This window comes from Rhizobium sp. 2MFCol3.1 (assembly GCF_000377565.1).
Lineage (GTDB): Bacteria > Pseudomonadota > Alphaproteobacteria > Rhizobiales > Rhizobiaceae > Rhizobium.
The window spans coordinates 56,508-171,850 of the sequence record NZ_KB898359.1; the positions used below are offsets into that span (position 1 = coordinate 56,508).

Annotated in this window: 105 protein-coding genes and 4 pseudogenes (1 of these 109 only partly in view); 47 read left to right on the plus strand and 62 right to left on the minus strand. The window is 57.0% G+C overall.

Annotation, left to right across the window (positions count from 1 at the left end; genetic code table 11):
* Window positions 1–491: LysR family transcriptional regulator (locus D460_RS0115110; RefSeq protein ID WP_018899400.1), on the minus strand; the 491-nt coding region annotated here is incomplete at its 3' end.
* A gap of 108 nt (window positions 492–599) precedes the next feature.
* Here D460_RS0115110 and D460_RS0115115 point away from each other — a divergent pair.
* Window positions 600–860, plus strand: a complete 261-nt coding sequence (locus tag D460_RS0115115; RefSeq protein ID WP_026283176.1) for a helix-turn-helix transcriptional regulator — start codon at window positions 600–602, stop codon at window positions 858–860.
* A gap of 440 nt (window positions 861–1,300) precedes the next feature.
* Window positions 1,301–1,684 (plus strand): hypothetical protein, encoded by a 384-nt coding sequence (locus D460_RS35960; RefSeq protein ID WP_155947756.1) that lies wholly within the window; start codon window positions 1,301–1,303, stop codon window positions 1,682–1,684.
* A gap of 182 nt (window positions 1,685–1,866) precedes the next feature.
* Here D460_RS35960 and D460_RS33100 read toward each other — a convergent pair whose 3' ends face one another.
* A complete protein-coding gene (locus D460_RS33100) occupies window positions 1,867–2,151 on the minus strand; it encodes a hypothetical protein (protein WP_018899404.1) in 285 nt (94 codons plus the stop codon).
* Window positions 2,152–2,870: 719 nt separating this feature from the next.
* Between D460_RS33100 and D460_RS36755 the strand changes: the two are divergent.
* Window positions 2,871–2,986 (plus strand): annotated as a pseudogene (locus tag D460_RS36755) (alkanesulfonate monooxygenase); the annotation flags it as partial.
* Between the two features lie 59 nt (window positions 2,987–3,045).
* Here D460_RS36755 and D460_RS33110 read toward each other — a convergent pair.
* The 3 genes and pseudogenes from D460_RS33110 to D460_RS0115155 all read right to left on the minus strand — a co-directional run bounded on the left by D460_RS33110 (window position 3,046) and on the right by D460_RS0115155 (window position 4,932).
* Window positions 3,046–3,607, minus strand: a pseudogene (locus D460_RS33110) (GNAT family N-acetyltransferase).
* Window positions 3,608–3,610: 3 nt separating this feature from the next.
* Window positions 3,611–3,910: a DUF1778 domain-containing protein gene (locus D460_RS0115150; protein WP_018899407.1), complete on the minus strand. Its 300-nt coding sequence runs from the start codon at window positions 3,908–3,910 to the stop codon at window positions 3,611–3,613.
* Between the two features lie 551 nt (window positions 3,911–4,461).
* Entirely contained in the window at window positions 4,462–4,932 is a 471-nt protein-coding gene (locus D460_RS0115155; RefSeq protein WP_018899408.1) for an Hsp20 family protein, read from the minus strand.
* A gap of 572 nt (window positions 4,933–5,504) precedes the next feature.
* On the opposite strand from D460_RS0115155, the gene D460_RS0115160 reads away from it, so the two are divergent.
* On the plus strand, window positions 5,505–5,756 hold the full coding sequence (locus D460_RS0115160; RefSeq protein WP_018899410.1) for a hypothetical protein: 252 nt from the start codon (window positions 5,505–5,507) through the stop codon (window positions 5,754–5,756).
* A 283-nt stretch (window positions 5,757–6,039) separates the two neighbouring features.
* Window positions 6,040–6,258, plus strand: a complete 219-nt coding sequence (locus tag D460_RS0115165; RefSeq protein ID WP_018899412.1) for a hypothetical protein — start codon at window positions 6,040–6,042, stop codon at window positions 6,256–6,258.
* An 876-nt stretch (window positions 6,259–7,134) separates the two neighbouring features.
* Here the strand turns inward: D460_RS0115165 and D460_RS0115175 are convergent.
* Window positions 7,135–7,341 carry a hypothetical protein gene (locus tag D460_RS0115175; protein WP_018899414.1) on the minus strand — a complete coding sequence of 69 codons (207 nt, stop codon included), beginning with the start codon at window positions 7,339–7,341 and terminating at the stop codon, window positions 7,135–7,137.
* Window positions 7,342–7,562: 221 nt separating this feature from the next.
* Between D460_RS0115175 and D460_RS0115180 the strand changes: the two genes are divergently transcribed.
* The 4 genes and pseudogenes from D460_RS0115180 to D460_RS33125 form a co-directional block, all read left to right on the plus strand.
* Window positions 7,563–8,471 (plus strand): Ku protein, encoded by a 909-nt coding sequence (locus tag D460_RS0115180; RefSeq protein WP_026283180.1) that lies wholly within the window; start codon window positions 7,563–7,565, stop codon window positions 8,469–8,471.
* Window positions 8,472–8,482: 11 nt separating this feature from the next.
* The gene (locus D460_RS0115185) at window positions 8,483–9,292 is read left to right on the plus strand and encodes a Ku protein (protein ID WP_018899416.1); all 810 of its coding nucleotides are present in this window, start codon (window positions 8,483–8,485) and stop codon (window positions 9,290–9,292) included.
* Between the two features lie 31 nt (window positions 9,293–9,323).
* Window positions 9,324–9,506 carry a hypothetical protein gene (locus D460_RS0115190; protein ID WP_018899417.1) on the plus strand — a complete coding sequence of 61 codons (183 nt, stop codon included), beginning with the start codon at window positions 9,324–9,326 and terminating at the stop codon, window positions 9,504–9,506.
* A 43-nt stretch (window positions 9,507–9,549) separates the two neighbouring features.
* Window positions 9,550–9,843: pseudogene (locus tag D460_RS33125) on the plus strand (DUF2934 domain-containing protein); the annotation flags it as partial.
* 687 nt (window positions 9,844–10,530) lie between these two features.
* On the opposite strand, the gene D460_RS0115200 reads toward D460_RS33125, so the two are convergent.
* Window positions 10,531–10,779 carry a hypothetical protein gene (locus D460_RS0115200; RefSeq protein WP_026283181.1) on the minus strand — a complete coding sequence of 83 codons (249 nt, stop codon included), beginning with the start codon at window positions 10,777–10,779 and terminating at the stop codon, window positions 10,531–10,533.
* Window positions 10,780–11,838: 1,059 nt separating this feature from the next.
* On the opposite strand from D460_RS0115200, the gene D460_RS0115210 reads away from it, so the two are divergent.
* A complete protein-coding gene (locus D460_RS0115210; RefSeq protein ID WP_018899421.1) occupies window positions 11,839–12,240 on the plus strand; it encodes a DUF2177 family protein in 402 nt (133 codons plus the stop codon).
* Window positions 12,241–12,588: 348 nt separating this feature from the next.
* On the opposite strand, the gene D460_RS0115215 is transcribed toward D460_RS0115210, so the two are convergent.
* The 4 genes from D460_RS0115215 to D460_RS0115235 all read right to left on the minus strand — a co-directional run bounded on the left by D460_RS0115215 (window position 12,589) and on the right by D460_RS0115235 (window position 17,521).
* Entirely contained in the window at window positions 12,589–14,397 is a 1,809-nt protein-coding gene (locus D460_RS0115215) for a glycoside hydrolase family 15 protein (protein WP_018899422.1), read from the minus strand.
* The gene (locus tag D460_RS0115220) at window positions 14,397–15,296 is read right to left on the minus strand and encodes an SDR family oxidoreductase (protein ID WP_018899423.1); all 900 of its coding nucleotides are present in this window, start codon (window positions 15,294–15,296) and stop codon (window positions 14,397–14,399) included. Before D460_RS0115220 ends, D460_RS0115215 begins: the two co-directional genes overlap by 1 nt.
* A gap of 166 nt (window positions 15,297–15,462) precedes the next feature.
* A complete protein-coding gene (locus D460_RS0115225; RefSeq protein ID WP_018899424.1) occupies window positions 15,463–16,320 on the minus strand; it encodes an alpha/beta hydrolase in 858 nt (285 codons plus the stop codon).
* A 724-nt stretch (window positions 16,321–17,044) separates the two neighbouring features.
* Entirely contained in the window at window positions 17,045–17,521 is a 477-nt protein-coding gene (locus D460_RS0115235) for a PRC-barrel domain-containing protein (protein WP_018899426.1), read from the minus strand.
* A gap of 529 nt (window positions 17,522–18,050) precedes the next feature.
* Here D460_RS0115235 and D460_RS0115240 point away from each other — a divergent pair.
* Window positions 18,051–19,028 carry a L,D-transpeptidase gene (locus D460_RS0115240; protein WP_018899427.1) on the plus strand — a complete coding sequence of 326 codons (978 nt, stop codon included), beginning with the start codon at window positions 18,051–18,053 and terminating at the stop codon, window positions 19,026–19,028.
* A gap of 126 nt (window positions 19,029–19,154) precedes the next feature.
* On the opposite strand, the gene D460_RS0115245 is transcribed toward D460_RS0115240, so the two are convergent.
* Together D460_RS0115245 and D460_RS0115250 are read right to left on the minus strand one after the other, a co-directional pair.
* Window positions 19,155–19,361: a hypothetical protein gene (locus D460_RS0115245; protein ID WP_018899428.1), complete on the minus strand. Its 207-nt coding sequence runs from the start codon at window positions 19,359–19,361 to the stop codon at window positions 19,155–19,157.
* A 9-nt stretch (window positions 19,362–19,370) separates the two neighbouring features.
* Window positions 19,371–19,553 carry a hypothetical protein gene (locus tag D460_RS0115250; protein WP_018899429.1) on the minus strand — a complete coding sequence of 61 codons (183 nt, stop codon included), beginning with the start codon at window positions 19,551–19,553 and terminating at the stop codon, window positions 19,371–19,373.
* Between the two features lie 189 nt (window positions 19,554–19,742).
* On the opposite strand from D460_RS0115250, the gene D460_RS0115255 reads away from it, so the two are divergent.
* Window positions 19,743–22,031, plus strand: coding sequence for a cation:proton antiporter (locus D460_RS0115255; RefSeq protein ID WP_026283182.1), 2,289 nt, complete (start codon window positions 19,743–19,745; stop codon window positions 22,029–22,031).
* A 105-nt stretch (window positions 22,032–22,136) separates the two neighbouring features.
* Here the strand turns inward: D460_RS0115255 and D460_RS0115260 are convergent, their stop codons facing one another.
* Window positions 22,137–22,532, minus strand: a complete 396-nt coding sequence (locus D460_RS0115260; protein WP_245267758.1) for a nuclear transport factor 2 family protein — start codon at window positions 22,530–22,532, stop codon at window positions 22,137–22,139.
* Window positions 22,533–22,972: 440 nt separating this feature from the next.
* Between D460_RS0115260 and D460_RS0115265 the strand changes: the two genes are divergently transcribed.
* A complete protein-coding gene (locus D460_RS0115265) occupies window positions 22,973–23,317 on the plus strand; it encodes a low affinity iron permease family protein (protein ID WP_018899432.1) in 345 nt (114 codons plus the stop codon).
* Between the two features lie 269 nt (window positions 23,318–23,586).
* Here the strand turns inward: D460_RS0115265 and D460_RS0115275 are convergent, their stop codons facing one another.
* The 4 genes from D460_RS0115275 to D460_RS36760 all read right to left on the minus strand — a co-directional run bounded on the left by D460_RS0115275 (window position 23,587) and on the right by D460_RS36760 (window position 27,687).
* Window positions 23,587–24,003, minus strand: coding sequence for a low affinity iron permease family protein (locus tag D460_RS0115275; protein WP_018899434.1), 417 nt, complete (start codon window positions 24,001–24,003; stop codon window positions 23,587–23,589).
* Between the two features lie 433 nt (window positions 24,004–24,436).
* Complete coding sequence (locus D460_RS0115280) at window positions 24,437–26,248, minus strand: PAS domain S-box protein (protein WP_018899435.1); 1,812 nt, start codon at window positions 26,246–26,248, stop codon at window positions 24,437–24,439.
* Window positions 26,249–26,572: 324 nt separating this feature from the next.
* Entirely contained in the window at window positions 26,573–27,022 is a 450-nt protein-coding gene (locus D460_RS0115285) for a ferritin-like domain-containing protein (RefSeq protein ID WP_018899436.1), read from the minus strand.
* Window positions 27,023–27,453: 431 nt separating this feature from the next.
* A complete protein-coding gene (locus D460_RS36760) occupies window positions 27,454–27,687 on the minus strand; it encodes a hypothetical protein (RefSeq protein WP_245267761.1) in 234 nt (77 codons plus the stop codon).
* On the opposite strand from D460_RS36760, the gene D460_RS36765 reads away from it, so the two are divergent.
* The 6 genes from D460_RS36765 to D460_RS0115310 all read left to right on the plus strand — a co-directional run bounded on the left by D460_RS36765 (window position 27,605) and on the right by D460_RS0115310 (window position 31,237).
* Entirely contained in the window at window positions 27,605–27,835 is a 231-nt protein-coding gene (locus D460_RS36765; protein ID WP_245267759.1) for an RT0821/Lpp0805 family surface protein, read from the plus strand. The two genes, D460_RS36760 and D460_RS36765, sit on opposite strands and share 83 nt — an antisense overlap.
* A gap of 94 nt (window positions 27,836–27,929) precedes the next feature.
* Window positions 27,930–28,283, plus strand: a complete 354-nt coding sequence (locus tag D460_RS35145) for a hypothetical protein (protein ID WP_018899437.1) — start codon at window positions 27,930–27,932, stop codon at window positions 28,281–28,283.
* A 120-nt stretch (window positions 28,284–28,403) separates the two neighbouring features.
* Window positions 28,404–28,640, plus strand: a complete 237-nt coding sequence (locus tag D460_RS0115295; protein ID WP_018899438.1) for a hypothetical protein — start codon at window positions 28,404–28,406, stop codon at window positions 28,638–28,640.
* 182 nt (window positions 28,641–28,822) lie between these two features.
* Window positions 28,823–30,253, plus strand: coding sequence for a PAS domain-containing protein (locus tag D460_RS33135; RefSeq protein ID WP_018899439.1), 1,431 nt, complete (start codon window positions 28,823–28,825; stop codon window positions 30,251–30,253).
* Window positions 30,254–30,492: 239 nt separating this feature from the next.
* The gene (locus D460_RS0115305) at window positions 30,493–30,684 is read left to right on the plus strand and encodes a CsbD family protein (RefSeq protein WP_018899440.1); all 192 of its coding nucleotides are present in this window, start codon (window positions 30,493–30,495) and stop codon (window positions 30,682–30,684) included.
* Between the two features lie 370 nt (window positions 30,685–31,054).
* Entirely contained in the window at window positions 31,055–31,237 is a 183-nt protein-coding gene (locus tag D460_RS0115310) for a hypothetical protein (RefSeq protein ID WP_018899441.1), read from the plus strand.
* A 208-nt stretch (window positions 31,238–31,445) separates the two neighbouring features.
* On the opposite strand, the gene D460_RS0115315 is transcribed toward D460_RS0115310, so the two are convergent.
* From D460_RS0115315 to D460_RS0115380, 14 genes and pseudogenes are all read right to left on the minus strand, one after another.
* Entirely contained in the window at window positions 31,446–31,724 is a 279-nt protein-coding gene (locus D460_RS0115315) for a hypothetical protein (protein ID WP_018899442.1), read from the minus strand.
* 317 nt (window positions 31,725–32,041) lie between these two features.
* The gene (locus D460_RS0115320; protein ID WP_018899443.1) at window positions 32,042–34,315 is read right to left on the minus strand and encodes a glycosyltransferase; all 2,274 of its coding nucleotides are present in this window, start codon (window positions 34,313–34,315) and stop codon (window positions 32,042–32,044) included.
* Entirely contained in the window at window positions 34,312–37,542 is a 3,231-nt protein-coding gene (locus D460_RS0115325) for a glycosyltransferase (protein ID WP_018899444.1), read from the minus strand. The genes D460_RS0115320 and D460_RS0115325 overlap by 4 nt, the downstream gene beginning before the upstream one ends.
* 16 nt (window positions 37,543–37,558) lie before the next feature.
* Window positions 37,559–38,689 (minus strand): annotated as a pseudogene (locus D460_RS0115330) (glycosyltransferase family 1 protein); the annotation flags it as partial.
* Window positions 38,690–38,728: 39 nt separating this feature from the next.
* The gene (locus D460_RS0115335) at window positions 38,729–39,913 is read right to left on the minus strand and encodes a glycosyltransferase (RefSeq protein ID WP_018899446.1); all 1,185 of its coding nucleotides are present in this window, start codon (window positions 39,911–39,913) and stop codon (window positions 38,729–38,731) included.
* Between the two features lie 1,411 nt (window positions 39,914–41,324).
* A complete protein-coding gene (locus D460_RS0115340) occupies window positions 41,325–41,531 on the minus strand; it encodes a hypothetical protein (protein WP_018899449.1) in 207 nt (68 codons plus the stop codon).
* Between the two features lie 123 nt (window positions 41,532–41,654).
* Window positions 41,655–41,888 (minus strand): hypothetical protein, encoded by a 234-nt coding sequence (locus D460_RS0115345; RefSeq protein WP_018899450.1) that lies wholly within the window; start codon window positions 41,886–41,888, stop codon window positions 41,655–41,657.
* Window positions 41,889–42,675: 787 nt separating this feature from the next.
* Complete coding sequence (locus D460_RS0115350; RefSeq protein ID WP_018899451.1) at window positions 42,676–42,975, minus strand: DUF982 domain-containing protein; 300 nt, start codon at window positions 42,973–42,975, stop codon at window positions 42,676–42,678.
* A 135-nt stretch (window positions 42,976–43,110) separates the two neighbouring features.
* Window positions 43,111–44,010: a sugar phosphate isomerase/epimerase gene (locus D460_RS0115355; RefSeq protein WP_018899452.1), complete on the minus strand. Its 900-nt coding sequence runs from the start codon at window positions 44,008–44,010 to the stop codon at window positions 43,111–43,113.
* Between the two features lie 76 nt (window positions 44,011–44,086).
* Window positions 44,087–45,025, minus strand: a complete 939-nt coding sequence (locus D460_RS0115360) for an ABC transporter substrate-binding protein (RefSeq protein WP_018899453.1) — start codon at window positions 45,023–45,025, stop codon at window positions 44,087–44,089.
* A 65-nt stretch (window positions 45,026–45,090) separates the two neighbouring features.
* On the minus strand, window positions 45,091–46,074 hold the full coding sequence (locus D460_RS0115365; protein WP_018899454.1) for a ribose ABC transporter permease: 984 nt from the start codon (window positions 46,072–46,074) through the stop codon (window positions 45,091–45,093).
* A 31-nt stretch (window positions 46,075–46,105) separates the two neighbouring features.
* On the minus strand, window positions 46,106–47,650 hold the full coding sequence (locus D460_RS0115370) for a sugar ABC transporter ATP-binding protein (RefSeq protein WP_018899455.1): 1,545 nt from the start codon (window positions 47,648–47,650) through the stop codon (window positions 46,106–46,108).
* On the minus strand, window positions 47,647–49,053 hold the full coding sequence (locus D460_RS0115375) for a carbohydrate kinase (protein WP_026283186.1): 1,407 nt from the start codon (window positions 49,051–49,053) through the stop codon (window positions 47,647–47,649). Before D460_RS0115375 ends, D460_RS0115370 begins: the two co-directional genes overlap by 4 nt.
* The gene (locus tag D460_RS0115380; RefSeq protein WP_018899457.1) at window positions 49,050–49,829 is read right to left on the minus strand and encodes a DeoR/GlpR family DNA-binding transcription regulator; all 780 of its coding nucleotides are present in this window, start codon (window positions 49,827–49,829) and stop codon (window positions 49,050–49,052) included. Before D460_RS0115380 ends, D460_RS0115375 begins: the two co-directional genes overlap by 4 nt.
* A gap of 177 nt (window positions 49,830–50,006) precedes the next feature.
* Between D460_RS0115380 and D460_RS0115385 the strand changes: the two genes are divergently transcribed.
* From D460_RS0115385 to D460_RS35965, 4 genes are all read left to right on the plus strand, one after another.
* The gene (locus D460_RS0115385) at window positions 50,007–51,089 is read left to right on the plus strand and encodes a class II aldolase/adducin family protein (protein ID WP_018899458.1); all 1,083 of its coding nucleotides are present in this window, start codon (window positions 50,007–50,009) and stop codon (window positions 51,087–51,089) included.
* Window positions 51,086–52,363 (plus strand): FGGY-family carbohydrate kinase, encoded by a 1,278-nt coding sequence (locus tag D460_RS0115390; RefSeq protein WP_026283188.1) that lies wholly within the window; start codon window positions 51,086–51,088, stop codon window positions 52,361–52,363. The genes D460_RS0115385 and D460_RS0115390 overlap by 4 nt, the downstream gene beginning before the upstream one ends.
* On the plus strand, window positions 52,356–53,195 hold the full coding sequence (locus tag D460_RS0115395) for a TIGR01459 family HAD-type hydrolase (RefSeq protein WP_018899460.1): 840 nt from the start codon (window positions 52,356–52,358) through the stop codon (window positions 53,193–53,195). The genes D460_RS0115390 and D460_RS0115395 overlap by 8 nt, the downstream gene beginning before the upstream one ends.
* 505 nt (window positions 53,196–53,700) lie before the next feature.
* Window positions 53,701–54,033: a hypothetical protein gene (locus tag D460_RS35965; RefSeq protein WP_155947757.1), complete on the plus strand. Its 333-nt coding sequence runs from the start codon at window positions 53,701–53,703 to the stop codon at window positions 54,031–54,033.
* 450 nt (window positions 54,034–54,483) lie between these two features.
* Here the strand turns inward: D460_RS35965 and D460_RS0115405 are convergent, their stop codons facing one another.
* From D460_RS0115405 to D460_RS0115425, 5 genes are read right to left on the minus strand one after another with little or no spacing between them, the layout of a single operon-like run.
* Window positions 54,484–55,101, minus strand: a complete 618-nt coding sequence (locus D460_RS0115405) for a DJ-1/PfpI family protein (protein ID WP_018899462.1) — start codon at window positions 55,099–55,101, stop codon at window positions 54,484–54,486.
* A 60-nt stretch (window positions 55,102–55,161) separates the two neighbouring features.
* Complete coding sequence (locus D460_RS0115410; protein WP_037111437.1) at window positions 55,162–56,112, minus strand: substrate-binding domain-containing protein; 951 nt, start codon at window positions 56,110–56,112, stop codon at window positions 55,162–55,164.
* Window positions 56,113–56,169: 57 nt separating this feature from the next.
* Window positions 56,170–57,162, minus strand: a complete 993-nt coding sequence (locus tag D460_RS0115415; protein ID WP_018899464.1) for an ABC transporter permease — start codon at window positions 57,160–57,162, stop codon at window positions 56,170–56,172.
* Window positions 57,159–58,736 (minus strand): sugar ABC transporter ATP-binding protein, encoded by a 1,578-nt coding sequence (locus tag D460_RS0115420; RefSeq protein WP_081619920.1) that lies wholly within the window; start codon window positions 58,734–58,736, stop codon window positions 57,159–57,161. Before D460_RS0115420 ends, D460_RS0115415 begins: the two co-directional genes overlap by 4 nt.
* Before the next feature lie 4 nt (window positions 58,737–58,740).
* Window positions 58,741–59,448, minus strand: coding sequence for a GntR family transcriptional regulator (locus D460_RS0115425; RefSeq protein WP_018899466.1), 708 nt, complete (start codon window positions 59,446–59,448; stop codon window positions 58,741–58,743).
* Window positions 59,449–59,536: 88 nt separating this feature from the next.
* Here D460_RS0115425 and D460_RS0115430 point away from each other — a divergent pair, with 88 nt between their 5' ends.
* The 4 genes from D460_RS0115430 to D460_RS0115445 are packed head-to-tail and all read left to right on the plus strand — an operon-like array spanning window position 59,537 to window position 64,157.
* A complete protein-coding gene (locus tag D460_RS0115430; protein ID WP_026283192.1) occupies window positions 59,537–60,571 on the plus strand; it encodes an Ldh family oxidoreductase in 1,035 nt (344 codons plus the stop codon).
* Complete coding sequence (locus tag D460_RS0115435; RefSeq protein WP_018899469.1) at window positions 60,568–61,794, plus strand: iron-containing alcohol dehydrogenase; 1,227 nt, start codon at window positions 60,568–60,570, stop codon at window positions 61,792–61,794. The genes D460_RS0115430 and D460_RS0115435 overlap by 4 nt, the downstream gene beginning before the upstream one ends.
* Window positions 61,795–61,808: 14 nt before the next feature.
* A complete protein-coding gene (locus tag D460_RS0115440; RefSeq protein ID WP_026283193.1) occupies window positions 61,809–63,296 on the plus strand; it encodes an NAD-dependent succinate-semialdehyde dehydrogenase in 1,488 nt (495 codons plus the stop codon).
* Between the two features lie 15 nt (window positions 63,297–63,311).
* A complete protein-coding gene (locus D460_RS0115445) occupies window positions 63,312–64,157 on the plus strand; it encodes an alpha/beta hydrolase (protein ID WP_018899471.1) in 846 nt (281 codons plus the stop codon).
* Window positions 64,158–64,499: 342 nt separating this feature from the next.
* On the opposite strand, the gene D460_RS0115450 is transcribed toward D460_RS0115445, so the two are convergent.
* From D460_RS0115450 to D460_RS0115475, 4 genes are all read right to left on the minus strand, one after another.
* Window positions 64,500–65,087, minus strand: a complete 588-nt coding sequence (locus D460_RS0115450) for an isochorismatase family cysteine hydrolase (RefSeq protein ID WP_018899472.1) — start codon at window positions 65,085–65,087, stop codon at window positions 64,500–64,502.
* 245 nt (window positions 65,088–65,332) lie between these two features.
* A complete protein-coding gene (locus D460_RS0115455; RefSeq protein ID WP_018899473.1) occupies window positions 65,333–65,593 on the minus strand; it encodes a DUF982 domain-containing protein in 261 nt (86 codons plus the stop codon).
* Window positions 65,594–66,425: 832 nt separating this feature from the next.
* Entirely contained in the window at window positions 66,426–67,097 is a 672-nt protein-coding gene (locus D460_RS33150) for a glutathione S-transferase (protein ID WP_037111440.1), read from the minus strand.
* Window positions 67,098–68,783: 1,686 nt separating this feature from the next.
* Window positions 68,784–69,686, minus strand: a complete 903-nt coding sequence (locus tag D460_RS0115475; protein ID WP_018899477.1) for a LysR family transcriptional regulator — start codon at window positions 69,684–69,686, stop codon at window positions 68,784–68,786.
* Between the two features lie 91 nt (window positions 69,687–69,777).
* Here D460_RS0115475 and D460_RS0115480 point away from each other — a divergent pair, with 91 nt between their 5' ends.
* Window positions 69,778–70,224 carry an ester cyclase gene (locus tag D460_RS0115480; protein WP_018899478.1) on the plus strand — a complete coding sequence of 149 codons (447 nt, stop codon included), beginning with the start codon at window positions 69,778–69,780 and terminating at the stop codon, window positions 70,222–70,224.
* 10 nt (window positions 70,225–70,234) lie between these two features.
* Complete coding sequence (locus D460_RS0115485) at window positions 70,235–71,155, plus strand: NADP-dependent oxidoreductase (protein ID WP_018899479.1); 921 nt, start codon at window positions 70,235–70,237, stop codon at window positions 71,153–71,155.
* A gap of 91 nt (window positions 71,156–71,246) precedes the next feature.
* Here the strand turns inward: D460_RS0115485 and D460_RS0115490 are convergent, their stop codons facing one another.
* Window positions 71,247–71,945 carry a YafY family protein gene (locus tag D460_RS0115490; RefSeq protein ID WP_018899480.1) on the minus strand — a complete coding sequence of 233 codons (699 nt, stop codon included), beginning with the start codon at window positions 71,943–71,945 and terminating at the stop codon, window positions 71,247–71,249.
* Window positions 71,946–72,034: 89 nt separating this feature from the next.
* Here D460_RS0115490 and D460_RS0115495 point away from each other — a divergent pair, with 89 nt between their 5' ends.
* Together D460_RS0115495 and D460_RS0115505 are read left to right on the plus strand one after the other, a co-directional pair.
* Complete coding sequence (locus D460_RS0115495; protein ID WP_026283194.1) at window positions 72,035–72,433, plus strand: VOC family protein; 399 nt, start codon at window positions 72,035–72,037, stop codon at window positions 72,431–72,433.
* A gap of 1,158 nt (window positions 72,434–73,591) precedes the next feature.
* Window positions 73,592–74,632, plus strand: coding sequence for a fatty acid desaturase (locus tag D460_RS0115505; protein ID WP_018899483.1), 1,041 nt, complete (start codon window positions 73,592–73,594; stop codon window positions 74,630–74,632).
* A 95-nt stretch (window positions 74,633–74,727) separates the two neighbouring features.
* On the opposite strand, the gene D460_RS0115510 is transcribed toward D460_RS0115505, so the two are convergent.
* From D460_RS0115510 to D460_RS0115525, 5 genes are all read right to left on the minus strand, one after another.
* Window positions 74,728–76,575, minus strand: coding sequence for an AI-2E family transporter (locus D460_RS0115510; protein ID WP_245267760.1), 1,848 nt, complete (start codon window positions 76,573–76,575; stop codon window positions 74,728–74,730).
* Between the two features lie 788 nt (window positions 76,576–77,363).
* Window positions 77,364–77,732 carry a response regulator gene (locus D460_RS0115515; RefSeq protein WP_018899485.1) on the minus strand — a complete coding sequence of 123 codons (369 nt, stop codon included), beginning with the start codon at window positions 77,730–77,732 and terminating at the stop codon, window positions 77,364–77,366.
* Between the two features lie 418 nt (window positions 77,733–78,150).
* Entirely contained in the window at window positions 78,151–79,374 is a 1,224-nt protein-coding gene (chrA, locus tag D460_RS0115520; protein ID WP_018899486.1) for a chromate efflux transporter, read from the minus strand.
* 335 nt (window positions 79,375–79,709) lie between these two features.
* A complete protein-coding gene (locus tag D460_RS33155; RefSeq protein WP_018899487.1) occupies window positions 79,710–80,012 on the minus strand; it encodes a putative quinol monooxygenase in 303 nt (100 codons plus the stop codon).
* A gap of 67 nt (window positions 80,013–80,079) precedes the next feature.
* On the minus strand, window positions 80,080–81,096 hold the full coding sequence (locus tag D460_RS0115525) for an NADP-dependent oxidoreductase (protein WP_018899488.1): 1,017 nt from the start codon (window positions 81,094–81,096) through the stop codon (window positions 80,080–80,082).
* 91 nt (window positions 81,097–81,187) lie between these two features.
* On the opposite strand from D460_RS0115525, the gene D460_RS0115530 reads away from it, so the two are divergent.
* A complete protein-coding gene (locus D460_RS0115530; protein WP_018899489.1) occupies window positions 81,188–82,102 on the plus strand; it encodes a LysR family transcriptional regulator in 915 nt (304 codons plus the stop codon).
* 608 nt (window positions 82,103–82,710) lie between these two features.
* Here D460_RS0115530 and D460_RS0115535 read toward each other — a convergent pair.
* The 5 genes from D460_RS0115535 to D460_RS0115555 form a co-directional block, all read right to left on the minus strand.
* A complete protein-coding gene (locus tag D460_RS0115535; protein WP_018899490.1) occupies window positions 82,711–83,025 on the minus strand; it encodes a hypothetical protein in 315 nt (104 codons plus the stop codon).
* A 981-nt stretch (window positions 83,026–84,006) separates the two neighbouring features.
* Window positions 84,007–85,485, minus strand: coding sequence for a sensor histidine kinase (locus D460_RS0115540; protein ID WP_018899491.1), 1,479 nt, complete (start codon window positions 85,483–85,485; stop codon window positions 84,007–84,009).
* Window positions 85,482–85,784 carry a circadian clock KaiB family protein gene (locus D460_RS0115545; RefSeq protein WP_018899492.1) on the minus strand — a complete coding sequence of 101 codons (303 nt, stop codon included), beginning with the start codon at window positions 85,782–85,784 and terminating at the stop codon, window positions 85,482–85,484. The genes D460_RS0115540 and D460_RS0115545 overlap by 4 nt, the downstream gene beginning before the upstream one ends.
* Window positions 85,785–85,795: 11 nt before the next feature.
* Window positions 85,796–87,481: a circadian clock protein KaiC gene (kaiC, locus tag D460_RS0115550; protein ID WP_018899493.1), complete on the minus strand. Its 1,686-nt coding sequence runs from the start codon at window positions 87,479–87,481 to the stop codon at window positions 85,796–85,798.
* A 50-nt stretch (window positions 87,482–87,531) separates the two neighbouring features.
* Window positions 87,532–87,903, minus strand: coding sequence for a response regulator (locus D460_RS0115555; protein WP_018899494.1), 372 nt, complete (start codon window positions 87,901–87,903; stop codon window positions 87,532–87,534).
* 458 nt (window positions 87,904–88,361) lie between these two features.
* On the opposite strand from D460_RS0115555, the gene traR reads away from it, so the two are divergent.
* The 5 genes from traR to D460_RS0115595 all read left to right on the plus strand — a co-directional run bounded on the left by traR (window position 88,362) and on the right by D460_RS0115595 (window position 94,704).
* Window positions 88,362–89,066, plus strand: coding sequence for a transcriptional regulator TraR (gene traR, locus D460_RS0115560; RefSeq protein ID WP_018899495.1), 705 nt, complete (start codon window positions 88,362–88,364; stop codon window positions 89,064–89,066).
* 1,621 nt (window positions 89,067–90,687) lie between these two features.
* Window positions 90,688–90,897, plus strand: a complete 210-nt coding sequence (locus D460_RS0115570) for a cold-shock protein (protein ID WP_018899497.1) — start codon at window positions 90,688–90,690, stop codon at window positions 90,895–90,897.
* 116 nt (window positions 90,898–91,013) lie between these two features.
* Window positions 91,014–91,196, plus strand: coding sequence for a hypothetical protein (locus D460_RS33160; RefSeq protein ID WP_018899498.1), 183 nt, complete (start codon window positions 91,014–91,016; stop codon window positions 91,194–91,196).
* Window positions 91,197–91,336: 140 nt separating this feature from the next.
* The gene (locus D460_RS0115580) at window positions 91,337–91,525 is read left to right on the plus strand and encodes a hypothetical protein (protein ID WP_155947758.1); all 189 of its coding nucleotides are present in this window, start codon (window positions 91,337–91,339) and stop codon (window positions 91,523–91,525) included.
* A 2,192-nt stretch (window positions 91,526–93,717) separates the two neighbouring features.
* Window positions 93,718–94,704 carry an aldo/keto reductase gene (locus D460_RS0115595; protein WP_026283196.1) on the plus strand — a complete coding sequence of 329 codons (987 nt, stop codon included), beginning with the start codon at window positions 93,718–93,720 and terminating at the stop codon, window positions 94,702–94,704.
* A gap of 60 nt (window positions 94,705–94,764) precedes the next feature.
* Here the strand turns inward: D460_RS0115595 and D460_RS0115600 are convergent, their stop codons facing one another.
* Genes D460_RS0115600 through D460_RS0115615 form a run of 4 tightly spaced genes read right to left on the minus strand, consistent with a single transcriptional unit; the run spans window position 94,765 to window position 99,331 of the window.
* On the minus strand, window positions 94,765–95,964 hold the full coding sequence (locus D460_RS0115600) for a mandelate racemase/muconate lactonizing enzyme family protein (protein WP_018899502.1): 1,200 nt from the start codon (window positions 95,962–95,964) through the stop codon (window positions 94,765–94,767).
* 17 nt (window positions 95,965–95,981) lie between these two features.
* Complete coding sequence (locus D460_RS0115605) at window positions 95,982–97,343, minus strand: mandelate racemase/muconate lactonizing enzyme family protein (RefSeq protein ID WP_018899503.1); 1,362 nt, start codon at window positions 97,341–97,343, stop codon at window positions 95,982–95,984.
* 60 nt (window positions 97,344–97,403) lie between these two features.
* Window positions 97,404–98,570 carry a mandelate racemase/muconate lactonizing enzyme family protein gene (locus D460_RS0115610; protein WP_026283197.1) on the minus strand — a complete coding sequence of 389 codons (1,167 nt, stop codon included), beginning with the start codon at window positions 98,568–98,570 and terminating at the stop codon, window positions 97,404–97,406.
* A 50-nt stretch (window positions 98,571–98,620) separates the two neighbouring features.
* Window positions 98,621–99,331 (minus strand): GntR family transcriptional regulator, encoded by a 711-nt coding sequence (locus D460_RS0115615; protein ID WP_026283198.1) that lies wholly within the window; start codon window positions 99,329–99,331, stop codon window positions 98,621–98,623.
* Window positions 99,332–99,534: 203 nt separating this feature from the next.
* On the opposite strand from D460_RS0115615, the gene D460_RS0115620 reads away from it, so the two are divergent.
* The 7 genes from D460_RS0115620 (at window position 99,535) to D460_RS35970 (ending at window position 106,979) form a co-directional block, all read left to right on the plus strand.
* Window positions 99,535–101,013 (plus strand): sugar ABC transporter substrate-binding protein, encoded by a 1,479-nt coding sequence (locus D460_RS0115620; RefSeq protein WP_026283199.1) that lies wholly within the window; start codon window positions 99,535–99,537, stop codon window positions 101,011–101,013.
* A 75-nt stretch (window positions 101,014–101,088) separates the two neighbouring features.
* A complete protein-coding gene (locus D460_RS0115625; protein ID WP_018899507.1) occupies window positions 101,089–102,048 on the plus strand; it encodes a sugar ABC transporter permease in 960 nt (319 codons plus the stop codon).
* Window positions 102,045–102,932, plus strand: a complete 888-nt coding sequence (locus D460_RS0115630; protein ID WP_018899508.1) for a carbohydrate ABC transporter permease — start codon at window positions 102,045–102,047, stop codon at window positions 102,930–102,932. The genes D460_RS0115625 and D460_RS0115630 overlap by 4 nt, the downstream gene beginning before the upstream one ends.
* 10 nt (window positions 102,933–102,942) lie before the next feature.
* On the plus strand, window positions 102,943–104,040 hold the full coding sequence (locus D460_RS0115635) for an ABC transporter ATP-binding protein (protein ID WP_018899509.1): 1,098 nt from the start codon (window positions 102,943–102,945) through the stop codon (window positions 104,038–104,040).
* A 28-nt stretch (window positions 104,041–104,068) separates the two neighbouring features.
* Window positions 104,069–105,232 carry a mandelate racemase/muconate lactonizing enzyme family protein gene (locus D460_RS0115640; protein ID WP_026283200.1) on the plus strand — a complete coding sequence of 388 codons (1,164 nt, stop codon included), beginning with the start codon at window positions 104,069–104,071 and terminating at the stop codon, window positions 105,230–105,232.
* Between the two features lie 21 nt (window positions 105,233–105,253).
* Window positions 105,254–106,003, plus strand: a complete 750-nt coding sequence (locus tag D460_RS0115645; RefSeq protein WP_018899511.1) for a ribonuclease activity regulator RraA — start codon at window positions 105,254–105,256, stop codon at window positions 106,001–106,003.
* An 820-nt stretch (window positions 106,004–106,823) separates the two neighbouring features.
* A complete protein-coding gene (locus D460_RS35970) occupies window positions 106,824–106,979 on the plus strand; it encodes a hypothetical protein (RefSeq protein ID WP_018899512.1) in 156 nt (51 codons plus the stop codon).
* 328 nt (window positions 106,980–107,307) lie between these two features.
* On the opposite strand, the gene D460_RS0115655 is transcribed toward D460_RS35970, so the two are convergent.
* Entirely contained in the window at window positions 107,308–108,177 is an 870-nt protein-coding gene (locus D460_RS0115655) for an NmrA family NAD(P)-binding protein (protein WP_018899513.1), read from the minus strand.
* Between the two features lie 124 nt (window positions 108,178–108,301).
* Between D460_RS0115655 and D460_RS0115660 the strand changes: the two genes are divergently transcribed.
* Window positions 108,302–109,192, plus strand: coding sequence for a LysR family transcriptional regulator (locus tag D460_RS0115660; RefSeq protein ID WP_018899514.1), 891 nt, complete (start codon window positions 108,302–108,304; stop codon window positions 109,190–109,192).
* Window positions 109,193–110,320: 1,128 nt separating this feature from the next.
* Here D460_RS0115660 and D460_RS35975 read toward each other — a convergent pair.
* Together D460_RS35975 and D460_RS0115670 are read right to left on the minus strand one after the other, a co-directional pair.
* A complete protein-coding gene (locus D460_RS35975; protein WP_155947759.1) occupies window positions 110,321–110,914 on the minus strand; it encodes a hypothetical protein in 594 nt (197 codons plus the stop codon).
* 123 nt (window positions 110,915–111,037) lie between these two features.
* The gene (locus D460_RS0115670) at window positions 111,038–111,466 is read right to left on the minus strand and encodes a hypothetical protein (RefSeq protein ID WP_018899517.1); all 429 of its coding nucleotides are present in this window, start codon (window positions 111,464–111,466) and stop codon (window positions 111,038–111,040) included.
* 333 nt (window positions 111,467–111,799) lie between these two features.
* Between D460_RS0115670 and D460_RS0115675 the strand changes: the two genes are divergently transcribed.
* A complete protein-coding gene (locus D460_RS0115675) occupies window positions 111,800–112,003 on the plus strand; it encodes a cold-shock protein (protein WP_018899518.1) in 204 nt (67 codons plus the stop codon).
* 795 nt (window positions 112,004–112,798) lie between these two features.
* Here D460_RS0115675 and D460_RS35160 read toward each other — a convergent pair.
* Both D460_RS35160 and D460_RS0115685 read right to left on the minus strand, forming a co-directional pair.
* Window positions 112,799–113,122 carry a hypothetical protein gene (locus tag D460_RS35160; RefSeq protein WP_081619916.1) on the minus strand — a complete coding sequence of 108 codons (324 nt, stop codon included), beginning with the start codon at window positions 113,120–113,122 and terminating at the stop codon, window positions 112,799–112,801.
* Window positions 113,123–113,362: 240 nt separating this feature from the next.
* Window positions 113,363–113,641, minus strand: coding sequence for a BON domain-containing protein (locus D460_RS0115685; protein WP_018899520.1), 279 nt, complete (start codon window positions 113,639–113,641; stop codon window positions 113,363–113,365).
* A 647-nt stretch (window positions 113,642–114,288) separates the two neighbouring features.
* On the opposite strand from D460_RS0115685, the gene D460_RS0115690 reads away from it, so the two are divergent.
* Entirely contained in the window at window positions 114,289–114,786 is a 498-nt protein-coding gene (locus tag D460_RS0115690; protein ID WP_018899521.1) for an SRPBCC domain-containing protein, read from the plus strand.
* A gap of 69 nt (window positions 114,787–114,855) precedes the next feature.
* Here the strand turns inward: D460_RS0115690 and D460_RS0115695 are convergent, their stop codons facing one another.
* Window positions 114,856–115,343: the 3' portion of a helix-turn-helix domain-containing protein gene (locus D460_RS0115695; protein ID WP_026283202.1), read on the minus strand. It continues 376 nt past the right edge of the window; the window shows 488 of its 864 coding nt (coding positions 377–864); its start codon lies off the right edge, out of view; it ends in the stop codon at window positions 114,856–114,858.

Consider the following 115,343-nt stretch of genomic DNA (forward strand, 5'->3'; position numbering starts at 1 on the left):
CGTTCATGGGCAACGGAGAAGAAACGCAGCGATCCGATGTTCTCGACCGGCCTGATGAAGCCGAGGTTGAGCTGTCCGGTCTCCAGCCCGCGTATAATGTCTCCGGTGTTGCCTGAGGCAATGTGGATGCGGACGTCGGGAAACTTGCGGGCGATCTTCCCAAGGAACAGGGGCAACATGCCCATGGTGGCTGGATAGACGGTACCGATCTTGATCTGACGGATGCGACTGCCGCCGGCGGCCCGTGTCAGTTCGGTCGTCAGCTCCATCTCGCTGAGGATGCGAACGGCACGATCGTAGAAGGTCTCCCCTGCCCTCGTCAGCTCGACCCGACGAGTGGAGCGAATGAACAGCGGACATCCAAGCTCCCGCTCCAGCGCCATGACATGGTTGCTGAGCGCTGGCTGGGCGATGTTCATCTTTATCGCGGCCCGACCGAAATGGAGCTCCTCGGCGACCGCGCGAAAAAGGGATAGTTGGCGGAGTTCCATGAAAATCTCCATCACCGGCGCGAACGATCAAAAACATTCAAGCTGTGATTGTTTTCGTAGTCCTATAATACGTGGTTTCATAGAATGTCAAATGTTGTGTTCTCTGCCATGGATGCGAGGCAGAGAGTTGCTATAAATCTACGGCTGTTACGGGTGGCTAGGAAAATTTCACAAGACGATCTAGCTCTCTCGGCTGAGATCGAGCGCTCCTATGTTGGGCACCTTGAGCGCGGGAGAAAAAATCCCACAGTCGCTACCCTCGAGAAGATTGCTACAGCGCTCTCCTGCGACATATCGGATATTTTCGCTCCAGTGGACGACAACATGGTCCAGGTTAAGCCGCTCAAGAGTGGAAGGCGACCAGAGTGACTGAAAATCAAACTTTCACCCAAAGCACCCCGAGAATCTGACGGTTGCAGTTCCCAAGAAAACAGCAGAACTCGTGCTCGCAGATGAATGATGTCAGAGCGTGCTGTCGCAATGTCGCAGACGGATCGATTGCGGGAAAGCGCTAATCAGGGGTGAAATGACGTTCGTTCTGGAAACCTTTGGAACGCTGCGTCTGGCTGGCGAAGATGGCAGCCCTATCTCGCTACCCGAAAAAAGCCTGTTGCTGATCGCCTAGCTTTTGTCGCTCGAGGGGATCGGCCTATCGGACCGATGTTGCCCGCCTCCTGTGGGGCGAGACGGATAACGGCGCATCCGACACGACCATTCGAAAACTCCTGTCGCGAATCAAAGCCTTTCAGAGCGATCTCGGAACGAGCTTCGTATCCTTCGAGGGCAGCAAGATCTCGATCGATCGTACATTGCTAACGTCAGATATCCAGCTAGTTGCCGCCGATGTGACGTCTACACCCTTCTCGCGTCTGCGCCGGCTCTTCAAACTACTCGATCAGCCCTTCCTCGGACCCGTCAAAGTCCAAAACCGAGAGTTCAACAGCTGGCTCGCCGATGAAGCAAACCGACATGTTCGGCTTCTTGACCGGACGCTGAGAGAAGCTCATGGCGCCGCGAAGACGCGCGACGATGCCGAGGTACTGCGCAAGGCAGCCGTCATTCTGTTCCGGTCCGAGCCACAGGATCCGTACACACTCCAGTTATTGTTGAAGATCTTCAATGCCGAGCAAGATGCTGAATCCCTTCAAAATTACTTCCTTCAGCGCCGCAGAGCAGTCGAACGCGGCCACTAGTTCAAGCTCTCCGGGGCGAATGGCGGCGGCGCCAAGGTTACGGCGGAAGCGAAAGTCCCTCCGCGCAACGGCGCCAATGGCGCTCTCCCGATTGAGGCCGGCGCATAGCAACTGCGATCCCTGCCTTGTGCTCCTGGCCCGAGCAACCATCGATGAGCCCGGAAGTCGGCCTGATCGCCTCGTCACTGATCGAGGACATAACAATCGGCTTTTGCGCGTTCAACAGCTTGCAGGTGATCGCCCCTTATTCCGCTGTTCAGATAGGTCACAACGTCGAAACGCAGGCCGTCTTCTTCGAGCGCCAGTCGGTCAATTATGTCCTTGAGACCCGCATCAGCGGCAACAGTGACGATATCACGCTCTTTGCCCAGCTGATTTTTGTGGACGATGCGCAGGTTTTGTGGGCCGAGCGCTTCAGCTTGCAGCGGCTTGATCTTCTCCGAGACAAGCGCGCAATCTCCCGGCAAGTTGCGCTTTCAGCTCGCTCTCTCCCAATAAGCTTCACCCCATTGCGGACGCCGTGCGGTCGCAGATCTGAAGGAATGCGCGTTTGGCAACGGGTCGACTTGGTAGCACTACGGCATTCGTCCGCGTAGCGGAACTTGGAGGGTTCGCCGCGGCTGGTAGGTCCCTTGGCATTTCTGCTTCGGCCGTTAGCAAGAGTGTCTCCAGATTGGAAAAAAGATTGCAACTGCGGCTGTTCAGCGAACGACACGGTCGCTGGCCATGACGGGAGACGGGAAGCTTTTCTTCGAGCGCTGCAGCGCGATCCTCAAGGAACTCGATCAAGCCGAGGCTGACATGCTCGAGCGAGGCGGTTGTCCAAGCGGCCTGCTTAGAATCAAGATGCCGACGGCACTTGGTCGTCTTCGGATCATTCCTATGCTCGGAAATCTGACCTCCCGGTTTCCCGAATTGCACATTGCGACAATATTCGCCGACACGTTGACGGATCCGATCTCGGCCGGGATCGATGCAGTCGTGCGGATTGGCTATCCCTGAGATCCGCGCCTGATGGTGAAGCGTGTTGGAACCGTGAAATACATCACCTGCGCTCTCCGACCCGCGGCTCATGGCGAGCCCCGGACTTTGGAAGATCTTGCTCAGCACGACTGCGTGAGACGCGTGTCGCACGACCCTCCTGACTTTGGACCTCGAACGTTCGTGAGAACCCAGTAAGTGCTTGCGGCCGGACACCCTCACCGCCGGCGCCGCGTTGGCGGCGAGCACGACAACGTTCGAGCCGCTGATCGGCTCCACCCCCGCTACTGGCGGCAGGCGCCTTTAGCCTCGGCCGCCGCACCGGATCCTCAGTTTGGAGAACATGGATCGACGCGGATGAAGCCCGCCAGAGCGGGTTGTTAACTGCCGTCGAGAAGCGACGTGGCATCGTGAGGATTGAGGTAGGCGCCTTGCTTTTCCTGCCTCGCTTCAGCCAGCGATGCGGCGATTGCAGCGATGGAGCAAAAGAGGACGAGTGGGTCGTCCTTCGAGGGCGTGAAACCTCGCAGTTGCCAGAACTGAGCCGCTTCGTGATCGACTGCATTGACCATCAACGCGCGACCGCCGATCAGATAAGCGGCCTGGACGCACCGCTCAAGGGCATGTTTTACCAGTCCTGTGCCGATACCTCTTCCCGCCCATTCCGTGTCCGTCGCAAGCTGGCCGAGGAGAAGACAGGGGACCGGATCGGGTGGTTGCCCGGTGGGGATCGAGCGCGGCAGGATTGCGGAAACGACGGCGGTCGGCGCCAAGCCGTGATACCCGACGACGCGGCCGGCCTCCTGGAAAGAACACCCGTGAAACCTTCTCTTGATTGGAAAGCGCGCGCGTTTTTAGCCAATGATCGAGTGTCGGCTTGCCGCTGGAAAATTCGGAAATGTCATGCGCCGCCGTAAGCGGCTCTGGAACCGACAATGCCACGGCTTATTGTTTCGGCTTGTAACCGGCTTCCCACGGAGCGGGCCGCCTGGCCAGTTCAACCATCTCAGGAACAGGAGCCGCCGGTAGGGACAAGATACCCATGAAATTTGCGAAGCCTTCCGGGCTCATACGGATGAGCCCCTGATCCATGACGACTTCTTCCGCGGCGCGCACCGCCGCCTCCCGCACGAAATCCGTTCGTGAGCGTCCGCGCAGACGTGCCGCACGATCGATCATCGCGACGTCTGCTTCAGGCAGGCGCATCGAGATCAGGTACTCCTTGCGTTCGACAGTGGCGGCCATGGCTTGTCGCCTTCAAGAGGAAAATAGCGGCTTATGGCGCGAAATGGCAATACGATAGGGTCAAACCCGTTCACACCCGCCATGCCAGCGGGGCTGGCAAGTAAAGATGATTGCGGGGCAGAATTTGAACCCGCGGCCTTCAGGTTATCAGAAGCCGCGACCCAGTTCGATGTAGAAGTGGGCACCTGCGAAATCAGGATACGATCCTCTACATTTCCCATTCCGCGCTTCACAAGCGTCCGGGCGTACAAAAATTTCAGAGGCAATGGAAGGTCTAAACTGTGTCGGCGCGATCAGATGAACGGAACTAGCACACCGCGTCAAAGCAGCCGAACTGGGAGACATCGAAGAGCTGAACGGGAACGTCGAAAGGCGCCACGTTGAACCATGCGTTCGCGGACGGCACACGCGGGTTTCGAAAAATCGCCCATCCGTCTGGTCAAAACCTGGGCGACTGAACGCGACGGAACCAGATGGCCTGGTGCGGGCGAGCTTGAAGCAGAGGCGCCGACGCGGTGCCTCTGCTACCCTATTCCTGCTACCCTATTAACCTACGCAGCGTGCTTTTCGCCTTCGATCTGGATCGGGGCGACAGAGGCCTCGCCGCCGATGGCGATTTTACGCGGCTTCATGGCCTCGGGGATTTCACGCTTCAACTCGATGCTGAGCAGTCCATGCTTGAGGCTTGCGTTCTCGACACGAACGTGGTCGGCAATTTCGAAGCGCCGCTCGAATGCGCGGGCTGCAATGCCGCGATGCAGGTATTCGCCCGTGTTCGGTTCTTCGGCCTTTTGCGCCTTCACGACGAGCACGTTGCGCTCTTGCGTGATGTCGAGATCGTCTTCACCAAAGCCCGCGACCGCCATCTGGATACGGTAGCTATCTTCCGAAGTCTTGACGATATCGTAGGGCGGCCAGCTCTCCACGGCTTGTAGCCGATGGGAGTTAGCGAGCAAGTTGAAGACGCGGTCAAAGCCGATGCTGGACCGGAACAGGGGTGCGAAGTCGTATTCATTTCTCATGACCAAATCCTCCGTAAAGCGAGTTGGACGAGACGCGGAAACCGGCGTCTACGTTTACTTATCGGCCCCTCTTTGGCGACCGACGCGAAATGATCTGGTTTTGCGTTTTTCTCGATTCAAGACCGACGGCCAAATTTTTTTCTTAAGCTCGCCATGTCCGTCTTGAACACCGGAAACGGACGAACAATCTCATTCATCACCTCAAGATTTTCACACCATTGATGAAAGTTTTCGGGAGACAAGACAATGACGATCGAAAGGAACGTATCGGGGAATTCATCCGGCCGTGACGCCATCTCCGCGGGACGAATTCTTCAAAGGCGGCAGCGCTATGACCACCCGCGCGACGTGCTCGCAACGGCGCTTGACCATGCGGAAAAGCGGGCGATCCTGGCCTCGTGGGCGTCTGACCTATTCGCCGTCCACTCGCATCCACACTTGAGGAAACCTCCGGGCTTCCTTCGTCCCATTCGTTGCCAGGACATCCTCAACGCGCTGCGTAGTCTCGACGACGGTGAAAAGCGTGCGGGAGGTGAAACCCTCGGTAGCCGATCACAGCCGAGGAGAAGATGATGACCACGAGGAGCAAGGAGCTTGCCCTTGTCAATGACGTCGATGCATGCCGGGCTGGCGGGCAGATGATAGTCGCCTCGCGCTACGCCGAGTGCCTGCACCGGCTGGCAAGGCAAGCGAGTGATCTCAATCTTGAAAAGTTTGCAGATAGGTTGACCGATGTGGCTAACCTGATCGAGGGGATGGCGGGCGACACTGCCGTAGACGAGCGTGGCGGCATCGTGCTCAGGAGGGCTGATCGGTACGGTTGAGGCGGCGGTGCGCAGAGCCGCACGGCGAGCGACGCTTCACTGAGTTCCTTCAAGTTCAGGTAGTGCAGAGGGTCAATCTGGCTTTCACCACGTTAGACGACCTTATCTGCCATCGAGGCGCGATGTCGATCCACGTGTCGGAAGACATCAGTTTCGTGAGAGCACCAACTTGGCCGATAGGAGCCGAGCGGTGACCGCAAAGATAATGCTGGAGTGAGCTTGAAAATCCTTAAGACCCGTCCATCTATGGCGTCGCATCCGCGCAGTGCTAAGGAACAACATCATGACATTTCAATTGAATAGGACATTTGGCTCCGAAGAGCTGAAGGTAATCGAGGCTGTGCTTGGTCGCTGGTGCGGCGAGCATCAGGTCGACCCGACCTCGGCCGACGGCGTCCTTGCTGGCGCGGTCCTTGTCAGTCTATTTCAGGCTGGCAACATCACGATCCCAGAGCTGGAAAAGGCGGCGCGGAAGCACAAATGGTTGTCTGAGTTTCGATGACGCGCGTGGGTCATCGGAGAAAACACATTGCGAGCAAAACCGTCGAGACGGCATCGAGACTATGATTTACGCTCCCGACAAAGTTACTGTTTGCCTCATGCAAATTGGCCGCGACACCGACCCTTGTTCTCCAGCTTTTGAGCCATTGCTCGCGGAGACATCCGGTGAAGCGGCTATTTCGATCCGCGCTCATTTCACGATAACGCCGAGGTTGCTCACACGACCGCCTGAACTGACTGGTCGAGCATGAACACACCCGTCAATAACGGTGAAGATTACCGTCCCACTGGTATTGCAACCCCGCGACGATCGAATTCGCGGGGTCCATAGCGTTGACAGTTCGCCCAGTTTTACCCGTTTGGCGTCATCGATCTGGCATCACGATGCTCTCGCTCGGCGATCGTGGCGTTCTGAGGATCCGTTTTCCTCAGGGTCAAGACGTGGCGCGCGACCATGAGAAGTAGAAGGACCATTGTCGTCAAGGTCACAGCGAGATAACCCATCATTAGCCACCACAGCATTTTATCTCCTTTCGTTCGGCGCTGCGGTAATTTGGTGCGGCGCCGACACGCGTCTATCGGACCAAGGTCCCATATCGGCCGAGGGGACCGCCTGCCGTTACATAAAAGGGCAATCGCAACGCGGCTGCGAACGGAGAGCTTGGTAATCCTCGGCACGCGCAGCTTCGGCCGCTTCGACCGCCTCAACTGAGAGCCAGCCTAGTTGATCGGGATGAGTTCAAGCCGACCTGCTTCCTCATGGCTGTTCACCCGACCAGCGCAGGTGGTTCCGTGAGGTAAATGGCCGCGCGACATTTTGATCAGTGATCCTCGGGGTAAGCCCGAGACCGCGTCCATCGTGGCTGCATGACGCCCGTCAAGACGCAGCCGGCCAGTCGTTTGCTGGTTCGTCCAGTACGTCGGGATCTTCGGCGGGATCAGGGTCGCGATCGTATAGTGATTTCATATTTTCGATCTCAGCTTCGATCATCGATAGCACCTCCGGCGCCTTTACGCCGGTCACGACGAACTCGTCGACCAACTGCTCCAGCTTGAGCCGCAATTTTCCAGCCAGTTCGTTCATGAAAATCCTCCTATCAACCACTATTCATGCTCCAACGTTGGAAAGAGCAAATGGATGCATCGCTGCCTGCCCGCCCCCCAGGCGCGCAGCCCTCGTACGTTTCAAGCTGAATCATCTTCTTCAAAAGCCGGGGTAACCCGTTGAAAATGATTCGCTTCGTGACGGAACGAATCACGCGCTCAGTGCTTGAGTCGGCAATCAGGTGATTCGGAGTATGCGTCATGGCAACTGGCCACCGTGCCCAGTGGAAGGGTTTCATCAAGTTTGGAGAGGTGTCATTCGGAGTGGGTCTCTACACGGCGGCCTCCACGTCCGACCGCATCACCTTCAATACGATCAACAAGGCCTCGGGAAACCGGGTTAATCGCGTCTTCATCGACAGCGAAACTGAGGAGACTGTTCCCAAGGAACACCAGACGAAGGGTTTCGAGATCGAAAATGGCCAATACATAGTCATTGACCCGGAAGAAGTGGCGGCGACCATTCCCGAAAGCAACAAGACGCTGGAAATCGAGGCCTTCATTGCCTGCTCCGACGTCGACGACATCTATTTCGACAAGCCCTACTACCTGACGCCGGACAAGATGGGCGCAGAAGGCTTTGCGGCGCTGCGCGATGGCATGAAGAAGTCCAAGGTTGCAGCAATTGCCAGGACCATCCTGTTTCGACGGATGCGAACCGTCCTCATTCGCCCCCACGGACGCGGGCTGATCGCGACGACGATGAGTTACGATTACGAGGTCAGGTCGTCCAAGAGGGCTTTCGAGGACATGCCAAAAATAAAGGTCGAAGGCGAAATGCTCGACTTGGCAAGGCACATCATCGCGACCAAGAAGGGCACGTTCGATCCGGCGACATTCGAGGATCGCTATGAAGCGGCTCTTGCTGAGCTAGTCAAAGCCAAGCTTGAGGGCAGATCGCTTCCCAAGACCAAAAAGGTCGAGGTTTCCAAACCAAACGATCTGTTGGCCGCACTTCGCCAGAGCGCTGGCCTGACGAAGGCGACGGCAGACAAGCCCAAACGCACGGCCGCCAATGCCAATGCTGGCACGGGTCGTCAGCGTGCTGCACGCGGATCGGCTTCCAATGCGGCTGCTGTGAAATCCGCTTCCCAGCGAAGGGCTAGTTGAGGACCGCAATCATGGCTCAGAAATACTACTGGAAAGGCTATCTGAAACTTTCACTCGTCACCTGCCCGGTCGCCATGACGCCAGCGACGAGCGAGAGCGAAAAAGTTCGGTTCCATACCTTAAACAGGGAGACGGGCAACCGGGTTGTTTCGCAGTATGTCGATGCGGTCACTGGTAAACCGGTCAAGGACGAAAACGAGGCCAAGGGTTATGCCCGTGGCGAAAACGACTATGTCATCTTGACGGACGATGACCTAGATGCCGTTGCGCTTGATACGGTCAAAACCATCGATATCGAAAAGTTTGTGCCGACCGACAGTATCGAATGGATCTATCTGGAAAAGCCGCACTACCTAATGCCCAACGACGCCGTCGGGAACGAGGCCTTCGCCGTCATTCGTGACGCCATGAAGGCGGATAAGGTGCTCGGTGTTTCCAAACTGGTGATCGGTCGACGCGAGCGCGCCGTAGTGCTGGAGCCTCGCGACCAGGGTATTGTTCTATGGACGCTGCGCTTCGGTGACGAGGTTCGGCCAGAGGAAAACTATTTCGCAGACATCGACGAGGAAGCCGACCCCGACCTCGTGCCGCTGGTCCAGCAGCTGATCAGGAAGAAATCGGCCAAATGGTCGCCGGATATGGTAAGCGACCCCATCCAAGAAGCCTTGCTGAAGCTGATCGCCGAAAAGAAGAAGCTCATGAAGCCCCGAAAGGCAACCAAAGGCAAGGCAAGCTCTGCGCCTGCGTCCAATGTCGTCAATATCATGGACGCGCTTCGAAAGAGCGTTAACGCTGAAATCAAGGGCCGGAAGGCCGGGTAGCCACGAGCGTGGCACAAGCATGGAGAAGACAATGGAACGCGACAAGAATTTCTCGGACCGGACCCCATCGCGCGAGCAAGAACCCGTGCCACAGGCTGGCGGGCATGATCGTCGATCCGAAGAGCGCAAACCGGCGGACGACGCCGAGGTCGATAAGGACACGAATGAAGGAATGAAGGACGCGTCCGGCAAATCGCCTCGTGGCGATGTTTAGCCCGGTTACCGCGCGAATTTCGCCAAGCCGGAAAGGAGTATCAATGGGACAGGACTTGCAAGAGCAAATCAGGACGCGCGCCTACCAGATCTGGATTGACGAAGGGCAGCCAGAGGGCGCGGACTTGCGGCACTGGCTTCAAGCCGCCGACGAGCTTGCCGGCGACGACACACACGAAACCCTCCAGGAACTCATCGACGAGGATGACCGCGAGGATGAGGCCAAGCGGCGCGATGCTCAAATCATCGGGACCACCACTCCATCCTCGTCACCTGTTGTGGATATCAGCACCGGACGGGAGCCTGCCAAGACAACAATTCGGAAGACCGAGGGACCGTATTGGTTTGAGACCTTGTCTTGGATGACTGCGGCTCACACGAGCCGCAGAGGCCCCCAGTTATCTCGGTTTTCTTAGATCGAATATATCGCCTGAGGCAGGGCTAGATGGCTCAAGCCCAGCGAAAGGTCACCCAGTTCCTCGCCAGTCGTCGATCGATTTGCTGTCCGCGTCTCAGGGCACGAACGTCGCACGCTCGGTATAACGAAATCCCGTCTGGCGCGCCGGTGGCACTAACGTCTATGCCCGTCACGCTTGGTATCGAGTGGTTTCAGGAAGGTTCATTGTAGCTCACATGCGGGTGGCCGATCAGCTTTGGCAAAGCTCTGCTTTCAACCCTCGCGTCGTGCCGTGCCTTGCGGCATTTGGGACGCGGAGCTCACCTCAAGCGTCTGCATCGCGATCCGTTCCTGTCGTGATCTCGCTAAGAGTCCTTCCATTTCAACGACGCTTCCGTGCAAATTCCACCGGGTCTGACAAGCGCGTGGATGAGATCGCGCCGGACGGGTAGGGCGCTCGACTGCCGTTTCGTTGGCCACAGGAAGAAAACGGAAAAATCCCCATGTTCGCCATCTCCGTCGTGTCCGTTTGACACGGCCGCGATCTCGAGATGGTAAATGACCAGTGCTCGATGTCGTTCCGGAGAGCAACCGCTTTGTACATTACCGTACTTTGGGCGCCGATCCGTCAGTGGTACACCGATGAGGATGGCGCGGCGGCTTTGGTCGCAAGTGGCCCATTGAAATTCTGGATCAGAAAATCAGCTATCTGCCGCTCCCCAAATCCGTTTGAGTTTAGCGCTATCGCAACCGTGCACAGCACGTCGGCTACCGCATGGTCAAACGGGACTTGGTAGACGCGGAAGCTCTTCACCACGGCATTCAACATGGCGGAACTGCCCGCGACGAGGCCGCCATCGTCGTCGTCGAACGACATCATTTTCCCTATCACTGCCCGGAACGAAGGCCCGAACAGAGAGGTAGCGGAAAAGTTCCGAGAGTTAGGGAGGCCGCACTTTGAAACCGTTGGAGAAGCGATATCAGATGCATCCGGGATCCGGAGAGGACGCAATGATTGATGGGTCCCTGCCCTGCTAGAATATTACAGCGTCAGATTCGACCACCGCCTCGTCCGGCTCCGCGGTGCTCATGGACTGCACAAGCGAGACCCGACGCTGCCCTTAGCACCTGGCAGGCACGTCGGCCTGCGAAAATTCAGCACTTTTGGCCGCCTCGGCGTCGTTTATGCGGTTTAGAAGACAGTCGAATGACGCAGGCTGGACGTCTTTAATCTCGTTGAGAGTTTGAAGTCGTCTACGCATTTCGGCATTGCCGAAAAGCACTTTGAAGGAGGTCTCTCTCGTTTGTTCCATTCCAATCTCGCCTCTTGGTCCCAGCAAACTCGCTCGACTACGAGTTGGTTCCGCTGTTGGACACGCATTCTTGTGGATAACAATCGGGTGGCAGTTCGACCCAGTGCATACGGGTCAACAACATTGGAGGGCGCTAACTTCACCTGCAGGTCGGGGGAAGATCGAGGACCTGAATGACGTTAACCAACTGGCCCGAAGAGCCGCTAGCGCTGTGGACGCTGGATCGAGTCCTGCGAGCATAGCGCGAACGAGACGGCTGCGACATGGGTGGCATGCGAGTTCAATCGACTGCCAAGAGCTTCGTGGATTCGCTTTGAATTTCGTATTCGTGACCAAGACGAACTAGCTCGCGTCATCCGGGATCACATATCGCCTGAGCCACAGCGTGGAGATCATTGATCTGACATTCGCCTTTAAGTAAGCCGCCGATAGATGGCCTTGGCGAGCCAGGAGCTTGCGCATGATAAACCGGGAGACGGCCTGCGACAGACACGGCTATCGCCATCGTCCGCCGCGCCCCAATTTTTGTCGAGGCCTCAATCCACTCAGGTCAACGTGAATTGTCACAGGAACAACTCGGTCTCATCGTGGTTCCTCCTTCGCTCAACCCCAGGAGACTGCACATGAAGACTTTCGGCATCGACTACATCGCCACTCTTTTGTCTTTTCTCCTCGTGGATGCGGTGTGGCTGGGCCTGGTTGCCAAAAGCTTCTATCGTCAGCAGCTTGGCGATCTCATGCTTCCCTCCCCCAGCCTTGGTGTTGCCGCCGCCTTCTACGTCGTCTTCGCGATTGCCATCGTGGTACTTGCTGTGCGGCCGGGGCTTGGTGCGGGTTCGGTGTGGGTCGCGGTCGGATACGGGGCTGTCCTCGGACTTGCCGCATACGGCACCTACGATATGACAAACCTCTCGACGCTGAAGGGATGGCCCATCAGCCTGAGCATCATCGATATGATCTGGGGAACGGTCCTAACTAGCGTTGCAAGCGCCTGCGGGCACGCCGCCGCCAAGGCGATGACCTAGCTACGCGAAACGGAACACACCATCTACTCGGCATGTGCAAAAAAGAGAAAACGACGTCGAACACATCCAGGCACGGACGCTGGCCGCGCCCGCGACTTCAGGGTCCGCGCTGCGCGACAAGGGCGTGCTCCAGCAAATTCGGGCCATCTGAGTTAGAATGTGGCATCGCTTTTCAACAAGCCCAAGACCTGGCGGTTAGTCCACCGTGAAGTCGCCCATTTATTTCGCCGGCATTTGACGTCGGATGCCTTTTGACGGCCTAATAGGACATTGGCTCGATCATGTCTCCTTGCAGACGATCTCTATTCGATACAGCGGAGCAGGTGCCTTGTGTCGAAGGATCGCGTCTTACACAGGCCTTGGTATTCCGGCTGGCGATCGGTTTTCCTGGATCGAGAAGATCGCGTGAAGCAGGGCAAGATGGCTCAAGCCCTGGGGAAGGTTGCCCAATCCCTCACCGGTTGCGGGATTGATCTGCTCCGTAAGGATCCCGAAATTATTGCCAAGCTTTTCCAGGAGGGTCTTCAGCAATCCCTCGGCATGGTCCACTTTGCCCAAGAACGCGTAGGCCTCCACCAGCCAGCATGAACACGCCACGAACGCGCCCTCTTGCCTGTCGGCGTCGGAAAAGCGGTACACAAGGGGGCCAACGGAAAGGTCGCGCTCGATCGCGACAAGCGTCTTGGCAAGCCGTCCGTCATGCTCGAAGCCGAAACGAGTAGTGAGCAGAAGCGAGGCATCAAGTTTTTCGGATCCTGCGTGGCATGTGTACGCCTGCAGTTTTTCTGACCAGCAATTCTCGTCTATCCAGCCCTTCACGCGCTCACTCTCGCGCTCCCACTTATCCGCGTCTCCGGCGATGTGACCGTCTCGAGCGAGTTGAGCCGCTTTTGAAAGCGCCAACCAGCAGCCGATCTTGGAAAACGTGTGGTGCTGCTCGTCCTCCAGCTCCCAGATGCCGGAATCCCTCAATGTCCATCGCTCCATGCATTGATCCGCCAGCCTCGTCAGCAGCCTGGCGGCGTCGGGATCGATGACGTGCCCCACCCTGGCAAATAGCGATGCGGTTTCGAGGATGTCGCCATAGCAGCTAAGTTGTATCTGCTCCTTGGCCCGGTTGCCCGTCCTGACAGGGCGAGAGCCCCTGTAGCCAGGGACATCAATGATTTCTTCGTCGGGGACTTCCGCTCCAGTCAAGGTGTAGACGACCTGCGGGTGCGGGCCATCATTGGCAAGCGTCCGCACCAGCCAACCGAACGCGGCTATTGGTTCCTCGAGCGAGCCGGCGCGCAACAATGCCTTGATGGTATAGGCTGCGTCCCTGACCCAGGCGTAACGATAATCATAATTTTTTTCGCCGCCAATGCGTTCGGGCAGCCCCGAGGTAGCTGCCGCAGCAATCGCCCCCGTCTTCGAGAACACGAGGAACTTCAAAGACAGGGCGCATCGCCTGAGGTCATCGGCAAAAGGTCCGTCGTAGGTAAGCTGGTCCGCCCACCGACGCCACTCCCGGTCACTGAGATCGATACGGGCATCAATCTCCGACAAAGCGGGGATAGCCAGCGGTGCTCGATCGGACACGAGAAGGGCAACGCACGTCGCTTTTCCCGCGTGTGCCGTCCATCGGGCGACGGTGCGTTCATCCTCGTCCACATCGATTTCGAGTTCCGGGTCGTGGCGGAACGTTGTTACGAGATCGCCAATATAGCGAATGTCGGCATTCGGATGGGTGACGCGGCGCGCTGGCCCGGCGGCACATATCGGTTCAAGATGGATATCGAAGTCGACATATCCGGACAGGCCTTCAATGCGACGCGCCAACTCGCACCAGGGCAGACGCCCTGCTACGCCGCTGTTCAGCGATTCCGTAACACGCGCCGAGCCGGTCCTCGTTATGAAGACGGTCTCCAACACATTGCTGTGTTTACGGTAGCGCCGTTCGATGCAGAAAGGCTCCCTTGGCGTGATCGAAAACCTGCCCCCCGACGCGTCATGCAGTCTGTTGAAGAGCGGCGGCGAGTCCATGTCGGGCGCGCACCACCAATCGATGGATCCGTCCGCTCCAACGAGCGCCACCGAGCGGCCGTCTCCAATCGCACCGTAGTGTTCCAGCGGGAGAAAGCCGTCCGATCGTCGAGGGGTCAGGGTCGTCAGCATCAGGGCAGCGTGTTGCCGCCCGTTACGCCGAACACCTCGCCGGTGATATAGCTCGATTCCTGCGAGGCGAGGAAAACATAAATCGGCGCGCACTCGGCCGGCTGGCCGGGCCTCTTCATCGGGACTTCGCTCCCGAACTTTTCAATCACGTCCTGGGTCTGGCCACCCGACGTTTGAAGTGGCGTCCAGAAAGGCCCCGGGGCGACCACGTTGACCCGAATGCCCTTGGGCAAGACCTGCTTGGAGAGCGCCTTGGAAAACGCCACGATGGCGGACTTTGTCGGCGCGTAGTCAAGGAGAGTTTCCGACGGCTGATAGGCCTGGATCGACGCCGTGTTGACGATCGTCGCGCCAGTCGGCATCAACGGCAAGGCGGCCTTGCAAATCCAAAACAGCGCGTAGACGTTGGTCTTGAACGTCTCGTCGAATTGCTCGGTGGTCAAATCCTCGATGCTGTCGAGCGCTTTTTGACGTCCAGCGACGTTTGCTAGCAGATCCAGGCCACCGAGTTCATGATGTGCCCTTGCGACCAGCTCACTGCAAAATGCCTCGCTTTTCAGATCACCAGGAATGGCCACGGCCTTCCTACCTTCGGCTTCGATCAGCTTGACGACATCATCGGCGTCCGATTGCTCCTCGGGAAGGTAGTTGATCACAACGTCGGCCCCTTCGCGCGCATACGCGATGGCTGCGGCGCGACCGATGCCGGAATCGCCGCCCGTTATAAGTGCCTTACGGCCCGTCAAGCGACCGAGACCTCTGTAGCTCTCCTCACCGTGGTCGGGGACGGGCTGCATCTTGTTGGCTAGGCCAGGAACGGGCTGCGGCTGCTTCGGAAAATCGGGTCGTGGATACTGAGTGAGGGGATTTTGCATATCGAACTGGTTGGCGGAAGCCATGAATGAACACCTTTCGTAATGGGACAGACCTAAAATTTACGTCGGCAAGGATGGTTCCGCTTTGCCCAAGCTATTCACGGACAGTCGTGAGTGGGCCCAACCTTGTTGTGGTCTCAGGGCCGCCAACACGAAAGGCACCCGTCAAGGACCGGAGGTGGTTTTCGGCTCACCCTAGAAAACTGGCTATCGCCGCCGCCAACTCGGTGGGGTTTTCTTCCGCGACATGATGACCGCTGTCGATCCCAAAACCGTGAACGTCTGTCGCCCACCGTCGCCAGATTTCCAAGGGATCGCCGACCGTGTCGATCAAATCGTCCCGCGTCGACCAAAGACAAAGCAGGGGGGCGGTTATTTTTCGACCTGACGCCAAGGTCTCCATCTCATCTTGCCTGTCAACGGCAAGTCCGGCTCGGTAATCCTCGATCATGCCATGGACGACATGCGGGTCGGAGACCGCTGCAACGACGTCCAGGTAAGCCTCCTCGCCCATCAAATCCGGCGACAGCGCGTCGTACCAAGCCAGCGGGGCGGCGTTGATTGCCCTTTCAGGTTTATCGGGTTGAGCGAAGAAGAACCAGTGATACCAGTCCCGAGCGAATTGCCAGTCGGTCCGCTCCAGGTGCTCGATAATCGGCACGCCATCGATGACCACGACGTTGTCAACGGCATCCCGATGGTCCATTGCGAGCCGGAACGCAACATAGCTACCGCGGTCATGGCCGACGGCGGAGAAGCGTTCATGCCCCAAGCTACGCATCAACGCCACGCAATCATCCGCCTTGGCCCGCTTTGATGAATTAACGTGATCCTTCGCATCCTCGGGCAAGAACGATCGTCCGAAGCCTCGAAGGTCTGGGCAAACAACCGTAAATTCTGGCGCAAGTAAATCTGCGACCTGACCCCACGTCATGTGCGTGCGAGGATGGCCATGGAGCAAAAGGATAGCTGGCCCCGAGCCGCCATGGCGAACCCTTAGCTTGCCAGGACCGACATCGATAAAGTCCAGCGCAAACCCCTCGAACACCCAACTTCCTCCAATGTGTCAATTGAAAGAGAACAGCCGCCAAATCCACGCTTCGAGGTCGCCGGACAACGCAAGGGCCGAGACCTCTGAGCTGTCCCTCGCGCTGCGGATCAGTCCACCATCAATCTTCCATCAATCTTCGCGGGCGGGCGCGTCGGACGCTAGCGTTGCTCGCGCCAGGGCCTCCCGCGCCGCTCGAAGCTTTTCGGTCTTCCTTCGGCGAGCCGCAATCTCGGCCTCGATTGCCGCCATCGCAGTCTCGTGCGTGGCTTGGAGTTGTTCACGGCGCTCCTGATTGGTGAATGACTTCCTAGAGCGGTGATTGGTGTCTTTATCATCAGTCATCCACGCTAAATTGTAAGGTTCTCCACGTTCGACAAGGAATTGGTCTGGGACCGTACAAAGGCGATCGAGGACGTCATCATTGGCAATCGATAGAATTCCGCTCGAGATCGGCGGATATTACGTTGGCCGGACCATCGTCTCGGTTCTAAGTCACAAGTGCGATACCATGGGACTTTGCCGGACCCAGCGAGCGGGATGGCGCGCCGGATGCCCGCGAGCATCCCGCCGGGTCTATAACGGTTACCCGCAGGCGAGCCGGAAGAGCTTTAGCTCAACCTTCGCGCTGCTTCATGCCGTCAATAAAAAAGGCCGGGCGAAACTCGCACCGACCTTTCCTGTCTGCATGGCGCCGGTACATCCGCGGTCGCCAGCAAAATGATTACTTCTTGAACTTGTCGTAATCGAGCTTTGGCGCCTTGGAGAGTGCGTCCTTCGTGGTATCGACATAGGCCTTCCAAGTGCCGTTGTCGTCATTGAGCGCTACCGACGCCGGATCGAGGACAACATAGCTGGTGCCTACACCCAAAAAGCCACCGACGCTGGCGACGATACCGATGACCGACTTGCCGCCACCGATGACAACATCGGAAATCTCGCCGATGGACTCGTCTGCCTTGTTGTAGATGTTGACGCCAACAAGTTTCGAGGTGACGAGATCGGTGTCCTTGATCTCGACATACTTCAGCGGCATCGTCGCTGCCTTGCCCATCGTCATGCCAGGACCGGCCATCATGGCGTCAGAGCCAGCAGCTGCCGTTGCAGGAGCTGCAGGGGTTGCAGGGGCAGCCGGCTGCTGAGCAAACGCAGCGCCAGACATAGCGGCAAGTGATACGGCGGCGATGACAAAATTCTTCATAAAGATTCCTCTTATTGCATGTCCACGTTTATCCGTGGCAACCATAAACGATGGTATGGATGAAAGGTTCCATGCAAAGCTCTGAAAATACGATCGATTTTTAGATGGCCGAATATCGATGTGCGCGATGATCGACGAGAAGACAATGCGCGTGTACGGAATCTCGGAAACGCGCTGAAGTCAGTGACTATACCGTGAAGGGCTTCTCAAATCGCGGTGCTCGACATGTTGGGGAGCGCACGCGGCAGCAGACATGCGCCTTGGCGCAAGCATGGAAGGTTCCCACGATCAACGAACGTACTCTCTGTTCGTCACTGACAACTAATTGTCGGGATCCCAGCGACATAACGCTTCAAGCCGCAGACGATATCAAAGACCGCGCCGCCTGAGGTTGTTTGCCGTCGTTGACGCGGTATTTTGCTGAACGCCGCTCCAAACAACTGCTGACGAGAGATCGGCCTCGGCATGATGAAGCAGCCGCGCATCAAGCGTGCGGGGAACAAAACAGCAAGCTCACGCTTTCACTGACATGAAAAAACTCGTTGCACTCAGCGCCTTAGCCGTCCTTCCCTTCTTCCATAGCGCGACTGCGCAGGAACTGACACCTGACATCATCAATGGTGCGGACGTCAGTATTTTGCAAACCGGCCATCCGGCGCAGACAAGCCCTCAACCAGACCCTGCAATCATTCGACTGCAGGTTCTTCTTGACAGGGCAGGCGTGTCGCCCGGTGTCATCGATGGTCTAGACGGCGCCAATCTGAAAAAAGCAATCGCAGCCTTCGAGGCCATGCAACGACTGCCGGTCGACGGCAAGCTCGATCAAGAGGTCGCCAAGCGTGTGGCCGACGGCCAGCAGGTCATCGGCCCATACAAGGTCGAGCCGGACGATGTCGCAGATCTTGTAGAGGCCATCCCTGAGGACTATGCGCTTCAAGCTGAAATGAAAAACCTCAATTACACCAGCGTCCAGGAGAAGCTATCGGAGCGGTTTCATATGGATATCGACCTGCTTCGCACGCTGAACCCAGGATCGAAATTCGCACCAGGTGACACAATTGCTGTCGCCATCGTCGGTGCACCGCGCACGGGAGCGGTGAAGCGAATTGAAGCACGCCGCGATGCTGGCGAAGTGATCGCGTTTGCCGAGGACGGTTCGATCATTGCCGCTTATCCGGCGACAATCGGTAGCCAAGACAACCCCTCGCCTGAGGGCCGCCACAAGATCAATGGTGTCGCCCGCAACCCCAAGTATGAATACAATCCGAAAGTCAATTTTCAGCAAGGCAAGAACAAAAAGAGGCTCACGCTTCCGAGCGGACCGAACAACCCTGTCGGCAGCGTCTGGATCGATCTGTCAGAGCCGACCTATGGCATTCATGGAACCCCAGAACCGAGCAAGATCGACAAGTCCGGATCACATGGTTGCGTCAGGTTGACCAACTGGGACGTCGAGGAACTGGCAAGCATGGTCAAGCCGGGCGTCGAGGTCGACTTCGTGAAGTAATCGCGGTTGACAGAGGACTGCGCGTTTCTGCGCTGGGCACAAGACAGGCGTCCTACGCGGTAAGCAGCTTGCGATCTTTCACCCCTTAGGGTCTCACCGCTAACGTATGCAGCATAACCGGGAGGCTCACAAGGGAGCATTGTCATTGAACGGAAGTCCCCGGCTTCGCCAAGTGTCTCGCAAGATGTCCTCAAGATCTTCGACGCTGAACTCGTCGAACTTCGCCCAAAGCTGGACTGCGAGCGACTTGAGGTCCGATACGGTCTCAGGCTCGGCTTCTGCTGCAGCGGCCAAAAATTCGACCTGCTGGCGGAGCTCATCTTGTTCGATCATACGAGTTCCTCAAAGGGCCGCGCCGGTGACTGGATTGACGATTGGACGCTCACTTTCATCCTTGCTGCCTGCCGGCTGCACCGCCGTCGGTGCCAAAGATTCGTTGTCAGCGTTTTCAGGCTTTGCTGGGACGGGGTTGACGTCGTTGGGCCGGCGCTGCTCCGGAGTGGCGTTGCTATCGTTGGTACCCATGCTTTCCTCTCTATCGCAGGAATGTAATCATCTTGCCTAGACGGCTGGCGCGCTCTGTTTCACCGCACACCTGTAACCCGTAAAAGAGCTGAGTGGTTCCACCGCCGAGCTTTGTGAAGAGATCGGCGAAGCTTAAGGGAACTATTCGTCGGGCCTCTCGTTCCTATCCGCCTCAATTAGGTCCCATACATGACGAAACGTCGCATATCGCCTACATCTTTGGCAGCGTCTCTAATCTTACCGTCTATTCTGTTCGCCACACCCGTCCTGGCGGCGGGCGAGCATAAGGTTGCCGAACCCTCAGAAGCGCTATTCCTTCTTCAAATTGTCGTTCTTGTCGTCTCAGGTCGCCTCCTGGGAGAATTGATGGTGCGGATCGGACAGCCGTCGATTATGGGGCAGATCATTGCAGGCGTGTTGCTTGGCCCTTCTCTTTTTGGCTTGGCCTTGCCTGACCTACAAGCCCAGCTTTTTCCGTCGGACGCAGCGCAAAAGAGTATGACCAACGCAGTGGGTCAGCTCGGAATCCTCTTTCTTCTGCTCCTGGCGGGTATGGAGACTGATCTGGGACTGGCTCGCAAACTTCGAAAGTCGGCAACGGGCGTCTCGTTGACCGGGATTGCCGTTCCGTTTGCAGCTGGGTTCGCACTCGGCCAGCTTATGCCCGCAGATTTTCTACCCGACCCCGAAAAGAGGCTCGTCGCGTCGCTTTTTCTCGGCACGGCGCTGTCGATCTCATCCGTGAAGATAGTTGCTTCAGTGGTACGCGAGATGGACTTCATGAGGCGCAACATCGGACAATTGATCGTCGCGTCCGCCATCATCGACGATACGCTCGGATGGATCATCATTGCTATTACCTTCAGCCTGGCAAAAACGGGCACCGTCGATCCACTCACGCTGATGAAAAGCGTTATCGGCACAGTGGCGTTCATGGCATTGAGCTTCACCGTCGGTCGCCGCATCGTTTTTGAGATCATTCGTTGGACCAACGACAACTTCAAGAGCGACCTGCCTGTATTGAGCGCGATCATCGCCATCATGGGGGGCATGGCGATGATTACCAACGCAATCGGGGTCCACACCGTCCTTGGAGCATTCGTGGCCGGCATACTCGTTGGTGAATCGCCCATCCTGACAAGGCAGATCGATGTCCAGTTGCGCGGTTTGACCACCGCTCTCTTCATGCCGGTATTCTTCGGGCTCACAGGTCTGCAGACCGATCTGACCACTCTCGCAGACCCGAAAATTCTCGCATTGACGGTGGCGGTCGTGCTCATCGCCTCGATTGGCAAATTCGGCGGCGCGTTTGCAGCAGCCAGGACAAGTGGGCTTTCGAACTCCGAGGCCCTGGCACTGGGATGCGGGATGAACGCTCGCGGTTCCACAGAGGTCATCGTTGCGACGATCGGCCTTTCCGTCGGAGTATTAAACGAACAGCTATTTTCCGTGATCGTCGCGATGGCGGTCGTGACGACCATGGCAATGCCACCGACCTTGCGATGGGCACTGGCAAGGCTTCCCCTAAGAGAGGAAGAGAAAGACCGCCTCGAGCGCGAGGACTTCGAAAAAGACAGCTTCCTGAACCAATTCGAGAGAGCTGTTCTTGTCGTGGATGGGTCATCCAATAGTAAGCTTGCGGCTCGGCTCTTGGCACTCCTGGCTGCAGTGAGGAACATGCCGGTAACGACGCTGAATGTCGCCCCCGTGGAGCAAGATCAGCCTGAGCGCGGAGATAGCGTGGCTACGGACACAAGGAGCGATGGCAACATTGTCGATGTGCTCGAGAGACACGCGGCTCAAACGTCTGTGGCGGCGGATCGGGAGCCAGGCATTCACGTGACAGAATTCGACATGGGCGGTGAATTGGAAAGCGCACTCGAAGACATTTCGAAATCGGGCCACGATCTGCTATTTGCGGGCATTGATCCCGTAATACAGCAGGACGGCAGCTACCACCCAACGATCGAGACAACCTCGCTTGAATTTCCAGGTACGACGGCGATTGTTTCCTCACGCGGCCATATGCCTGACGGAGGCACCGCTCTTCGCATCCTGGTGGCCGTCAGCGGCACCGAGCGGTCGGCGCGTGCTGCAGAATTTGCTTTTGCGCTCGCCAAGGCAAGTGATGGGCACTGTGCAATGACGTTTATCGAGGAGCGCCCTCAATCGGTGGGGATCTCGCGGGTCACCGACAGGGGGACGAGCAAGAGCAATCCGTTCACTCAGCTCGACGCCATTGCCGCTTACTACGACGTCAAACCCGAAAAGCTCGTGCGTCAGGGATCTTCGGCAGAGCTGGATATTCTCCGCCTTGCGCGCAGCGGCAATTATAATCTTATTGTGCTTGGAGTGAGCCGCAGGGCTGGAGAACGGCTCTCCTACGGCCAAGTTGCTGACAACGTAATGGAGACCTCAGATCGCTCGGTCCTGTTGATCGAGACGGAGTTTGCCAACTCGAAATCAACCGCAGTTTGAGCGTGGCTGCATAATGATCTGGTGTCCACGATCCTCCTAAACGAGGCGGGGCGAGATCGCTGCTTCGAGGCCGCGCCCCTCCAACGATCGCCGGCCGCCTATTCGCTAAGGCCTCAAGTTCAGCATCGCCTTTTCACTGCCATCCATTGCGAATGGAACGGAAGCGTGCTGGTGCGCGACCTGCCATCGCCCTTCGAGCTTCACCAGACCCAGGGTTTGACGGAACCACAAATCCACGATTGTACCGTCGGTCTTTGTTCCCGTCATGTTGACGAGGCCGCTCCAGAAGGCCACGCCCCTGCCTATGGTGAGCTTGACGTCCTGGACATCGCCGCCAATCGCGCCCTCCCAGCTATCGAACCAGGCCTGAAGTCCTGCCTCGTGCTTGCCATGATAAACAAGCGGTGGTGCAAGAGAAAATTCCACGCAATCGTCTGTATCGAAGGACAAAGCATCCTTGGCATCCTTCTCGCCAATTGCTTTCGCCCGCATCATAATCATCGCTATGATGGCCTCTTCCTCAATGTCACGCTGGGTCAACCTCATCGCCTTTTCATGAAAATGGGATCAAAGGACGAATGAGGCTACCCGATGCCGACAGCGATCGCCGTTTAACCGCGGCGTGTGCCGCCCTCGCGCGCATAAATGGCTTTCGTGCGTCGATGCGTTTCAGCATGTCTTCCCGGAAGAGGAAGGATGGTGGTTGCCTGCCCTGCGTGTCATGAAGGCGATCAACTGGGAATATCCGGCTCAAGCGCGAGCGCAGTGTCAGCGTGACGAATATCCTCATTTTCTGTAAAGTTCGGCTACGATCTTCTTATGCGAGTTGCCCCACCTTTCGTCTTGCCCTCGCATGTCAGCCCGAAGACTGCCGCGTTCTCTTGGATCGACCAAATGCTTTAGGCGTCGGAACCCTTCCATTCCAAAACCATTTTATCAGCATGAAGGTCGGAGCCGCATTCCTTAGACTGTCGGAGACCGCCGTTTGGTTGGCGGGACATCGGCTTGTTCTGGCGGGCGCCGCCGCACTCGTCACCGTCTGGTGCGCAGTCGGAACTGCACTCGGCCTGCCAAGGGAGTGGCATCTGATCTCGTCAATTACCGGCACGCTGGTGACCCTCTTCCTGCTTCTCATCATGCAGCACAGCCAGAACCGGGACATGGCGGCACTTCAGGTCAAGGTCGATGAACTTATTCGGTCCAGCCCGGCAAGAAACCATATGATTGGTGTCGAGCGCCTCGAGGCTGAAGAACTCGCGCGACTGGCGGACAATAAAAGTTTCTGAGGGGCATAGCGTTGAGACCTCAAGCGCCATCGAACCTTATCACGTCTGACATCGCCGCCGACGACCCATGCTCAAGGAAATAACTATAGAAGCTCTACTCGACGCGCTTGCACAGAAGACAGGGTTCGTCCCTCAACTGCATGAGCTTGATGCGATCCCGGCGCGCTCAGAGAAGCAGCAGTAACGAGATCCGTTTATCGGCTCGTTTGCGAAGGACGGATTAGCGCAGAAGGCAGCGCATTTAAAAGGCCGTCGATGGCTTCCCTGGGTCAGGCAGGCTTGCGCTCCCGCTCTTCGGCCTTCTCCTCCGCGACTTCCTCGACACATTCGGCCTTTTCCGCCAGCGTTTTGCTCAGCTCGCGAAGCTCCTGCTCTTCTAGCTTTTCGATTCCGACGAACTTGTTCTGGGCCTGCGAACTCAGGATCAGTTCGTCAAGCTTCGCCTGCAGCGCTTTGCCATCACGGTTCTGCGAATTCTGAAGGACGAAAACCATCAGGAACGTGATGATCGTCGTGCTTGTGTTGATCACCAGCTGCCAGTTTTCGCTATAATCGAAGACAGGGCCCGACGCCGCCCAAGCGACGACGAGCGCGACCGCGAGTACGAACGTTGCAGGCTTTCCGGAAAGATCCGCAACAGTGGTAGCAAACTTCGAAAAACCTCTGGATAAGACGTTATGGCTCATTGAACCCTCATTGTTGCCCAGCGAATGAAAACGCGATCTCGGGCGCTGCGGTTCCTGGCATGGGACTTCAGTCTGAGGGCGCAAAGGTACAACGCTCGGGTTGTCTGTACGCTTTGATTCCGATCAAGGCGGTATTCGCTTGACCGTGAAGCAAAGAACAACACGTTTCGGCAAGGGCACCTCAGTTCAATCGCGGTACTTCGTTTCCAGGAAGCATGCCGCAGCTTGCCGGCTGCGCCGTCGCCTATTTTGAGATTAGCGAGTGAGGCCGGGCAGATGGGACGTTCGTCTAGATCGGATGGACAGCATGCGACGACGCATTGCGCGTGGCAAGTTCCGATCAGCTGCAAGCATGCTGTGGTTGCGAGGAAGCTACCCTTTCCCGCGCTAGCGATTGGTTCGCAAGTCGGGCTGCCAGAGCAATATTTGGAAGCTACACGTCTTGTGCCAGCACAGCCTCGATTTCGCAAGCGACACCATCAGGATTGTACGAAATAGACGACTGACCGTTGATCTGAGCGGCGAGGAGCCGCTCGATGAGACGGCTACCGAAACCTTTGCGGGTCGGAGGCTCCACAGTCGGACCGTCCCGCTCGATCCAACTGAATCGCAGCCGACGACTGGCTTGCGAATATGTCCATGAGATCGAGACGGTACCCTGGGAAACAGACAAGGCCCCATATTTGGCAGCGTTGGTTGCGAGTTCGTGGATTGCCAGCGAGAACGACACGACGGCCTTTTGCGGGAGAAGCACCGGGCCACCCTCGACATCGAACTTCTCAGGGGGATAGGGTTTCAACACCTGCTTTATCAGCTCAGCGAGATCGGCACGCTGCCAGTCGTTGTGTGTCAGAAGGTCATGAGCGTGCGCCATCGACATCAGTCTCGCGTTAAACGAGGCTACACTGTCGGCTGCGTCCCCGTCGCGGTCCAGGGTCTGCCGTGAGATCGCCATCACCGTCGCGAAGACGTTCTTGACCCGATGATTGAGTTCTCCGATAAGCACTCGCTGCAAGCGCTCGGCCTCTTTGCGGGCGGATATGTCCTGAGACATTTTCGATGCGCCGATTGCCCTACCACTGCTGTCGTAGATGGGCGATACGCTCAGCTGAACGTCGACCGGACGTCCACTCTTACTAAGTCGCTGGGTTTCGTAGCGATGGATGGTCTCGCCTGCGCTGATTTTGGAGAGGATCTCCGTCTCTTCGTCGCGCCTGCCTTCTGGAACGAGCATGAGCACTGTTTGCCCGATCGCCTCTTCACGGCTATATCCGTAAAGCTTTTCCGCAGCAGCATTCCAGTTCGTGATCCTCATATCCATGTCGATGCTGAGGATCGCATCGTTTGACGATGCGACTATCGAGGCAAGTTGTTGTTCGGACTCCTGTGCAGCCTTGCTCGCCGATATGTCGATGGCAATGAAACCGACCTGCCGGACCGCTCCGTGTTCGTCCTTGAGTGCCGCGACCGAGATAGCCGTCCAAACGAAATCACCGCTCTTGCAAACGCACCGCTTCTCCATGTCGAAGCTTGCGCCCTCTGATATTAGCTGCTCGAACCGTCGCTCCGTCTCCGGCAGATCGTCAGGATGCGTAATATCTTGGAACCTCATACCGACCAGTTCGTCGGCTTCATAGCCCAGCATCTCGCTGAAGCGTCTGTTGACGAAGACCATTCGACCCGAGAGATCTGTCTGTCCGATCCCAGCCGCCGATTGAGAGATGAGAGCGCGCAGACGCTCTTCGCTTTCCTTCAGGGCAAGCTGCGATCGGACGCGCTCGGTCGTCTCGTTCACGATGCAGAAGACACCGCGAACCTTGCCGCTTTCGTCTCTGATGGGGGAGTACGAGATGTCGAAATAAACGTTTTCCGGGTGTCCATGCCTTTCGATGTAAAACGGCCGATCCTTGGCGGAGACGGTCTCGCCTGTGTGGAGCACCCGTCTGAGCAACGGCTCAAGATCATCCCAAAGCTCGGACCAGTTCTCTTGTCCAGGCCGCCCGAATGCTCTTGGGTGGCGCGTGCCGATGCTGGGCGCATAAGCATCATTGTAAAGCGCGACATACTGATCGCCCCAGAACATCACAATCTGGGCGTGCGACGGGAGCATGAGATCGACTGCGGACCTCAGACAGGCAGGCCAGTCACTTGGCGGCCCAAGGATGGAGTCATCCCATGCCCCACTCTCGATCATAAGAGCAATGCCGCTTTTTGCACCTTGCCCCTTTTGAGTTACGTCCGACACGTGTGCTCTTCCACTGTTCGAGCGAATTTACATGCGCGCCAAAAAGTAAGTGATTTCTGATAGATCGCAAGAGCTAACCTGAAAGGTCGAGATAGGTCCATGCCGTGGAAAGTAAGGCCTTTGCGTCCTGATCACGAGGTGACATCCAAAAAGTAGGACTATTTCACCGGAATACAATCCAGCCAAGGGCGCTCCACCCTTCATCTTAAGCGCCCTTTTTCACCCGGACGTCCGCGACGCTCGCGAAATCATTTCGCGGCGAAGCCGACAATCGTTGTTCGGTTGGTTGCACACACTTGACGTGTTTGCGACCACGTCACGAGATCAGAGGGTGTTTGCTGTTGTTTCCATCCAAGCGCGATGTTTTTCCTCGTCCTGACGTGCCTTCATAAAAAAGGCCTTTAATGCCGGAATTGCATCCTCGTGCCGGGCGGCTCGCTCATACGCGGTGACCGTGTCGTCCTCGTTGGTCTTCATGGCCATGAGGATGGCAGCGTCACCCATCATGTCGGCAAGCGCAATCTTGCCGGTCGTCAGCATTTGCTTCATATCGCCTTCCGTCGGCGCCTCGATGCCCAACTCGCGGGCCGTTTCCGTAAGAACCTGTACATGCTCGAGGTGGTCCTCCTTGAAGACCGCAATTTTGCCGGCCAGTTCCCGACTGTTCAAACGCTCGATGCATGAATCGTAGGCGGCGATTGCATCATGCTCCAAAAAAAGGAGGTTCTTGACCAGATCCTTGATGTCGGACTCGTTGCCCACCATGGTTACCATGCTTGTATGTCTCCTATGTTTCAGAGCATGACCAACCTGCAAACGCCATAGTTGTTCCAATGGATCTCGCGCGCGGCATGGCCGGATAGGCGACTGGATAGATCAAAGCGCTGCTGAGCCTCGAAATGGCGTCGCCATCGCGCGATCTCAAGCGCAGCTTGATTACTGCTCGCGCGGGGACTTGGTTGGTGAATGACTTTATAGAGCAGTTTGGTGCTTCAACATTGGTTATCCGCGTGAAACTGGTAAGTCACCCAGTCGCGGCTGAACCAGCACGGCGTCGTACAGAGCCACTCGCGATTTGGTCTTAAACGCGCGAAAGGATGGGCAACGTTAGTTTGGCCAGGACCTAACACGTTTTCGCATCGACACAGCGCTATCGACGTGATCGGCCCGTTTGTAGACACAATCTAATGGCAGTCCCGCAAATATCACTGGAGCAGCAACTTGCCAAAACTTTTGATCTTGATTTCTGCACTACTTGGCGTACTCGCCACCGGCTGCGCTTCCCAAGAGCCATTCGAGACAACCTCCGCGACAAGTCCGACATCCGCGAGCGCTCCGGCTGACGATCGTACTGTCATCGCTGAAGCTGTCGGCAACGCGTCAGCGGGATCGAAACCGCTGGCCTGGGCAAACCCGGAAACCGGCAGCGCTGGCGTCATCGAGCATGTCGAAAATACCACCGGCCAGGAGACTGGGTGCCGAAAATTCACGACAAGTCAGCAAGCCCTCGGCGGAAAAACTCGGTTCGACGGTGTCGCTTGCCCCTCCGGCCAATCGTGGAAGCTTAGCGCGGAAAGCGCCGATTGATCGCGCTCTCACAAGGCATTAGTAACGTCGTCAATATCGTCAAGGTTGCCATCGAAGGCAGTCTTCCGAGCTCAATTAAAACAGGATAGACGGATTGCCGGAGTACCCGATCACGCCCGATAAGCGATATTTCGTCGTCCGCGGTCGCCTGTGGCGGCAGGCTAACCCCGCACTCGACGAAGATACTCGCGATCGTCTGGTGGCCGAGCTCATGGCTGCCCGGCGCGCCGTTCGCGGTGCGACAGCGGGTAGCAGCGAGATGGCGGAAGCACGAGGCCGTATCGACGATGCCAAGGTGGCACTTGGCGAGCGGGGAGCTCCATGGTGGACCGATGGCGCTCCCGACTACAATCGCTACCTCGCCCGAAATACCCCTTACGCTGATTGGTATGCCGAGTTGCAAGATCGTTCATTCACAGCGAAACAATCTTGCGATCTGAAACGTTAGTTGGATCAGTCGGTTACTAATTGCCGATTGAGCAGCGAATGGACGGGCGAGTTGAGACATGGTCAACGCGCGGCTTCGTGCGTCGTGCTCATCCTGAAACGATGTCGCGGAGGACCAGAGTTGACCAAATACTTCTTTCACCTGCGGACCGATGGCATCCTCGAACTGGATGAGGTTGGCGCGGATTTCGATACAGATGACTTGGCTGTTGTCGATGCGTCCAACGCTGCCCGCGAGATGGTGCTCGATGCGGTCATAACGGGAGATACTCCCCTCGTTCAGCAATTCGAAATCACACGCGAAGACGGCACGCTGATCGGCATCATACCGATCCAGGCGGTCATTCGTCTCGGGTAGCAATTCCCAGTTGCTTTGGGTCTTGCACAGACAGACTTTGCCTAATGGCTTTTACCGGTTTTTCTTTCCACGTGCGCTTTTTTCTTAGGTGCGGTACGCACGTTGCAACGCGGCATATCCCTGCAGATAACCTTCTCTCCGAAGGCAGTGACAACGGAACATAACGTGTATATTAATTGGTGATGGACAGTATCGAAGAACGTCGGATCGACCGCGAGATCAATCAAGTAAGCTCAGGTTCCGATCCGTTCGCGGCCGCGATGCGAGCCTCTCGGATGCCGATGATCATCACCGATCCCCGCCGGCCGGACAATCCGATCATATTCGTGAACGAGGCCTTTGCCGCCCTCACGGGATACAGTCGCCAGGAAGCACTGGGGCGAAACTGCCGTTTTCTCCAAGGACCAGGAACGAATTCGGACGACGTCGACAAGATCAGACAGGCAGTCGCGGAGAAGCGCCCCATAGAGATGGATCTTCTCAACTATCGCAAGGACGGTTCGCTGTTCTGGAACAGGTTGCTCGTATCACCTGTCTTCGATGACGGAGAGCTGACCTATTTCTTCGCCTCTCAGTATGATGCGACCTTGGAGAGGACTGCGCCATCGCGTCCCGAACAGCAGGACCTGGAGGCGACGCTCCAACGCCGGATCGCGGATCTGACGGCAAGCGAGGAGAGGTTGAACTTCACCTTGAAAGCCGGAGGTCTCGGCGTTTGGACGCTGGACGTCCAAGAAGGCCGGCTGGTTTGTTCGCCAATCTGCAAGGCGAACTTCGGGCGCGAGCCCGCCGAAAACTTCACCTATGAGGATTTAAGAGCCTCCATCCATCCCGACGACCTGGAACGTTGGCAGCAAACGGTTGGCTCCGCGCTGGAGTCCGATGGCAACCTTCATGTCGAGTACAGGATCGTAAAGCCAGACGGGAGCCTCTCCTGGATCGAAGTGCGGGCGGAGACGAAATTCGACGAGGCGCGGCGGCCACAACAGATGAGTGGTGTCTCGATCGACACGACCGAACGGAGGCAGGCGGAAGCCTACCGGACGATGATGGCTCAAGAAATGGGTCATCGGATGAAGAACATGCTGGCGATCACTCAGTCGATCGTTAACCAGTCGCTGCGCGCCGACGAGCCGATTGAAAGCATCAGGTCGACAATATCGCAACGTCTGGCTGCCCTGTCCCGCTCCGCCGACGTTCTGCGCGGCCGAGAGGTCGACAGCCTAGGCTTGCGGGAAATCGTTCAGCAGGCAGTCGCGCCGTTCAACGAGGCCGGTCGCATCGCGTTCGACGGACCTGACCTGGACGTCTCCCATCGATCGAATACCAGCCTTTCGCTCGCTCTGCACGAGCTTGCGACAAACGCGGTCAAGTACGGCGCGCTCTCCGAGCCTCAGGGCCGCGTGGACATCCACTGGAGCGTTACCGGAGACGACTTTGTGTTCCGGTGGAAGGAAACCGGAGGACCGGTTGTGGTAGAGCCGGAGAGGCGCGGATTTGGGACAAAGCTTATTCAAATGCTCGGCGCGAGCCTTCGGGGCGAGGCAGACATCGACTTTCCTCCCGACGGTCTCTCTTTCATCGTGACAACGTCAAGAGACGCGATGACTTAGGCCTTCCCGCCCCCCTGCTCGCACGCCGAGGGAAATTCCCTTGCATGACGGCAGCAGTGGTGCAGCCATCCCAGCGACCTGCAGGGGCGGCTTGGCTTGCGGACACCCGGCATGCCTTTGGATCCTTTTTGCAGGCCGTCGCGATCGGACGCCTCCAACCAAGGACGCCGGCGCGCGGAACAAAAAAGCATCCATCCCGTTTATTCGGCGAGACGCTTCTGTCTCTGAGGAGAATTTACATGGGTAGCACCAGCGACAAGATTTCCGGTAAGGCAAACGAATTGGCCGGCCAGGCTCGACAGGCTGTCGGTAAGGCGATCGATGACAAAGAAATGCAGGCCAAGGGCGCCGTCCAGGAAGCCAAGGGTGATGCTCAGCAGGCCAAGGGCAACGCGAAGGACGCGGTAAAGAACATTGTTGACCGAGCCTGATACACTGTCAGGTCAAGGAAGGCGCGCCAATGCGGCGCGCCTTTAATGTCGAGTAAACGTCGCCTGCCTGCTAAATGGCAAAGGTGGCGACAATTGTTGAGCTGCCGTGCATGGAAAGCGGTCTACGCCGCCAAGGCCACGCTCGATGAAAGCAAGCCACTGTGGCGGATGGACGGTGATGCTTTTGACACTCACCATGAGTGCGTATCCGCTCTTCACCGTAGCGCGCCAGCCGATCAAGCAATCGAGTTAAGACAACCGGGCATCACGCCGGCTTTACACGTATACGAGATCTTCTGCGGCGCTCGCCTATTGTTGGAACCGTCAAGGCGGTCGCGGGTTTCCTGTGGCCAAGATGAGGAGCGCAAACATGACAAGTGACAAGAAAGCCCAGCAGGCGATCGAGAAGACCGGGAAGAAACCGATCGACATACAGGAGCATCCGCCGGCAGGGCCTCATGACAAGGATCAACTCCAGGACGAGAGCAAGACCCCCGGCGCTGGAACTCTGCCGGACAAGGGCGAGGAGAGCGTGTCGCCGGGCAGTGGCTGACACGGATCACGATGCGGGTTCGGTCGGAAGTGGCGTTGGCCTGGGCCGCGGGCAAGCCACCGAGAAAGAGTTTAGCAGCAGTTCAACAGCTTTGCAGTATCCGTCGCCTCATAAGGGGAGTGAAGAAAAATAGATTTAGTCGCGGTCGCGTCAAAGGCGACCGAGAGTTTCTGTTCGCCGACCTTCGAGGATGAGCAGCCGGTCGGCGTCAGTGGTGCGTCTCGGGCAGGCTCCGGTTAGAATATTGGTGGACCAGCATGATCCCTTGCTCAAGAAGAAGCTCGGCGGCCGGGAGGTCGCGGATGCCGAGGTGTCCAGACAGGCCTCGGATCGTACTGGCCACGCATGTCGAGTTGGTGGCGAATAGAACGTATCCTGCGTCTTCGGCCTCTTCTGCGGTGGCCTCGAGTGCATCGGCGACCGTATCGAGCAGACTGGTGCGCTCCACGATCGTCATTTCGTTCAACGTCTTGGAAATTGCGTTCATGTTGATCTCCTCGCGTGTTCCCGTAGGTCGCGGTGTCATAGCTGAACATTGTCGGCGATGATCGGGAGATGGTGCCCGCAGGCTGCATAAGCAAGGAATAGCTGCCACGCAGCTCACGCATGGCAGCAGCCTCTCCAATGTCGGCGCGCACCTTCTTTCGGCGCCGGCGGTCGGGACCTTTGATTTCGTCTTGTGACCTTTATCGTGCAGCGGTCGCCTTGTCGTCACGTGGCGGGGGACCGCGTCATCCAGCCCGACGGTGTATGAACATATCTAAAAACTAGGTCCCTATAACACCACGAGCGATCCCTGAAATGTCATTTTCTCAAGCCCAACGACCGTGGGCCGCGTGTCGGGAACAAAGTTTCCAAAGCTTCTGCGAACCTTCCATCCGCGACGGTGCGGCGATCACCCACCACCCCCGCGGACAGAAGGCCATTTTCGCACGGACGATCGTCGTCCCATCCCGGATGGTTGACGATTGGATATAGGCAAATCCCCTCCATGGGCACGCCCTGTCGAATAGCTTCGCGCGTCTCGTTTGCCACATAAGTGATCCAGGAGCCTCGCCTGTTTCCCTCAATGCCGGTCTCGGCGATCATCATTGGCCGGCCGTAGCGAGCATAGGTCTCAACGAGAATATTGCGTAGGGGCTTATAGTCGCGGTGCTCCATGTCGATCGGGGGACCGCCATGTATCCATTGGTTGTTGAAGTAATAATTGACGCCAATGACATCGAGATATTGGCGTTTTCCGCCAAGCTGTGGCCACATCCGCCCTTCGATCATGTCCCAGGCCTGGAATTGAGACAGGCGGTGTCCTTCCGCCGCCGCGGCGTCCCAAGGTCGGTGACGATCCCGGACAACGTTGATGCGCGGCTCGCAATGGACAAATCGGGCACGAGGATCAACGTCGCGTATGGCATCCATCGCAGCAATGGCGGCCCGAACCAGTTGCACCTTCAGTTCAAATCCCCTGCCATGGGCGAACGGATTTAGGTAGCGTGCATCCCCTCCGCCCCAGGCCAAGAAAGAAATTTCGTTCACCGGACAGTAGAACGGCACCAGATCGGTCTCTTCTTCAACGACTTGCGCGCATGCCCTGGCAAACCGCGCGAACCGCTCGACGAATGCGGGGGACCAAATGTCGATGTCATCGGGCCATCCGTAATGAAGAAGGTCCCATATGACCTGCGTTCCCGATGTCGTCGCCGCTCTGAGCATCGACCTGACACTTGACCAATCGTAGACGCCATCCCTCTCGATCAGGTGCCACCGGAACCCATCGCGGACAGTTCTGATGCCGAACTCCTGTAGCTGGACGTAGTCATTGTAGGCGTAATCATCGTGCCGCGTCGCCCGTATCACGTCCAATCGCTTGCCCATGATATTCTCGTCTCGTGGACGCAAGCGGTGCGTCGAACATTCGAACCCTGCTTGCAAGAATGATTTGAACACCCTTGATGATTGGCTCACCTTCTGCTCTGTCATCACGTCGCAAAAAAGGCGCTCCCACTGTGGAATGACCGCGCTCACACTGTAGTCCTGGACAACGCGGCGTCTGAGCGCTTCACCCATCCTACGACGCTCGGCTGGCTGAAGAAGATGCCGGATAGCGGCCGCGACCGCGGGTGGGTCGCGATAAGGCACGACAAGTCCCGACAGGTTATTCTCGACTTGCTGAAGCACGCCGGGGTCGGGCGTGACAATGACGGGAAGGGCTGCCGCCCCCGCCTCGGCAACGACGTGGGGCATCCCCTCGCCTTCGGACAGCCACACAAAGATGTCCATAGCAACCATGAGGTCGGGCACATCCGTACGATCGCCAAGAAACTGCACAGAGGCGTCAAGACCCAGAGCGGACGCCTGACGCGCAAGTTCGACGGCATAGTCAGCGTGAAATGCGTCCGGGCCGCCAACGACAAGGAACGTCGCGTCCTTGGCTTCCGTCTTGACGAGCGCCGCCGCGCGGATAAAGTCCTGCACATTCTTTTTAGGATCCAGCCTTCCCACCCAGCCTATGAGAACCTGTTCTTCCTTAAGACCCAGCCGTCGCCTGACTGCGTCACGACGCGCTTGATCAAACTCGCTCAAATCGACCATGGACGGGATCTCGATGGCATCATGTTCTCGATCGGGCATTTTTGCGGCCGCAGCGTCGCGTATTGATCGACAAACACCAACATACTTTGTGGTGAAATGTTTCGGCCCAGCCTGAGCCTCGGAAACTAAGCCACCGTGTTCGATGAGGGGTGGTCTAAGATAAAGGCGCTCGAGAGCGGGATAGATATCTGCCACATTCTGGCATGACACGACGATGTCATAGCCGGAAACCTTGTCCGCCAAATATACGACGGTGTCCTCGAACGACATCTCGTAAGGCGCCGTGTCGACGTCCACGCCCAGTTCAGACAATTGCTGATGTGTCTGATCGGGCATGCCGGATTTGCGAAAGCATGCGACGACGTCGATCCTATAGACCTTCGGATCGAGATTGGCAGCCAGAAGTCGAACCTCTGTTTCCTCGCCGCCCACGACCAGCCAAGCGAAAACAAACAATATCCGGACAGGCGAGTGCTTTGGCTCTGTCATTGGTCCGCCTTGAAGACGACCTGGATAAAATCCGGCCGCTCATTGATGAGCGTGTGCAAAAAGCGCGGCCCTTCCGACAAGGATACGAGATGTGTGATGAGGTGCTCGCGGATGGCGTCGCCATGGCTTTGGAGCAGTCTAATTGTTTCCTGAGCAAGTCGCGTTCTGTTCCACGAACCCGCTACCGGACGCGGAACCCTGTTTATTTGCGCGCATTTGATGTTCAGACCGTTGTGGTGAAATTCCTCGCCAAGCTTCAAGGCGGATGCTCCACCTTGGTAGAAAGCCAAATCGATCACCGTCCCTTGCGGACGCAACGTTTTCAGTGCGTTATTGAGACTTTCCGAGGTGGCTCGGGTCTGAAACACGAAATCGGCGCCTCTCCCCATCGCGCCGTCATGCCATCTGGCCTTGGCATGTTGCCAGACCTCCTCTTCCGTCATGGCAGTCAAGCCGAGTGCTTGCGCCCTCTCGCGTCTGAAGGGCGAGGGATCGCATATCACCACGTCCGATGCACCCGCGTTCAAGGCAAAAAGTGCCGTCAGCATTCCCACAGAGCCTGCACCGTTTACCACAACTGGCCGCCCAGACAGGCTAGCACCCAGATAGGGCACGCTTGCGCCGAAATAGTCTGCGTCCGCATGAAGGATACCATTGGCGGCGATTGGGCCCATCTGCGCGACGAATATTCCGAGAACTGGATCAAGATCGGCGGGGTGGGCGACCAGCACTTCGTGGTCTGGGTTGGCGGTGTGCCCGGTCTTATGACCGAATGTCCCCGATACAATCTGCCCAGGGCTGAAGCCCCTGGCATCGGATTCAGACACACGCGCGACTTCCATATATCCGAGAAACGGTACCGGGTATCTCAAATCTGGTTCGTTCGATATGAAAACGCCGCGGTGGCCATCGAAGCGAGAGTGAAAATACGGATTGGTGTTCTTGAGAAAAGTCAGTTCCGTTCCGGCAGACAGGCCGGTGTACAGTGTCTCTAGCCTGACATGGCCGGGTGCAGGTGGCCCCTCCTGGTATTCAGTGAAATAGGCCTCGCCGGGGCCACTGACGCCGAGCGATCGGATAATCCGGTGCCCAGGTGGTAACCCCTCCGGTTCGTCACCGTTATGGGGCGGCGATCTCAGTGGAGAAAGCAGTTCCCTTTGGAATTGCTTGGTCTCGAGCTTGATCGGCTGGCCGCTTGACACCGAGGACATGACAGCGGTCGCAAGACGGTGGGTGACGATCGCGTCGTCATAAGGGCATCTTATATTGTTTTGAAGCCCCTTTACCGCATCGACGAAATCGCGGTCCTCGCGCCATACAGGGTCACCGTCCGCGCCGCGCACGGGACGACCACGCCCGACGTCGACCATTATGTCGCGGTCGGTCAGTTCGATCGCAAGATTTTCCGCAAATATATGCAGTCCGATGCGGTGGCTCCATCCCAGCAGGCATGTTGACGATACGTTTGCTAGAACACCCGTCTCGAAGGTCAAGCTCGCCGTTGTTACCGTGGGAACATCCAACCCTGGGTAGTCCGAACGATCCTTGTGGCCCGCGCGCCCATAAACGTCTGTCACTTCTCCGACCAGAAAACGCGCAAGGTCAAGAAGGTGGGTCGCCTGCTCGATCATCTGGCCTCCCGACTGGTCCTCCTTCCACCACCATCTTGGCGGCGGCGTGGAATCCAGCCAGTAACCGGACAGAAGCTGTGCAGGATTTTCCCTTAGCAGTTCACGCGCCTCCTCCACGGTATCAAGATAGCGCCAGTGGTAGCCAACGGCGGTGATAAGTCCGCATGCCTTGACTTTGGTGGCGATCTGTTCAGCAAGCGCCAAGTCTTTTGTAACAGGCTTCTCGACAAAGAAGGGTATAGCTCTTTCAATGAGATCAAATTCCGCGTTACCGTGTGCGAAAGGCGGGATGCAGATGTAAACGGCATCAAGCCGCTCGTTGTCCAACATCGCGACGTGATTGTCATAGGATCGCGCACCGAAACGGCTTGCCGCACGATCGGCGCGAGATAGGTCGGGGTCGGCAAAGCCAACGATCTCGACATCTTCGAAGTTTGCTAGAATATCCAAGTGGCGGTTCGCGATGCCGCCGACGCCTATAAAACCGATCCGGGTGCGGGCCATGGTTTCAGTCTCCAATGATGACGTATCGACAAGATGTTTTCGGTAAACTTCAGCTGTTTCATGGGTCATACGAGACGAAGTAAAGTGCGCCTCATAACGCTCTTTCTGCGCGATGACGGTGGCTTCGCGGTCGTTGAGTGCGGCTAGACACATGCGGGCCAGCGCGGGAGCGTTACCAGGTTCCACCAAAAAAGGATGGTCGTGGCCTAAAGCTTCGACACTTCCGTCGATCCTGGTCGCCACGACAGCCAAATTGGCAGACATGGCCTCCAATACGGCAAGCGGCAAACCTTCGAAGCGCGAAGGCAGGACGAACAGGTCCGCAAGGTGCATGAGCTCGAAGACGTCCCGACGGTTGCCTAAGAACCTCACGGCCTGCTCAATGCCAAGTTCTTTGGCCAGTGCCTCGGCCGCCGCCTGCTCCTCTCCCGTGCCGACCAAGACCAGGACCGTCGAAGGGATCGTCTCAAGCACTTGCTGGAAGGCCTTCAATAAGGTGGTGTGATCCTTCTGTGCTGTGAACCTGGCCACCGTCAGGATAACCGTCTTTCCCGAAAGGCCGAGCTCCTCGGATTTAACCGTACGGGACACCGACGCAACGCATGGCTTCACGCCGTTTTTCACAACAGTGATTTGGGCGCTTGCTATACCAGCGGCGACATAGGACTTTTTGGAGGATGTCGAGACAACGATGTGCTGGGCAACGAGGCTGCAGTCCTCGAGGTATTGCCGCTTTTGCTCGGCATCGGTCAGCAGATAGGGGAGATGCTCGGTTCGGATCACTGGAACACCCGACGCACTCCCCGCACGCACGACATCGTGCCCTTCCCACCCGATCCCGGCGTGGACATGCAAAAGCGCGACGTAGCTTTTCGACAGCCATCTTCGAAACTCGTCGTCGTCTGCGGCTAACCTAATACGAAGCCCGACCCGTGCCGCGCGTGGAAGAAGGCCCGTCCTGTCTTCTCCGACTATCGCAACAGTGACGTCGAATTCCGTTGAAAGCCCCTCACCTAGCGCAAGCATATGCTCGCCGACACCGGACGGGTCTCGACTATCGGTCGCAAGGACGACGCGAGGCTTATCAGACATGAAGTTCACGGAATGCAGCTTCTTCTACAAGCGCTTCCATAGCATCGAACGTCTTCTCCCAGGACGATTGGCGAAGTTTGCTGTCGATGACGTCCAGCCATCCACGGGTGCCCTGATCTATCCGACATGCGGCATCGCACGCCGCCACGAAGTCTTGCGTGCCGTCCACGAGAAATACGCCGGGCAGGCCTTCATAGGAGGCGACAACATCTGTTATCCGGGTGCTAACGACCGGCAAGCCGGCGGCAAGATATTCAGGGGTCTTGGTCGGGCTGATGAATTTCGTTGCGTCATTATGGGCAAAAGGCATTAGCGCCACGTCCCAGCCGCTCATGTAAGACGGGAGCTCGTCATACTCTTTTCGACCAAGAAAGTGGATATTTGCGGCACGAGGAAGGTCGTCGTCCGAAATCTTGACCACTGGACCGACGAACACGAAAGAATAGTTGGGGCGAGCGCGCGCGATCTCCGCGACAAGCCCCAGATCCGTCCTTTCATCAATCACACCGGCATAGCCAAGCCGTGGCGACGGTATATTTTCCTGATCAAGCGGACTGCGCTGAATGGACCTTGCTTGCCCAAAGTGCGTGATATCGACACTAGACGGATAGCAGTGGATGTTTTTGTGGCACTCGGCCCGGGAGCGATAAAGGCTTTCACCACCTGTGAAAACCACGTCTGCACGCGCCAGAAGCCTTTGCTCTGCCTCCCGTATGGAGGATGGGGCGAACTTGAAATTCGCCAGCTCATCCATGCAGTCATAGACGACGGCTTGCGCCTCTACATGGCTGGCGATGTCGCACATCATTGGCGTGTAGAACCATAAAACTGGTCGCTCGATCCTCGCCAACTTGAGGACCTGATCGAGGAGGTCTGACAGAGTTTGAAGCCGCTTGCTCTCGGGCCACCAATGCGGAACCCTCGGACGTATAGCCTTGACTGACGAGCCCTTGAACGTGTGGACCTCATAATATGCCAGGTGGTGATCTGTCGGGATGTATTCCTCGAAAAAGATGACGTCTCTGGTACGCGAGAACCTCTCCATCAAATGCTGCGGTCGCTGGAACACAAAATCCCACCGCAGGTGCGAAAAGCAAACAATTGGGGCGTTTCGAGGCGGCGTGTTGAAGGCACTTACAAGGTTCATCGCGGTTCCCCGTGCGCTGTTGTGCCGGTCAACCTGCGTTTAAAATCTTTGTTCCTTTCCCTTGAAAATATGCCGTCCTTTCTTCGTCGACAGGATTGCGTTCGTCAGTTTTTCAATCGAGTGCTGCCATACCCAGTTTTCAAGGACAGTCTGTCTCGGAGAGAACCGTCCAATATCTCCCAAGATATCGGCGAACCCTGTGTGAAAATTCTCCGCGGTTCGCGTCACACCGGTTTCGCGTCGGATGTATTGGAGACCGCACTTCAGCTTTGCATTCGCCAGGACTGGTATCCCCGCGAGCATATACTCGGTGATTATAGCGGGAGCACCGTCGTCGATGCCGCAGACAACACCAAGTCGCGATTGGTTTATCAGCTTGTTTAACGCGCTATAAGAGACGCCGGGAGGCTCGATAAAGTCTACATCAACTGCGAGCCTGTCGGCCATGGCTTTCAGGTCGTCGACCAGTTCACCGTATCCGCAGACGCACAAGGCCTTCAGTTTCCGTGGGAATTTAGCAAGCGCATCGAAGAGGATGTCATGACGCTTGTATGGCTGTGCGGCTGCGATGTAGATGACATCATATACTTTTTCTAAAGGCAGCGGGCCGAACATTGTCGGGGACGCAAACTCGGGACCAATCGGTAGCACGATAGTCTCCACGCCTGGGTAAATTTGTCGAACTTCATCTGACTGCCATTCAGCTCCCGTGATAACCAAGTCGAAGTGTCGTCCCACTTCAAAAGGTACTCTCAAGGATGGGGCATCAATCGAATTGTAGATTTTGAAGCTGGAAGAGCACGCGGCCATGACGTCTTCGCTTACGCCCAGGCCCCACACGCATAGCAGCTCTGGCGCGCCGAAGGCTTGAATGTGGCCAATCATGTCGTTCGAGTTGAAAGGTGCTGCAAAGCCGTTCATCTGGAAGGCACGCCGCCGCAGCGGCGAGGTCACGTCCCGAGGTTCAGACGGAGCCTCGCCGCCCCTCCAATGTGTCCAGATCTCCGCTTCGTCGGCCAACCCGGATTTGACGCACGCCAATGGCAACCGCTCAAGATAGCTTCCCTCAACTGGAAAATCTGAAATCTCAACCTGCCCGGCCGCTTGCGGAACGGCCTGCCATTTGTCCCGATACCATTCAACGGATGGTCGCGGGTCTTCATCAAAAGGGCCCTCTTGGTAGTCACTGATTACGACAACGCGCGAGGAATGTTCTTTTACCATTTGGTATCACCATCGATTGCAGCGGAAGGACACAGGAACTGCTCGTGGCGAACCGTTCTTTCTGAGATGCGTCACTCTCGCATGTCTGGACGTGGGATGGCCGAAAGAGAGGTGAAGGGCATCCTGGAAGAGCTGGTCACCGCCCCCGCCCTGTCCGTCAAGCCTGAGCGACTCCCTCGACAACCGAACCTTCCCGAGCGGCCGTGATGCGAGGGCGCCTGATTGCTTCGTTGGAAGTGCCCTGTTCACCCGATCTGTCAAGATCGTCGTTTTTTAAAACCATTCCTGTTTCCTCGACGCTAACGCTGCTCGAGGATCTCGGTTCCCTATGGTTTCATCCTCTAGAGGATCGTCGCTCTTCCCTATTACCAAACCGAATCCGGGTTCTTTCAGGTAAACCATAAAGGCATGCACGATCTGGGTGTCGGCAAGGGCCGAAGCCTGCGGGCGCTGGGTTTTGTATCACCGGATATTCAACGAAATCTTGCGACGGTCGCCCGCGTGGTCGATCGGTTACCATCCTTCCATGCGTCGGTCGGATCATGTTGCTCTGTCCCTGACTGCTCACCGGCTTTGAGCGCGATGCTGACGCGTGCTGTCTGCTCGACGCAGCCAAGCTGCCCATTGCGTCTGAAGGGTCGACTTTTGATGATACCCCGAAGGTAGTAGGCCCGCTGGTGAAACTTATTCGGCGGCTAAACGTATCCTGATTGCCGAACCCCAACGTCCGCACCTGTTCGGACGTTCGGCCTGACGAAGAGGAGAGCGCGACAGCTCTCCTCTTTCTTCGTCGAAGCGGGACAGCGGATTGCGACGCGGTAGGGCGGAGTAAGGCACGGTTCTGCCCCGGGCCGCAAGCCTAGGCATTCTTTGCTCTCCGGGACACCGTAAACTTTCGGGTTCATAGGCAGCGATGACTTTTGTTGTGCCATCGTCCGAGGCGGCGACGCTAACCTTCCAATTAAATGAGCAAGCCCGGGCCTCTTCCTCACGCTCTTGACAGGCAAAGAGGCTGCTCGGAGCAGCTTCCCGCTGCATCATTAATGGCGACAAATTCAAGCCCACAGGTCGGGCGGATCCGCCGTCCTCCTACCCCACAGGTTTGGGCGTCGGTACTTTACCGCGGCGAGTTGTCCTCTGCAACGTGACCATCGAAAGGCAAATAATTTGGTCGACAATCGCGCCGAGGCGACGGCCGATGATGGCATGCTCCATGCTAGTAAGGATATTATTGTCAGGATGGAGGGTGGCTTTTAGCGTTCCGAGGAGGCACGGCTCACGGCACGCCGAGAATGCGACGCCAGACGCATAAGGTTTCTTAGTGACACAGATGACTATAACAATCTGTCGAAAAGGTCACGTCGTGCGGCCGAGCTGGGCAAGCCGACGGGTTTCATTCTCATCACGACCGCTAGCCTTGCTTTGTCGTTCCGTCACCGTCTGCTCTGACTGACCAAACTTCGCCCTCGCCGTCCTCGTCGATGACACGAGCGAAGGTAGCCCCCTCGATGTCCAGGGTTCTACGCGCCAGGATTTGCGCGTTTTCTTTGAGTTCGATGCCGGCCTCAACGCAGATCAGGCCACTGCTTTTATGATTGTACTCAACACGATAAGTCATTTCAGGTCTGTCTCCATATGGCAGAAAGGTGAGTAACCAACCGCAGCCTCGAAATCTGAGCGAAAATCGACACCGAAGGCACGTGGCTTTCCCGCCCCTTTCATTGCTGCCGCGGCCTCAACGTCAATGGATTGCGATTGAGGTGGGCGCATTCGATTGGATGCCTATCCGACCGACATAAGTGCCAATAAGCGATGACGTGATCGCGTCTACCGTGACAACGCCTCCATTGTAGAGGTCGATCGCAGCGGCACATAGTATTTCGGTCGAGGGGTCGTCGGGCGTCATATTATAATAATCAAACCAGTTTCGTACTGCCTCAGAAATCAGCTTCACAGCCTGGTCGCTTGTAGCCATGGCGCTCACTCCTTACCTTTTGACGCACGCCAAACCGAAATCGCCCACGCCAGCGAGCTGCGCCCTCCACGTGGAAGACAGCCGACAAGGCATCAACGGTCGCTCGAATGAGAGATCGGAAACCGCCGCGTGCCCGCCGGTCTGTGCAATGAGGGAAGTCAACCCTTTGGTCGGCTTTTCGCTGAGCCGCGGTCCCGTTGCAGAGCGGCGATGATCAATGGTGCAGCCGCAATGACAACCCGGCCGAGCGGCACCCTGCGAAGGACCCGGGTCGCCACGGCACTACCGGCGATACCCGCGATCACTTTCCCCCAAGGAAATGCCCCAGAGGTCTCCACATTGTCGGAATTTGTTGTTCGCTTCGGCATATCCAGCTCCTCAATTCGTGCAAGCGCCATCAATATCTTTTGGTAAGGGTTTGACCGAAACCCAATACCGATGCGCGTTAACGAGCGGATGGTAAAAAAAGTTCAATTCGAAGCTTGAACACTTCCCCGATGGTATCGCTGCTGCGCGTTCACCACGGGATCGCCTCGACATGCCTTGAACCCTGCTCTGAACCGGATCCTCATCAAATGTTCCAACGTCCTGCTGCTATAACACCTTAATACACGGCGTGGTCAGCTAGCTTCGTTTTCTCGCGCTCGACGTTTGGATGACGGAGCCGCACGAGGGTCATGGCAAGGCTTTCACGACGCCTTTACTCTTGCCGCGAGCCGGGATAGGTGCTTGACAGGGGACGCCCCTGTTTACCGGCGAGGACTTCCGATGCGACTGGAACTAAACGCTATCTGACAATGGTGATCACAGGAATGTTGGCTTCCCCGGCGGCGTCGATGAACGCCCGTCTCGCGTCCTCTGTGGTCGTTTCTCCTGTGATGGCGTCGACGCAGGTTTTTACCGCGACGACGTATTTTTCACCATCGTCATCTGGCCAGAACTCCAGCAGGACACGCCCGACGTCATAAAGCGTCCTAATTCTAAACGCGTCGCTGTTGGCCATCACGAGCATCAGCGGCGTGAACTCCTTCGTTGTGTGCCAATTCATGTCAATGACCCATTGCAACGTGAACACAACGTCAACCAAGCAAGGATCGTACCGAAGCCGAGAGGGCTACTGAGCAGGCTGGCCACCCGCGCTTACATGCCAGGTCTTGCCAGGAAAGCGGTCCCACTATGGCAGCACTTGTCGTCCACCGAACCGCGGCCGCTGTAAACCATCTTATGCGACCGGCACATGTGCTGTCGTGACCAGATCCGCCTTCAGCCGCGCGGTTTCCAGTCCGAGTTCGATAAATGTACGCGCATGTTTCGCGAGCGCGACATTGTCTTCCCAGAGGTTTCTCCAGATAGCGGTTTTCAGTGAGAGGTCCTCATCCACGATAGTCGTCGAAAAGGACTCGAACGTTACATAGTCGTTCCACCCGATCGCAACGAGAGCGTCGAAGATCGAGGCAAAATCGATGTTACCGGTCCCCAGATATCCGCGATGACTTTCCCCGATATGAACGTAACCGATCTTATCCGCTGCGTTTCGGATTGCTAGGCCGACATCCGCCTCCTCGATATTCATATGAAACGTATCCAGGTGCAGGAAGACGTTGGACGCGCCGGTGTCGCGGATATAGGCCAGTCCCTGCGCCGCGGTATTGAGCATGTTGCTCTCGAACCGATTGACGATTTCAAGGTTCAGGGTCACGCCCGAGGCTTTGGCTCGATCAGCGACTTTCGATAGCGTGGCGACGCTTTGATCCCACCCCTTTCGAGACAATGAATGTTCTTGTTTCCCATGAGCGGAGCTCAGGATTCCCGCCAGCTTGGTGCCGCCAAGGTCGCGAACGAGCGCCACGGCACGATCGAGGATCGCTTCGCCGTTGGCAACAATTGACGGATCAGCGCTGGAGATGTCGCCCTCCGCGGGCAGCCCCATGCTGACCGCGACATCCAGGCCAAGGTCCCGAATACGAGATGCAAGCCACTTTACATCGACCTCATCGGGGTCGAGGTAGGAGAATTCCACAAGTTTGAAACCAAGCTCGTGGGACCGGGCAAGGGTCCTCTCGATCTCATCTTTCGAAGATCCCGCACTCCAGACAAACGAGTGGACACCGATTTTGGACATAGCACCAATTTCCCGATTTTTTTCAGAGTGAGCCCCGTCGAAACCCAAAGGTCCCGACGGGGAAGAAGAGGAGACCTTAACGAGCCGCGGTCCAGCCCTTGTAGTCCTTGATGTTGTCGGCCGTGATCAGCTGAGGATCGAGGAGGACGGTGGGTTCGGCAGGCTTCTTGCCATTGAAGAGGTCGACTGCCATCTTCAGCGAGTCACCCGCCATCGTGTACGGATCCTGGGATGCCGACGCCTTGATCATCGAGTTTCCGCTAGCAAGCGACTTTTCGATATCCGGCGCGCCGTCAACGGCGGTGAAGAAAAACTCGTTCCGGTTGAGCTGCTTGGCGGCGAGTTCCGCACCGATCGCCGTCGGGTCGTTGATGGCAAAGACGGCATCGATCTTGTCGAAGCGTGTCAGAAGGCCCTGCATGACGGCCAGACCGCCGTCGCGCGAACCCTGTGCGTTCTGGTCGTCCGACAGGATCTTGATGTCCGGGCTCTGCGCCAACACATTTTTGCAACCCTGAACGCGGTCGATGATCGAAGACGATGCTGGGCCGTTGATGATGACGACGTCGCCTTTGCCCTTGAGCTTATCGACGATGTACTTGCAGGCTTCCTCGCCTGCCTTGATGTTGTTCGTCATGACGGTCACGTCAGCGCCCGGCGCGGAGACGTCGAATGCTGCAACGATCACGCCTGCGGCCTGCGCCTTCTTCACGGCTGGCGCGATCGCCTTGGCGTCGACGGCGTTCAGCATGATGATGTCGACGCCAGCGGCGACGAAACTATCCATCTGCGAGACCTGCTTATTTAGGTCGTAGTCTGCCGAGACGGACGTCACCTGGACATTCGGGTTGATCTCCTTGGCGCGGTCTTCGATGCCCTTGATGGTGGCGACGAAGAACGGATTTCCAAGAAGACCGACCGAAATACCGATCTTCTGCAGTTCCTTGGCAGAGGCGGGCATTGCAACGGCCGCCGCAAGAGCAGTACCGACGAGCAGTTTAGAAAATAGACGCATACTTTCCTCCATTTTGGCGCTCCCCGCGCCTGTGATCCGGTAATCCCGGTTTCTTGAGCCGCACCTCATGTGCGGCTAAGCCCTTTCAGCCGATAGCGGTCGAGCGCCACAGCGACGATGATGACAAGTCCCTTGATGATGTACTGCCAGATGTCGGACACCCCGACGAGGATGAGACCGTTTGACAAAACCGCGATAATCAGAGCCCCGATCAGCGTTCCCCATATCGATCCGACGCCGCCGACGAAGCTGGTTCCGCCAAGGATAACTGCTGCGATGGCGTCTAGCTCGTAAGCCTGACCGAGCTGAAGACCGTTGGCCGCGTAAAGACGCGCCGCGGACATTACGCCGCCGACGCCAGAGAGAAGACCAGACATCGAGTAGACGAAGAGTAGAACGAGCGGCACCTTGATGCCCGTCAACCGCGCAGCTTCGACATTGCCGCCCACGGCGTAAATCCAAGTGCCGAGCACGGTTCGCTTCAAGATGAACCATGAGATCACAATGGTGACGAGCGCGATGATCGCAAGCCAAGGGATCCCGAAAAGAGAGCCGTTGCCGATGAAATCGAACGGCAGGTCGGCATTGAAGACCGTCGTGTCGTTACCGAGTAACCGGGCTATGCCCCGCATCGCCGTCAACGAGCCGAGCGTCACGATGAACGGTGGCAGCTTGAGGAACGATATGATGACACCGTTGACCACGCCGCACGCCAGCCCCACGCCGATTGCCGTGGGAATACCCAGCATCCCGATTTCGGGATAAAGCGAAACGATGACCCCGACCATCGCGGAGGCGGCCAGGATCGAGCCGACCGACAGGTCGATACCGCCGGTCAGGATGACAAAAGTCATGCCCGCTGCAAGCACGGTGTTGATCGAGGCCTGCTGGGTGACGATCGAAAGGTTGTTGACGCTGAGGAAACGGCCACTCAAAAGATGAAAGCCGAGTGCAAGAATGACCAGCACCGGCAGCATCCCGAGCGCGGTCAATGTCGACCTGAGTTTTGCCTTGCTGGCGTTTGTTTGATCGGTCGATGTAGAGGTCATGATAAAATCCCGTCGTCTATGGTTTCAGGCCTCAGGCTACCTTGGATGCCGATCCCGTGGAGAAGGCCATGATGGCCTCTTGGCTTATCGGGTGGTCGGGCGAGGCATTCACCTCGCCGGCGAATAAGCCTTCGCGCATGACAAGCACACGGTCGGCAATACCGATGATCTCGGGCAGGTCGCTCGAGATCACCACGATGGCGATCCCGCTTTGTGCGAGTTCGTCGATAATCCGGTAGATCTCCGACTTTGCACCGACGTCGACGCCACGCGTCGGTTCATCGAAAATGATCACCCTTGGTTTGGTCTCGAGAAGACGCGCGATAAGCGCCTTCTGCTGATTGCCACCCGAAAGCGCTCCGACGTTTATGCTGGCGCTCAGCGTGCGAATAGACAGTGACTTGATCGCCCGGGAGGCGCGCTCCTTCGCGGCTGCGAAGTTCAGTATGCCTCCCCGAGCCGCATCCTTGCCGATAACGCCGATATTGATGTTCTCGTTGATCGTCATGTCGAGAAAGAGCCCGAGACCCTTGCGGTCTTCGGTCAGGTAGGCAATCCCTGCATCCATGGCGTCACGTGGCCCAGTGATGGCGATCGTTCGCCCGTCTAGGGTCACCGTTCCGGATGTTTTGCTGTCTGCTCCGAAAATAAGCCTAGCGAGTTCGGTTCGACCTGAACCGACAAGTCCGGCAATACCCAAGACCTCACCAGCTTTTGCATCAAACGAGCAGCCATGCACGCGTCGGCCGTCGCCCATGTCCTTGACGGACAACACCGTTTTTGCGGCCTGTGGGGGCGAGCGGTGTTCCTTTTTGTAAAACGAGGACAGATCGCGCCCCACCATCATCGCCACCAGCTTTTCGGCGGACAGGTCAGCGCGATCGAGTGTGCCGACATACGCGCTATCGCGAAGGACGCTCACCCTGTCGGCCAGCGCGTAAATCTCTTCCATGCGATGGCTGATATAGATAATGGCAATTCCCCGCGCCTTCAGGTCGGCGATCACCCCGAACAGGCGTTCGGTCTCCCTTGACGTGAGTGACGTTGTCGGTTCATCCATCACGATGATCTTCGCGTTGGTCGTCAAGGCACGCGCGATCTCGACCATTTGGCGCTCACCCAAGGACAGGGCGGCGACGAGTTGCGATGGCCCGAAGCTAATGCCCAGCTGCTTGAGGATCGGCTCAACACGACTGCGTGCCTCTGCTTTGTCAACGACCCCATAGCGCGAAGGCTCGGCTCCCAGAAACATGTTCTGGGCAACGGTGAGGTTAGGGGCGAGCGACAGCTCCTGATAGATTACCGAGATGCCGTTTGCCTTAGCCTTGATCGGATCTCCCGCCACGATCGGCTTGCCGTTGACCAGCACGGCCCCACCTGGATCAGCCGTGTATGCGCCAGACAGGACCTTCATCAAGGTTGACTTACCAGCACCGTTTTCCCCCATCAGCGCATGAACCTCTCCCGGGTAGACCGTGAGCGATACCTTGGTCAGAGCCTTGGTGGTCCCGAAAGTCTTGCTGATATTGCGCATCTCGAGGACAGGCGCGCGCTCGATGTTTCCTCCGGTCGTCATGCGTGCAACTCCTTGCGTGGCGGCGCGACCTCAGCCTCTTCGGTCTCGATCAATGATCGCCAAGCCTTGCGATAGGCCTCGAGGCCGAAGAGCGGCAGTGATTCTGCTCGTGTCGTTTCGTTTCTGAACGGAGATTGCCCAAGGCTATCAAAGACGAGCGCGGCGGCCCCGAAAGCGCTTCCCTCGGCGGTCGCGCTTGAGTAAACGTCCTGCGAGGGACGGAGCTCAGCGAGAAGCTCGGCAAACAAACCTGTCTTCACCAGGCCGCCGTCAATGACGATCGAATTTCCCGACCTGATCAGATCGAGGCACAAGTCAGTCATCAGGGTAACATAGAGAAGTGCCGCGGCTGCCCTCTCCTCACCCTCGACAAGCGGCCCTAAGAAGCGGCCGTTAAACCCTTGCATCGGACCACCTGGGGCAAAAGACGGCAGGCCGAAGACGCCCTTTTCGATCACTCGCGACAACGCGTCGATCCCAACGGGCTTGTTCCAACCGCCGCTCGCGAGCTCGTATTCTCTTCCCCCCATGAACCGGATCGTTGGAGCGGCTTTTCCATCGACGGTAACATTGGCCAGCATGTCACGATGCTCATCGAGTGCATCCAGCGGGCAGGCCGCGTTGAAGATGACGACCCATGTACCGGTTGATACGAGCGTGAAGTCGTCGAACCCGACCGAGCGATAATAGTAAAGCGCTGAATTGCTGTCGTGAACGCCATTGTGGACCTGGAGGTTGGCGCGGTCACCGTCACGAAGCGGGCCTTGCCAGTTTCCGATCGCTGCGCCAGCGCGCGTAAAGGCCGGCATCTTCTCTCGCCAGCCCTGACGATCGACCAGGCTGCTGAAGTCTTCCTTCAGGGGTGCCCACAGATGTGAGTGGCAACCGATGTAGGAGACTTCCGACACCTTGCTGCCGGAAAACTTCCAGGACCAGAATTGCGGATATGCCAGGATCGCGTCGGCTTTGCCAAGGATTTCCGGCTTGGCCGCCTCCAACCAGAGAATATGCCGGCCGTAGTTGAAGCCGAGAGGGAGTTTGGGCGAGTAGGTCTCGCTGAAGGGCGGAGCCAAGATGTCGATGCGCTGAGCAATCACCGCTGGTGGCTCTTGCTCGTAATCGAGGATCGGATGCGTCAGCTTATCACCATCGACGAGCGCGAAAGTACAACCATGCCCTGAGAACATGACGTGCCCGACCGCATGATCTTCGACCGCATCCAGGAGCGAACTTGTCATCCATCCAAAAAGCGCCTCATCGTCGAGGACACGAATCCCGTCGCGCTCTATCCAGACTGGTTTTGTCCTCGATTGCGCGAGGATCGCCCCATCCGCGCCAAATACGAACAGCTTCGAGTTCGTCTTGCCCAAATCGAAGACAGCCACGGCTCTTCCAGACGTCATCCCTGCCCCCCGACCGCTGCGATCATGATCGTGATCCCCGCGTCCTCAAGCATTTTCGCACCGGCATCCGACAGGCCGTCGTCAGTGACAATCGTCCCTATCCGCGAGAGCGGCAGGACAACGTTGCGAGGTTGGATGGAGAGCTTCCGGCTGTCCGCCAGCAAGACGATCTCGTCGGCGCAACCGCTCAGTTCGCCGATAGCCTTGGTCAAGAGGGGATGCGATTCCAAAAGCCCTTCGCCGCTAATACCCTGCGTGCCGAGGAAGAAGCGGGAAGCGAAGAAGTCCGGCGCGCCAGCCGACGCATCGTGGATGATACCAGGCTCTCTGTACAGAACGCCGCCAGCCACAATGAGGCTGCAGGTGCCATGCTCGCCGAGATAGGCGGCAAGAGGCATGGAATTGGTGTAAAGGCGCACGTTGCGCCGGGCCAAATGCAGTCCCAACTGGTAACATGTCGAGCCCGCGTGAACGATGATTGCATCCCCGTCCCGCACGAGGCCTGCGGCTTTCTCCGCGATAGCGCGCTTGGCATCAACCGCGATGTCGCGGTTTTCATCATATGGCCTCGCCGACAGTCGGCCAGAAAGAGCCGACTCGTTTGCGGAGATACCACCGTAAACTTTGCGTGCAACGCCGATTTCATCGAGCTTGTCGATGTCGCGCCTGATTGTCGCGGGAGAAACACCGAGCCGCTCCTGCAGGTCGCGCACGGATGCGAACGGCCTTTCTAGAAGCATCTCCGTGATCAGGCGATGGCGATCGGAATCGTTCAACTCAATGCCTCCACTGACGTTTCTCCCCAACGTCTTTGATGAACTATAATCACAGACAATCATCCACCGCAACATAGGAAGATGTAAAATCTTCATCGTTGACGATATTCGATCACATTTATATGGTGGGCCGGAGTTCGCTCATCATTGGGCGACAATCGTCAGGAGGAGACATTCATGGATCAACCAGACCTAAGAGGAACGGACCTGTTCAAGGGGTTCCTCCGGCTTTCCAGCGAGATCGGTAGCGACATCCTCAAGACCCAAGGTGCGGGTGGAAACACGTCCATCAAGGATGATGGCGTCATGTGGGTGAAGGCGTCTGGCACTTGGCTTGCCAAAGCGCAGGCCGAGGACATTATGGTTCCGGTGGTTGTCGAACCACTCGTGCGCGCGTTACGGGCGGAAGATCCTCGGGCGGAAAAATCAACGGATTTCATAGTAAGCGAACTGAACTCGAGCGGGCTCAGGCCGTCCATCGAGACAAGCTTCCACGCGGCGCTTAAAAGCCCCGTCATTGCTCACTATCACTGCGTTAACGCGATTGCGCTTTCGGTGCTTGAAAACCGCGACCAAGAGTTGGCTGATCGAATGCGGACCGTTGCGGACCTCACATGGGTCACCATCCCCTACCGACGTCCGGGAACGCCGTTGGCGAGGGAGATCGAAAAAGCGGCTGCGTCTCGACCGGATGTTTTGATCCTGTTCAATCACGGTATCATTGTATGTGGTAACACCGTCGAAGACGTTGCGGACAAGATCGAACGCGTGACGAAGGCTCTGGCGCGAGGCACGCGCGAGACGATCAGCCCCGATCTTGCGGCACTCGACGCTATTGCCAAAGGATCTGGATTCCATCCCGCGCGAGACCACGACAGTCATAAGGTCGCATTGTCCGAAGTGAACCGGGCAATCGCCTTGGGAGGATCCCTGTATCCCGACCACGTGATCTTCCTCGGAACCGAGATCGGCGTGTTGCGGGAAGGCCAAAGTGCCGCGGATTTCCAAGCAGCCTCGCACAACGAGGGTCGAGAGGTGCCGAAGATGCTGATTGTCCCAGACAAAGGCATTCTGCTTTCGAGCGCATTGACAGCTGGCGGTGAAGTGATGGCGCGGTGCCTGGCCGAGGTTGTCGGCCGCATCCCCACTGAAAGCAAAGTCGTCTACCTGTCCGAAAGCGACGAATACGAGCTGATGAACTGGGAGGCCGAGCAATATCGACAGGCGCTCGATCGTGGATCGGCGAGGCAAACAGCGTGACCAAAAATGCTGGATCAGCGGTCGCCATTGGAATTGATATTGGAACATCGGGCGCTCGCGCGGCCGCCATCGACGTTGACGGCACTCCAGTAGCGTTTGCCGCATCGCCGTTTAGGTCCAATGACGAACTGCGTGACCCTGCGGCTTGGTGGCGGCGAGTGAAAGAAGCGATGGAACAACTCGCCGCGACAATCGACCTTCGAGCGGTCGAGGGCGTCGCCGTCGACGGGACGTCTGGAACGATCTTGTCGCTAAACGCTTCGGGCGAAGCCACCGGATCAGTGCTGATGTACAACGAGCCGTGCCCCGATGCGGCCATCGTGGTAAGTATATCGCGACATGCTCCCGACGGCGCAACGGCCGTCGGCGCGAACTCAGGCTTAGCGCGCGCTATTTACCTGTCCCGTGACCGCGATGTTGACGCCATCGTGCATCAGGCGGACTGGATCCTCATGAAGCTGGGATGCCCAGGTCGGCCCAGTGATGAAAACAACGCGCTCAAATCAGGTTTTGATCTCGAAAGCCAGACCTGGCCGGCGTGGATCGAAGCGGCAGGCATGAACATCGCGAGCTTGCCCAGCGTTTACCGCGCCGGCGCGCGAATTGCCAAAATCTCAGGATATCTCAGACAACTGGGTATCCCCGCTTCGGCATGGTACCATGCGGGCACCACCGATGGATGTGCATCCTTCCTGGCTACCGGCGCTTCAGCCGTCGGGGATGCGGTCACCGCTCTTGGTTCGACGATCGTATTAAAGTTAGCGTCCGACCAACCGATCAATGCGCCAGAGTTCGGGGTCTATTCACACCGTGTGGGCAATTTCTGGCTGGTGGGCGGCGCATCGAACAGTGGTGGAAACGTACTGCGTGCGTTGATAGGTGACGACCGGCTGACGGCCCTGACGACCGCGATTGACCCTAATCAACCGCTCGGTTTGGGATTTTACCCGCTCCTTAGGCCGGGTGAGCGTTTTCCAATCAATGATCCGCACTATCTGCCGCGCCTTGAGCCGCGACCCGCAAACGACGCGGCGTTTTTCCAAGGCCTCCTGGAGGGAATGACCGAGATAGAGCGCCTGGGTTACCATCGCCTGCGTGAACTTGGTTCCCCCGCCCTAAGGACGCTGCGCACGGTGGGCGGCGGCGCACAAAACCCCGCCTGGACGGCAATGAGAGCCCGAGCGATGGGGCTCGAGCCACTACCAGCGAAATCGGTTGAGGCCGCCGTTGGGACCGCTACCCTCGTTCTAGCCAACGGGGGCCCGCATGTTTAACCCGACAAAAACCGACCTTGCGGCATTGACGCGGACGTACGACGTATTTCTGATTGATCAGTTTGGTGTTTTGCGCGACGACATTGGGCCTTATGAAGGGGCTGTCAAAGCATTGTCGTGGCTTGCCTCGCAAGGAAAGCGCGCGATCGTTCTTTCGAACTCCGGGCGGAGCGGAGATTACAACAGCGAGAGACTGGTCAGACTTGGCTTCGCGGCGGAAAGCTTCGAACGCTTCGTGACCTCCGGCGATGTCGCGTTTGACCTCCTCTCAAAACAGGGATCAGGTGTCTCGAAATCCGCACGGTGTTTTACGATTTCCAGCGGGGGAGACACCGACCTAGCGGATCGTCTCGGGCTTGCGTCCACCGGTGCCGCGCGCGGCGCTGATATCGTTATCATTTCGGGCAGCGAGGCCGAGCGGATCTCAATGGATGAGTATCGGAAGATGCTGCTCCCAGCCGCGGTAAACGGCATCCCATGCTTCTGCACCAATCCAGACATCCACAAGCTACATCAGGGCCGGATCGCGCCCGGAGCCGGGAGCATTGCAAAACTCTACGAGGAGCTTGGCGGGAGCGTGCGCTGGGTTGGAAAGCCATTTCCCGAGATCTACGAGTATGCCCTCAAAGTAGCTGCAATAGATAAGCAGAACCGCGTTGTCTGTATCGGAGACAGCATTGAGCACGACATCCTTGGAGCGAACACCGCCGGTCTAGGCTCAGTCCTAGTGGGAACGGGTATCCTGGCTGGCCAGAGCGAGGACGAACTCGCGAAGATTGCTGAGCGGTCTAGCGCCTACCCAGACTTCCTTCTGGCGCGCTTTTCATTGTGAATGTTGAGATCGTAGGCATACCGAAACAGGCCGGGCCGCCTCCCGAGGCACCGCGGTCGCCTTTAAGTTGATATTGAAGACATCACTCGAGCGGCGCTTTCAAGCAACCGGGCTAAGGAACGTCCGTCGACGCCGTCGGCTTGATCGAGCATCACAACCGGCGGACCTATGACTGCCTGCGACTTTGTGGACCATGTCAACACATACTGGTAGCCACGAACGTCCACCAAGTGGTCGCAGTCTGTCCCTTCCGTTGACACCGACAGCCCACGATCCGCTTGAGCCGCACACCGATCCCCTTTTCGGTTCGCGTGAACGCGGTCCCGATATGCCGACACCACCGCGCGTCGAGATGTGGTCTGGCGCATACCACGCTTTCAATGCGAATTGCCTGAGCATCCTAAAAAATGTCGGCGCCTGAACCGGCCAATCATACGTTGTATACTTGTGGGCTTGCGGTTCGCGGCGCATTCACTATCTAAGATCTTGAGCAAGGAAAATCCAAATGGTTGAGCGGCTTTCCCCAGTATCGTCCACCGCATCGTCAAACCCGACACGGGTCGATCGCAGTATCTCGCTCGCGGAACCGGATGTAGCATGGGCAGCTGAGAGACAATCTGCGATCACTGCCAGCTTGGAGCAAAAGAACAACGAAGGTCGCGAACAAAACCTCGGGGATGACGAATTACCTTCAGGCCATTTGCCACATCTTCCACCTGAAGACCAAGCTCGAGAGGCCGAGCAGTCAGACAGTCATCTGTCAGGCGAAAGCGAGCGAATTGGCAAGGGGAACCTCAGTGAAAATGTTCCATTCGGCGAGCATCAAGGCTACGTCTGAAATAGCCCCCGCCGGCCTCCAAAAGACCATGGAAAGATAAGGCGATCCAGGTTGGGATCTGAGCCTATAACGGGACAGCGGTTCCAGCATCATGACATAGTCTTTTCGCAGGCTTTTGACGCCAGTCATCTTTCGATGGCGCAATGGGGCGTCAATTCGGCCATGTTCTTGCGCCATCTTGACGCCAGTATCGCCATCGCCACAAGAGCGCCCTTCCTTCGAGAACCACGTCGTTCTCAGCGGCGTGCGTGCGCGATACATCAACGCGGTTTTCAATGGTGTGGCGAGCCGGGGCGGGGGAATTCTTGCTTGATCTCAGAGCATGCATGCTTCACGCGGCTGATTTCAACACTTGATTGGGGCCAGCCGGATAACGGGGGGCGTAAAGTTCTTGGCCGCCCATAAAGGCGGCCTCGATTTGCGAAAGGTAGGCACACCCAATTCCGTGGACTATTCCGCGGCCTGGCCGACGTCCTCGCGATGGTGGATCTCCGTTCCCAAGACCTTCAAGCATTCCCTGATGAACGCCGCTAGTGCAGTCCACCCTTTTGCCGAAACCATGGTTCCATCAACGAGTGCCTCGGTCGGCGACAGGTCCACGTATGTACCGCCAGCAAGCGTGACCTCAGGTTCGCACGCGCCAAGCGCGCCGACACGCTTGCCACGCACGACACCGTCGACGGCGATCAATATCTGAACCCCGTGGCAGATCGTGAAGATAGGCTTGCGTGTCTCGTGGAAATGGCGAACCATCGCCTGGACGCGTTTATCGGTTCGGATGTACTCGGGACCACGTCCGCCGGCCGCGTAGACAGCGTGATACTGATCAAGCTGCGCCTCGGCTTCCGAAAACGTCTTGTTGATCGTGAAAAAGTGGCCGAGCTTTTCGGTGTAGGTCTGGTCGCCCTCAAAGTCGTGCAGCGACGTCTTGATCAGATCTCCCGCCTTCTTGTCTGGGCAAACAACGTGCACTGTGTGGCCGACCGCTTCCATCGCCTGCTGATAGACGAATATCTCGTATTCCTCGGTGAACTCGCCTGTCAGCATCAATATCTTTTTGCCTGGCATGATTTACTCCTCTTTTCTCATGCTATGGGGCGGCTCAGCCGCCCCGGTTGACGTTGGTGATCAGAACGGAGAGTCAGGGAAATAATATTCCTTGGCGTTCTCCTGAGTGATGAGCGGAGCGTCGAGCTTGACCGTTCCGCGAACGGGCGCCTGACCCACTAAATTCGCGACAGTCATGTAGATCGCGGTCTTGATCATTGCAGGCGGATAAGGCGTTTCGACAGGCGTCATCGCGTCCCCATCGATAACCTTCTTGACGATATCCTTCATGCCGTTACCGCCGAGCGCTAGCTTGATGTCCTTGCGGCCGGACTCTTTCACGGCCTCGAGAACGCCAAGCAGCATATCGTCGTCGTTGGCCCATACGGCGTCGATCTGAGGGTGCTTAGCAAGGTAGTCCTGCATTAGTTTGAAAGCTTCGTCACTGTTCCAGTTCGCATACTGGATGTCCAGAACCTTGAGGTCAGTACCTTTGATAGCGTCCTGGAAACCCTGAATTCGCTCGTCGTCAATGACGGTCGGAATGCCGCGCAAAACAACCAAATTGCCCTTGCCGCCCAGCTTGTCGATCATGAACTTCGCGGTGTTGCGACCAACCGCGATGTTGTCGCCTGCGAGATAAAGGTCTTGGATCGTCGCATCGTTGAGGCCACGGTCTACCACGGTGATGAACGTACCGGCATCTTTTACGGCCTTGACCGGAGTGGTCAGCTCTTCGGACGTGTACGGCAGAATGACCAGTGCGTCGAGCTTACGACCCGCGGACAGGTCTTCAAGGGCACTGACTTGAGCCGTTGCCGACGGTGAGGTCTTGACGACGACCTCGACATTCGGAAACGCGGCATTGATCTCCTTGGCGGCGGCCTGAGCGTGATACACGATGCCCGCTGTCCAACCATGGTCGGCTGCCGGGATCGATACCGCGACAACCTTCTTATCCTCAGCGAGCGCGTGGCCCGCAATCAGCATCGTACTCACGGCTGCAGCCGCGATCCATTTTGTAGTAGACATTCCATTCCTCCCAGAATTTGGACCTAAGATCGTGAACCCGTGTGGTCCTGACACGGATTATTTCGAGAACCTTTGAATGAGCATGGCGATGATGATGATCACACCCTGGACGCCCGCCACGAGGTATTCCGAAACGAAGTCGGAGAGAACCATGAGGTTTGCGATGAGCTCGAGGATGACCGCGCCCGCCACCGTTCCCCACACGTGTCCCTTCCCACCGCGCAACGCTGTCCCACCGATGACCACCGCAGTGATTACCTGGAGCTCCCAGAGAACGCCCGTGGTTGGCGTAGCCGCACCGAGCCGCGGCACATAACAGATGGCAGCGATCGCGACGCAGGCACCTTGGATAGCGTAGGCGATCGTACGGGTCTTGATGATCGAAACGCCGGAGTAGCGGGCGACGTCTTCATTGGCTCCGACGGCTGCGCATTTACGACCGTATTTCATTTTATAAAGAATGAAGGACGCAACGGCTGCGACCGCGATCGAAATCAGGATCGGAAACGGTATCCCCGCAATGGTACCGAAATAAACCGGTCGATAGGCGTCACGCAGGCCACGATCGATAGGGATCGTGCCGCCATCCGACATGTAGGTGATCAGTGCCCGAAATATGCCCATCGTGCCGAGAGTAGCGATGAAGGGTTCGATTTTGCCGACCGTGACGATAATCCCGTTCATCAGGCCACAGAACAACCCAACGGCGACAGCCACCAGCATCCCCGCGGGAATAGCCGCCACGCCCCATTCCGGCGCCATCCTGTTCATGAACATGATGGTGATACCCGTGATGAACGCCGCCATGGAGCCCACGGAAAGATCGAGGCCGCCGGATGAAATGACGAATGTCGCGCCGACTGCGATGATCGCGATAAAGGCGCTTCGGGTAATCACGTTGCCGAGGTTGGTGGCTGAGAGAAAATCCTGATTGATAGCAAAGCCGATCACCATGAGCGCGGCAAGCGCGATAAAGGGGCCGACATCCGACCAGCCGATATTCCAATCACGTTCCGGCCTGACCGCAGTGGAACCCGTAATCACCGTCATCTTCTTCCTCCCTCATTGCTTCCAGCCGCGTGGCTCGTCGCCATGAGCGCGACATTATGTTCCGTCATCGCCTCGCCTGAGACTTCCCCAGCAATACGCCCCTCGCGCATTACCAGTATTCGGTCGCAGATGCCGATCAGCTCCTGCATCTCCGAGGAGATGACGATGCAGGTCTTCCCCTCCGACACGAGTTGCTGAATGAATGCGTAAATTTGCGCCTTGTTGGCGATGTCGATCCCGCGGGTCGGCTCGTCGATGACAACGACCGACGGCGTGGTGAGCAACACCTTTGCAAGCAGCAGCTTCTGTTGATTGCCACCGGAGAGCTGGCCTGCTTTCACGCCCAGGTTTTTGAGCCGGATGTCATATTGATCAACGGCTTGCGTCAGTGCCATCTGTTCGCGCTTGCGGCGCATGAGCAGCCCGGGATGAAAGCGTCCCAGCGCCGACAAGGTGAGGTTCGGAGCAAGCCGTTCCTGCAAGAGAAGGCCCTTGCCCTTACGGTCCTCGGTTAGATAACCGATACCGGCGTCGAGGGCTGCCCTGGGCGTGTGGATGTTGATTGCCTTGCCAAGCAGTTCGACAGTACCGGTCGCAGGACGAAGCCCCATTATGCCCTCGAAGAGTTCCGTGCGTCCGGCACCGATCATCCCTGCGAAGCCAAGGATTTCCGATTGACGGACGTCGAACGAAACGTCTTTTGCGAAGCCGGGCACGGTGAGATTGCGGACTGAAAGCGTCGTCTTGGATGGGGCAATTGCTCGCTTCGGCGGGTAGAGCGCAGCAAGGTCGCGGCCAACCATGTGCCGCGCCATGTCCATCTGACTGAGCGTGTGTCCGGGATAGGTTCCGATCATCTTGCCGTCACGCAGGACCGTGACTTTATCGGCAAGACGTTGCACTTCATCGAGCCGGTGGCTGATGTAGAGGACTGCGGTCCCCTGCTCCTTCAAGCGAAGGATGATGGCAAGGAGCCGCTCGACTTCCTCGCCAGTTAAAACGGCAGTGGGTTCGTCAAAGATGACAAGCTTGTAGTCATCCAGGAGGGCTCGGGCGATCTGGACCAGCTGACGGTCGGCCAGCGAAATGTTGCGAACAAGCGCGTTCGGCGACACAACGCAGCCAAGCTCCGCAAGCTTCTCTCGAGTAAGACGTCGCATGGTTTTGTCGTCGACGGTACCATTTCGCATCAGCTCTCTGCCGAGAAACACGTTTTCGGCGACAGTCAGAGCCTCGGCGAGGAGTATCTCCTGATGGACAAGCACGATACCCGCATCTTGGGCGCGTTCGGGTTTATCAAACTTGACGTCAACCTCAGCCATCGACAGTGACCCAGCCGACGGCTCGGCATAGCCTGACAGCAACCGCATGAAGGTTGATTTGCCGGCACCGTTTTCCCCGATGATAGCGTGAATTTCTCCAGGCAGAATATCGAGCGTGATATCGGACAGAACAGTGACGGGGCCATACTGTTTCGATAGGCTTTTTGCGCGCAGTACGTGTTGCCGAACGGGTTGGATGGCCTCCTTCACGTCTTGCGTACCCGCTCTGCCGATGCTCGCGACGTTGGACATTCCGTCACCCTTGGTCGAAAGCCGGCAGGAGCCGGTCACGTGAATGCTCAAGATGCACACGCATTGCCCGCTCCGCGGCCGGGCCATCGCCAGCTTCCAGCGCCGCCAGAAGCGCCTCGTGTTCGTCCAACGCTTCTTCTGTCACCCGCGAATGGAACATCAACCTGAATATATGAAAGTGCGTGTGCTGATGGTTCAGGGTTTCGCGAATAAGTTCGTTGCCTGCGATCTCGAGAATCTTGTCGTGAAACATCGCGTCCTGTCGTGCGAAGGTGGAATAGCGCAAACGTTCATCGCCGCCTTCGCGGCGACCCATCAGCCCAGCAGCTGCCCGCACGGCTGAAAGCTTGACGTCGTCCATGGCGATTGCGGCCCTCGCGGCGCTATCGGGCTCTAGCAACAGGCGAAGCTGATACAGCTCGTCAAAACGTCGGCGGGTAATCTGCGGAGCGGCGCTGAAGCCGATAAGGTGGGTCTTAACGACGAGACCTTCGCCTTCTAGGCGTCCGAGCGCTTCGCGGATCGGTGTCTGCGACACGTTGAGTTCGCGAACGAGATTGTCGACCGTGATGCGTGTGCCAGGCGGAATCTTTAACGTCATCAACTGAGCGAATATCGCTTCGTAAACGCTGCCAGCGAGGCTGTTAGCGCGTGGGATAAAGCCACTCGTATCGAATGTGTCAGGTGTCACCGCGGGAATTTTCAGTTGCATGTTTTTGCCTCTTGACATGATCAATCGCTAACATGATGCTCGCCGATATGCAATCCCATATCCTATAGGATTTTATATTGGAGCCAAAGTGAGGGTCGATCAAGAGAGTGCTCTGTGCCTAGCGACGCGCCTTTTAGAGGAGCGAGGCACCCCATTGGAACACGCGCGTTTACAGGCACGCGTCCTATTCGAAGGCGAATTGAAAGGCCATCCATCGCACGGCCTGCAGCGCCTTCCCCGCATCCTTGCACGCATCGAGCGCACTCTTATTGACCCGGCTTCCGCAGGCCGTTCGCATTGGCGGTCGTCGTCCTTCCTGGAAGTCGATGGCATGAAGGGGCTTGGCCCAGTGGTGGCCTGCGCAGCGCTTGAGCACCTGGCAGACCGAACCCGTCAGGCTGGTGTCGCGGTTGCTGGAATCCGCAACTCGAACCATCTTGGAATGCTTGCCTACTACGTCGAACGTCTGGCCGACAAAGGTCTTATAGGGCTCGCAATGTCTTCGAGCGAGGCGCTGGTTCACCCTTACGGCGGGACGCAGGCGCTTTTGGGGACCAACCCGCTTGCGATCGCCATACCCACCGCGGATCGGCCGATGGTGATCGACCTTGCAACCGGCATCGTCTCGATGGGCAAGATTCACCACCATGCCGCCAACGGCTCTCCGATACCGAGGGGCTGGGCGCGAGACGCCGATGGGAGATCAACAACCGATGCTACCGCAGCCACGAAAGGATCAATCGCCCCGTTCGGGGAGGCCAAGGGCTATGCATTGGGTATGGCGCTGGAACTGATGGTCGCATCTGTCGCCAAATCTGCTCTAGCGCCCAACGTTCGAGGAACGCTCGACGCCAACGCTTTATGCAACAAGGGCGACGTCCTCATTGCTATTGATATTGGCGAGCAACCCGAGATGCTCGCCAGTTTCACCACCTATCTCAACGGCGTTCGCAACTCGCTGCCAGCTGATCCGGCCCGTCCGGTAACCGTCCCAGGGGACGGCGCATTGGCACGACGTGAAGAAGCCCTTTCGTCCGGCATAGCGATTTCGCCGCGGCTTTGGGACGAACTCAACGCCCTTTCTTACAGTAGCAAACCGCTTGTCAAAGGACATGGACAATGACCCTCTTCGCCGCTCTACGGCTTCCCCAGGAAATCTTGTTCGGCAAAGGACAGCGCCATGCCCTGGCAACTGTCGCGGCAAGGCTTGGAAGGAGAGCCCTGGTATGCACGGACGAGAGGTTCGCGGCGACCTCCGTATTCGCCGAACTCGTGAGCGCGCTTGAAGCAGCCTCCGTAGCCGTTTTGATCTACGACGGAGTACAGCCCGACGTGCCAGCCGACAGTGTCTCGGTTTGCGTAGAGGACGCCAGAACGTTCGATCCAGAGATGGTGATCGGCATCGGTGGTGGAAGTTGTTTGGATATGGCCAAGTGCGCAGCACTCCTGTTGACTCACGGTGGCCAGCTCAAGGACTACTATGGCGAATACAAGGTGCCAAGCCCGATAATCCCCGTCCTTGCTGTCCCGACAACGGCGGGTACGGGTTCGGAGGTCACCCCTGTTGCGGTAATTTCCGATTCCGAACGCACTTTGAAGGTCGGGATATCTAGCCCTTATCTGATAGCAACAGCCGCGATATGCGATCCCGAGCTGACGATGACGTGCCCACCAGGCTTGACTGCCGTTGCAGGCGCTGACGCCCTCACCCATGCGATTGAGGCCTTCACGGCCGCGCGTCGCGGCGTTGATCATTCCTTGGCTCAGAAGCACGTCTTCATCGGCAAGAGCGCGTTGACCGACCACTTCGCGCTGCTAGCCATCAAGCTTCTTGGCCGAAGTCTCGAGAAAGCCTGCAAGGACGGTTCGGACGAAGATGCGCGCGCCGACGTAATGATGGGTGCACTTGCTGCAGGCTGCGCGTTTGGGACAGCAGGCACGGCCGCGGCCCACGCCGTTCAGTACCCGGCTGGCGCTTTGACGCATACGGCCCATGGTCTCGGCGTCGCGACAATGATGCCTTACGTCATGAACTACAACCTTTCGGCTTCAGTTACCGAAATGTCGCAGATCGGAGCGGCGCTCGGTCTGGGGACATCGGGTCTCGACGAGAGGCAGCTCGCGGTGGCAGCAATCGAGGAAATCCGCAGGCTTTTCGCGGCGATCGGCATTACCGCAACGCTCGCCGATCTAGGGCTCGCAGCAGACAAGCTGGACTGGACGGCCGAGCAGGCCTTCAACATTGACAGGCTGATCAAGAACAATCCACGGCCGTTTGATCTCGACGCCATGAAACGTCTTGTCAAAGCCGCCTACGATGGCAATTTCGCCGCTTCCGCCATGTGATTATCGAGGAAACCATGACAATCGCCCAACAGATCACCCCGGCAAACCGCCACCTGCCAGACCTCAATGCCGCTGCGCGCGGGCTCTATATCGACGGACAATGGCGACCCTCCCACTCGGGGAGGCAGATCGACGTCGTCGATCCATCGACGGGTGGCATTTTGGCTACCGTTCCCGATGCAACGATCGAGGATGCCAGAGCCAGTGTAGACGCGGCCGCGGCGGCAGCGCCATCTTGGCGAGCGACACCTCCTCGTAAACGCTCCGAAATTCTGCGTCGTTGCTTCGAGCTGATGATCGATCGGTCGGACATGCTGGCTACGCTCATTTCCATGGAGAACGGCAAAGCGCTGCGGGACGCCCGCGGTGAAGTTGCGTATGCTGCGGAATTTTTCCGCTGGAACGCCGAAGAGGCTGTGCGCATCAGCGGCGAATTCGCCATAGCTCCATCCGGCACCAACCGCATCATCGTCGATTATCAGCCGATCGGAATTTGTCTGCTGATCACGCCCTGGAATTTCCCGGCGGCGATGGCCACCCGGAAAATTGCGCCAGCGCTAGCGGCTGGCTGTACCGTCATTCTCAAGCCCGCGAGCGAAACCCCACTCACAGCTTATGCTCTCGCAGCGATATACGAAGAGGCCGGTGTGCCAAAGGGCGTTGTCAACGTGCTGACGACAACCAACCCCGGGCCCGTAACATCGACGGTCTTGGCCGACCCGCGCGTCAGGAAGCTCTCATTCACTGGATCAACTGGCGTCGGGCGACAATTGCTTGCTGAAGCGTCAAAGCACGTCATTTCCTGCTCGATGGAGCTTGGTGGAAACGCACCGTTCGTGGTTTTCGACGACGCGGATCTCGACGCCGCGCTCGATGGCGCTATGATCGCCAAGATGCGCAACGCTGGTGAAGCCTGCACGGCAGCAAACCGGTTCTACGTGCAGTCCCGGATCCACGACGCTTTCGCCAAAGGGCTGTCCGATCGCATGTCAGCCTTGAAGGTCGGCTCGGGTGTCGAGGCCGACACGGACTGCGGCCCTATGATTACCCGCAAGGCAGTCGACAAGATCAGCCGCCTGGTTGATGATGCGAAAGGCAAAGGCGCACGTGTTCTGTGTGGTGGCGAAGCGCCGTCAGGGTCCGGCTTTTTCTATCCACCAACAGTACTTGCAAATGTGTCCGCGGAAAGCGAAATGGCTGAAGAAGAAATCTTCGGACCCGTTGCGCCAATCTATCGATTTGAGACCGAGCAAGAAGCGATCGACCTTGCAAACGACACCGAGTACGGACTGGCAGCCTATGTTTACACACGCGATCTTGCCCGCGGTCTTCGGGTGTCGTCGGCTATTGAGGCGGGCATGATTGCACTAAACCGTGGCTTGGTCTCCGATCCGGCCGCCCCCTTCGGCGGTGTCAAGCAAAGCGGACTAGGTCGTGAGGGCGGACAACACCACGGCATTGCGGAGTTCATGGAAGCGAAATATATCGCAACAAGTTTCTGATCCGGAGGATATTCATTGGGGTCCGATCCATTCCGCATCCGCGATCATGTCGCGGATTTCGACAACATTGTCTCCGAAATCGTGCAGGCGAGCGCACGGGCGCGCGAGACCCTGCCCATGATCGCGGATATCGCATACGGCACGGGCCCAAGTGAAACGGTGGACTTGTTTTTTCCAGCCGGCCATCGCGAAGGCCTGCCGGTCCACATCTTCATACATGGCGGTTACTGGCGGATGTGGTCCAAACGCGAATATTCCTACGTCGCGAGACCCATAACCGATGCGGGCGGGATCGCAGTGATTGTCGATTATTCACTGATGCCAGATGTTCGGATGGAAGTGCTCGTGGATCAGGTCTTTCGAGCCAAGGCGTGGGTGCGCGATCATATCAGCGAACATGGCGGCGATCCCGCATCAATTACGATCAGTGGTCACTCGGCGGGAGCCCATCTGGCGAGCCATTTGATTTACCTCAGTCCACCAGGCACTGAGATCATTGGGGCCCTACTTCTGGGAGGGCTCTACGACCTTCGACCGTTGAAAAGTTCTTTTCTCCAGAGCGAGATCAACCTGACGGAGGAGGAAATCGAAAGATTCACGCCGCTTCACCATTTCCATGATCCTGGCTGCCGGGTGATCCTCGCGGTTGGTGAACAAGAAACAAACCCGTTTCACACTCAGATGAGCGCGTTTTCGGACGTCTTGAGAAGGCAAGGCGTACCGGTTGCTGAAAAGGTCCTACGCGGACGCAATCACATGAGCTCGGTGCGCGACCTTGGCATTGCCGGAACGGAGGCCAATGATGTCCTGCTAGAGCTGCTGCAAAGCACGACAAAACCCATAGCGGGGCGAACCACGTGACGATCAAATCCAGCTCACTGAATCATCGTCGCAACTTAAGCCAAACCGTTCCAAGGGGACGCGACCCAGGAACGCGCGCACTGCCGCACCGGCGCTTTCACGCCCGTAGCGTGTACGTTCGTCTATAAGCAAGTTTCATTTACAGGCGCACCCGTCGGTTGCCTCAGCCTCTTTTTACGCCCGGCTCGATTTTGACTGTTTTAACTCGGACGGCGACGTAGCTTGGCAGACTTGTATCATCCTGGAGAACTTCCGCGATATCTGCCGCCCTTCGTCTTGATCGTGACCGACCTCTATCCTGCCGGGTCACCGCGAACAGGAGCCGCAGCTGGTTGCATTTTCCTAAACAACGTTCGCTAGTAGGGCTTCTGTGGAAGTCATCTCGACCTGGACTGAGAACCTTGCGCCAAGAAGCGCCAGGGTTGAATCGTGCGTGCTATCGGCCCCACTACACACTGCGTCATGCGGAATTAGCAAGCGATAGCCAAGGTCGATCGCGCCGACCACCGTCGCTAGCACGCAAACATCTGTCTCCCCTCCTGTGACGATAACGGTATCGACGCCGTCTTGGACCAGGAGTTGATGAAGCCGTCCGTCCACCCAAGGGGAATACGTCCACTTGTCAAAAACCCGCGCTGGCGGGGCAAATCGAGCCAAGGCTGGCAAAAGGTCAACAAGCTCGCGCGGTAAGCGGTTCAGAGTCATCTGATCCCATTTTTGGTAATATGCCTTCCATGCACCTGGCATTTCCCCAGCCGAGCGTGGCGGTATAAAGCGGGTGAAGATGGTGCGTTCGGGTGCTCGCGCCGTCAGTTCCTCGATATGATTGGATACCTTCGCCATCCATGGAACGTTCCACGCGGTCTCCTCGTCGAACATCCTTTGCATATCAATACACAGATGAGCCCACCGTGGCATGATGTCCTCCATGTCGTGCCGGCAACATCAAACCGGTGTTTACGAACCAAATCCTAGTAATAGGCCCATCGCGGTCAATGCAAGAAAACCGGTCACGGCCAATCCAGTCGTGAGATAAACACTAAATCGGCCTGGCTCCGCGCTCCTGATTTCGCCCCTAGTCGCCAAAACGGCGGAGAAACCGGCAAACATCCAGCATAGTAGCGTTGCGCATCCCAAGATGATGGCCCAATTGACTGGCGTGGCTGAGATCGCTGTCATGAAAGCACCTTCGCTCGAACTGCCGCGTTGACGAAACTCTGGCGAGCCAACTCCGCGCTTCCGTGCTCCATCAAAGCCTTGCGGCACCTGGCCACCGCCAAGCTGAATTCTGCACTATCCTTCGAGGGCCATTGGCCTTTTAACGCTAACAGGGCGGCATCGGGCCCATTAATACATTTACGGCCACCGCCAGCGATCCGCAGGTGAACCGGAACCGCCCATCGGATTTGGAAATCGACATCAATCACCGTAGGCATTCGGCACCTCCTTCTATAAGCATATGTACAACCTCGCTCAGGATTGCCGGTTCCCGCGGTACGAGCTTGGTCCGCAACCGCACGATTGGATCCTGATTTAGGTTGTGTCTCATGACGAGTTCATCAGCAACATCTTACGAATGCATCAACACGGAACGCCGTCTGCCGCACCATCGCGGTCGATCCAACGGAGTAACTCATGTGCGCGAAACCTACGATATTCCAGATCGAGGCGGCTGCAACTCGATCCACGAAGACGGCGCAAGATCTATATCGCTCTGTACGTCAACAATCCCGCTAAACGGACCGCAATAAAGCCTGTCGACTGCTGACGTAACGCCCTCAGTGATCTCATCGAGGTTCACAACGTTCTGACTGCCCATTGCCTCGCCAACCCAATAGGCGACCGTATTGCCGGCAACGGTGAAGCCCAAATCGTTCAGGGCCGAGTAAACTTCGGCAGAAACGTGATGGGCGCCATCGTATCCCCCGCCCCGGCCGTAAAAATCATCTGCCCCGTGGCGCCGGTCTCCTGAGACTAAAGCGTTCATGGCTCAAGGGCGCGTTCGGCGACCGAGGATGGTTGCCCAAGCCAAGTACTTATCCCCGTTATCATGTTCGCATCCAAAATCTACCTTTCTGACGTTGGGCCGCGCGTCACACAGTCCTTCGTCGGATGTGGCGCCGGGCTTGGTGTCATGGTTGGCCGACCGGATGCTTTCGCCCTTGACACGCCTTTTCGGGTGGACCGCGTGCAATGAGGTCGAGTATTCGGTCGGTGGATGACGGCTCGCGCCCGCTAGGTTTCGAGGTGCCGTTCAGAGCGATTGTCTTAAGTTTCGTCGGATTCTTTGCGTTGATGATCGCGGGGGCCAAATGCATATGGTCCGCCTTTCTCCACGGCTCGATGGTAGGCGGGACGGGCGTGGATGCGTTTGATCCAGTCTGTCGTGGCTCTTTTACTATCGTCGAGAAACCCACGTGACCCCGCCGCCTCAAGCGGGAAACTCATCATGACGTCGGCCGCGGTGAACTCGGCTCCAGCGAACCATTTGCGACTGCGGAGTTCCTGCTCGAGGAAGTGCAGGTGCGTTTCGAGCATCGGCCATATACGCTTCAATGCAAACCGTCCGAAAAGGGGTATTTTCGATGCGACAAGGCTGGCGAAGAGTATCGGCATCAGCGAACCCTCGGCATAGTGAAGGTACTGGCGATATAAGACGACTTCCCGGGGTGTCGGAGGCGGGCCCAGCTTGCCGCCGGCCACGCCGGTCAGGTATTCCACGATCGCACCGGTCTCCACCAACACCTGGCAGCCTGCGGGGCTATCGAGATCCTCGACAATCGGAGACTTTCCGAGCGGATGAACTGTCCGCAACGCCTCGGGAGCGGACATATCCCTATTTCGCTCGTAAAAGCGGATCCTGTAATCAAGTCCCAGCTCCTCCATCAGCCAAAGGACGCGCTGGGAGCGACTATTATTGAGGTGATGGACGATGAACAGGTGAATCCTCCGCGGTCGTGACCAGTATAAAGAAGCTAGATAGCCGTCAATGGTTCCACTCGCAGCCGGGGTTTGGCAAGGTCGCGGGTTTTCGCTTGAGCAACGTAACTCGGTTCGAGCTTCACATCGTCGCCGAATTGGCGACGCCGCGGGCTAGTGATCAAAGGAAGGGGTCGTCGCACTTCAATCAGAACTGGCCATCCTGCGCGCAACCGGGTTAAACCATGCGGCCCTAGTCGGGTATTGAGGCCGTTGAAAAGTTTCGCTCAGTATTTGCTGGCAAGTCAGCACATTTGCGACGCCAATAAGCGTTTGCCTTTTGCCACGCAAACTTCAAGACCGCAGCTGGCCCTTTGCGGACATGCGTCGGCCCAAGACGGCAGTCGGCCCCTTGCGGTCGTCAGTGCTTACCACGGATTACACGATTGTTCACGAATGAAGATGGCATAGGTTCCTTAGGTCTTTCCGTCTCCCTTTCCGGGCGCGCCCGGCTTTCCACCGGCACCGCCTGACCCGCCCTTTCCGGGGTTCTGACCCTTTCCAGGTTTACCTGGTTTCCCTGGCGCACCAGGCAATCCAGTCTTTGGATTTTCGGTCATATTTACCCTCCGCTGCAGCAGCAATTAGACCTGGGGATGAGAGTTTGGTGGCAAACTGCGTTTGGCGTTGTGGACCAATCGCTGATCGATCTGCCCCAAGATCAGTGTTGCGACGTGATCGCGGATCCATGAAACGTGCCTATGGGTCGACGTAGCGCGAATTCGCTGAGCAACCTGACGGCTTTTTAACAACGTCGGCGCCACGAAGCGGGTCGGCTGCCACCTCTTCACAGCATCCTGACAGTCGAACACTGAGTGCCAGCAACAACTCGCAAACTGGATCGCAATCACGCTCAGCGGCACGCGCGCAAATCTGCAGCCTATGAGCAAGCGCCCTGAGGATGGCCATCCTCTCGTCGACAGACATGCTTTCGAACGGTGGTGGGATAGTCATAAATTGCTCCCACGCGTAATTTCGGGCGCTGATCAAGTAGCGTGCTTTTCCAGCCCACGCCGCAAATCGCTCATCGAGTAAACTTTGGCGTGGACGCGTTCACCCGCAGGCACACCCCTAATTGCAAACTTATGCAGCCTGCTTTGTACCGGTGGAGGGTTGGGTATTTTCGTGTGCGTCGTGACGGCTTGAAGACCAATAGTCATCGGCGCAACATAGTTGCTGGATCTGGCATTCATCATCGGTACTCCTACTTTTAGGCAAGAGCACGTGGAATCTCCCAATCGGCTCTGCCCGGAAGAATAGGCCGACATCGGACCTTACCCTCTCTTGCGCTAATCGCCTAATCTTTAATAAACATTCGATATGAGCATTTCCAGGTCTTTCACTGGCGGCTCAAGCATCGATTGGACCGTACCGTGCAAGTCCTGCCGGACTTCGAGGTAAGACGCTACGTCGTCGAGGGGCCGCAAAAGAGCGAAAGGGCCTTCGAAGTATATGGTCGAAATTAGATGGGGCATACGGCGGTTCTTTTTGCAACCGACAGTGCGAGTGGCCGATCAGGTAACGGTCGCACATGGCGCGTAGCGGAAGACCGCAGTCGGCCCTTTGCGGTCATGCACACGCACGTTAGTGAGCAAACCAACCGGGCGCTTTGATCGCATCGCAATCCAAACCAGGTAGCCGATCACTTTATACACACAGTGAGGCGATCAAGCTCCTGAACCATTTCTGCGCTGGATGAACGTCGTTTCGGCGATGCCAAGCCATATTGTATTGAACACTGGGCAGGTCCAGCGGGGGATCTTTCACGCGCAATTCCGCGGCACGACCCGACGCTTCTACAACCCCTTGCATAAGCGTTGCGATCAGATCCGACGACGCGACCAAAGCGGGCGCTGCATACATCTGCGGAAGGGTGAGAGCGAGGCGGCGGCGCAGCCCTTGCTTCGAAAGTGCCGCATCCACCAAGCCGAAACTGTCATTTTCAGGCGACACGAGGAGATGCGACAGTTCCAGAAACGTGTCCAACGTCATCGGTTGGTCGGCTTGAGGGTGGCCGTTTCTGACCACGCAGACAAATCGCTCGGCAAACAAGGCTTGGCTCAAGATACGCCCCGCCGGCGTGTGTGGTACGCCGATCGTTACGTCGGCTTCTCCGTCATCGAGCAGCGCCACCGCATCGTCGCGATGCACGAAGCTGCGAATTTGCAGGATGACTCCAGGCGCATCCTGCCTGAGCCGCGCGACCAGCCTTGGCAGGATCAGGTGGGCAGGATGCTCGGCCAATCCGATGGCGAAAGTCGCCGTCGACTGCGCGGGATCGAAGACCTGGCGGAACTCAAGTGTTCTTTGAATATCGGTCAAAGCGCGGCTGATCGGCTCCGCCAATTCGAGAGCCCGCATGGTTGGATGGAGGCCATCGGGGCCCCGCACGAAGAGCTCATCGTTCAACAGCGCGCGCAATCTGCTCAAGGCCGCACTCATCGCGGGCTGTGTGCGGCCAATGCGGATGCCGGCACGCGTAACGCTGCGCTCCGCAATCAGAGCGTCGAAAGCGACAAGGAGGTTGAGATCGATACCATGTAAATCCATTCCATGGATGTTACGGCATACATTATATCGATTTCAATAATGTTTTAGCGCGGGCTATTTCCGTTTCATTGAATGAACACGGAGCCAGTCAATGCCCAATGAAACCGAAATTCGCAGCAGCGGGATCAGCGAAGCCGATCTGCAGATGCTCAAGACTTTTTACCGCGCCTTCGCCGGAGAGCCTGCGCTTCTCGACGATTGCGTCACCGCCGACTGGCAGGACATTCCCTTGGCGCCGGGCCAGGCCACTGGTCGCGATGGCGCAAAGCCGCTGATCGAGGGCTTCGGGACTGTATTTGCGGAGCTGCGCATCGAAATCCTCGAAGTTATCGGCGGACCGAACCGCGCCGCTGTCCGGGCGGTCATGAAGGGGCGCCATGTCGGCGAGCTGCTCGGGGTTGCCCCGACCCAAAAGGAGTTTGCGCTGCCGATCCACGAATTCCATGCCTTCGAAAACGGCCGACTGACCCGCACCCATCACATGGAGGACTGGATGGGCTGGTTTGCGCAGGTGGGCGCAGCCCCGAACGCCGCCTGAGGATATTCAAATGAAAAGCATGATCCTTTCCGCCTATGATCGCATGCCGCAGTCGCAAGAGATTGCAGCCCCTGTTCCGGATGAGGGCGAGGTCCTCGTCCGCGTTGTCGCCGCCTCGCTCAATCCACTTGACGTGAAGCTGCAGAGCGGCCTGGCGCATGACTACTTCCCCCTCAATTTCCCCTCTGCAATGGGCACGGACTTGTCCGGCATAATCGAGAAGACGGGGTCACTGACATCACGCTGGCGCGCTGGCGACAAAGTCATCGCCCGGCTTAATCCGACAAGGGGCGGAGCCTTTGCCGACTTCGCAATTGTACCGGAAAACCAGCTCGTCCTGATACCCGAGACGTTAGCACTGGAGACCGCGGCGGGCATTCCGACAGCAGCGGGAACTGCATGGCAGGCGCTGGTCGAATATGCCGGTATTGTCAGTGGTCAGACGGTTCTGATCCACGCCGGTGCAGGTGGCGTCGGGAGCTTTGCGATCCAGTTCGCCCGTGGATTGGGCGCTCGCGTTATCGCGACCGCCTCGGGCGACGGTATCGACATCGCGCGCAAGCTTGGCGCCGATTTCGTCATCGACTATCGCCACGAGGATTTTGCCGACAAGATTGCCGACATCGATTTTGTTCTCGACACGATCGGCAGCGAAACCCAGCAAGAATCCTACAAGGTTCTGCGTCGTGGCGGCAAGATCGCCTCGATCGTGGCGCCGCCGGACGAGACCATGGCGAAAGCCTACAGCGTCGATGCCGGGTTCATCTTTCACAGTTCGAACCGCGCTCGCCTGACCGACGCCGTGAAGGCAATACAGTCCTTCGATGTCGAGATTCTCGTCGACAGCGTGTTGCCATTCAGCCAGTTCGATCGGGCTTTCGAACGCCAGGCATCCGGGCGCGCTCGTGGAAAGATCATCTTGACCATCTGACCAAAGCGACGACGCGGCCGCGTCCTGCGGCAGTCGCGGCCTGATGTCAGCAATCGGCTCGAAGCGGAAGACCGCAGTCGGCCCGAAGCGGTCATCCCGTCTTGACAATTTTTTGCATTTCGCCGCCTCGCCATTCCTGCATCAGTTTGTTGCGGGGTATGCCTATACGCTCATCGAGGACGTCTGCTTGAAGAATGCGATCTGCGCGGAAGTGCCGAAACGATTGTTTCGATTGGCACCACGCGATCAAGAGGCTGTGTGTGTCGGCATAGCCCAAGAGCACTGGCCAGACGATGCGATTGGTAATGGTTCCATCCGCGGCGCGATAGTCGATCAGAAGTTTTCGTCCCTCCCTGATCGCTAGCCTAAGCAGACGTGTATCGCCCGTCGTGTCATGACTGACATCATCCGGCTTTATGCCGACGGCGGGCTGGGCGATAAAGGGAAGCAGGTCGTGCGGCATGACGGACGTTATCTTGGCAATCACGTCTCTGGCAGCGTTCCGCATGGCCTCGTCATTCAATCTGGATACCATTTGGACGCCGAGGACCACAGCCTCGATCTCCTCTGGGGTCAGCATGAGCGGCGGCATGTCGTAGCGCGGATCGAGAACGTAGCCAAAACCCGCCTCCCCCTCGATAGGGACGCGTTGAGCAATCAGGTGAGAGATGTCCCGATAGACCGTACGTTGCGATACTTCGAGTTCGCCGGCCAGATCGGACGAGGTGACCGGTTGGTTCGATCGTCGCAATATCTGGATGATCTGGAAAAGGCGATCCGCTTTGCGCATTGCTGCTGACTCCTGCTGCCATAACGTTGTCAGCACGCCTGTGCGATAAAGGCAAGGACAGAGATAGTGCATCTAGAAAGGGGAAGATCATGAAGCTCGCATCCACCCGCCTTGTCGCCTCGGACATGACCAAAATGGTGGCGTTTTACGAACTTGTGACAGGTGTCAAAGCCGACTGGCTCGCCCCGGTCTTTGCGGAAATCGTCACACCCGGCGCGGTTGTCGCAATCGGCAGCTTGGAGACGGTAGCCTTGTTCAGCGCAGGTAGTGCGGAACCGAGAGCGAACAGGACGGCTATCCTCGAGTTCATGGTATCGGATGTCGATGCAGAATTCGCGCGGCTCAAGGATCAGGTCGAGGTCGTCCACGAACCCAAGGATCTGCCATGGGGAAACCGAACCATGCAGATTTCGGATCCGGAGGGTACCCGCGTGGCACTCTATATGCCAGTCACGGACGCTGCCAAAGAGCGTTTCGCGGGCCGTTGATGCTATCAGTATCGTAAGTGGCCTCCTGCTTGAAAGGACAAAACGGCACTAGCCACACCACGTTGGCTAGTGCCTTCTATGATAATAGGGTTTCGCCGACCAGATCTGTGCTTTTGGCGCGGACTTGAGAGGCAGATGGACGATCTGGGCACCCGAACGTATCGGGACCACACGTGCGTTTGAAGCTGAGCCTGCCCGTCGACCATGTTGCAGAGGCCGAAGGGCTTTAGGGCTTCTTCTGTTTGCTGGACTCTACAGCCTTGGCCCCGAAGGTCGCCGGCGCTGCGGCTGGAGCCGCCTTGTCCTTCTTTGGTTTGCGGACCTCTTTATTGCTTCTAGCTTGACCCTTAGCCATCGATTCCTCCTGGTTGAGATAACGTCGCATTACCGAGCAGCGCTGGAGAGAATGCAAGCTATATCTTGGCCATCGAGGCTCTGTGTGCCAGGCCGCCGCATGGGCCTAGCGCGCTTGTCCCACCGGAGATATCTGATGTCGGTCAGTAGTTCCGACCAACACCCCACACCATGAACAAGAATGAGGCTGAAGCGGCAAAAGCTGCGATAGCTAGATTGGTATCCATGATGACCCCTGTAACTTTATGCGCTCTCAACGCGCCAAACGACGGGATAGTTCCAGAGGCGAACAGTCCCGACATGCGAGCGCTTTCATCGATGTTGCTGCCGCGGTCGCGTGTATCGGTTCGGCCGACGCGCCCCGCCAGTGACTTCACGGAACGCCGAATTGGTAGGGGGTACGCCAAGCACCAGGAGACGGTTCTACGACCGAGCAGTTTACGAGGTCGTGTGATATCGGTTGCTATGCGCCCCTCAATATCGATGTGTTCACTCAAGACCAATGATCGACGCTCTTATACGGAGGCCATTGCTTGAACCTTCGTAAAACAAAAGCGTCTCTGAACACCGAGGTCGGCAGGAAGATCCAGGCGTGTTGTCTCATTTCGCAGCCGCCACTGCTTTGCACGGGCCGCACTGACGCGGGAAAGCGGCCGGCGCGCAAGCCCACAAACAAAAACAGATGGTTTCGCCTCCCGCGCCGTAGTAGATGAGGCAGCACGTAAGCCTAGGCTGACGCCTTATAATTTAAACCGTGGTGTGGAGCGGAAGTCCTGCATTGCGATCAGAAACAGCTCGGATCACATGAACTCTCAAAACCACGAACCAAAATCACCAAGCCGGGATACGACCGGCGCTTGGATCAAGATTCTGGCGCAATACCGGCAGCCGCGACTTGGTCGCAGCGTTTTTGAGCTTGTGGTAACGGCTGTGCCGTTCGCTGCGTTCTGGGCCGGAGCGTGCATCTTCATCATGCAAGGTTCGTGGCTGGGCGCCTTGCTAGTTCTGCCTGCTGCAGCTTTCCTGCTTCGGCTTTTCATGATCCAGCACGACTGCGGGCACGGCTCGTTCTTCGCGCGGCGAAGGTTGGACACATGGACGGGACGCATAATTGGAGTTCTCACCCTCACGCCCTACGACTACTGGCGGCGAACCCATGCCGAGCACCATGCCTGTGCTGGCAATCTTGACGAACGGGGAGTGGGTGACATCGCCACCCTAACGGTCGACGAATATTATGCCCTCTCTCCGGCAAGGAGACTTGGATACCGCTTCTACAGGCACCCAGCTGTCATGTTCGGTATCGGCCCGATCTGGGTATTCCTCCTAAAACAACGGCTGCCGATCGGTATGATGAGGGCCGAATTCTTGCCTTGGGTGTCGACAATGGCAACCAATCTGGCGATCGCGCTTGTCGCTGCATTGACGATATGGCTCGTGGGGCTGGTGCCGTTCCTCTTGGTGCATCTTCCTGTTGTATTGTTGGCTGGAGCTGCCGGCGTTTGGCTGTTTTACGTACAACACCAGTTTGAGGAAACGCATTGGTCAAACGCCGACGACTGGAAGTTTCCTAAAGCCGCTCTCCATGGCGCTTCGCACTATGACCTCCCGCTGGTGCTTCGATGGCTAACGGGCAACATTGGCGTCCACCACATTCATCATCTCGCTAGCCGTATTCCATACTACCGACTTCCGGAGGTACTGCGCGCTCATCCTGAACTGGCGGGCATTGGCCGCATAACGTTGTGGGAGAGCTTTGGGTGTGTTCGACTTGCACTATGGGATGAACGGCGGCGCCGCCTTATTTCTTTCCGGGAGGCCCGGAAACTGCTGGCGCATCAATAGTGGTTTCATGCACGCTGCATATGATTTAATTCGCCTCTCGCTGCTTTTTTGAGGCGGCGCGAAAGTGGCGTGCATCGGCGTCGACACGTCACGATTCACGCTTGTGCCGCGCGCGGAATCCTTGGTCGTGCCAACTTCTTGACCACCACCTCTGGCCGGGCGGGACCTGTATCGGTCAGGGCACTTCTGATGGCGTCGCTCATTGTGGTGCAGACGAAATCCGCGTTTACGTCGTCTTCCTTTATTTGAGGGTATGCCTGTCCGTTTGCGGTCGGCATCATGACACCGACACGTAGACCCGGCTTTTGACGTTTCAAGCGGCGAACAATCTGACGTGCATGAGACATTGAGTTTCCATTCAAAAACGTGATGATCGCTGTATCGGCGACGCCAACGGGGGGCACAGTAGGGCCATCTTCGTTCGAAGTCTGCGGCACTTCGATGAGCTCTGCACCCTGAATTGACAGTAATTGCGCCAACATTGCCGCTCCCGCCGCGTCGATCGCCCCGCGACCGCCAATCGAAAGAACGATACGTCCTTCGCCATCTGGAAGCGCCTGACTGTCATTGGCGCCACCCGCACTCGCCGCAGGCCCGTCTTCTTCCTCGTTCTCTTCTTCGACGGCGATGTCGGCAAGGTTATCGATGAGTGTACGCGTGGTCGATGCAAGCAGGGCAATCTGTTCCCGCGTCATCACACCGCGCTGGCGGTCGGTTTCAGCCAGGATCAACGCGGGGAGCGCAACCCTTTCATAATAATCCACGAGGTATTCTTCCTCAAGGAGCTGTTCCGCGTTGTCGGTGGCTTCGTTCGGATCGCCGGCGAGCAGCCGCTGATAGAGCTTTTCCTGTGGCTGGAGGACAGGCTCGTTTCCAAGTAGCACGTCGAGGAAGCTGAACTGTGGGACATAGCGACCAAGCACAACGAGACAAACTGTCAGGGGGGTCGATAGCATCAAGCCGACAGGCCCCCAGAGCCACGACCAGAAAATAGCCGAGACGATGATCGCAAGCGGCGAAAGTCCTGTATGGCTGCCGTAAAGCCAGGGCTCCACAACATTGTTGCTGACCAGTTCTGTCACGATGAACAAGCCCGCGACCCACGCAACAAGTGACCAACCCGGTGCGATGGCGAGTGCCAGAAAAAGCGGCAGGATCATTCCGATCACCGGCCCGATATAGGGGACGAAGCGCAACACCAGCGTAAGAAGTCCCCAGAGTATCGCGTTTGGAATACCTAGAGCCCATAGGCCGATTGTGATCGGGATGGCGTAGAGAGAGTTCACGACCAATTGCATCAGCAAGTATTTGCCCACCCGCTTACCCGCGTCCTGGAGCGCAGAGGTCGTCTTGTGGAGATCACCCAGCCCGACGAGCCGAATGAAGCGGTCACGCAGGGCTTCGCGTTCGAGCAGCATGAAGATGACCAGCACGATGACGAGGCCCGCTGAGGCGAATGGACTGATGAGCGGTAGGATGAAGCTTCCAAGTGTCTCTATCGGGTTTGACCGCGTTACGATCTCGACGGGAATAGGTTCGGGTTTTTGGGCTTCTGCAGTCGGCGTTTCCTGGCTTTCGTTCGCGCGGATTTTGAGCTCGTTACCAATCCGCTCGACAGCTTTGCTCAGGTGATCTAGTACGCCGCTTCCGGAGCCGGCCTGGGTCAGAGCGTCGACCTTAGCGACAATGTTACGCTGATAGGTCGGAATGTTATCGGCAAGATTGGCGACCTGGGTAGCAACGACGATGCTGAAAAGCGTGATTGTCACAAAGGCGGATGCCACCGCCAGCAAAACGGACGCGATTTTCGGGACATGACGCTTTCTAAGGAAATTGACGATCGGCGCCAGCGTGAAAGTGAGCAGCAAAGCCAGGGCCAACGGCACGAAGACTTCTTGGCCGATGTGCAACAATGCACCCACGCCAATCAGGATCAGAACCATTCGGCCGGAGATCGTCGAATTGGTCAGGCTGCCGTGGATCGGAGTAATGTCGGACATGCTGGTCGTGTTCGATCTCTGCACAGCCAATTGCCTCTCCCATATCTCGTGACGTATCACCGATGGTCCGTTAGTCATTATGAAATATAGCTCCGATGTTCTTAATCGAGCCGCCAGGTGAAAATACTCAAGAGCCGTGCCGAGTTCTCCTTGATCGAAGAGATGGGAAGCGGCCTTCCAATGAGCGCAGATGAGGGCGACCACCGGCGATCCATCCGCTTTGGCCGCGGGGTTTTGGCTTCATTGGAGTTGATGCGGCTGTGGCATATCCCGCGCCAAATGATCATCCTCGCCGAGTGTCGAAGACCATCAACGTCAGCGTCGGAATAAAAAGAGCGCGCCCTGCAACAGATCAGGGCGGTAACCGCCCCCTTTTCCGAAATCGAGAGTTCGCCGACCTTGGTATGGTATTAGTCTGGCCTGCGATCGAACTTCAGGGGCTCTGAGAGACTGATCTAAGCTTTGCCAAGGACGGCGTTCTCGACTGCTACGTCGCCGACCTTGGTGTCCGCCGTACTGACAGCAAGACTTTCTATATCGAGGACGGGAGTTATTTCCGGCGAACGCTCTTGAAGGGCGGGCAGTTCGGTCGACTAACACGCGTCCACTGCCGAACCGGTTGGCGTCTGATTCCGGGCCTGAGCGTTTCACGCAAACACTACTAACCCTACGGTCCAAACAACGCGTTTTCCCTGTTTCATGAGCTTCCCTGAATAAGGGCCCGCGACTACTCAGTCCGTCAATAGCTCACGGATCATGGTCACGACTTCGCCGGAGACGTAGGGCTTTTTAAGGAAGGGCGTACCTTGGGGGAGTTGTTCGACTGAGGGCTGACGGTGGCCGGATGTCACGATGATTTTAATTGGCGGCCAGCGATCGCGAACAAATGCTGCGAGTTTCAGCCCGTCCATGCTTCCCGGCATGTCCACGTCCGTGAACACGAGCGTAATTTCGGTATGCAGTTCGAGGACCTCGATCGCCTCGTCTGCGGTGCCAGCTTCAAACACGATGAAGCCCTCGTCCTCCAAATCCGCTGTAATCGACAGGCGAATAAGAGGCTCGTCATCGACAACGAGTACAACTACTTGGTTGGTGGGCATGCAGGGTTCGCTTCTCTAAGAATGCTCCCGAGGCTTTGCGCGAGCTTTGTACGTTACCGAACATAACTGCGCCTGCCGTCACAAAGTTCCGGTGACGATGGTTCGATTTTATGGAGGTCGCCGCCGCACGGGACGCTGCTGCGCGAACGAGCGAGTAGCATCACGCCTCAACCACTTTGGCCTCCCGCGCAACGCACCTACGCTAGGCCTAGGTATTCGTCGACCGCAAGCATGGCGCTCCTCTCCGGCGTGAAGGAAGCCAATAGGATTATTGTTGGCATACCAATCGCGTCCGTCGGACGTGAGACGCAAGCACAGTGAGTGCTTCCGGGAGATGACCGGTGTTGACGCAAAGTGGAAGATCGCAGTCGGCCCAGACCGGACAGGAAAGCGACAATGGCTTTTCAGTGTGAAGTGGTCACGCTAATCCGCATACCTTTAGGCCGGCAGCGGCGGCGGCCAGCGACACCACCACGATCCAAGGTGAGGCTCGCCAGATCACCAATAGCAGGAAGCCGGTGATCGCCAGCAGGAAGTCAATCTGCGTGAGCACAGCGCTTGTCCATACTGGATGATAGAGGGCCGCACCCAGTACACCCACGACAGCCGCATTCGCGCCCCTCATTGCAGCTTGAGCTAGAGGGAGGCGACTGACACTACCCCAAAACGGTAGAGCGCCTACCAACAGGAGGAAGCCCGGAAGGAAGATCGCGACGAGACAGATAGCTGCGCCGAGGATGCCATTCAGGGGCGTTGACATGACCGCCCCTAGATAGGCAGCAAATGTGAATAGCGGCCCAGGAACGGCTTGGGCGAGGCCATACCCCGCCAGAAACGAGCTATCGGAAACCCAGCCCGGTCCCACGACTTCCGACGAAAGAAGCGGCAGGACAACGTGACCGCCACCAAATACCAGCGAGCCGGAACGATAGAAAGCATCAAACACGTCCACGCCTCGGTCGCTGAGTGCCCCGGCGAGAAGGGGCAGAGCAAACAGGAGACCAAGGAAAGCGAGCAGGCAGACGATGCCGACCGACTTGGGTACCCCGAACGCGATTAACTCTCCGGTCCGTTGGGCATCGGCGCGGCAGAGGACGAGGCCAACAAAGCCACCAACGACGATGGCAGCAAGCTGTCCGAAGATGCCGGCGAAGATGACCGCGACGACCGCCAGAAGGGCGATTATAATTCTCGGCTTGTCGGGGGTTAGGGACTTTGCCATCCCCCATACTGCCTGTGCTACAACAGCGACCGCAACGAGCTTCAAGCCATGTAGCAGACCCTGCCCAAGCGGGTTGTCGAGGGCGGTTGCAGCCTTAGCAAAGATAATCAGGATGATGGCGGAAGGCAGTGTGAATGCGGCCCATGCCGCAAGTGCACCCAAGGGGCCGCCGCGCATGAGACCAAGGGCAAAGCCGACCTGGCTAGACGCCGGACCGGGCAAGAACTGACATAGCGCGACAAGGTCGCCATACCCCTTCTCGTCTAGCCATTTCCGCCGAACAACGATTTCATCGCGGAAGTAGCCGAGGTGTGCGATGGGTCCACCGAACGAGGTGAGGCCGAGCTTGAGGAAGGTGGTAAACACTTCACTGGCAGTGCCCTTTGGGACAGCATTTCCTTGATCGAAGTTGGCCTCCATTGACGACTTCACGAAACATCTCCTTCACTCTTTTTCTGGCCAATTATCGAGCTGCAACGCCATCGGGAACTGCGTTGTACAGCCTCCAATCAAATCTCGATCTGGAAACACGACTGTGCTTTGCTTTAGTTTTGTGACGGCCATTTGAAGGGAAGGTCGCTAGGCGGCTATGGCCGTCTACGCAATAGTGCATGCCAGGACATAGCTGAGTAGGTCTGATCCCTTCCGTAGAACTTGGAAGATACGATGCTTGCATCAATGCCTGCCTGGCGATCACAATGACCACTGTCCGCGCGAACGGGAAGACCGCAGTCGGCCCACCGCCGAAGTGCGCCTCAGCGATCCATTATGTCGCGTTCGTTCCATGCGTCATACTTTCGGACGTCACTTCGCATTTTACCGCGCCAGCGGCTGACAAACGCAAGCGTGTCGGCCGCCTGCAGGTGAGCGCTTAGTGCAGCCTGATCGACCCAGCGTTCCGCTATCAGCAGTCGCCCTGATCGTGAATCTTCCACGGCAGCATCATAGGCGATGCTGCCAGAGCGTCTTCGTGTGGTGGAAGCCAGTGCCTTCAACTCTTTAAGGAATTGCGCCAAATGGGTCGGATCGACATGTATATAGCCGGTTATAATCAGCATTGGAGTTTCCTCTATCAGCGTCCTGACCGCTTTTCGCGGCGTGGAGCCTTGACCGGCCACCTAGTGATCAGGCGGCGACCAGCACGATCTTGCCCTGGATGCTCCCTTCGGAAGCACGGCGATGCGCTGCCGATGTCTCAGCCAGCGGATAGGTGCTGTCGATCACCACCCGAACGGTTCCGTCATCGAGTAGGCCTTTAGCTGCCGACAGCTGGGCGCCGTTCGAACGCACCTGCGTCGTAGAAACGGTGATCCTTCGCCGGGCAGCCTCCTCATAGCCGGAAAAGCCCAGGGGGTTTACAAGAAACAGGGCGCCGTCTTGCTTGATGCTCGGCAGGAAGCGTTCCATGTTCACGCCGCCGACGGCATCCAGCACCAGATCGATGTCCGTCGCCACTGTCTCGGCAGCAGCCTTTGTGTAGTCGACGAAGATATCGGCGCGGAGATCGTTCAAAAGCGCCTCGTGCTTGCCGGAAGCAACTGCAATTACCTTTGCGCCTTGCCATTTCGCGAGTTGGACAGCGAGATGGCCGACGCCGCCGCCGGCTCCGTTTACCAACACTGTCTTACCGTCCAGCGGCACTGGTTCATGCGGGAAGGCCTGGAATGGGTTGGGCGCGTCATGTCCCAGATCGACCAGAAATTGCCACGCGGTCAGGAGCGACATCGGCGCGGCGGACGCTTGGATATGGTCGATCCCGGCAGGCTTTGGCGCCAGGTCGGATGCTGGAACGCGAACATACTCGGCATATGCGTTGCTTCCTGTCATGAGGTTCTGCGGAAACCGAACCATCGCATAAACCTCGTCGCCGACCATGAACTGCGACACGTTTTCGCCGATCGCCGTGACCACGCCGGAAACGTCTGTGCCGAGGATCAACGGAAAGTGCTGGCTGGGCTGCCATTCCGGTGGCAAAGCCCGGTAGCCGTCGCGCAGATAGAGATCCGGCGGGTTGATGCTCGCGGCATGGACGCGAACCAGCACGTCATCCGCCGAGATTTCAGGTATGGGTGCGTCCTCATAGACAAGGACATCCGGCCCACCGAATCTGTGCAAGCGCACGGCTTTCATCATATCAGTCATCACTGCCTCATTGGGTATTTGCATCTTTAAACAGACCATACGACCATATGCACGGATTGATAATCGTCGGATAAATCGCTTTAATAATGCCATGAAGGAACAAATCGTAGTTGAACGGCTAACGGGGCTGATCGCATTCGCCCGCGCTGGCTCTCTTGGAAGCTACACTGCCGCCGCCCGCTCCCTGGCCATTTCACCCTCGGCAGTGAGTAAGAGCATCCAACGGCTCGAGAAGCAGCTCGGTGTTTCGCTTTTTTCACGCACGACACGTTCCCTGACCCTGACGACCGAAGGGCGCGATCTGCACGAGCGTGCCCTCAGGCTGCTTCGCGATGCCGAAGAAATCCAGCAGGCGGCAAAAGCAGCCCGCACCGAGCCCGCCGGCACATTACGGATCGCGGCGTCGTTGCCGATCGGCTTGCACGTCATCGCGCCCGCGCTTCCTCGCTTTCGTAGCCTCCATCCGAAGGTGAACATTGATCTGCGTCTGAGCGATCATATGGTTGATCTCATCGAAGGTGGCTTTGATCTCGCAGTCCGCATCGGCGACGTGTCAGATTCGCGTCTACTCTCACGACGGCTCCTGCCGCATCGTTTATGTTGCTACGCCTCACCCGAATATCTTGCGGAGCGCAGCCCCCCGACGCATCCAGACAAGTTGGAAGAACACGAGACTGTTGGCATGCGCTACCAAAGTAGCGGGCAGATTTTCCGCTGGCCCTTCCGGGTCGGGGACAAGGAGATTGAGATCGTGCCGTCCTCCGGCATCATCGTCGATGCGAGTGAGGCCGTGCTTGCGACCATTGCAGCGGGTGCTGGAATTGGACTAGCTACTAGTTTCATGGCCAGCGCATGGGTGAGCCGGGGAGCCCTTGTCCCCGTTCTAGCCGACTATGCGGTGGACCGGCACAATATTACGGCGCTTTGGCCTGAAAGCCGACGGTCCAACCCGGCAGTGCGCGCATTCCTCGACACCCTGATACAGTTGTCTACACAAGGGCAGTGAATGTCAGCTTTGGCGCGGCGGGAGACCACTCGGCCCGAAGCAGACGTTCGAAGATACAAAATGGCAGACAGTGAGCGTACAACGACGGTCGCCTTCATCGAAGGATGAACGCCCGGCCGCCTTGGCCGTCGTCTCCATGGGGTCTACATGTCCTTTTAACAGGCGCCACGCTCGGGCCGGGAAGTCGCGACCTTCGAAGCGGAAAGTTCGCGGCGACGAGCGGAGTTAACGTAAAATGGCTTCTATCTGTCGCCGCCGGATTCTCGCCCTCGGTTCCTTCGTACAAGTGCCCTCTGCGGGTGGCAGGCGCGATTCCTTGTTCAGGCGCCTGCCTCCGACTTGGCGTACAGGCCGGACCATCGATCCCAAGTGAACGCATCTCCGGGTCGCTATCGGATTTGGTTCGCAAACTCCCGTCAGGGACATGATTTGCGCGGTGTTCGATGCATGACGGCGCCCTTCGCGTCGGGGAACATATCCTAGCGAAGCATTAGGAAGGCATTTCGAAGGCTTCAGCTTGCGTTCGGTTCGCCTACCTCATCCCAGCGGCCCAGTCTTCACAACGCTATTGGGCGGCCTTGGTGCCGTCGATCAGGCGAAACGGTGTTTCAGGTTTTGCTACCAGACGCATAAGTTTTCTTTGCTGTCAGGGCAAGTTCGCGGAACACTCTTACCGCTTCGATCGCGTCGTGGCTTAGTTTGGACATCGCGGAAGATACATCGTGGATACCAGCCACCGCTTGAGTGTGGCCCACCGAACCAGCGTCGACCGAGCTCATTATGATCGAAATCACCCGGAGCTGGACTAACGTAAAGGCCGAGTGGATTTCGATAACCAGCAGTCGCGTCGCGTCGACGGCTGCAACGGAACTCGTGTCGAACGCATCCCGGTTATTGCTGGACATCTCGGTCAATTTGGACATGCGCAATCTCTCTCATGCGATCCGGACTTTTGATATGAATGCTTCGACACGTCGACGCCCACCACAACGTTCGGCGCGCTAGATGGTTTGAAAATTGTTGGAAAATTGCTCAGCGGTAGAGACTGTGACCGACGATGCCGAGCCGCGGCTTACGCCTCCGACCCCGGGGCATTCGGTGCCTTGATAGCTCTTCAAGCAAGTCGATCTCGACGGTAGCAGGAATTTCAAGGACCACCGTGTTCGGTTGCCAAAATACCACGCGAACCGATGGAATCAGAGGTGCTCGATGCCATGACAGCGATCATTGATTGCAGAGCTCTTGGTGTCCGCTAAAACTCGCTGGCGGGAAAAATGGACCTGAAATGTGTCAACGATCGAATAAGCGGCTAATAGCTCGGACGTTCTTGCAGGCGGCGACCTGCGCCACGGCTTTATTCCTGACGGGCGTGGGTGCGCGCGCTCAGCCGGCCAATCAGGTAGCGCCTTTCTCACTTGTCGCAGCCGAACTCGACTTATTGGTGAGCGAGGACACGCGATCGGCAGCGGTTGACGGTGTAGGCTACTTTGTGATCGATGACCGTGGCACTGTGGTGCGCGGACCCGTCGTTATCGTGAGAGGGTCACCTGCTTCCGCTCGGAAAGCGTTCGAAAGAGATTTTCGTGCCGCCATTTTGAACGCAGCTCCTTTCGATCCACTAAAGCAGTTTGTCGGAAAAGTACTGGTATTGCGCCTATCGACGTGTGGCTCCGGTGCAAACGCCTCTTGTGGGTATCGGCCCAAATCGACACCACCGAAGGTCGTGCAAAGCTGGCTAGCGCGGCAATAGGATGTTCCCCGTGAGCCAATGAGCGCTGTCGTGTGCGTCAGCGAGGCGTCACCTGTGCCCGCCGCCCCCGTTACTCTTGAGATCGGTTAATCGGGTATTGCCGTTACTTGGGAGGTTGGCGTACGCGCCGGCAGGATGGGTGAGCATTTTCAACTCAATCGGGAGCTACCACATCCTCGCTGGGAACCCGGATACGGCATGTTAGTCCGCTCTCATTAAACATGGTCTCTGCCCCACCATGGACGGAATAGTTCAAGCTTCTTCCGATTACTGTGCTGCCAAACCCTTTTCGTGTTGGTTCCGCCACCTTGGGACCACCGCTCTCAATCCAGTTGATGACGCGCGATCCAGTCTCCTGATCCGGCTCAAGTTCGACGGTCACCATTCCGGCGTCGTTCGACAGGGCACCATATTTTGCAGCGTTTGTGGCCAGTTCGTGGATGATCAGCCCTAACGGAACAGCCGCTCTTGGAAGAATGTCGAGGTCGCCACCATTAATGGCGAACCGCGTCCGAAAGTTTTCAACAAAGGGTTTTAACTCGGCTGCGATCAAGTCGCTCAGGCGGATCGATATCCAAGAGCGCTCCGCGAGCACATTGTGTGTCGCCGCGAGAGCTTGGATACGACCGGCAAATGCGCGTCTGAATCCGTCGACTGTGTCTTCCGTCGACGCGGTGCGGTTTGAGATCGAGACGACTAGCGCAAGTGTGTTCTTCACACGGTGATCTAGCTCGCGCATCAGGAGGAGCTGTTGCCGTTCGGCTTCTTTGTGACGCGAAAGGTCGATCAGGGTCACCACCGCGCCTTTCGTTTCATTTTCGGCAACTCGCAATGGTGCAGCACTGACGAGCAGCGGCTGCGAGTTGCGCTCGTTCAAAGCGGAGGCCTCGATCCCCTGGACCGAATGACCAGAGAGCGCGAGCGATATGAAATCATCGCTTTGCATCAGCCCTGTCGTAGCTTTGAACTCGAGTTCGAAGACAGTACTGAACTTCGCACCTACTGGATCGCGCCGGCACAATGCCAGCGCGGCAGCATTTGCGTGGGAAACGAGCCCTTGCATGTCGGTTACGATAACGGCTTCCGCCGCAGAGGAGAGAACCGCCATCGCCATTCGCTCTGCTTCGTGAGCGCGCTCGTCATGTATGCGATCAGTAATGTCATCGAAGGTGACCGCAATTGCATCAGAAACACCGAGCAAAAGCTTGTCAGCTTTCAGCAGCAGAATGCGGTAGCTTCCGTCGCGCGGAATTCGAATGTCTCGCGATGATCTCTTTTCACGAGCATCGACAAGGAGATCAGAGAGCGTTGCACGGCTGTCGCCATCAAGCAGCTCGAGGACAGCTTCTCCTGCAACCCCTTCGGGAATATGTAGCAGCTGCGATAGCGCACCATTATGATAAAGAAGGTTCCCTCCAAGATCGAAAGCCGCCGCGCCAATATCCATCGCTTCCATAAAGGAGCGATAGGAGTCGTCGCCGCCGAGAGTGAAGACCTCTTCGACATTGGCCCGCCCCTTTTGCACAACAAGTGCGTCAACTTCGCCCTCGCGGATCGCCCTTATAATCTCCTCAGCTTCCTCGAGGCGTTGGAGCAGCTCTGCGCGAGAAATTCTGTCACTGAGTGGGGTCATTCGGCTCCGCTAACCTGCAGATTGATGAGCACTTTTTCGGTGTTTGACAGATCGCCGATGACCTTTCGGATCGGGGTGGGTAGTTCTCGAACAAGCGTTGGAATGGCTACAATGTTATGCTCGCGCGCCAGATGCGGCTGCTTCTTCAGATCAACGACTTCAACAACATATCGCCCCGGTAGCTCTTCGGTGCATATTCTCTCCAAGTTGCGGATCGCCGCAAGGGATTTCGGCGTTTCGCCGGCTACATAGAGGGTGAGCTTTTTAGGCGCGCCACCTTCACCTTCGGGATTTTCCATGCCTGCTTTCCTTAACTTTGACTACGGCGGCTCGTTTTCATCTCAAGTTCATCGGCAACGGCCTGCCTGAGGTATTGGTTTTCAGCCTTTGCAGCTCGCTCGAGCTCAGCACCATCTGCCGCGATCTCGGCCTGCAGTGCTTCGATCTGGGCCAGCGCCCGATCGCGCCTGCTTTCCAATTCCTGCTTCCGGCGGAACAGCTCTTCTTTCCGTTCAGTCTCGACGCGTCTCAGACGTGCTTCTTCCGCTTTCCGCGCCGACCCCGTCAACGCCTTACCGTCTCCAATATACGGTTCGAGCAGGGAGATGCCCGATCCGGACATAACAAACTCCCGGACTTGGTTGGAGTGCGCAGTGCCACGGGCCTTTAGCAGGTACAGCTCCCGATTGAATTCGCCGCCAACCTCCCTGTTCAGAAGCCAAATCCACGAGTCCATCAGCGACGAGAGACCGGCGTCCGTTTCATCTGTACCAACCTGAGAGTGCATGAGATGGGTGAAGACGGCCGTGACGCCGCGCGATTTAAGGAAATCGACCATGCGCAACAGCATGGACTGGATTTCAAGACGCTCGCCGCTTCCGGTAAACGCAGATATCGGATCGAGAACGACGATCGTCGGATCAAACCGCCCGATTTCCCTCAACATCACGGCGAGGTGCATTTCCAAACTGTAAAACGTTGGACGGGTCGCGACGTGTCGAAGAAGTCCACTATCTATGTGTGGTTGAAGATCAGTTCCCACTGAAAGCATGTTTCGAACGGTTTGATCACGAGATTCCTCAAAAGAAAAGTATAGCGCTTTTTCACCGCGGACGCACGCTGCCGCTGCGAAACTGGCAGCAAGCGTGCTTTTGCCCGAGCCGGCCACGCCGCTTAGTAAGATGCTGCTTCCACGATGGAAGCCACCCCCCGTCAACATCGCGTCCAGGTCTACGACACCTGAAGAGACGCGCTCGTTGGAGACCTTGTGATTCAAGTTAAGGCTGCTGACCGGAAGGACGCTGAAGCCATCTTCGTCGATAAGAAAGGGAACTTCATTCGTTCCATGGGCGGTACCGCGGTATTTGACGATCCGCAGTCGTCGCGTAGAAATCTGGTTGTGCACGCGATGGTCGAGCAGAATTACGCAATCAGAGACATATTCCTCCAAGCCCTGGCGCGTGAGGCTTCCATCGCCGCGCTCCCCAGTGATAATGGTGGTGAGCCCCTTGTCCTTCAACCAATCAAAAAGCCGGCGGATTTCAGCGCGCAGAATGGCTGGATTGGTAAAGGCGGAGAACAGGCTTTCGATCGTGTCAAGCACGATGCGCTTCGCCCCGACCTGATCAATGGCCAGCTCCAATCGAAGGAAGAGCCCCTCGAGATCGTAATCCCCAATCTCCTCTAACTCCGATGGATCGATTGAAATATGTTCGATGTAGACCTTGCCTTCCTCGATCAGTCTATCTACCTCAAAGCCCAGCGACGCGACGTTGCTGATGATATCAGAGGGGCGCTCCTCGAATGTGACAAAGACTCCAGGTTCGTCGAAGTCGCGAGCGCCTTTCAGGAGGAAGGTGGAGGCGAAAAGTGTCTTTCCGCAGCCGGCGGTCCCGCAGACGAGCGTCGGTCTCCCGGTCGGTAGACCGCCGAGCGTGAGTTCATCGAATCCCTCGATGCCAGTGCGGGACTTACTTATTCCAGAAGAGGAAGACATCGTTCAGATTCCAGTTGGCGACACAAAATACCCGCACCTGCATTACGTGATCACAAGATGCGAATGGTGTCATGAATGGCGGAGACGACACTTTCTGGCAAGTACGGCTTCTCCAAAAAGATCGTACCGGCAGGTAGACCAGTGACGTCTCTGACTTTGCCGGAGGTGATTACCAGACCGATCTCTGGCCACCGAACACTGACGACGGAAGCCAACCCCAAGCCGTCGATGTCGCCAGGCATATTTATGTCGGTAAAGATCGCGTCTACTTTTTGACCCTGTTCAATTATTTGCAGTGCTCGATCCGCAGTGACCGCCTCAATGACCTTGAAACCGGCTTGTGAAATGGATTCAGCGACATCGAGCAAGATGAACGGCTCGTCTTCGACAATAAGGACCACAGGCGGGTATGAGGTGTGCATTAATCGGCCCTAGCGAGAATACGCCGTCATATAATTGACAAGACGCGGAAGGCAAGGCGGGTGATCGACTGTACGATACTGTACACAAGAACCATATGTGATTTTCGCATTACTTTCCATGTGACTGGCCAAATCGGTTATATCAGCGTCATCTTCGGCCTTGAGGCGAACCGGACCCATCGAGGGAGCACGCGTTCAATTAGGCCGGCGCCGGGCTTTCCGCTCCCATACTGAGAGCCCCTCGCTCGCGATACTGCCGATCGACGCTCGTGCCTTTGAAGTTCTGTTGTCCACCGAATGAGCTGAGACCCGTGGGCCCGCCCAACGTGACGGCAATACAATCGTTGTCGAGCTCACCCCGCTCTCAAAGAGCCCGCGACGAATGCTCGCCAAAATAGAATCTTTATATATACTGCACGCAGATCTCGCGCCGTCGCGATCAACACGAGGAGATCACAATGAATGATTGGCTCGACGCATTACTTGATGAAACGGCCATAGCCCATGATCAACACACACTTCAATCGGCGCTCTCCGACTTTGCCGCACGCTTCCAATTCTCTGGATATGCTTATATCGATCTCCGTTTCGGTCACACCTTTGCGATTTCCAACTACCATCCCGATTGGCAGGATTTTTACTTTAAAAACAATCTCAAAACGCTCGACCCTGTCATTCAGAAAGCAAAGCAGCTGCGGCGTGCATTCTCATGGTCAGCGGATACGGAAACGAGATCGATGTCCAAGGCAGAAACGGGTTTCTTTGCCCAAGCCGCGACATTCAACATTCGATCAGGGATCACCGTTCCGGTTGCTCTGCCCAACCGCGGAACAGCCGTGCTAACTATGGCTTCCAGCAAACCGAAGGTGGCTATCGATGAAAAGATCGATGCCGTGATGGCGGCATCCGTTGTCGCGCAGATCCACGCTCGCATTGAGGCGCTGCAAGTGACCCCATCGGTGGCGGAACCTTTCCACCTCACGCCCAAGGAGAAGATCTTCACTCGCTGGCTGGAACATGGCAAGACGGTGCAAGATGTGGCCGATGTCGAGAACTTGAAATACAATACCGTGCGTAAGACTTTAGAGGAATTGAGAGGCCGGTATGACCTTTGCAATAACACGCAGCTTGTAGCTTTGGCCATCAGGAGAGGATTAATTTGACCGGTGAAGAAGTCCCTCGATGCTGTCTTGGTTTTCTGCGCTTGAAATGTAGGCCGACTAGGCTCAGTTGATTGATCCAATGCCATATCGCCCTTGATCGCGTGATGTCGGCCAGTGATTGGCGGGTTTCGGAACGAAGCTTTCGCCTTGTGCGCGAGATAAGGGTTACGTTCTAGCGCCGCGCTAAGGCGCCATCACTCCTTTAGGACTTCCTCCTGCTTCACGCCGTGAGCGTAAACCCATCCGCAACGAGTTCCTCCAACTCCGTCTCAAGCGCTGCTTCCCATTCAGTCATTTCGCCTCTCCCCTTATGACTGGTTCGTTCCGTGGCTCTCTCCAGACCGAAGCATGGCCGCTGCTTTGGCCCCACCCTCGGGACGCGCTTGTCCACCCTTGCCTTGGCAAGCCCGGTCGCAGCGCTCACCCGCAATAGAAATGCAAAATAAGGGGCCAAGCGCCGCATTCATAGGCGTCCGTTTCAGTCGCCGCCGGGGAGGACTTCGAGCTACAGCTCAAGCGGATCGGCCGCGTTGTTCTGCAGGCGCCTGAAGCAACGGACCTAGCAATCGAGTTTCGGACCTGGAAAGAATTGCCGTTTGGAAGCTAGAGACCGCCTATCACCTGGCTATCGAAGACGGCCTCGATATATCGCCTGGTGCGACTGCGTCCGGCAGTCGGTCATAGCTGCGACGATAACCACCTTGCCACAAGTGCAACCTTGGCGTGGTCTCCGTAGCGCGCGATCCGCATGGGACAGGTCCAGCTTGACGTCCGACGCGATAGTAAACTCGCTTCTCCCAGCAAATCGAAGCGAACCAGTCAATCGCCGCGAACGGATGAAAGCGATAGGGTCAAAGTAGCATTCGGCCTATCATCCACATTGGACACATAGCTTAAACGTTTGACCTCCTCGCACCAGCAAAGATCGTAGAATATCTTATACCTGTCAGTAGTTCCGACCAACACCCCACACCATGAACAAGAACGAGGCTATAACGGCAAAAGCTGCGATGGCGAGATTGGTATCCATGATAACCCCTGTAGATTTATGCGCTCTGAACGCGCCAAACGACGGGATGTTCCAAAGGCGACCAGTCCTGACATGCACCGCTTCTTCTGATCGATTTTGCTGCCTCCGTCGCGCGTATCGCTTCGGCCGACGCGCCTCGCCAGTGACTTTACGGAACGCCGAAGTGGTAGGGGTACGCCAAGCAGGAGACAGACAAAAGGTCTTGCGGTATCGATGGCCGCGCGTTCATCAATGTTCGCTCGAAAACAAGGATCGGCGATTTCCAAGGACAGGATTGCTCTGACATCCTTCAACGCGCAGGTTCGCAGAAAGGTCAGCAAAACCCTGGGCACGCTTTCCAAGTCTGGGTATATCTCGAAATCAGCCAAATCCGGCAAGGCTTAGAAGCGTGTGCCAACGACCAGAAAACTATCGGTTGACTTTCAGTTCAAAGTCTCTATTATTGGTTTATCGAACTTTTGCTTGCCGAGCTTTGTCTACCGCGCCATTGGCACCGCGCTCTATTCGAACCTTCTCTTTCAAAAATAGTCGTATCACCGTCCGCGAAGCGTCGATTCGCGGTCCCTCACTTTATGCTTTGAAGGGTTCAGTATGACCACGGGCACAGTAAAATGGTTCAATTCCACAAAGGGCTTCGGCTTCATTCAGCCGGACAACGGCGGCGCTGATGCGTTCGTCCATATCTCTGCTGTCGAGCGTGCGGGAATGCGCGAAATCATCGAGGGCCAGAAGATCGGCTACGATCTCGAGCGCGACGCCAAGTCGGGCAAGATGTCCGCCTGCAACCTGCAAGCTGCATAATCGATCGTGCGGTCCCATTGACCACGGATGTACTGGCAATGGGAGAGCGCGTTTGAAGGGCCGGGCAATGTTGTTCGGCCTTTTGGCTTCGTAGACCCGAAACCCAAGGAGGTTTCATGACCCAGAGCAAATCCAGGCAGCAGGCCGAAGCCGCATTCGACCGTGTCCAATCCCGTTTCTTCGCACACGGCCAAGCGGTCGAGGAAGTTCAGACCGAAGAACAGGCGCGACAGGCAAAGACCCAACGGCTTCGTGAAGCACGGCTCGCTCGCGATGAGGCGAGAGATCAAACTCGCTGAATTCGATTCCATCGCGAGTCGCAGTGATATGGCGTCCCAAGATGCACTTCAGCGATCATCACACAAACCGATCGAATGATATTGCACCTTGCCGCACGGCCACCATTCCAGTTATGGTAGCGAGAGTAGGGGACCTATACATGTCTGAAAAGAAGCAGTCACTATCCGTAGTCGTTCGATCCGATGACAAGGGTCATTGGGTAGAATGGAACAACGACGGCGCCACCGGATCGCTCGGACCATACCAAACCGAAAAGATGTCCGCCGACGTGCGCACCGCCAAAGAACGCGAGTTCACTGAAAACATGGGACACATCGACGACGCTTGAGACCGTATCAAAGGCGGCTTTAAAGCTGGATCTGATTAACGATCATGAGCGCGTGGTTAGTGGTCTGTCCGTGACGGGATGGTGCTTTCGAGCCTGATATCACCAACCCGTCCTGGACAGCCCGGGATTGCAGGTCTTCAGAACAATTTAGCGCTTATCGGCCGAAGCGCTCTTCCCACGGTGTTGTTGTCGTTCCCGACACGACCGTCGAACGGGAAGACAGAAACGATCACAAAAACGAGGGTCGAGATCGCTCCTTGTGAACTAAGGCCAGCTTTGAAAGAACGCTGATGTCACCGTCGGCCTTTGCGAGCCGCTCGCCAGTTGTATCACTGCTGTCATTTTTCCAGCATGGTCTGCTAGAGGTCGCAGCGCTTGAGGGCGAAGAGCCCTCGAAGCAAGAGACCCCGACTAGCGGGGCCACCTGCAACCGTTATCGTCACTGGCAGTTGGTCGGGACCTGACTGCCTGCAGTGGAAGTTCCAGCGCCATCGGTGGCTGTCGACGAGCTACCCGCCGTGCCGGATCCGCGGTTCACAGATCCAGCGCCGCAGTCAGTATTGTTGGTGTTGCCGCTGTTCGACTGTCCATCGCTGGCAGTCGAATTTCCGCCGTTTGTTCCGTTGTTGGTCCCAGTGTTGGAGCCGCTTCCATTCGCTCCTCCCCCGGTTCCAGAGTTGGTCCCGCCGTTTGTGCCGGACCCAGCCGAGGATCCGCCAGCCGACCCACCGCTACCGCTGCCCGAACCGCCGGACGATTGCGCGAGTGCCGAGGTTGCGAGACCAAGCGAGAGAATAGAAACGGCGATAAGTTTGTAGACCATGATCGGCTCCTTAGGGTTGCTGCCTTTGCCTAACCTAGCTTGATCGTAGTTGTTCCCCGCTTATGTGATCTGGTTCGATAATGATGGCCTCAAAATGCGGGCTCAGTCTCGACCAGCGGAAGCACCTCGCGTGATTTGCTCAGAGGGCCTTTCGCCTTCAGCGGCATTAACTCTCTTGAGATCCGGCCAAGGTCGTCAGCGATCGTTGTCGCGGCATCTGCTAGGAAGAGGTCGTGCGTGCATCACAACCTGTGACCCCAAGACCGCGGTTTCGGCATGACCGTGCGCTATCGCTATCCGTCACTGGCGGGTAGCAGCTTGCGAGGGATGGCGACGAGATCTGGGAGCTGACACAGCATGATGATAACCGGGGCTTGAGCGGTGTGCCGAGAATGACGTCGAGTATCGCCGCGTCGGGTTGTCCGCCCTCAAAGATCGCTACCGCGCCCAAAACATTCGCGGCAGGACCGTGAAACCGGCATCTATCAGATCATTTTTGAATTTTGAGCGGTCAGATAGTCGTCCTTGACGATCAGGATCGCCACGCGCGGCCGTCCGTTTTCCGTCATCCGTGTCGCCGGATACTTTGCTCAAACTAAACCGCCGCGTTCAGGTCCAGTTGTTCTCTCGCAAAACATTGCACGGCCAGATACCCTGCCCAGACGACTGGTGTCGATCGTACATTGGCTTAATCGGCCTGCCCGTTTCATGCCGTTGGAAAGAAAAGGGAGCCTTGGACATCGCGGTCTTCCCGTATCCTCGCGATCGGGCGTCGGTTGGAGACGCGGCAGTCTCCGATGCCGCCAAGGGCGTGGAGTTGCTGCCCGCCGTCCATGCGGCCTACCGAGCGCCATGGCGGACAGTCCCCTTCCCTATGAGGTCTCTGCGCACTTATCGCCAATGCCGGCAGGTTCGTTCGCCGAATTCCGATGCGCTTCCGTCGTGATCGTCGCCGAAGGTGGAATGCCGTCCCCAGGACGTCACATTATAAACTTCCTCGCGCTTTCGATTGGAGCGACAGCCATCATGTTCGTGGCGTGTCACCGACAAGCTTATGGCCCGTGCTTGTCAAACGTTGGCCAATGTTCTTGGCCGCGATCTTTTAGCTCCGCTTAACCGCGCCTTCGCCGGCTTGATCATTACCTGTAACGTCCTTCTGCGGAATGAAACAGGGGCCCGAAGACATCTTCGGGGAACCGATGAATGACTTTATGGACCGCATGATTGACAACTCTATAAGCGCAAGCATTCAGTGATTGCCATTTCTAGCTCGCGAACTACATCCTTTCTGGGGTGATCAGAGAAAAAGGGTGCCTCGAGGACGCCGGTTGGATAAGTCGAAGTCTGTTCGGGGTTAGTGGGAACAATGTTGCAGAAACGCAAACTCGGCATTTCCGGTCCAGAAGTCTCAGCGATCGGCTTTGGCTGCATGGGGCTAAATCACCATCGCGGACCGGCCTTAAGTACCGAGGACGCGGTCGTGTTACTGAGAGCCGCATTCGACCGCGGCGTAACACTTTTCGACACCGCGGAGATTTATGGGCCGTTCACGAACGAAGCGATCGTGGGAGAGGCTCTCGCGCCTATTCGTGACAGTGTTGTGATCGCGACCAAGTTCGGGTTTAGGGACGGCCGTCCGAATACGGGCCTCGACAGTCGCCCTCAAAGCATCCGCCGAATGGTCGAGGCCGCGCTGCTTAGGTTGAAGACAGACAGGATCGACATTCTTTACCAGCATCGCGTTGACCCAGCTGTACCAATGCCTGAAGTCGCTGGCGCCGTGCGCGACCTAATTGATGAAGGCAAGGTATTGCATTTTGGTCTTTCGGAAGCGGATGATCACTCCATCCGCCTTGCGCACGCCGTACAGCCGGTCGCGGCGCTGCAAAGCGAATATTCGCTTTGGTGGCGACAGCCGGAGGCTAGCGTTCTTTCAACCGTTGAAGAGCTTGGCATCGGCTTTGTTTCTTATAGCCCGCTCGGTCGTGGCTTTCTGACAGGAACGATGGGAGAGAATACAAGTTTCGAGGCCGAAAACGATCAACGAAAGACAAACCCTTATCTTGCGCCCGAAAACCGCGCCGCGAACCAGCCGATTATTGACGTCATTCAATCCGTGGCGAGAGAGAAAAACGCGACCGCCGCCCAGATTTCGATTGCATGGCTTCTCGCTCGTAAGCCGTGGATCGTTCCAATCCCGGGCACCACGAAGATCCACCGCCTTGAGGAAAACATCGCCGCAGCGGCAATTGAGTTCTCTCAGGGAGAGATGGATAAGATCGGCGCAGTATTTAAAACGATAACGCCCCATGGCGAACGCTACGCGACGGCAGCTAGCGCGCAAACGGAAAAGTGATCGCGGCGACAACGAGCCGCGTTCCTCGACAGGAATTTTCGCGCGGCCTCCTCGAAGAGCCTAATCGAAGAAACCGGTGTCTTCTTCCGTAAGATATTTCTTGGCCGCTTCCGGGTTGATGTCGACGCCAAGACCCGGTGCTTCGAGCACATCAATCATGCTGTCCTTGACGATTTGGTCAGGCAACCCAACAACCAGATCCTCCCACCAAGGGTCCGAAGCCGAGGGGTATTCAAAGGCCACGTAGTTCGCGGGCAGCGTCGCGCAGACATTGATCAGGGCGCCAAGGCCAAGCAGACCGTTCGCGGTGCCGTGCGGCGCCATTAGGATGGAATGCATATAGGCGTGTTCAGCAACCCATTTTAGTTCCGCGATACCCCCGATGTCAGCGGGATCCGGTCCGATCACGCGCACGGCTTGGGTTTCAATAAGCTCCTTGAAGTTATGGCGTAGATAAATCTGCTCGCCGGTATGGATGGGCGTCGAGGTTGAGGTAGTGAGTTCCCTGTAGGCCTGAGGGTTAACCCACGGCACATAATCACCGGTCAGCATGTCCTCGAGCCACATCAGATTGTACTTTTCGACCGCGCGCGCGAACTTGATGGCGTCCGGCAACATCCATCCCGGCCCACAATCGAGCGCGAGACTGACCTTGTCGCCAAGAACCTCCTTCATCGCGATGACGCAGTCGAGCATGTGATTGAAGCCGCGCTCGCTGATAACACCTTGATCCATCGCGCCGTGGTAGCCCGCTTTTTTTTGCGTCACACCAAAATGGAAATCCTCGATTGTGTCCTTCATGTTTGAGTGGAAGGATATTCCTTGCTTGATCATGAAGAAATTCTGTGGCTGCTCCATCATCCATTTGACATCGGCCGCGTAATCTTCCGGCCTGTCGCCCGAACGCTTCTGGCGGATCGAGCCATTATAGACCCGAACCTTATCTCTGACCTTGCCCCCAAGCAGTTTGTAGACCGGCATTCCACAGGCCTTGCCAGCGATGTCCCAAAGCGCGTGCTCGATTGCGCTGACGGCGGCACCATAAGGCTTGAAGGAACCACGCTGGCGAATCTTTAGCATCACGCGTTCAACATCTGTCGGATCCTCGCCGATGAGCGCATCGCGAAAATGCAGGACCCATGGCTTGAGATATGACTTCGTAAATTCGACTTCACCCAGACCGTAGAGGCCTTCATCGGTGACAATTCGGACGATGGGATGCTTGCCGATAACGGCGCAGCGTAGATCGATAATCTTCATCTTCGTTCCTCTTTGCCTCAGCTCCAGGTTCGATCCCAGGAATACTCGTCATCCCAGCGATCAGTTGGCTCCCAGATGCCGGCTACGCCTGGCTGCAGATGTTGCGAGATAACTTCGTCGACGACATCGTCGATCCCCAGGCCCGGCTTGTCGGTCACTGTGATGAAGCCGTCTTTGACGAGGGGCTTAGGGACGCCACTCACGATATCGTCCCACCATTCCACGTCGGCGGAGTGATACTCGAGGGCCATGAAGTTCTCGGTGGCTGTTGCGACATGCGCAGCCGCCATCGCGGCAATAGGGCTTTCAGCCATATGGATAGCCATAGCGATACCGTGATCCTGGGCCATATCACCGATCTTTTTAGTCTCCAGTATCCCACCGCTGGTGAGAAGATCAGGATGGATAACGGACACTCCTCCGCTCTTCATCAGCGGCTCGAAACCTTCTTTAAGGTAGATGTCTTCGCCAGTGCAGATCGGCACCGTCGTCGCGTCCTGCAATTGGCGATATTGCTGCGTGTACTGCCAAGGAATGACATCCTCTAACCAAGCCGGCACGTATTTTTCGATCCGCCGGGCAAGGCGGATACCGTTTTGCATCGAGATATGACCGATATGGTCGATCGCCAGCGGCACGTCCATCCCGATCACCTCGCGAACCTCGGCGATGTATTGCTCAAGAAGGTCGAGGCCCTTGTCGGTGAAGTGGAGCCCGGTAAAAGGGTGCTGGATATTGTGATGATCATAGCTCGCGTTTCGCATCCGCCGCTCATCGATCGTTTTGAGGGCCCCGCGAACTGGATCGGTACGATAGCCTTCGAGCGAACCTGCAGGGAACACAACAGCGCCCGGCACATCTGCAATTTGCATCAGACCCAGATCCATTTTGAGAAAGGTGAAGCCCATGTCCATGCGCTGCTTGAGCCGCTTGCCTGTTTCCGTCCCGCTTGGGACGGTGGCGTCCGTATCGCAATAGACACGGACCCTCTCGCGAAACCGCCCCCCGAGCATCTGGTAGATCGGCACGCCGTAGGCTTTGCCCGCGAGATCCCAAAGCGCTATCTCCACTGCAGACACGCCACCACCTTGCCGCCCGTGCCCACCGAACTGTTTGATGCGACGGAACAAGCGGTCGATATCGCAGGGATTTTCACCCAGCAATCGGCTCTTCAACATAAGAGCATAGGTCGCGCTCGCCCCGTCGCGAACCTCGCCAAGCCCGACAATTCCTTGGTTGGTGTAGATTTTAAGCAGAGCCGATGTGAACGGCGCACCGACGATTTCGGCGACCCGCATGTCGGTGATGCGAAGTTCGGAAGGCTTGGAATGCAAATTTACCCGGTCGAGGGCGTCTTCTACCCGGTTTGCCTCTAACATGATGTCATCCCTGTTACGATCAATAAAGCTTCGCTTGGCCAGCGAGGCCGATAACGTGGATCAGTCCAATGCAATCTCGTGGGCTTGCAGGTAGTCGCGGTTCATTTCGACACCGAGGCCAGGTTTCGTGGTCAGTGTTAGGCTGCCATTTGATACATTGAGTGGGCGGTCGATAAGGTGGTCGTACTTCGCGAGGTTCCACTCCGACGTTTCAAGCTTATAGAAATTCGGAACGGTCATCATGACCTGGGCGCCCGCAACCACGTTGATGGGGCCGGCGGCGTCATGTGGCGACACGGGGATGTAATAGGCCTCGCACAGCGCGGAAATCTTTTTGAGCTCTGTAATGCCACCGGTCCAAGTGACATCGGGCATGATGTAATCGGCGAGTTTGTTTTCGAGAACAGGGACGAAATCCCATTTGGTATGGCCGCGTTCCCCCCAGGATATGGGGGTACTTACCTTTTCGCGGACCTGTTTAAGAGCGTTTAAGCTTTCGGGCGGGCACGGCTCCTCGAACCAGTCGATTTGGCCTGCTTCTTCGAGGCTACGGCAAAGGCGAATGGCGGTTGGAACATCAAACCTGCCGTGAGCGTCGATCAGAATGTCGACGTCAGGCCCCGCCGTCTCGCGAATGAGTGCCGTAAGCTCGGCAGCTTCACGCTCATCCTTGCGTGTCATGCCGCCGTCGAGATAGCCATCCCGTTGCTCCCGCGCCTGTCCATCGGCGGTGCGGCCCTGTTGTGGAAAGGGGTCGAACTTTAATCCCGTGTGACCGGAATCGACAATATCGCGGATTTCACGGATAACGCCCTCTTTGCTGGTGAATTTCGCCTGGTTGGGATGCGTGTAGAGCGAGATTTCGTCGCGGACTGGCCCGCCGAGCAACTCATAGATCGGCTTGCCAAGGACCTTGCCGCGAATATCCCAAAGAGCGATGTCGATCGCGCTCACGCATTCAACGGCTGCACCACGGCTGCCCATATAGGTGAAGCTGCGGAATATCTTGTGCCAAAGGTATTCGATACGCGCAGGATCCTCTCCTTTCAATGCCTGACCGATTTGACGGAGAATCGTGCAAAGTGCGCGATTGGCGAGCTTCGTCGTCGTTGTGATCTCACCCCAGCCACTCACACCCTCATCGGTGGTCACTTCGACAAAAAGAAACTCTCCCCAGTAAGACGCATCAGATCTTATTAGCCATGGTAGTACGCTTGTGATTTTCATCTGAGCCAACTCCGACATTTGAGGATGAGGACAAGATCGGCGGGTGTTATCTATCCCGCACGGGCAGCACTACGGGCTCGCATATGCTCGAGAAGATGACGACCCGAACCTTCCACGTGACGGGCAATAAGGTCTGCTGCGGCCTCAGCGTTTCCCGCTTTTACATGCGCGATGAGATCGCGATGTTCAGCAAGAATGGCAGCTCGCCTGGCGAGCGTGAAGTTGAAGCGTCTACCGACCGCTCTGAGCACTTCGCGGTGCTTCCACCAGAGCTCGGCGGCATGACGGTTATAATGCTTCTGATACATCACCGTATGAAAGGCAGTATCCAGCTCGCTGTGCTTGAAGGTGTCGGCGAAGTTGTTCTCCTCGATAAGCGCCTGAATGCGTTCGAGCTCCGCGATGTCTTCCACGGTCGCCATCGTTACGAACCATCGTGTCAATGCCGGCTCGATCAACACCCCGATCTCATAGACGTCCCGGACAAAATCCTGGTCGATAGGTCGCACCCGCGCCCCGCGATTCGGTACGAATGTGACGAAACCCTCACCGCGCAGCAATTGCAGCGCTTCACGGACCGGATTGGTCGAGGTCCCGTGCCGTCGAGCGAGATCTGTCACCACCAGGCGCTCGTTTGCCGCGAGCCGACCTTCGATGATGTCGTCTCTAATCAGCTTGTAGAGGGAGGCCCCTTCGCTGGAGGCGCCGTCGGCGTCTATGCCTTCGGGCGGCCTTGCTCTGAAATCTGTAGTCTCGGTCAAAATATTCCCCATAAATACTCTATTTATTCGACTACCACGCAAATCTTCCGCAAACAATGTACGATTTTGCCGATTGACAGACATTCTTTGATCTGAAAACGTGCAATTCGTCCGATAGGATACACTGACTTGAGGAGGTCAGCTCCGGCGGATGGGGACCGCTCGCACGAGTAGAGCGGCATGGGAGAACCTGGAGGATACCTGTGATGAGGATTTCATTCGGCGGTGCCGTCCTGCGCGGCACTATCTCTACTGCGTTGCTGGTGTCGCTTATGTCTACTTCGGCAATGAGCGCGTCTGTCGACCTGAGCAAGTGGTCGCCAGAGTACGTTCGTTCTATTGCCGGTACCAAGGACTTCGATACAGCAGCCGAGTGCGGCAAGGTAACGCCGTTGGACTATAAAGGTCGTCTGACGTTCTGGTACCAAGGCATTTTCGAAGGAGATCCAGATTCGCTGCGTGAGTATTACAAGGAATTCTTCGCAACGTTTCGCAAGACCTATCCGAACATCCAGCTGGAGGAACAGGGGCTCACCTACAACGATCTGCTCGACAAATTCCGCACCGCACTTCTGGGCAACGCCGCCCCGATGGCGGTCCGCCTTCAAATCCTTGGGGGCGTAGAGTTTGCGTCAAAGGGATACCTCCAGCCTCTTAAGCCGGAAGATATCGGCTATTCGACCCAAGATTTCTGGCCCGGCGCGATGAAAGCCGTCACGTGGGATGGCGTGGGCTATGGCATTCCGACCAACAACGAGACAATGGCCTTCATCTGGAATGCTGATATCTTTAAGCGAGCTGGACTTGACCCTGACAAGGCACCTGCGACCTGGGATGATGTCGTCAAGTATTCCAAGCAGATCCATGACAAGCTTGGCGTTTCCGGTTATGGGCTCGTCGCCCGAAAGAACGCTGGCAACACGCCGTATCGTTTCATGCCGCAGCTGTGGGCCTACGGCGGCGGCGTGTTCGATGAGGCGTCCAAAGATCCGACGTACAAGGAGGTCGAGCTCGCCAGCCCTCAAAGCAAGGCCGCGCTCCAGGCTTCTTACGACATGTACGTCCGCGACAAGTCGGTCCCCGTCTCGGCACTCACCAACCAGCAGGCCGACAATCAACCACTGTTCCTGGCTGGCCAGCTCGGAATGATGGTTTCGCATCCGTCCGATTATGACGTGATGCTGGATCTGCAGAAGAAGGCCACGGCAACCGACAAAGAAAAGGCGCAGACTGTCATCGACAACATGCGTTATGGCCTTATCCCGACCGGGCCGGACGGCAAACGTGCAGTCGTCTTTGGCGGCTCAAACATCCACATTTTGAAGCCAGAATATGTAGAGGGAGGAAAGGTAGACGAGCCCGCTGCCAAAGCGATCGCCTGCATGTGGGCAAGCCCAGAATGGTCATTGAAGCTTGCTTACGTTGGCTCAAACCCTGGAAACCTGAACGGTTTCACGACCACGTGGATGAAGGATCGTCTGGAAAAGATCAAGTTTCTCGATGTGACCACGTCGATGCTGCCTTACGGCATCCCCTTCCCGGCACTACCGCAGTCTCCTGAGATTATGAACATTATTGTTCCAGACATGCTGCAAAACGCATTGACGGGAGCCATGACGGTCGACCAGGCAGCAGACGATGCTGCCGCGAAAGTCAAGTCTCTGATGGATGGTGGGCTCTAGAAGAGGTCCGCAATCTGACCGGCTGTCGATTAAATTGCAGCCGGTCTCTTCCCTCCGGATTAAGGGCTTCGAACAGTGACGATTCTAACCGGCAAGGCCGACGTGTCCCTCGTCAACCAGCATCGCAATAGCAGTGTCGTGCGCAGGATATGGAATCACCGCTTCGATTATGCGTACGTGCTCCCCTCTATTGCCGTCATGCTCATCGTCATAGCGTATCCGATCTACTACACGATCGAGCTGTCTTTCTTCAATACGCCTCCTGGCCTACAGCTTCGCGACAAGATCTTTGTCGGAATCGATAATTACACGGCGATCTTGAAGAGCCCGGTCTTTTGGACGGTCACCAAGAACACGCTGATCTGGACTGTCGGATCGACGTTCATCTCCTTCGTCCTTGGCTTTGCCTGCGCATTGGCTCTGCATCGTGATTTCGCGGGCCGCGCAATTTTACGCGCCATCCTCATCATTCCGTGGGTGATCAGTGCGGTTGCCGCGTCCTACATCTGGAAATGGATATACCACTCGGATTTCGGCGTAATCGGAGCGGTGCTGGTGGGCCTTGGCCTTGCCGATCGACCACCAAACTTCATAGACAATGTGGATACGGTGCTTCCCGCGCTAATCGTCGTGAACATTTGGCGTGAGTTTCCATTCGCGATGATCATGATGATGGCGGGCCTCCAGACGGTGCCTGACCAACTCCTGCGGGCAGCCAAAGTCGACGGAGCCAATGCTTGGCAACGATTCTGGCACGTTACATTCCCGCATGTGAGAAATGTCTCGACAGTGACCATTCTTCTGTTGGCGGTCGCCAACTTCAACTCGTTCATCATTCCGTGGATCATGACGGGCGGCGGGCCGTCGAACGCCTCGCATATCTGGATCACACACATTTACGAACTGGCGTTCGGCCGTCAGCGCTGGGGTGTGGCATCAGCGTATTCTGTCCTGTTGTTTTTGATCTTGATGTCCTTTGGCTACTTCTACGTCCGGGCACTCAGCAGCAATGACCAGAAGGGGGGAGCAGAATGAGTGCGATCGCGGACACGAAGCCAATTCAAGATCGCCGAAGAAGCCGGATCGACGGATGGCGCTGGGGTGGACGCATCTTTCTCGTCTTCATGTTGCTCTACACAGCGCTGCCCATGGTCTGGATGTTGATCACATCGATCAAGTCGGGCTTTGCCGCTATGCAGTTCCCGCCGCAATGGTGGCCAGACCAGCCTACGCTCGCGAGCTATAAAAAGCTGCTCGATCCACAAAACAGCGTGGGCCAGGACTTTCTGCGTTTCTTTTGGAACAGCTTGTTCGTCTCGACAGCCACGACGATCATGTCAGTCATTGTGGCAGTCCCCGCGGCCTACGCGTTCTCACGCTTCACCTTCCCAGGCCGGAACTTCATGTTCTTCGCGGTCCTTCTGCGCAACATGTTTCCCGCTGTCATCTTTCTCGTCCCGCTTTTCATTTTGATGCGTGCGATCGGCCTTGTGAACACTCATGGTTCCCTCGTTCTCACCTACCTTACATTCGGCCTGCCACTGGCTATCTGGCTGTTAAAAGGGTTTTACGACAACATCCCGATCCAGTTGGAACAAGCAGCTCGTATCGATGGCGCAACGCGCTTTCAGGCCTTCGTCTTGATTGTCGTGCCACTCTCCACGCCCGGGATCATCGCTACTGCGATCTATTCCTTCATTAGCGCGTGGAACGAGTACATCTACGCCTACACGTTCCTGTCAAAGAACGACCAATTGACCCTACCGGTAGGTATCCAGCGGTTTTTCTCAGAAAACACGACGGACTTTCCCGGTCTGATGGCGGCCAGTTTCATGATGAGCGTGCCCGTCGTCGTCCTGTTCCTTCTTCTGCAACGATACTTCGTACGCGCGCTCACCGAAGGCGCTGTCAAGCACTAAGGAGTTGCCTGTGGCCCATGTGGTCTTGAAAGATCTGATCAAGAATTACGGCAGCTTCAATGCTGTCAAAAGCGTTTCGCTAACGGTCAACGACGGCGAGTTCGTAGCGCTTGTCGGCCCTTCGGGCTGTGGCAAGACCACGACGCTCAACTTGGTGGCCGGCCTTACCTCAGTGACATCGGGCGATATTTTGATTGGCGACCAGGTCGTCAACGACCTCGACCCCAAGGATCGGGACATCGCAATGGTTTTCCAGAACTATGCGCTTTACCCTCAGAAATCCGTCTACAAGAACCTGGCATTCCCGCTCCAGATGCGCAAACTGCCGAAGGACGAGATCGACAGGAAAGTCAAAGAGGCGGCGCGTGTCCTCGATATGACGCAACTACTCGAGCGCAAGCCACGCGAACTTTCAGGCGGTCAACAGCAGCGCGTGGCACTGGGCCGAGCCCTTGTCCGTGACCCGGCGGTGTTTCTAATGGATGAGCCCCTCTCAAATCTCGATGCGAAGCTGCGCGTACAGATGCGCTCCGAGATTAAGCGGTTCCATCAGGATCTGAAGGCGACGATTATCTACGTGACCCACGATCAGCTTGAAGCGGTAACAATGGCTGACCGAATGGCCGTAATGAATGGCGGCTATCTTCAGCAGTACGACACGCCTGCGCAAGTGTTTGCCAACCCAGTGAACATGTTCGTTGCAAGTTTCGTTGGCAGTCCGGCCATGAGCCTCGTTCCGCTTCAGGCCTCGACGTCCAATGGCAGCACTTTTTTGACAAGCGCGGAAGGTTGGCAGCTTGAACTCTCGCCGAAGAACGCCCGCAAGGTTGCGAAAGCATCCTCCAACAAGGTTGTTCTGGGCGCGCGTCATTCGACCATAAGGCTTCACAAGAACGCGGAAACGGGATGCGTCCCTGCAAAGGCGTACACGGTCGAGCCAACTGGAGACATCACGTTCGTACAGGCATTTCTATCTGGCGCAATCGTAAATATCAGCGTGCCGCCAGCGGTTCCTGTATCGCCAGACGAGCCAGTTTGGCTCGAATTCGATCAGGAGCGGCTGCACTTGTTCGACGGTGAAACCGAAATGGCCCTCAGGTCCGAGTAATGGTGGACGAGCGGATTATGGGACGTCAATCACGATGAAGTTAAAAATTACAGCGATCAAGCCCTATCCGGTTTGGGTCGGCATACGCAACCAGATGCTCGTAAAGGTGGAGACCGACAGCGGCATCTTTGGGTGGGGCGAGAGCGGTTTGAGCGGCCGCGAAAAAGCGGTTGCCGCGGTTGTTGAGCACTATCGCGAATTCCTGATCGGGCGTGATGCGATGCAGATCGGTCGTATCTGGCAAGAACTTTATCGAAGTCAGTACTTTGAAGGCGGTCGCGTCCTGCAGGCAGCTATCTCCGCGATCGATATTGCACTGCACGACATCAAGGGGAAGGCGCTAGAGGTACCTGCCTACGAGCTGCTAGGGGGCAAACAGCGAGAACGGGTACCCACTTTTGCCTCAACCGGGGACGAGGCGGAGGGGGATAAAGCGATCGAACGTGCGATCGAACTGCGCGCACAGGGCTGGCAAGCGATCCGCTTCTTCCCGGCAGGGCAAAGCAGTCGAGACATTTTCGAGCCGCGCGAATCGATTGGCGCTACCGCTGCGATGCTGAACAAGGCCCGCGAGGCTTTGGGGAGTGAAGTCGTTTTGGGCATTGACTACCATCATAGGCTATCAGTCGCTGAAGCAGCAAGCTTCTGCAGCAAGCTTGACCGCGGCGTTCTAGACTTTCTAGAGGAGCCTATCAGGGACGAAACGCCGGGTGCCTACGCCGCGCTGCGCAAGATGACCGACATACCGTTTGCGATCGGCGAGGAGTTCGCCAGCAAGTGGCAGTTTATTCCTTACATCGAGCAGGACCTGCATCAGTTCAATCGCATTGATGTGTGCAATGTCGGCGGCCTCACCGAAGCGATGAAAGTAGCCGGCTGGTCCGAGGCTCACTACGTCGACCTTATGCCTCACAATCCTCTTGGTCCGGTATGCACCGCGGCTACGATCCACCTTGGCGCGGCCGTGGCAAACTTTGCCTGGCTGGAGACCAGAGCCCCCGAAACCAAGCTAGGCTTCGACAATTCCGAGTTCTTTCCCGTGCAACCGAGACTGGACGGAACAGAATATCCGGTGAGCGACCTCCCTGGTCTCGGTGTCGAAGTCAACGAGGATGCGATCGCGGCTCAGAGCTTTCGTTTTTGGGAAGCGCCTCATCTCACACGCCGCGACGGATCCGTGACCAACTGGTAGACACTTAAACTGGAGATGATCATGAGTGAGACCCTAGATATCCAGCGACCTGCGAAAGAACTAATCGCTGCGCTGAAGGACATCGGTGCAGCAACAATCGCGGGCACACTCGGCCATATGGGGTTTCGCAATCCGCACATGGTCGGCCCCGTCTCGCAGAGCCGAGGCAAGACAATTGTGGGGCCCGCCCTGACGCTTCAGTTCATGCCACAGCGACCGGATCTTTTCAGTGAAGGCGAGTACGCGGATCCAGAGACCCAATTGCACCGGCACGTTCTTTATCATGTTCAGGAAGGCGACGTCGTCGTTGTGGATGCTCGCGGAGACATGAGCTCAGGTGTCTTTGGTGATATGATGTCCACCTATTTCAAGGGGCGCGGCGGAGCTGGCATCGTTATCGATGGCTGCATGCGCGATAGGCCAAATGTTGAAAAGCTCGACCTGTCGCTATGGTTGCGCGGCTGGACGCCGAATTACCACGTCCAAACAAGTATCTATCCAAACGCGGTCAATGTTCCGATCGCGTGCGGCGGTGTCACGGTCATTCCTGGCGACATAATCGTGGCTGACGATGATGGCGTGGTGGTGCTTCCAGTTGCGATGGCCGCAAGGGTAATCGAAGAATCACAGTCGCATCATGAATGGGAGGAATTTTCGCGTTCGAAACTGATGGCGGGCGGATCGCTGCAACGCTACTATCCCCTTCATGACGACGCCAGGGCAGAGTATGAAGAATGGCGAGAACGAGCTCGGACGCCGCAGGGATTGTGAGTGTCTTTGACGTCGTAGATATAAAGTCTCGCTCAGCCAGCCGCGGTCTCGGACATGGAGAAAATGAATCGCTGGATTATGGTCAGGTGAAACGATCGGATTGATCTCTTGGGGCTGGGAGAGGAGGACATGCGTGTATTCGGCCGCGGTCGCAAGCTGCTCTCCGACACTCATCCTGATCACTCACCGACCTGGTGAGGTTTAAGCGCTCACGACCGTGACATCAAGGATTGATGGTAAGTTTGTCAATGGGGGCCTCCAGGAGTTGACCAAGGCGACTAGCCTTGTTTTCGAATCCCACGTCGCAACAGACAGCGGCTGTTTCGTTTGTCGCGTGCCGGCGGTCTAAGGACCGCGGCCGTGGCATCAATCTTCACGACAACGCAGTAGTGTCAGACCAGAGAGCACTTTGACCTGAGCGCCTTCGAGCTTCTTCGTTCGCAACCGCGCAACACCAGGCAGTCCTTGCGGCCAGTTTCTCGCTCATCTCACGAAGCTCATCTTTTTCGAGCTTCTCGATGCCAGTGAGCTTTTCTCGGAGCCGGTGAGGTCGAATTGAGCTCCTTCGCCGGCAGCGCTTTTCCCTGGCGGCTGGGAATTATGACGGACGAGGCATATTCCAGCCGGACCCTATCAAATAGAGACGACGGTGCTCGAATGACCACCGGCACGTTGACCCGAGGATCGCGCCACTGGCACTAATGGGTAGGCGCGCAGGTTCGCATTTGCTCTTCACAGGGATGACGGCAGTGATCCTGGGTTGGAACTCAAACCGTTGATCGTACGTTGTGTCGTCGCTGTCAAAGGAGCGACCATTTTTATGTCCAAAGCTAACAAAGTCCGCCAACGCATGTATACTTTTGTCGCAGTTATCTTCGCCGTTGGTGTCGTGATCGCTGGTAGTTATTTGATCATGGCCAAGCCTGGAGAGAGCGACGACAAACCCGTCGCGGAAGTGATCAATCCGAACGGCTGATGAGAAGAATGAGGTGAGGACGCTGTTTGCGAATGGATGGGATATGTCCGAGAGTGTCGCGTATGACGGCGGGGCAGGATCCAAAATGGAAGTGTTCTCAGCATCGTCAGTCGTATACAATCGGCTAATGGCTAGATGATTATAATGTGCCCTCTTTTACAAAGCGGAGGGCAGCCTTCGGCAATTGCTGGGTGCTAGAACTTTATTCTCCCTCTTGTGAAGGCGAGGCTCTGATCCAGGTGCTTATCCGCCTCGCCTTATGGAAGAAGACCTAGGACGCCCTTTGATGAGGACGTCCCGATAATGGTTTGAGGCCGATGCGCACGGTTCACGCAGAGGCGGCAAGTTGTGACGCGAATTGGCGGTAGCTTTGTAACGGACGACCTAGGATTTGCGTCAGGCGCTCGACATCGCCCATTTGCGGAACCATGCCATCGCTGACATATCGCTCTGCCATCAAGCGCATTTCGTAAGCCATCCACTTGGGCATGATGCTGGCAATGTTGTGCTCGAAGCTGGACGGGTCATCGCCGCCGTAGACTACAGCACGGCCCAGAGTTTCGGACCAGATGGCTGCCAGGCCTGCGCCAGTCAATGTATCCGGGCCAACCAGGTTGATGGTCTCGCTCGGAATTTTCTCAGCTGCCCGATCGCGACGAATGAGTTCGATTGCTGCGACCTCGGCGATGTCTCTAGCATCGACCATGGCGACACCCTTGCTACCAATCGGCATAGGGTAAACCCCATGATTGAAGATGACATCCCTGATCATCACTTCGTTGTCCATGAAGTAGGCCGGACGCAGCATGGTCGCGCCGAAGCCCATCGCCTCCAACATGCGTTCCGCACCAAACTTGACCGCGAAATGCGGGACGTTCACCGCCCGGTCGGCATCAAATACAGAAAGATAGACGACGCGTTCTACGCCGGCTTCACGCGCAATGTTCAGGGTGATAATGGCCTGGGTGAATTCATCACCGGCGACCGCATTCAGTAGGAACAAAGTACGGACACCGTTGAAGGCCGTGCGTAGCGCGTCGATATCGAGCAAGTCACCTTGTACAACCTCGACATTGGAAGCAAAGTGAGCTTTGGCGGGATCACGCACAAGGATGCGGACATCAGCATTGCGGGCAATAAGCTGGTCAACGACGTGGCGGCCAACGCGCCCGGTAGCGCCTGTTACGAGAATGGTCATCGAATTTTCTCCTTGGTTGCGTCTGTGGAAGGCTTCGATATTGAAGACACGCCGAATATGGATGGTTCACATTTCCATCGATAGACGCTAAAAATAGACGCATCGTCTCAGTAGTGGAACATATATGGACCTGCTTGCGCTTACAGATTTCGTGACAGTCGCCCGACATGGGGGTTTCGGCCGCGCGTCACGCGCCTCCGGTCGGCCGAAGGCGACGCTTTCGCGCCGCGTGGCTGAGCTGGAGACCAGCCTCGGCCTACGATTGTTCGAGCGCGGCGCGCGCATGCTCAAGCTGACAGAGGAAGGTCGAGCGCTTCACGAGCGGGCGGGTGCTCTGCTGACCGAACTTGACGAGACTGCCGCTGCTATCGCTTCCGGTGGCAGCCAGCCGCAGGGTCGTTTACGGATTAGCGCGCCATTGTTGTTCACACAGATGGCGATGGGCAAACTTGCTGCCGGCTTTGCTCTGAAGTATCCAAAGGTACGGCTGGAAGTCACGACGGAGGACCGGCCCGTCGACATGGTTGAAGAAGGGTACGACCTTGTTATCAGGGTCAATCCCGATCCTGACGAGAGCCTGGTGGGCCGAGCCTTCCTGCGTGATGAATTGATAATTGCGTCGGCACCAGGCCTTGTGAATACCGCTGGAGAAGTTGTGCCAGCGGTCGTTCGCGGAAATCCTGGCCCAACGAGGTCATGGACGATGACCACGTCGGTGGGAAGCTCAAGTTTGAAATTTGACCCGGTGCTCACTCTTTCCTCAATGACAATGGTCCGCGACGCTGTGCTGATGGGCGTCGGGGCTGCATGCCTTCCTTTGTCACTGGCGAGCCAAGACCTGGAGACGGGCAGGCTCGTTCGATGGGGAAATGTCGAGGGATCGGAGACCGTGTTATGGGCGCTTTACCCCTCACGCCGCCTGCTGAGTGCTAAAGTGTCGGCCTTCCTGGACTATCTCAAGCAAGCGTTTCCTACCGGCACCGCCGAAGAACTGGCGGCCTATATGGAAAAATGAGAAATAGAAACTACGCGTAATCTTTTTTGCGCAGAGCGAAAAGCCGCAGTCTGCGCCTCGCGGATATTTCGACCGATGCTGCACTTATCATCGGCTACATGAGAGCCTGTTGGCGCGCCGTGTCGTCGGGACATCGCACCTACGCCTTTCGACGATCTGTCAACGCAAATCCCGAAATGCTTAAATGTCGCGTGTTCAAGCCGCACGAACACATTAGCAAATGCCCGTTGGCCCTCATCAGCGGGCATTTTTTTGATCCCCGGCACGCTAAGCTAGCTCGCCGAGCGGCAAATCATCTGAACCTTAGCGTCGGGTCTTCATCTCACGCATTTCAGGGCGACGGCTCCTGGCCGACATTTCAACGTTAGACGCCGCTCACGAGCCTCGATTTCGTATCCTTGCCCCTCGTTAAGAAAAGCGTTGGGGAAAGTCCACAAGGCTGCTAGCTCTGCGGTCTCGACCTCATTCGACCGAGTTTGGTGATCCCGATTGCCGTCAGATACGGGGAGCCGCTGACCCTAGTCCACAGAAAGCACTCTCTCTACCGCAGTGTGACAGACAGGACACGAACATGGACGCAACAAAAGCGGGCCCTATCCTAAAGAGGTACACCAAATCCGGCTTCGGCCCGATAGCGTTATTCGAGCTGGATCGGCTTCTCGTTTACGTGGCGTTGACATGATCGCCGGTCCAGTGACTGCCCGCCGTGAGCATCGCGCACGGCGGGTTTCGATCCTTATCCCGCGCTCGATTGATTGAATAGAGATCGCCCGGCGGCAACAATTGGCGGTGTCGATCGGACCGGCGCTTTGCCGGAGCCCCGCACATCGGCAGCAGAGAGACCTTCGCTTTTTTTCCAATGCATGGAACTCCAGACATCTGGCTACGTTTAGTAGCCACTCTAGATCAGCACCACTACCCCGCGCCCCCGTGCGGGGTCTTTTTTTGCCCGGTTGTAGCAGATATCATCGCGATTTGCCGCTTTGTTATTCCCGGCCGATCGGCTGGGAACAGTCAGTTGTACGTGCGTTGCTCTCCGTCCAGCTCGAGGCAACGTCGCTTGACCCGACCTTGGCCACCAACGCGCGCCGCGCTCGATACCGACAGGACGAAAGGCGCGAGCCGTTCCTACTGATCGTATCGTTCGAGGAGCAGACGCAGATGTGTATTTTGCGCGTCGAGCTTTTGCGAAAGAAGCGTCCGAAGCGCGTTTATTTCCGTTTCGAGCACCATTGCTTGATCGACGACCGCAGGTTCATCTCGCCGGATGACTTCATGATCGCTCGCGGCAGCCTTGATGGATCTCGTTCCTCGACGCGCCGGTTGCTTTCCATGCGCCTTGCTCACTTCGGTACGATCGACCGTGAGAGAGCGTGGGACATCGGTCACGTGCGATGACGTGATTTCGGCAAGCTGGGGTGGGGGTGCATCTTCGCCGGCCGTCGACACGTCAGTTTGCGAAGGCGCGCTGGGATCAACGTCGGCCGCAGGCTGTCCTTGCTCAGGCGCTTCTTGGTCCCTTGCTGCGATACTGACACGAATCGAAACCGTATCCGAGTTTGTTATCGGATCTGGCAGATTGTTTTGTTGGGTGCTCTCGTCGGTCTGTACCCCGTCAAGCGGCGGCGCGTCGTCACTCCTGGTCTCGTCAGGATGCCCGTGGGGGCCATCTGCCTTGCCGCGCGCGGCAAAGCCTTTCAATACCTGCCATGGCGATCGCATGGATAATACTCCCCGACTCGTTATCGTCGGGCCGATTGTACTAAGTCAAAGACCGGACTTGCAATGCAAGCCCGGTCTTTAGATGTGGGGGAACGTCCGTGGTAACGCCGATGTCGCCCGCTATCAGGACAAACCGAGCTTTTTACGGAGATCGGCGTTCTCAGCCCGGAGCTTGTCCGACAAGGACTTGCGAAGCTTCTGGTTTTCTTCTTCCAGCTTCAACAGCTCGGAAAAGCCGTCGTTGTTAGATGCCGCTGCCATCGTGGCCCGCGGCGCACGCTTTGCAGGCTGGCTCTTGGTAGCTGGTGCAGCCTTCTTTGCGGGAGCCGGCGCTTTGGCCGCCGGTGCGGCGACAACGGCATCGCTCGCGGGAGCTGCGTTTTTGCGGGGTCCGCGGGTCTTTTTAACCGGCGCGCTTACCGACAAGCCAGATGCGGCTTCCGTTGCGGCTTTCGGTTTACGGGGCGCGCGGGTCTTCTTTTCCTTGGCAGTCGCGGATGCATCCGCAGATGCTATCTCAGTTGCAGGAGCAATGTTGGTTTCGTCAGCCATTGTTTCAATCCTTGAGAACTACATAACCATTCGTGACAGAACTTAGTCTGGGACAGTATGCACCGCATGTAGTTTACAACTTGTTGACAATGAATTCATTGTCTTTGTCCACGCGTCATAGAGCGCGCCAGCATGGACTTGGTCTGCGACCTTCTACCAGCCTGTTGTGATCGGAAACTTGTCGGGCCAGCAATCGTACTGCACTCGAAGCTATATGCAGTGGCAGTGATTTCAGCACAACACTCGGCACGGGTTGATTTCGGGTCGGTATGATGTATCGATTGCATTGTATCTTTAACTTGAATTGGCGCCGGTAATCGCCAGGGGAACATAATGCAAACGGGAACTGTTAAATTCTTCAACGATGAAAAGGGTTTCGGCTTCATCACGCCTGACAACGGCGGCGTGGACGTATTTGTCCACGTTTCGGCGCTTGTTCGAGGCGGCTCACTTGGCCAAGGCGAGAAGGTTGAGTACGACCTTGGACAGGATCGCAAGACCGGAAAGTCCAAAGCGGAAAGAGTTTCTGTAATCTAAAGCTCAGAACAGTCGGTCAAAGACCGCTCTTTTTGCTGCCGCGTTCCCGCGAGTGACAATTGGACGGTCAACGGTCTTTTAAGTGCGTTGGTCGGCTTTGGTTTCTGTAGATGCGGATCTACGGTACTGCCTCCTTGTGCTCTGTCAGCCAGGCAGCAAAAATCGCTCCTGGTTGATCGATGCTTCTGGCTGACTTAGCGAAACCTACTCGCCTTCGTGAGCGCGCCACCTCATAAGTGAGCTTTGATCAATTCAGACTTGTCGGACCTCGCGATTATTGTTCGCGCGACTGAGTTGGGTCGACCAACAATGAGAGGGGCGACATGAGGCAATGGCAAGATGGAACAGATGTCTGACGTATCGACGATCAATAGCGCGTTGAAGGCCATTTGCCGTGAACTCGGTGTCGAGCGAGATCGACAGTCGGTCCTTCACATCGCCACTCTTCTGGTTCGCTTGGTAAAAGAAGGGGACGCGCTCACTACCGAGCAGTTGATATCGACTGCTCGAGAACATCTTTGTGACGTAGCCCGTTCGTCTAGTTGGGAAGGCTCCGCACTATCTTAAGTCAAAGCGAGGCGACGACGAGATAAGCCTCGAAGCCTATTCGGGCGCTCGAAGCTCGCCATGGGCCAGCATTCGGACAAAGCATAATAAGCGGTCGATGGGCATTCTATCCGCGATGCGTTTCAAGATACAACCCCGGCAAAAGTAAGGGGCGGCGCGCCGAACGTCTTTCGGTTAAGCGGGCGAGCGCCTTGCGGCGCCCACCCCTCGGCTCGACCTGTCAAGACATCATATCTCTGGGCAACCACGGGCATTGGCGAAGACGATCCTGTCCGGTCCGCGCCGTGTCATACCTTCGATTACAATCCTGCGAGAATTTGCGCTGGCAATTCTTGCGCGTCGGAAGCCTTCATCGCGGGCGGCATCCAAGGCCTCATCCGGGCTGCATCCGCGTCGTTCATAGCGATCAGGATATCGGTCACGATCACGGACATCCACACCGCCGGGCCCGACACGCAGTTCAATACCCTGCGCGGCGGCGGGCAAAACAGAGACCGTGATATCCGCAGCGACAATCATCGCGGCAAAAGCGTACTTCGTAACCCTAAACATTCTCCATCCTCCAGAATTTACTGGCGATAGAACCGATAAATTGTCTGATTGTTCCAAGCCCATGGGGGCTTGGTCAATAATTCAACGTTCGTCCTAACCTAAACCCGTGTCCGGTGACATGAAGGGCAGCCGCAAAGCGTTGAACGACGGCCATGAGATGAAGACGCATTGAAGTGCACCGTTCATGACCGGCTCGATCGATAAAGTTGGGTGTCTCGCTATCCGCACGGTTCTAGTCGGTCATCCGTTCCCGGCGACGATTTCCAGGTCGTTGACGATAGAGCTCACTCCGTCAATCGATCCGGCGACTTCGGTGGCCCGCCGTGCTTCGGCCTTGCTCGATACTGCACCACGCAAGGTTATTTGACCATTGACATCGATCACCACGATGTTGGAAGCATCGAGCGATCCATCCTTTGCGAGAGCATTGGCAACTCTCGTTTCCAGGCTCGCGCCGTTCGGCGTTTCGAGATCGGACTGAGGTCTAAGTCCGTGAAAGTTCCGTTCCGGCATCACCATCGCCGTTCTCCTTGAACACTCTCGTTGGGTCACATTCAGCGCCATCTTTCATATTCGGCGCTGGTCGGGTAACCAGCACGAGTAGACATTTGTTCCTTGCAATCAGGTGTGCGGAACCATTTTGTGGCCGGTTGGCGACGATGATATGGCTGGACGTTATCTTGCTGCTAGCATCCATGCCACCTCCACTTCGGACACTGCACCTCACGCAACGCACACCAGACAGCGCCGGCTAGAATTTTGGCGCTCGGCTTCATCAGAAAATCGCCCACGGCGGGTCTTCGGCCGCCTGCTGGCGCGCAGGATATTGGTGTTAGGGATTAAGGTGGCAGGCAGAAAGTCGCCAGGACCGCTGCCAAGTGGGATCGAGAGGCAGCCTCCTTTTAGGCTGAATTACCTGTCGTTGGCAACAACGTCCATCCAAGCGGATCTCTTCAATCCCAGCATGCGACAAAAAGGTGGCGGTGCTCTCCTAAATTCACCTTGGTGTGACCGGTGCCGGACAAACTTATCGGGACGGCGATCAAGGACAACGATCGAGAGAGTAAGACAAAGTTTTCTTCAAATGACTGTCGGGCGCCAAATCGCTCAAACGTCTTCGTAACAACGATCGAAGCAAAACTGTAGCAACGTCGAGGAGGAGCGAGATGATGCAGGTCAGCAATATAGACGATAGACACACCCAGATGTCGGTCGAGCGCAGTGGAGACTGCGAATTCTTTGTGAAACGCACTTTCAATGCATCTGCTGCCGCCGTGTTCAGGGCGTGGAGCCAGCCGGATCTTTTCAGGCTCTGGTGGTTGCCCAAGTCGATGACAGGTGCTTCGCTGACATCGTGTCTCATGGACGTTCGCACCGGCGGCCGGTATCGCCTCGAATTCGGCGCCTGTGACTCTGAAACGGTGGCGTTCCATGGCAATTATGTCGAGGTAATACCGGATCGAAGTATCGTTTGGACCAATGATGAAGAGGAGGAAGGAGCGCTCACGACGGTGACATTCGACGATCGGGATGGTCAGACACAACTAACATTCCGTGAAATGTACCCGTCGACGGACGCGCTCGAAGAAGCGCTACAGGGCAGCGCGACCGCGTTGCCGGAACAGTTTCGGCAGCTTGATGAATTGCTCGCCTCGATGGTCTAGTCGGGGGCGAGGCTCGGTGTCCAAATTCGGCTCAATGCGTCGCTGCTTTGAAGCAGGTGTGGACAGCCATTACGCGCGATCTAATCTTAGTCGCATCGTTGCTCGAAATTGGCGAGGTGTATCACGTGTGTGGTGCTTGAAAACGGCATAGAAGCGAGCTGACGACCCGAAACCACAATCAAGCGCGATCTCCAGAATCGGATCGTCGGTCTGCGCCAAGCGCTGCATGGCACGTGACAGGCGAAAACGCGTCAGATAGTCCATGACGGATATGCCAAGTATGTCGCGAAACGCTCTGTTGGCGGTTGTGGGATGGACGCCCGCCAGCTTGGCGATGGCGCTAAGCGCGAGTGATTCACGGTAGCGCTTGCTGATGATCTCGGTGACAGCTTGCGCATAGCGAATACTAGGTCCGGCAAGGGCCGTCGCAGCGCGGCGGGTAACGCCAGCGTCCGCGTGGTCAAGGATAAGCCTGCGCACTCGAAGAGCAACCTCGTCAGCGACCAGTTGGCGCCGCGCATGATCGCCATTTCTCCATTCTTCAACCCATCGGATAC

Excerpts from the sequence above, each read along its gene's own strand:
- D460_RS0115115 (WP_026283176.1), top strand. The coding sequence starts at position 600 with ATGGATGCGAGGCAGAGAGTTGCTATAAATCTACGGCTGTTACGGGTG.
- D460_RS0115150 (WP_018899407.1), bottom strand. The coding sequence starts at position 3,910 with ATGGCCGCCACTGTCGAACGCAAGGAGTACCTGATCTCGATGCGCCTG.
- D460_RS0115155 (WP_018899408.1), bottom strand. The coding sequence starts at position 4,932 with ATGAGAAATGAATACGACTTCGCACCCCTGTTCCGGTCCAGCATCGGC.
- D460_RS0115160 (WP_018899410.1), top strand. The coding sequence starts at position 5,505 with ATGACCACGAGGAGCAAGGAGCTTGCCCTTGTCAATGACGTCGATGCA.
- D460_RS0115165 (WP_018899412.1), top strand. The coding sequence starts at position 6,040 with ATGACATTTCAATTGAATAGGACATTTGGCTCCGAAGAGCTGAAGGTA.
- D460_RS0115175 (WP_018899414.1), bottom strand. The coding sequence starts at position 7,341 with ATGAACGAACTGGCTGGAAAATTGCGGCTCAAGCTGGAGCAGTTGGTC.
- D460_RS0115180 (WP_026283180.1), top strand. The coding sequence starts at position 7,563 with ATGGCAACTGGCCACCGTGCCCAGTGGAAGGGTTTCATCAAGTTTGGA.
- D460_RS0115185 (WP_018899416.1), top strand. The coding sequence starts at position 8,483 with ATGGCTCAGAAATACTACTGGAAAGGCTATCTGAAACTTTCACTCGTC.
- D460_RS0115190 (WP_018899417.1), top strand. The coding sequence starts at position 9,324 with ATGGAACGCGACAAGAATTTCTCGGACCGGACCCCATCGCGCGAGCAA.
- D460_RS0115200 (WP_026283181.1), bottom strand. The coding sequence starts at position 10,779 with ATGTCGTTCGACGACGACGATGGCGGCCTCGTCGCGGGCAGTTCCGCC.
- D460_RS0115210 (WP_018899421.1), top strand. The coding sequence starts at position 11,839 with ATGAAGACTTTCGGCATCGACTACATCGCCACTCTTTTGTCTTTTCTC.
- D460_RS0115215 (WP_018899422.1), bottom strand. The coding sequence starts at position 14,397 with ATGCTGACGACCCTGACCCCTCGACGATCGGACGGCTTTCTCCCGCTG.
- D460_RS0115220 (WP_018899423.1), bottom strand. The coding sequence starts at position 15,296 with ATGGCTTCCGCCAACCAGTTCGATATGCAAAATCCCCTCACTCAGTAT.
- D460_RS0115235 (WP_018899426.1), bottom strand. The coding sequence starts at position 17,521 with ATGAAGAATTTTGTCATCGCCGCCGTATCACTTGCCGCTATGTCTGGC.
- D460_RS0115240 (WP_018899427.1), top strand. The coding sequence starts at position 18,051 with ATGAAAAAACTCGTTGCACTCAGCGCCTTAGCCGTCCTTCCCTTCTTC.
- D460_RS0115245 (WP_018899428.1), bottom strand. The coding sequence starts at position 19,361 with ATGATCGAACAAGATGAGCTCCGCCAGCAGGTCGAATTTTTGGCCGCT.
- D460_RS0115250 (WP_018899429.1), bottom strand. The coding sequence starts at position 19,553 with ATGGGTACCAACGATAGCAACGCCACTCCGGAGCAGCGCCGGCCCAAC.
- D460_RS0115255 (WP_026283182.1), top strand. The coding sequence starts at position 19,743 with ATGACGAAACGTCGCATATCGCCTACATCTTTGGCAGCGTCTCTAATC.
- D460_RS0115260 (WP_245267758.1), bottom strand. The coding sequence starts at position 22,532 with ATGATTATGATGCGGGCGAAAGCAATTGGCGAGAAGGATGCCAAGGAT.
- D460_RS0115265 (WP_018899432.1), top strand. The coding sequence starts at position 22,973 with ATGAAGGTCGGAGCCGCATTCCTTAGACTGTCGGAGACCGCCGTTTGG.
- D460_RS0115275 (WP_018899434.1), bottom strand. The coding sequence starts at position 24,003 with ATGAGCCATAACGTCTTATCCAGAGGTTTTTCGAAGTTTGCTACCACT.
- D460_RS0115285 (WP_018899436.1), bottom strand. The coding sequence starts at position 27,022 with ATGGTAACCATGGTGGGCAACGAGTCCGACATCAAGGATCTGGTCAAG.
- D460_RS36760 (WP_245267761.1), bottom strand. The coding sequence starts at position 27,687 with ATGACGCCAGCGCTGCCGGTTTCCGGGTTTGCCCAGGCCAGCGGTTTC.
- D460_RS33135 (WP_018899439.1), top strand. The coding sequence starts at position 28,823 with ATGGACAGTATCGAAGAACGTCGGATCGACCGCGAGATCAATCAAGTA.
- D460_RS0115305 (WP_018899440.1), top strand. The coding sequence starts at position 30,493 with ATGGGTAGCACCAGCGACAAGATTTCCGGTAAGGCAAACGAATTGGCC.
- D460_RS0115310 (WP_018899441.1), top strand. The coding sequence starts at position 31,055 with ATGACAAGTGACAAGAAAGCCCAGCAGGCGATCGAGAAGACCGGGAAG.
- D460_RS0115315 (WP_018899442.1), bottom strand. The coding sequence starts at position 31,724 with ATGAACGCAATTTCCAAGACGTTGAACGAAATGACGATCGTGGAGCGC.
- D460_RS0115320 (WP_018899443.1), bottom strand. The coding sequence starts at position 34,315 with ATGACAGAGCCAAAGCACTCGCCTGTCCGGATATTGTTTGTTTTCGCT.
- D460_RS0115325 (WP_018899444.1), bottom strand. The coding sequence starts at position 37,542 with ATGTCTGATAAGCCTCGCGTCGTCCTTGCGACCGATAGTCGAGACCCG.
- D460_RS0115335 (WP_018899446.1), bottom strand. The coding sequence starts at position 39,913 with ATGGTAAAAGAACATTCCTCGCGCGTTGTCGTAATCAGTGACTACCAA.
- D460_RS0115340 (WP_018899449.1), bottom strand. The coding sequence starts at position 41,531 with ATGACTTATCGTGTTGAGTACAATCATAAAAGCAGTGGCCTGATCTGC.
- D460_RS0115345 (WP_018899450.1), bottom strand. The coding sequence starts at position 41,888 with ATGGCTACAAGCGACCAGGCTGTGAAGCTGATTTCTGAGGCAGTACGA.
- D460_RS0115355 (WP_018899452.1), bottom strand. The coding sequence starts at position 44,010 with ATGTCCAAAATCGGTGTCCACTCGTTTGTCTGGAGTGCGGGATCTTCG.
- D460_RS0115360 (WP_018899453.1), bottom strand. The coding sequence starts at position 45,025 with ATGCGTCTATTTTCTAAACTGCTCGTCGGTACTGCTCTTGCGGCGGCC.
- D460_RS0115365 (WP_018899454.1), bottom strand. The coding sequence starts at position 46,074 with ATGACCTCTACATCGACCGATCAAACAAACGCCAGCAAGGCAAAACTC.
- D460_RS0115370 (WP_018899455.1), bottom strand. The coding sequence starts at position 47,650 with ATGACGACCGGAGGAAACATCGAGCGCGCGCCTGTCCTCGAGATGCGC.
- D460_RS0115375 (WP_026283186.1), bottom strand. The coding sequence starts at position 49,053 with ATGACGTCTGGAAGAGCCGTGGCTGTCTTCGATTTGGGCAAGACGAAC.
- D460_RS0115385 (WP_018899458.1), top strand. The coding sequence starts at position 50,007 with ATGGATCAACCAGACCTAAGAGGAACGGACCTGTTCAAGGGGTTCCTC.
- D460_RS0115395 (WP_018899460.1), top strand. The coding sequence starts at position 52,356 with ATGTTTAACCCGACAAAAACCGACCTTGCGGCATTGACGCGGACGTAC.
- D460_RS35965 (WP_155947757.1), top strand. The coding sequence starts at position 53,701 with ATGGTTGAGCGGCTTTCCCCAGTATCGTCCACCGCATCGTCAAACCCG.
- D460_RS0115405 (WP_018899462.1), bottom strand. The coding sequence starts at position 55,101 with ATGCCAGGCAAAAAGATATTGATGCTGACAGGCGAGTTCACCGAGGAA.
- D460_RS0115410 (WP_037111437.1), bottom strand. The coding sequence starts at position 56,112 with ATGTCTACTACAAAATGGATCGCGGCTGCAGCCGTGAGTACGATGCTG.
- D460_RS0115415 (WP_018899464.1), bottom strand. The coding sequence starts at position 57,162 with ATGACGGTGATTACGGGTTCCACTGCGGTCAGGCCGGAACGTGATTGG.
- D460_RS0115420 (WP_081619920.1), bottom strand. The coding sequence starts at position 58,736 with ATGTCCAACGTCGCGAGCATCGGCAGAGCGGGTACGCAAGACGTGAAG.
- D460_RS0115425 (WP_018899466.1), bottom strand. The coding sequence starts at position 59,448 with ATGCAACTGAAAATTCCCGCGGTGACACCTGACACATTCGATACGAGT.
- D460_RS0115435 (WP_018899469.1), top strand. The coding sequence starts at position 60,568 with ATGACCCTCTTCGCCGCTCTACGGCTTCCCCAGGAAATCTTGTTCGGC.
- D460_RS0115440 (WP_026283193.1), top strand. The coding sequence starts at position 61,809 with ATGACAATCGCCCAACAGATCACCCCGGCAAACCGCCACCTGCCAGAC.
- D460_RS0115450 (WP_018899472.1), bottom strand. The coding sequence starts at position 65,087 with ATGGAGGACATCATGCCACGGTGGGCTCATCTGTGTATTGATATGCAA.
- D460_RS0115455 (WP_018899473.1), bottom strand. The coding sequence starts at position 65,593 with ATGCCTACGGTGATTGATGTCGATTTCCAAATCCGATGGGCGGTTCCG.
- D460_RS0115475 (WP_018899477.1), bottom strand. The coding sequence starts at position 69,686 with ATGGATTTACATGGTATCGATCTCAACCTCCTTGTCGCTTTCGACGCT.
- D460_RS0115480 (WP_018899478.1), top strand. The coding sequence starts at position 69,778 with ATGCCCAATGAAACCGAAATTCGCAGCAGCGGGATCAGCGAAGCCGAT.
- D460_RS0115485 (WP_018899479.1), top strand. The coding sequence starts at position 70,235 with ATGAAAAGCATGATCCTTTCCGCCTATGATCGCATGCCGCAGTCGCAA.
- D460_RS0115490 (WP_018899480.1), bottom strand. The coding sequence starts at position 71,945 with ATGCGCAAAGCGGATCGCCTTTTCCAGATCATCCAGATATTGCGACGA.
- D460_RS0115495 (WP_026283194.1), top strand. The coding sequence starts at position 72,035 with ATGAAGCTCGCATCCACCCGCCTTGTCGCCTCGGACATGACCAAAATG.
- D460_RS0115505 (WP_018899483.1), top strand. The coding sequence starts at position 73,592 with ATGAACTCTCAAAACCACGAACCAAAATCACCAAGCCGGGATACGACC.
- D460_RS0115510 (WP_245267760.1), bottom strand. The coding sequence starts at position 76,575 with ATGGTTCTGATCCTGATTGGCGTGGGTGCATTGTTGCACATCGGCCAA.
- D460_RS0115515 (WP_018899485.1), bottom strand. The coding sequence starts at position 77,732 with ATGCCCACCAACCAAGTAGTTGTACTCGTTGTCGATGACGAGCCTCTT.
- chrA (WP_018899486.1), bottom strand. The coding sequence starts at position 79,374 with ATGGAGGCCAACTTCGATCAAGGAAATGCTGTCCCAAAGGGCACTGCC.
- D460_RS33155 (WP_018899487.1), bottom strand. The coding sequence starts at position 80,012 with ATGCTGATTATAACCGGCTATATACATGTCGATCCGACCCATTTGGCG.
- D460_RS0115525 (WP_018899488.1), bottom strand. The coding sequence starts at position 81,096 with ATGACTGATATGATGAAAGCCGTGCGCTTGCACAGATTCGGTGGGCCG.
- D460_RS0115530 (WP_018899489.1), top strand. The coding sequence starts at position 81,188 with ATGAAGGAACAAATCGTAGTTGAACGGCTAACGGGGCTGATCGCATTC.
- D460_RS0115535 (WP_018899490.1), bottom strand. The coding sequence starts at position 83,025 with ATGTCCAAATTGACCGAGATGTCCAGCAATAACCGGGATGCGTTCGAC.
- D460_RS0115540 (WP_018899491.1), bottom strand. The coding sequence starts at position 85,485 with ATGACCCCACTCAGTGACAGAATTTCTCGCGCAGAGCTGCTCCAACGC.
- D460_RS0115545 (WP_018899492.1), bottom strand. The coding sequence starts at position 85,784 with ATGGAAAATCCCGAAGGTGAAGGTGGCGCGCCTAAAAAGCTCACCCTC.
- kaiC (WP_018899493.1), bottom strand. The coding sequence starts at position 87,481 with ATGTCTTCCTCTTCTGGAATAAGTAAGTCCCGCACTGGCATCGAGGGA.
- D460_RS0115555 (WP_018899494.1), bottom strand. The coding sequence starts at position 87,903 with ATGCACACCTCATACCCGCCTGTGGTCCTTATTGTCGAAGACGAGCCG.
- traR (WP_018899495.1), top strand. The coding sequence starts at position 88,362 with ATGAATGATTGGCTCGACGCATTACTTGATGAAACGGCCATAGCCCAT.
- D460_RS0115570 (WP_018899497.1), top strand. The coding sequence starts at position 90,688 with ATGACCACGGGCACAGTAAAATGGTTCAATTCCACAAAGGGCTTCGGC.
- D460_RS33160 (WP_018899498.1), top strand. The coding sequence starts at position 91,014 with ATGACCCAGAGCAAATCCAGGCAGCAGGCCGAAGCCGCATTCGACCGT.
- D460_RS0115580 (WP_155947758.1), top strand. The coding sequence starts at position 91,337 with ATGTCTGAAAAGAAGCAGTCACTATCCGTAGTCGTTCGATCCGATGAC.
- D460_RS0115600 (WP_018899502.1), bottom strand. The coding sequence starts at position 95,964 with ATGAAGATTATCGATCTACGCTGCGCCGTTATCGGCAAGCATCCCATC.
- D460_RS0115605 (WP_018899503.1), bottom strand. The coding sequence starts at position 97,343 with ATGTTAGAGGCAAACCGGGTAGAAGACGCCCTCGACCGGGTAAATTTG.
- D460_RS0115610 (WP_026283197.1), bottom strand. The coding sequence starts at position 98,570 with ATGAAAATCACAAGCGTACTACCATGGCTAATAAGATCTGATGCGTCT.
- D460_RS0115630 (WP_018899508.1), top strand. The coding sequence starts at position 102,045 with ATGAGTGCGATCGCGGACACGAAGCCAATTCAAGATCGCCGAAGAAGC.
- D460_RS0115645 (WP_018899511.1), top strand. The coding sequence starts at position 105,254 with ATGAGTGAGACCCTAGATATCCAGCGACCTGCGAAAGAACTAATCGCT.
- D460_RS35970 (WP_018899512.1), top strand. The coding sequence starts at position 106,824 with ATGTCCAAAGCTAACAAAGTCCGCCAACGCATGTATACTTTTGTCGCA.
- D460_RS0115655 (WP_018899513.1), bottom strand. The coding sequence starts at position 108,177 with ATGACCATTCTCGTAACAGGCGCTACCGGGCGCGTTGGCCGCCACGTC.
- D460_RS0115660 (WP_018899514.1), top strand. The coding sequence starts at position 108,302 with ATGGACCTGCTTGCGCTTACAGATTTCGTGACAGTCGCCCGACATGGG.
- D460_RS35975 (WP_155947759.1), bottom strand. The coding sequence starts at position 110,914 with ATGCGATCGCCATGGCAGGTATTGAAAGGCTTTGCCGCGCGCGGCAAG.
- D460_RS0115670 (WP_018899517.1), bottom strand. The coding sequence starts at position 111,466 with ATGGCTGACGAAACCAACATTGCTCCTGCAACTGAGATAGCATCTGCG.
- D460_RS0115675 (WP_018899518.1), top strand. The coding sequence starts at position 111,800 with ATGCAAACGGGAACTGTTAAATTCTTCAACGATGAAAAGGGTTTCGGC.
- D460_RS35160 (WP_081619916.1), bottom strand. The coding sequence starts at position 113,122 with ATGTTTAGGGTTACGAAGTACGCTTTTGCCGCGATGATTGTCGCTGCG.
- D460_RS0115685 (WP_018899520.1), bottom strand. The coding sequence starts at position 113,641 with ATGGTGATGCCGGAACGGAACTTTCACGGACTTAGACCTCAGTCCGAT.
- D460_RS0115690 (WP_018899521.1), top strand. The coding sequence starts at position 114,289 with ATGATGCAGGTCAGCAATATAGACGATAGACACACCCAGATGTCGGTC.